This is a genomic window from Pseudoalteromonas shioyasakiensis (genome assembly GCF_001550135.1).
GTDB lineage: Bacteria > Pseudomonadota > Gammaproteobacteria > Enterobacterales > Alteromonadaceae > Pseudoalteromonas > Pseudoalteromonas shioyasakiensis.
This window is the reverse complement of record NZ_LRUE01000024.1, coordinates 288,356-403,698: the sequence shown is the minus strand read 5'-3', so window position 1 is coordinate 403,698 and position 115,343 is coordinate 288,356. Positions and strand designations below refer to the sequence as shown.

Annotated in this window: 105 protein-coding genes and 6 tRNA genes (2 of these 111 running past the window's edge); 29 read left to right on the top strand and 82 right to left on the bottom strand. The window is 41.8% G+C overall.

Features of this window, described 5'->3' with window-relative positions; genetic code table 11:
• The 4 genes in view from cydB to cydC are tightly spaced (at most 12 nt apart) and all read left to right on the top strand, a layout consistent with a single transcriptional unit that may run on beyond the window.
• Positions 1 to 382 carry the final stretch of a cytochrome d ubiquinol oxidase subunit II gene (cydB, locus tag PASHI_RS20800; RefSeq protein WP_055021939.1) on the top strand. Its footprint begins 758 nt before the window's first position, so only the last 382 of its 1,140 coding nucleotides appear in the window; its start codon lies beyond the left edge, outside the window; its stop codon occupies positions 380 to 382.
• Between the two features lie 12 nt (positions 383 to 394).
• A complete protein-coding gene (gene cydX / locus PASHI_RS20795; RefSeq protein ID WP_054553108.1) occupies positions 395 to 547 on the top strand; it encodes a cytochrome bd-I oxidase subunit CydX in 153 nt (50 codons plus the stop codon).
• On the top strand, positions 537 to 2,297 hold the full coding sequence (gene cydD, locus PASHI_RS20790) for a thiol reductant ABC exporter subunit CydD (protein ID WP_062566890.1): 1,761 nt from the start codon (positions 537 to 539) through the stop codon (positions 2,295 to 2,297). The genes cydX and cydD overlap by 11 nt, the downstream gene beginning before the upstream one ends.
• Entirely contained in the window at positions 2,290 to 4,050 is a 1,761-nt protein-coding gene (cydC, locus tag PASHI_RS20785) for a thiol reductant ABC exporter subunit CydC (RefSeq protein WP_062566889.1), read from the top strand. Before cydD ends, cydC begins: the two co-directional genes overlap by 8 nt.
• Here cydC and PASHI_RS20780 read toward each other — a convergent pair.
• From PASHI_RS20780 to rpsB, 14 genes are all read right to left on the bottom strand, one after another.
• Positions 4,047 to 4,415 carry a septal ring lytic transglycosylase RlpA family protein gene (locus PASHI_RS20780; protein ID WP_062566888.1) on the bottom strand — a complete coding sequence of 123 codons (369 nt, stop codon included), beginning with the start codon at positions 4,413 to 4,415 and terminating at the stop codon, positions 4,047 to 4,049. The genes cydC and PASHI_RS20780 overlap by 4 nt on opposite strands.
• 141 nt (positions 4,416 to 4,556) lie before the next feature.
• Positions 4,557 to 5,327 carry an acyl-ACP--UDP-N-acetylglucosamine O-acyltransferase gene (lpxA, locus tag PASHI_RS20775; protein WP_054553112.1) on the bottom strand — a complete coding sequence of 257 codons (771 nt, stop codon included), beginning with the start codon at positions 5,325 to 5,327 and terminating at the stop codon, positions 4,557 to 4,559.
• A 2-nt stretch (positions 5,328 to 5,329) separates the two neighbouring features.
• The gene (fabZ, locus tag PASHI_RS20770; RefSeq protein ID WP_054562040.1) at positions 5,330 to 5,782 is read right to left on the bottom strand and encodes a 3-hydroxyacyl-ACP dehydratase FabZ; all 453 of its coding nucleotides are present in this window, start codon (positions 5,780 to 5,782) and stop codon (positions 5,330 to 5,332) included.
• A 10-nt stretch (positions 5,783 to 5,792) separates the two neighbouring features.
• A complete protein-coding gene (lpxD, locus tag PASHI_RS20765) occupies positions 5,793 to 6,833 on the bottom strand; it encodes a UDP-3-O-(3-hydroxymyristoyl)glucosamine N-acyltransferase (protein ID WP_062566887.1) in 1,041 nt (346 codons plus the stop codon).
• Positions 6,834 to 6,842: 9 nt separating this feature from the next.
• On the bottom strand, positions 6,843 to 7,361 hold the full coding sequence (locus tag PASHI_RS20760) for an OmpH/Skp family outer membrane protein (RefSeq protein ID WP_054553115.1): 519 nt from the start codon (positions 7,359 to 7,361) through the stop codon (positions 6,843 to 6,845).
• 12 nt (positions 7,362 to 7,373) lie between these two features.
• Positions 7,374 to 9,845 (bottom strand): outer membrane protein assembly factor BamA, encoded by a 2,472-nt coding sequence (gene bamA / locus PASHI_RS20755; protein WP_062566886.1) that lies wholly within the window; start codon positions 9,843 to 9,845, stop codon positions 7,374 to 7,376.
• Positions 9,846 to 9,951: 106 nt separating this feature from the next.
• Complete coding sequence (gene rseP / locus PASHI_RS20750) at positions 9,952 to 11,304, bottom strand: sigma E protease regulator RseP (protein WP_062566885.1); 1,353 nt, start codon at positions 11,302 to 11,304, stop codon at positions 9,952 to 9,954.
• Position 11,305: 1 nt separating this feature from the next.
• Complete coding sequence (gene ispC, locus PASHI_RS20745; protein ID WP_062566884.1) at positions 11,306 to 12,505, bottom strand: 1-deoxy-D-xylulose-5-phosphate reductoisomerase; 1,200 nt, start codon at positions 12,503 to 12,505, stop codon at positions 11,306 to 11,308.
• A complete protein-coding gene (locus PASHI_RS20740) occupies positions 12,502 to 13,368 on the bottom strand; it encodes a phosphatidate cytidylyltransferase (protein WP_054553119.1) in 867 nt (288 codons plus the stop codon). Before PASHI_RS20740 ends, ispC begins: the two co-directional genes overlap by 4 nt.
• Positions 13,369 to 13,390: 22 nt before the next feature.
• Positions 13,391 to 14,170: an isoprenyl transferase gene (locus PASHI_RS20735; RefSeq protein ID WP_054553120.1), complete on the bottom strand. Its 780-nt coding sequence runs from the start codon at positions 14,168 to 14,170 to the stop codon at positions 13,391 to 13,393.
• 104 nt (positions 14,171 to 14,274) lie between these two features.
• Entirely contained in the window at positions 14,275 to 14,832 is a 558-nt protein-coding gene (gene frr, locus PASHI_RS20730) for a ribosome recycling factor (protein ID WP_054553121.1), read from the bottom strand.
• Positions 14,833 to 14,846: 14 nt separating this feature from the next.
• Positions 14,847 to 15,596 (bottom strand): UMP kinase, encoded by a 750-nt coding sequence (gene pyrH, locus PASHI_RS20725; protein WP_054553317.1) that lies wholly within the window; start codon positions 15,594 to 15,596, stop codon positions 14,847 to 14,849.
• Positions 15,597 to 15,747: 151 nt separating this feature from the next.
• The gene (tsf, locus tag PASHI_RS20720; protein WP_062566883.1) at positions 15,748 to 16,599 is read right to left on the bottom strand and encodes a translation elongation factor Ts; all 852 of its coding nucleotides are present in this window, start codon (positions 16,597 to 16,599) and stop codon (positions 15,748 to 15,750) included.
• A gap of 103 nt (positions 16,600 to 16,702) precedes the next feature.
• On the bottom strand, positions 16,703 to 17,431 hold the full coding sequence (rpsB, locus tag PASHI_RS20715; RefSeq protein ID WP_054562046.1) for a 30S ribosomal protein S2: 729 nt from the start codon (positions 17,429 to 17,431) through the stop codon (positions 16,703 to 16,705).
• A gap of 247 nt (positions 17,432 to 17,678) precedes the next feature.
• On the opposite strand from rpsB, the gene map reads away from it, so the two are divergent.
• The 6 genes from map to PASHI_RS20685 all read left to right on the top strand — a co-directional run bounded on the left by map (position 17,679) and on the right by PASHI_RS20685 (position 26,925).
• Positions 17,679 to 18,488, top strand: a complete 810-nt coding sequence (gene map, locus PASHI_RS20710) for a type I methionyl aminopeptidase (RefSeq protein WP_258536709.1) — start codon at positions 17,679 to 17,681, stop codon at positions 18,486 to 18,488.
• A gap of 12 nt (positions 18,489 to 18,500) precedes the next feature.
• Positions 18,501 to 21,119, top strand: coding sequence for a [protein-PII] uridylyltransferase (gene glnD / locus PASHI_RS20705; protein ID WP_062566881.1), 2,619 nt, complete (start codon positions 18,501 to 18,503; stop codon positions 21,117 to 21,119).
• 9 nt (positions 21,120 to 21,128) lie between these two features.
• A complete protein-coding gene (gene dapD / locus PASHI_RS20700) occupies positions 21,129 to 21,956 on the top strand; it encodes a 2,3,4,5-tetrahydropyridine-2,6-dicarboxylate N-succinyltransferase (protein WP_054553126.1) in 828 nt (275 codons plus the stop codon).
• A 179-nt stretch (positions 21,957 to 22,135) separates the two neighbouring features.
• Entirely contained in the window at positions 22,136 to 22,534 is a 399-nt protein-coding gene (locus tag PASHI_RS20695) for a hypothetical protein (protein ID WP_156426510.1), read from the top strand.
• A gap of 192 nt (positions 22,535 to 22,726) precedes the next feature.
• A complete protein-coding gene (locus PASHI_RS20690) occupies positions 22,727 to 25,837 on the top strand; it encodes an efflux RND transporter permease subunit (RefSeq protein WP_062566879.1) in 3,111 nt (1,036 codons plus the stop codon).
• 11 nt (positions 25,838 to 25,848) lie between these two features.
• Entirely contained in the window at positions 25,849 to 26,925 is a 1,077-nt protein-coding gene (locus PASHI_RS20685) for an efflux RND transporter periplasmic adaptor subunit (protein WP_062566979.1), read from the top strand.
• 580 nt (positions 26,926 to 27,505) lie between these two features.
• On the opposite strand, the gene PASHI_RS20675 is transcribed toward PASHI_RS20685, so the two are convergent.
• From PASHI_RS20675 to pspA, 15 genes are all read right to left on the bottom strand, one after another.
• Positions 27,506 to 28,234 carry an RHS repeat-associated core domain-containing protein gene (locus PASHI_RS20675; RefSeq protein WP_208855501.1) on the bottom strand — a complete coding sequence of 243 codons (729 nt, stop codon included), beginning with the start codon at positions 28,232 to 28,234 and terminating at the stop codon, positions 27,506 to 27,508.
• Positions 28,235 to 29,149: 915 nt separating this feature from the next.
• Positions 29,150 to 29,308, bottom strand: coding sequence for a hypothetical protein (locus PASHI_RS22025; protein ID WP_156426509.1), 159 nt, complete (start codon positions 29,306 to 29,308; stop codon positions 29,150 to 29,152).
• A gap of 185 nt (positions 29,309 to 29,493) precedes the next feature.
• On the bottom strand, positions 29,494 to 30,159 hold the full coding sequence (locus PASHI_RS20665; RefSeq protein ID WP_062566875.1) for a hypothetical protein: 666 nt from the start codon (positions 30,157 to 30,159) through the stop codon (positions 29,494 to 29,496).
• A gap of 84 nt (positions 30,160 to 30,243) precedes the next feature.
• Complete coding sequence (locus tag PASHI_RS20660; RefSeq protein WP_062566874.1) at positions 30,244 to 30,528, bottom strand: hypothetical protein; 285 nt, start codon at positions 30,526 to 30,528, stop codon at positions 30,244 to 30,246.
• A 133-nt stretch (positions 30,529 to 30,661) separates the two neighbouring features.
• Positions 30,662 to 31,048, bottom strand: coding sequence for a hypothetical protein (locus PASHI_RS20655; RefSeq protein WP_062566873.1), 387 nt, complete (start codon positions 31,046 to 31,048; stop codon positions 30,662 to 30,664).
• A gap of 66 nt (positions 31,049 to 31,114) precedes the next feature.
• The gene (locus PASHI_RS20650) at positions 31,115 to 31,531 is read right to left on the bottom strand and encodes a hypothetical protein (RefSeq protein ID WP_156426508.1); all 417 of its coding nucleotides are present in this window, start codon (positions 31,529 to 31,531) and stop codon (positions 31,115 to 31,117) included.
• Positions 31,532 to 31,632: 101 nt separating this feature from the next.
• Positions 31,633 to 32,202, bottom strand: coding sequence for a hypothetical protein (locus PASHI_RS20645; RefSeq protein ID WP_062566871.1), 570 nt, complete (start codon positions 32,200 to 32,202; stop codon positions 31,633 to 31,635).
• A gap of 120 nt (positions 32,203 to 32,322) precedes the next feature.
• The gene (locus tag PASHI_RS20640; protein ID WP_036969771.1) at positions 32,323 to 32,667 is read right to left on the bottom strand and encodes a 4a-hydroxytetrahydrobiopterin dehydratase; all 345 of its coding nucleotides are present in this window, start codon (positions 32,665 to 32,667) and stop codon (positions 32,323 to 32,325) included.
• A 9-nt stretch (positions 32,668 to 32,676) separates the two neighbouring features.
• Positions 32,677 to 33,474 (bottom strand): phenylalanine 4-monooxygenase, encoded by a 798-nt coding sequence (phhA, locus tag PASHI_RS20635; RefSeq protein ID WP_054553132.1) that lies wholly within the window; start codon positions 33,472 to 33,474, stop codon positions 32,677 to 32,679.
• A gap of 226 nt (positions 33,475 to 33,700) precedes the next feature.
• Positions 33,701 to 34,882, bottom strand: a complete 1,182-nt coding sequence (megL, locus tag PASHI_RS20630) for a methionine gamma-lyase (protein ID WP_062566870.1) — start codon at positions 34,880 to 34,882, stop codon at positions 33,701 to 33,703.
• Positions 34,883 to 35,016: 134 nt separating this feature from the next.
• Positions 35,017 to 36,051, bottom strand: a complete 1,035-nt coding sequence (locus PASHI_RS20625) for a TIGR01620 family protein (protein ID WP_062566869.1) — start codon at positions 36,049 to 36,051, stop codon at positions 35,017 to 35,019.
• Entirely contained in the window at positions 36,048 to 37,460 is a 1,413-nt protein-coding gene (locus tag PASHI_RS20620; protein WP_062566868.1) for a YcjX family GTP-binding protein, read from the bottom strand. The genes PASHI_RS20625 and PASHI_RS20620 overlap by 4 nt, the downstream gene beginning before the upstream one ends.
• A 62-nt stretch (positions 37,461 to 37,522) precedes the next feature.
• The gene (pspC, locus tag PASHI_RS20615) at positions 37,523 to 37,924 is read right to left on the bottom strand and encodes an envelope stress response membrane protein PspC (protein ID WP_054562063.1); all 402 of its coding nucleotides are present in this window, start codon (positions 37,922 to 37,924) and stop codon (positions 37,523 to 37,525) included.
• Positions 37,921 to 38,154: an envelope stress response membrane protein PspB gene (pspB, locus tag PASHI_RS20610; protein ID WP_036969793.1), complete on the bottom strand. Its 234-nt coding sequence runs from the start codon at positions 38,152 to 38,154 to the stop codon at positions 37,921 to 37,923. Before pspB ends, pspC begins: the two co-directional genes overlap by 4 nt.
• 57 nt (positions 38,155 to 38,211) lie before the next feature.
• Complete coding sequence (gene pspA / locus PASHI_RS20605; protein WP_054562064.1) at positions 38,212 to 38,874, bottom strand: phage shock protein PspA; 663 nt, start codon at positions 38,872 to 38,874, stop codon at positions 38,212 to 38,214.
• 188 nt (positions 38,875 to 39,062) lie between these two features.
• Here pspA and pspF point away from each other — a divergent pair, with 188 nt between their 5' ends.
• Genes pspF through PASHI_RS20575 form a run of 6 tightly spaced genes read left to right on the top strand, consistent with a single transcriptional unit; the run spans position 39,063 to position 45,429 of the window.
• The gene (pspF, locus tag PASHI_RS20600; protein ID WP_054562065.1) at positions 39,063 to 40,136 is read left to right on the top strand and encodes a phage shock protein operon transcriptional activator; all 1,074 of its coding nucleotides are present in this window, start codon (positions 39,063 to 39,065) and stop codon (positions 40,134 to 40,136) included.
• Between the two features lie 15 nt (positions 40,137 to 40,151).
• Positions 40,152 to 41,759 (top strand): ABC transporter substrate-binding protein, encoded by a 1,608-nt coding sequence (locus PASHI_RS20595; protein WP_054562066.1) that lies wholly within the window; start codon positions 40,152 to 40,154, stop codon positions 41,757 to 41,759.
• On the top strand, positions 41,759 to 42,793 hold the full coding sequence (locus PASHI_RS20590) for an ABC transporter permease (protein WP_062566867.1): 1,035 nt from the start codon (positions 41,759 to 41,761) through the stop codon (positions 42,791 to 42,793). Before PASHI_RS20595 ends, PASHI_RS20590 begins: the two co-directional genes overlap by 1 nt.
• Positions 42,780 to 43,673, top strand: coding sequence for an ABC transporter permease subunit (locus tag PASHI_RS20585; protein ID WP_054562068.1), 894 nt, complete (start codon positions 42,780 to 42,782; stop codon positions 43,671 to 43,673). Before PASHI_RS20590 ends, PASHI_RS20585 begins: the two co-directional genes overlap by 14 nt.
• Positions 43,674 to 43,675: 2 nt before the next feature.
• Positions 43,676 to 44,668, top strand: a complete 993-nt coding sequence (locus tag PASHI_RS20580; RefSeq protein WP_054562069.1) for a peptide ABC transporter ATP-binding protein — start codon at positions 43,676 to 43,678, stop codon at positions 44,666 to 44,668.
• On the top strand, positions 44,668 to 45,429 hold the full coding sequence (locus PASHI_RS20575) for an ATP-binding cassette domain-containing protein (RefSeq protein WP_054562070.1): 762 nt from the start codon (positions 44,668 to 44,670) through the stop codon (positions 45,427 to 45,429). The genes PASHI_RS20580 and PASHI_RS20575 overlap by 1 nt, the downstream gene beginning before the upstream one ends.
• Before the next feature lie 162 nt (positions 45,430 to 45,591).
• On the opposite strand, the gene PASHI_RS20570 is transcribed toward PASHI_RS20575, so the two are convergent.
• The 12 genes from PASHI_RS20570 to PASHI_RS20510 form a co-directional block, all read right to left on the bottom strand.
• Entirely contained in the window at positions 45,592 to 45,990 is a 399-nt protein-coding gene (locus PASHI_RS20570; RefSeq protein WP_054562071.1) for a GNAT family N-acetyltransferase, read from the bottom strand.
• A gap of 83 nt (positions 45,991 to 46,073) precedes the next feature.
• On the bottom strand, positions 46,074 to 47,975 hold the full coding sequence (gene ppiD / locus PASHI_RS20565; protein WP_062566866.1) for a peptidylprolyl isomerase: 1,902 nt from the start codon (positions 47,973 to 47,975) through the stop codon (positions 46,074 to 46,076).
• A gap of 158 nt (positions 47,976 to 48,133) precedes the next feature.
• Positions 48,134 to 48,424 carry an HU family DNA-binding protein gene (locus tag PASHI_RS20560; protein WP_175580427.1) on the bottom strand — a complete coding sequence of 97 codons (291 nt, stop codon included), beginning with the start codon at positions 48,422 to 48,424 and terminating at the stop codon, positions 48,134 to 48,136.
• A 197-nt stretch (positions 48,425 to 48,621) separates the two neighbouring features.
• On the bottom strand, positions 48,622 to 50,982 hold the full coding sequence (gene lon, locus PASHI_RS20555) for an endopeptidase La (RefSeq protein WP_062566865.1): 2,361 nt from the start codon (positions 50,980 to 50,982) through the stop codon (positions 48,622 to 48,624).
• 143 nt (positions 50,983 to 51,125) lie between these two features.
• On the bottom strand, positions 51,126 to 52,409 hold the full coding sequence (gene clpX, locus PASHI_RS20550) for an ATP-dependent protease ATP-binding subunit ClpX (RefSeq protein WP_054562074.1): 1,284 nt from the start codon (positions 52,407 to 52,409) through the stop codon (positions 51,126 to 51,128).
• 135 nt (positions 52,410 to 52,544) lie between these two features.
• On the bottom strand, positions 52,545 to 53,162 hold the full coding sequence (gene clpP, locus PASHI_RS20545; RefSeq protein WP_054562075.1) for an ATP-dependent Clp endopeptidase proteolytic subunit ClpP: 618 nt from the start codon (positions 53,160 to 53,162) through the stop codon (positions 52,545 to 52,547).
• Between the two features lie 273 nt (positions 53,163 to 53,435).
• Positions 53,436 to 54,740: a trigger factor gene (gene tig, locus PASHI_RS20540; RefSeq protein WP_054553149.1), complete on the bottom strand. Its 1,305-nt coding sequence runs from the start codon at positions 54,738 to 54,740 to the stop codon at positions 53,436 to 53,438.
• Positions 54,741 to 55,150: 410 nt separating this feature from the next.
• Positions 55,151 to 55,227 (bottom strand) — tRNA-Pro (locus PASHI_RS20530).
• A gap of 125 nt (positions 55,228 to 55,352) precedes the next feature.
• A tRNA-Pro gene (locus PASHI_RS20525) sits at positions 55,353 to 55,429 on the bottom strand.
• Between the two features lie 16 nt (positions 55,430 to 55,445).
• Positions 55,446 to 55,521 (bottom strand) — tRNA-His (locus PASHI_RS20520).
• Positions 55,522 to 55,544: 23 nt separating this feature from the next.
• A tRNA-Arg gene (locus tag PASHI_RS20515) sits at positions 55,545 to 55,621 on the bottom strand.
• 50 nt (positions 55,622 to 55,671) lie between these two features.
• A tRNA-Pro gene (locus PASHI_RS20510) sits at positions 55,672 to 55,748 on the bottom strand.
• Between the two features lie 341 nt (positions 55,749 to 56,089).
• On the opposite strand from PASHI_RS20510, the gene folD reads away from it, so the two are divergent.
• Positions 56,090 to 56,944, top strand: coding sequence for a bifunctional methylenetetrahydrofolate dehydrogenase/methenyltetrahydrofolate cyclohydrolase FolD (folD, locus tag PASHI_RS20505; RefSeq protein ID WP_054553151.1), 855 nt, complete (start codon positions 56,090 to 56,092; stop codon positions 56,942 to 56,944).
• 57 nt (positions 56,945 to 57,001) lie between these two features.
• Here the strand turns inward: folD and PASHI_RS20500 are convergent, their stop codons facing one another.
• Together PASHI_RS20500 and cysS are read right to left on the bottom strand one after the other, a co-directional pair.
• Complete coding sequence (locus tag PASHI_RS20500; protein ID WP_062566863.1) at positions 57,002 to 57,880, bottom strand: DMT family transporter; 879 nt, start codon at positions 57,878 to 57,880, stop codon at positions 57,002 to 57,004.
• A gap of 136 nt (positions 57,881 to 58,016) precedes the next feature.
• Positions 58,017 to 59,396 (bottom strand): cysteine--tRNA ligase, encoded by a 1,380-nt coding sequence (cysS, locus tag PASHI_RS20495; protein WP_062566862.1) that lies wholly within the window; start codon positions 59,394 to 59,396, stop codon positions 58,017 to 58,019.
• Positions 59,397 to 59,574: 178 nt separating this feature from the next.
• On the opposite strand from cysS, the gene PASHI_RS20490 reads away from it, so the two are divergent.
• From PASHI_RS20490 to PASHI_RS20480, 3 genes are read left to right on the top strand one after another with little or no spacing between them, the layout of a single operon-like run.
• Positions 59,575 to 60,066, top strand: a complete 492-nt coding sequence (locus PASHI_RS20490; RefSeq protein WP_054562080.1) for a peptidylprolyl isomerase — start codon at positions 59,575 to 59,577, stop codon at positions 60,064 to 60,066.
• 54 nt (positions 60,067 to 60,120) lie between these two features.
• A complete protein-coding gene (locus PASHI_RS20485) occupies positions 60,121 to 60,855 on the top strand; it encodes a UDP-2,3-diacylglucosamine diphosphatase (protein ID WP_062566861.1) in 735 nt (244 codons plus the stop codon).
• Between the two features lie 50 nt (positions 60,856 to 60,905).
• Positions 60,906 to 61,703, top strand: coding sequence for a type 2 periplasmic-binding domain-containing protein (locus PASHI_RS20480; RefSeq protein WP_062566860.1), 798 nt, complete (start codon positions 60,906 to 60,908; stop codon positions 61,701 to 61,703).
• Here PASHI_RS20480 and PASHI_RS20475 read toward each other — a convergent pair.
• The 3 genes from PASHI_RS20475 to miaE form a co-directional block, all read right to left on the bottom strand.
• Entirely contained in the window at positions 61,696 to 63,597 is a 1,902-nt protein-coding gene (locus PASHI_RS20475) for a sensor histidine kinase (protein WP_062566859.1), read from the bottom strand. The genes PASHI_RS20480 and PASHI_RS20475 overlap by 8 nt on opposite strands.
• 5 nt (positions 63,598 to 63,602) lie before the next feature.
• Positions 63,603 to 65,825 carry a GGDEF/EAL domain-containing response regulator gene (locus PASHI_RS20470; RefSeq protein ID WP_062566858.1) on the bottom strand — a complete coding sequence of 741 codons (2,223 nt, stop codon included), beginning with the start codon at positions 65,823 to 65,825 and terminating at the stop codon, positions 63,603 to 63,605.
• Positions 65,826 to 66,049: 224 nt separating this feature from the next.
• Positions 66,050 to 66,808 carry a tRNA isopentenyl-2-thiomethyl-A-37 hydroxylase MiaE gene (gene miaE, locus PASHI_RS20465; protein WP_058586359.1) on the bottom strand — a complete coding sequence of 253 codons (759 nt, stop codon included), beginning with the start codon at positions 66,806 to 66,808 and terminating at the stop codon, positions 66,050 to 66,052.
• A gap of 230 nt (positions 66,809 to 67,038) precedes the next feature.
• Here miaE and PASHI_RS20460 point away from each other — a divergent pair, with 230 nt between their 5' ends.
• Positions 67,039 to 67,638: a Yip1 family protein gene (locus PASHI_RS20460; protein WP_054553157.1), complete on the top strand. Its 600-nt coding sequence runs from the start codon at positions 67,039 to 67,041 to the stop codon at positions 67,636 to 67,638.
• 82 nt (positions 67,639 to 67,720) lie between these two features.
• On the opposite strand, the gene purF is transcribed toward PASHI_RS20460, so the two are convergent.
• The 22 genes from purF to PASHI_RS20350 all read right to left on the bottom strand — a co-directional run bounded on the left by purF (position 67,721) and on the right by PASHI_RS20350 (position 91,448).
• On the bottom strand, positions 67,721 to 69,247 hold the full coding sequence (purF, locus tag PASHI_RS20455; protein ID WP_054562087.1) for an amidophosphoribosyltransferase: 1,527 nt from the start codon (positions 69,245 to 69,247) through the stop codon (positions 67,721 to 67,723).
• Positions 69,248 to 69,265: 18 nt separating this feature from the next.
• On the bottom strand, positions 69,266 to 69,760 hold the full coding sequence (locus PASHI_RS20450) for a CvpA family protein (protein WP_036969851.1): 495 nt from the start codon (positions 69,758 to 69,760) through the stop codon (positions 69,266 to 69,268).
• Between the two features lie 313 nt (positions 69,761 to 70,073).
• Positions 70,074 to 70,727, bottom strand: coding sequence for an SPOR domain-containing protein (locus PASHI_RS20445; RefSeq protein WP_054562088.1), 654 nt, complete (start codon positions 70,725 to 70,727; stop codon positions 70,074 to 70,076).
• Positions 70,728 to 70,738: 11 nt separating this feature from the next.
• Positions 70,739 to 72,004: a bifunctional tetrahydrofolate synthase/dihydrofolate synthase gene (gene folC, locus PASHI_RS20440; protein ID WP_062566857.1), complete on the bottom strand. Its 1,266-nt coding sequence runs from the start codon at positions 72,002 to 72,004 to the stop codon at positions 70,739 to 70,741.
• Positions 72,005 to 72,029: 25 nt separating this feature from the next.
• Positions 72,030 to 72,905 (bottom strand): acetyl-CoA carboxylase, carboxyltransferase subunit beta, encoded by an 876-nt coding sequence (gene accD, locus PASHI_RS20435; protein ID WP_055021719.1) that lies wholly within the window; start codon positions 72,903 to 72,905, stop codon positions 72,030 to 72,032.
• Between the two features lie 158 nt (positions 72,906 to 73,063).
• Complete coding sequence (gene truA, locus PASHI_RS20430) at positions 73,064 to 73,858, bottom strand: tRNA pseudouridine(38-40) synthase TruA (protein WP_054553162.1); 795 nt, start codon at positions 73,856 to 73,858, stop codon at positions 73,064 to 73,066.
• A 141-nt stretch (positions 73,859 to 73,999) separates the two neighbouring features.
• The gene (locus PASHI_RS20425; protein ID WP_054553163.1) at positions 74,000 to 74,332 is read right to left on the bottom strand and encodes a Na+/H+ antiporter subunit G; all 333 of its coding nucleotides are present in this window, start codon (positions 74,330 to 74,332) and stop codon (positions 74,000 to 74,002) included.
• A gap of 8 nt (positions 74,333 to 74,340) precedes the next feature.
• A complete protein-coding gene (locus PASHI_RS20420) occupies positions 74,341 to 74,610 on the bottom strand; it encodes a K+/H+ antiporter subunit F (protein WP_054553164.1) in 270 nt (89 codons plus the stop codon).
• On the bottom strand, positions 74,604 to 75,140 hold the full coding sequence (locus PASHI_RS20415) for a Na+/H+ antiporter subunit E (protein ID WP_062566856.1): 537 nt from the start codon (positions 75,138 to 75,140) through the stop codon (positions 74,604 to 74,606). Before PASHI_RS20415 ends, PASHI_RS20420 begins: the two co-directional genes overlap by 7 nt.
• Positions 75,140 to 76,657 (bottom strand): monovalent cation/H+ antiporter subunit D, encoded by a 1,518-nt coding sequence (locus tag PASHI_RS20410; protein WP_062566855.1) that lies wholly within the window; start codon positions 76,655 to 76,657, stop codon positions 75,140 to 75,142. The genes PASHI_RS20415 and PASHI_RS20410 overlap by 1 nt, the downstream gene beginning before the upstream one ends.
• Entirely contained in the window at positions 76,654 to 76,998 is a 345-nt protein-coding gene (locus PASHI_RS20405) for a Na+/H+ antiporter subunit C (protein WP_054553167.1), read from the bottom strand. The genes PASHI_RS20410 and PASHI_RS20405 overlap by 4 nt, the downstream gene beginning before the upstream one ends.
• A complete protein-coding gene (locus tag PASHI_RS20400) occupies positions 76,998 to 79,790 on the bottom strand; it encodes a monovalent cation/H+ antiporter subunit A (RefSeq protein WP_062566854.1) in 2,793 nt (930 codons plus the stop codon). The genes PASHI_RS20405 and PASHI_RS20400 overlap by 1 nt, the downstream gene beginning before the upstream one ends.
• Positions 79,791 to 80,001: 211 nt before the next feature.
• Positions 80,002 to 81,204 (bottom strand): hypothetical protein, encoded by a 1,203-nt coding sequence (locus tag PASHI_RS20395; RefSeq protein ID WP_062566853.1) that lies wholly within the window; start codon positions 81,202 to 81,204, stop codon positions 80,002 to 80,004.
• Positions 81,188 to 82,066 (bottom strand): lipoprotein NlpI, encoded by an 879-nt coding sequence (nlpI, locus tag PASHI_RS20390; protein WP_062566852.1) that lies wholly within the window; start codon positions 82,064 to 82,066, stop codon positions 81,188 to 81,190. Before nlpI ends, PASHI_RS20395 begins: the two co-directional genes overlap by 17 nt.
• A gap of 128 nt (positions 82,067 to 82,194) precedes the next feature.
• Complete coding sequence (pnp, locus tag PASHI_RS20385) at positions 82,195 to 84,324, bottom strand: polyribonucleotide nucleotidyltransferase (RefSeq protein ID WP_054562096.1); 2,130 nt, start codon at positions 84,322 to 84,324, stop codon at positions 82,195 to 82,197.
• 242 nt (positions 84,325 to 84,566) lie between these two features.
• The gene (gene rpsO / locus PASHI_RS20380) at positions 84,567 to 84,836 is read right to left on the bottom strand and encodes a 30S ribosomal protein S15 (RefSeq protein ID WP_054553172.1); all 270 of its coding nucleotides are present in this window, start codon (positions 84,834 to 84,836) and stop codon (positions 84,567 to 84,569) included.
• A gap of 110 nt (positions 84,837 to 84,946) precedes the next feature.
• Positions 84,947 to 85,891 (bottom strand): tRNA pseudouridine(55) synthase TruB, encoded by a 945-nt coding sequence (gene truB, locus PASHI_RS20375; protein WP_054553173.1) that lies wholly within the window; start codon positions 85,889 to 85,891, stop codon positions 84,947 to 84,949.
• The gene (rbfA, locus tag PASHI_RS20370) at positions 85,891 to 86,295 is read right to left on the bottom strand and encodes a 30S ribosome-binding factor RbfA (protein ID WP_054553174.1); all 405 of its coding nucleotides are present in this window, start codon (positions 86,293 to 86,295) and stop codon (positions 85,891 to 85,893) included. The genes truB and rbfA overlap by 1 nt, the downstream gene beginning before the upstream one ends.
• 110 nt (positions 86,296 to 86,405) lie before the next feature.
• Positions 86,406 to 89,063, bottom strand: a complete 2,658-nt coding sequence (infB, locus tag PASHI_RS20365; RefSeq protein ID WP_054562097.1) for a translation initiation factor IF-2 — start codon at positions 89,061 to 89,063, stop codon at positions 86,406 to 86,408.
• Between the two features lie 25 nt (positions 89,064 to 89,088).
• On the bottom strand, positions 89,089 to 90,588 hold the full coding sequence (gene nusA / locus PASHI_RS20360; RefSeq protein WP_054553176.1) for a transcription termination factor NusA: 1,500 nt from the start codon (positions 90,586 to 90,588) through the stop codon (positions 89,089 to 89,091).
• 38 nt (positions 90,589 to 90,626) lie between these two features.
• Positions 90,627 to 91,082, bottom strand: a complete 456-nt coding sequence (gene rimP / locus PASHI_RS20355; RefSeq protein WP_054562099.1) for a ribosome maturation factor RimP — start codon at positions 91,080 to 91,082, stop codon at positions 90,627 to 90,629.
• Positions 91,083 to 91,371: 289 nt separating this feature from the next.
• A tRNA-Met gene (locus tag PASHI_RS20350) sits at positions 91,372 to 91,448 on the bottom strand.
• Between the two features lie 243 nt (positions 91,449 to 91,691).
• Between PASHI_RS20350 and PASHI_RS20345 the strand changes: the two genes are divergently transcribed.
• The gene (locus PASHI_RS20345) at positions 91,692 to 92,153 is read left to right on the top strand and encodes a globin family protein (RefSeq protein ID WP_062566851.1); all 462 of its coding nucleotides are present in this window, start codon (positions 91,692 to 91,694) and stop codon (positions 92,151 to 92,153) included.
• On the opposite strand, the gene PASHI_RS20340 is transcribed toward PASHI_RS20345, so the two are convergent.
• Positions 92,148 to 92,921: a DUF4124 domain-containing protein gene (locus PASHI_RS20340; protein ID WP_062566850.1), complete on the bottom strand. Its 774-nt coding sequence runs from the start codon at positions 92,919 to 92,921 to the stop codon at positions 92,148 to 92,150. The two genes, PASHI_RS20345 and PASHI_RS20340, sit on opposite strands and share 6 nt — an antisense overlap.
• 128 nt (positions 92,922 to 93,049) lie before the next feature.
• Here PASHI_RS20340 and PASHI_RS20335 point away from each other — a divergent pair, with 128 nt between their 5' ends.
• On the top strand, positions 93,050 to 94,600 hold the full coding sequence (locus tag PASHI_RS20335) for a cryptochrome/photolyase family protein (protein WP_244269419.1): 1,551 nt from the start codon (positions 93,050 to 93,052) through the stop codon (positions 94,598 to 94,600).
• Positions 94,601 to 94,663: 63 nt separating this feature from the next.
• Here the strand turns inward: PASHI_RS20335 and PASHI_RS20330 are convergent, their stop codons facing one another.
• Positions 94,664 to 95,110 (bottom strand): Hsp20 family protein, encoded by a 447-nt coding sequence (locus tag PASHI_RS20330; RefSeq protein ID WP_054562102.1) that lies wholly within the window; start codon positions 95,108 to 95,110, stop codon positions 94,664 to 94,666.
• 329 nt (positions 95,111 to 95,439) lie between these two features.
• On the opposite strand from PASHI_RS20330, the gene PASHI_RS20325 reads away from it, so the two are divergent.
• From PASHI_RS20325 to PASHI_RS20315, 3 genes are all read left to right on the top strand, one after another.
• Positions 95,440 to 95,898 (top strand): TlpA family protein disulfide reductase, encoded by a 459-nt coding sequence (locus PASHI_RS20325; protein WP_244269418.1) that lies wholly within the window; start codon positions 95,440 to 95,442, stop codon positions 95,896 to 95,898.
• A gap of 111 nt (positions 95,899 to 96,009) precedes the next feature.
• A complete protein-coding gene (locus tag PASHI_RS20320) occupies positions 96,010 to 96,273 on the top strand; it encodes a GrxA family glutaredoxin (protein ID WP_054553185.1) in 264 nt (87 codons plus the stop codon).
• Positions 96,274 to 96,420: 147 nt separating this feature from the next.
• The gene (locus tag PASHI_RS20315; RefSeq protein ID WP_054562104.1) at positions 96,421 to 98,226 is read left to right on the top strand and encodes a DEAD/DEAH box helicase; all 1,806 of its coding nucleotides are present in this window, start codon (positions 96,421 to 96,423) and stop codon (positions 98,224 to 98,226) included.
• Between the two features lie 138 nt (positions 98,227 to 98,364).
• On the opposite strand, the gene PASHI_RS20310 is transcribed toward PASHI_RS20315, so the two are convergent.
• The 9 genes from PASHI_RS20310 to PASHI_RS20270 form a co-directional block, all read right to left on the bottom strand.
• Complete coding sequence (locus PASHI_RS20310) at positions 98,365 to 98,922, bottom strand: hypothetical protein (protein ID WP_062566848.1); 558 nt, start codon at positions 98,920 to 98,922, stop codon at positions 98,365 to 98,367.
• 82 nt (positions 98,923 to 99,004) lie between these two features.
• The gene (locus PASHI_RS20305; RefSeq protein WP_054562105.1) at positions 99,005 to 100,564 is read right to left on the bottom strand and encodes an AbgT family transporter; all 1,560 of its coding nucleotides are present in this window, start codon (positions 100,562 to 100,564) and stop codon (positions 99,005 to 99,007) included.
• 148 nt (positions 100,565 to 100,712) lie between these two features.
• Complete coding sequence (locus tag PASHI_RS20300) at positions 100,713 to 100,991, bottom strand: YfcL family protein (RefSeq protein ID WP_054553188.1); 279 nt, start codon at positions 100,989 to 100,991, stop codon at positions 100,713 to 100,715.
• A gap of 2 nt (positions 100,992 to 100,993) precedes the next feature.
• Positions 100,994 to 102,136, bottom strand: coding sequence for an ATP-NAD kinase family protein (locus tag PASHI_RS20295; RefSeq protein ID WP_055198023.1), 1,143 nt, complete (start codon positions 102,134 to 102,136; stop codon positions 100,994 to 100,996).
• Positions 102,126 to 102,695: an elongation factor P hydroxylase gene (locus tag PASHI_RS20290; RefSeq protein WP_058586361.1), complete on the bottom strand. Its 570-nt coding sequence runs from the start codon at positions 102,693 to 102,695 to the stop codon at positions 102,126 to 102,128. Before PASHI_RS20290 ends, PASHI_RS20295 begins: the two co-directional genes overlap by 11 nt.
• A 90-nt stretch (positions 102,696 to 102,785) precedes the next feature.
• A complete protein-coding gene (locus PASHI_RS20285) occupies positions 102,786 to 105,962 on the bottom strand; it encodes an HD domain-containing phosphohydrolase (protein WP_062566847.1) in 3,177 nt (1,058 codons plus the stop codon).
• 122 nt (positions 105,963 to 106,084) lie between these two features.
• Positions 106,085 to 108,526: an HD-GYP domain-containing protein gene (locus PASHI_RS20280; protein WP_062566846.1), complete on the bottom strand. Its 2,442-nt coding sequence runs from the start codon at positions 108,524 to 108,526 to the stop codon at positions 106,085 to 106,087.
• 95 nt (positions 108,527 to 108,621) lie between these two features.
• Positions 108,622 to 109,785 (bottom strand): GGDEF domain-containing protein, encoded by a 1,164-nt coding sequence (locus PASHI_RS20275; RefSeq protein ID WP_062566845.1) that lies wholly within the window; start codon positions 109,783 to 109,785, stop codon positions 108,622 to 108,624.
• 175 nt (positions 109,786 to 109,960) lie between these two features.
• Positions 109,961 to 110,611, bottom strand: a complete 651-nt coding sequence (locus PASHI_RS20270) for a glutathione S-transferase family protein (RefSeq protein WP_062566844.1) — start codon at positions 110,609 to 110,611, stop codon at positions 109,961 to 109,963.
• A 101-nt stretch (positions 110,612 to 110,712) separates the two neighbouring features.
• On the opposite strand from PASHI_RS20270, the gene PASHI_RS20265 reads away from it, so the two are divergent.
• Complete coding sequence (locus PASHI_RS20265; RefSeq protein ID WP_062566843.1) at positions 110,713 to 111,552, top strand: LysR family transcriptional regulator; 840 nt, start codon at positions 110,713 to 110,715, stop codon at positions 111,550 to 111,552.
• A 59-nt stretch (positions 111,553 to 111,611) separates the two neighbouring features.
• On the opposite strand, the gene aroC is transcribed toward PASHI_RS20265, so the two are convergent.
• Positions 111,612 to 112,709, bottom strand: coding sequence for a chorismate synthase (aroC, locus tag PASHI_RS20260; protein ID WP_058586334.1), 1,098 nt, complete (start codon positions 112,707 to 112,709; stop codon positions 111,612 to 111,614).
• Positions 112,710 to 112,774: 65 nt separating this feature from the next.
• Positions 112,775 to 113,710, bottom strand: coding sequence for a 50S ribosomal protein L3 N(5)-glutamine methyltransferase (gene prmB, locus PASHI_RS20255; RefSeq protein ID WP_054562115.1), 936 nt, complete (start codon positions 113,708 to 113,710; stop codon positions 112,775 to 112,777).
• Positions 113,711 to 113,811: 101 nt separating this feature from the next.
• Between prmB and smrB the strand changes: the two genes are divergently transcribed.
• Entirely contained in the window at positions 113,812 to 114,369 is a 558-nt protein-coding gene (gene smrB, locus PASHI_RS20250) for an endonuclease SmrB (RefSeq protein WP_054562116.1), read from the top strand.
• A 24-nt stretch (positions 114,370 to 114,393) separates the two neighbouring features.
• Positions 114,394 to 115,314 (top strand): AEC family transporter, encoded by a 921-nt coding sequence (locus PASHI_RS20245; RefSeq protein ID WP_062566842.1) that lies wholly within the window; start codon positions 114,394 to 114,396, stop codon positions 115,312 to 115,314.
• Here PASHI_RS20245 and PASHI_RS20240 read toward each other — a convergent pair.
• Positions 115,306 to 115,343 carry the 3' end of a toll/interleukin-1 receptor domain-containing protein gene (locus PASHI_RS20240; RefSeq protein ID WP_062566841.1) on the bottom strand. It continues 3,205 nt past the right edge of the window, so only the last 38 of its 3,243 coding nucleotides appear in the window; the start codon falls outside the window, past its right edge — the gene reads right to left on this strand; its stop codon occupies positions 115,306 to 115,308. The two genes, PASHI_RS20245 and PASHI_RS20240, sit on opposite strands and share 9 nt — an antisense overlap.

Below are 115,343 nucleotides of genomic sequence, written 5' to 3'. Positions count from 1 at the left end.
TGCATGGCTTGATAACTATACAAAAATGCCATTAACCATGCTGTTCCCTGCCCTTGCATTCGTGATGGCGGCACTGGCAATTGTATTATCTAAATTACAAAAACCAGCAATGGCATTGGCTGCGTCAAGCTTAATGCTTGCAGGCGTGATTTTAACAGCGGGTATGTCAATGTTCCCGTTTGTGATGCCTTCGAGCAACAACCCAAATATTAGTTTAACTATGTGGGATGCGGTTTCGAGCCATATGACACTTAACGTGATGTTTATCGCTGCGGTTATTTTTGTACCACTTATTCTTATCTACACAACATGGTGTTATGTGAAGATGTGGCGCAAAGTAACGATTAGTGAAATTGAAAACAACACTCACGGTAGCTATTAAGGAGATTTAAATATGTGGTATTTTGCCTGGATTTTAGGTGTTCTATTAGCCTGTACACTTGGGGTGATCAACGTAATGTGGTACGAATTTCACCAACATAAAGATTCGATTGCTGATGATGAGCTAGAGCTGTACGCGAGACTCAAAAACACCGATGACAACTAAACCCCGACCAAATCGCGCGCAGCAGCAAACGCTGCGCGCTTTTTTAAAGCAGTATAGCCAGTCCGCTTCAGGGCTTCTTAAATTAAGCATTAGTCTGGGCACACTCAACGCCCTATTAATGATTGCCTCTTGTTATCTTCTTGCAAACGCGGCTCATCGAGTCATGTTTGAACAAGCAAACTTGCAAGCCGTAAGCCCATTATTATGGCCGCTGGCAGGGCTAATTTTAGTTCGTGCTTTGTTGGTTACGCTAAGTGAACGCGTAAGTAACCTCGCCGCATTAAAAATAAAAAACGTGATGCGTAATACACTGCTAGAAAAGCTCAGCAAACTTGGGCCAGCCTACAGTGAACAAAAAGGTCACGGCGCAACACTTAACACCTTACATAATGGGGTGGAAGCACTGCATCAATATTACGCAAACTACATTCCGAGTGTGGCTTATAGCGCGCTTATTCCATTAGCGATATTGGTGGTGATTTTTCCAACCGATTACAAAGCAGGCCTCATCTTCCTTTTAACAGCCCCGCTTATCCCCTTTTTTATGATTTTAGTGGGCCATAAAGCGGAGCAATTAAACCAAGAACGTTGGCAACAACTCGCGGTACTTGGTAATTACTTTTTTGACCGAGTACAAGGACTGACTCAACTCAAGCTCTTTAATGCAACCAAGCGTGAGCTAAATAGCATCAGTCAGATTTCTGATGATTACCGTGGTGCTACTATGGGGGTATTGAAAGTTGCCTTTTTATCGTCTTTCGCCCTTGAGTTTTTAGCCACCATTAGTGTCGCCCTTGTTGCTGTGATCATTGGCTTTAGATTGTTTTTTGGAACGCTCGATTTTGCCACTGGATTTGTGGTGTTACTACTGGCCCCTGAGTTTTACTTACCACTTCGACAAATGGGTACTCACTATCATGCAAAACTTGAAGGGATCAGCGCCGCTGCTGATATGGTCGACATAATCAATCAAAGCGATGCTGATGAACATGTCGGGTCATCTAAACTTGAGTTACCGCTAAAAGACATACAGCTGAATGCACTTACCTTTCACTACCCAGAAACAAACGAGGGGGTGACTGATATCAACCTAACCCTGCCAAGCACAGGCTTAATTGCCTTTGTAGGTGAAAGTGGTTCGGGTAAAAGTACCTTGTTTGATTGCCTATTAGGTTTTCATCATCAGGCCAATAGTGCCATTAGCATTAACGGGCAACCACTGAGTGATACGGTATTAGCTGATTGGCAAGCACAGCTGGCGTGGATCCCACAGCAAGCCACGTTATTTTATCGGACCGTTGCAGAGAACCTGCGTTTAGCTAAACCTGATGCAAGCCAAGCAGAACTCGATGAAGCAGCGAGTAAAGCAGGTGCACTTGAATTTATTACAGCCTTACCTGATGGCTTTAACACCTTGCTCGGTGAACAAGGCGAAGGCCTCTCTGGTGGGCAAAAGCAGCGCATAGCCCTTGCCCGTGCATTTTTGAAGAATGCCCCAGTGCTGATGTTAGATGAGCCTACCGCTCACTTAGACAGCCAAACAGAGCATTTAATCAATCAAGCTATCCGAGAGTATGCAAAAGACCATTTAGTGCTGGTTATTGCTCACCGACTGAATACGGTTAAACACGCCGATAAGATTTACGTTATGCAACAAGGTCACATTGTTGAATCTGGTCAGTACCAGCAACTGACTGAGCAAGCGGGCCTTTTTGCTAAACTGGTAAGCCATGGTGACGCCCATGCATAACTTTATACGTCTATTAAAACTGTGCAAACCTCATACTGGCATGTTGCTTTTAGGGGCTTTTTTAGCAAGCTTAACGGTTCTCGCTAATGTGGGCTTGCTCGCTATATCTGGGTGGTTTTTAGCAGCTATGGCAGCGGCGGGCATTGCGGGTGTGCAGATGAATTACTTTACCCCTGCTGGAGTGATCCGCTTTTTAGCTATCGTGCGCACAGCGTCTCGTTACGGTGAGCGGATGATAACTCATAATGCTACCTTTTTATTGCTGAGCGAAATTCGCGTAAACATGTTCAAGACTCTGAGCCAACTAAACAATGTTGACTTAGCAATGAGTCGTAGTAGCGATTTATTTAACCGGCTACAGAATGATGTCGATGCGCTGGATAAATTCTACCTCAATGTGCTGCTGCCGATTATTGTCGCCTTGATCAGCATTCCTATCGTAATGGCCTTCATGGCCATGTATAACGCTGAGGTTGCATTAGTTTGCTTTACTTCACTGATGATTATTGGCGTGCTGCTTCCCGCATTGTTAAGCCATAAGCTTCATCAACAAGCGGATACCGAAACCCAACTTTCAGCCGAGTTAAGAGCTGAACTTGCCGATACACTATCAGGTGCCAGAGAGCTTGCTGTATATCAAGCACAGGCGGCGCAATTAGCGCATTGTGACTCACTCAGTAAACAATACAACAACCAGCTCTATAATCGCCACAAAGCCGTGGCAAACAGTAATGGTTTAAGCACTTTGGTGATCCAACTCACCATGCTGGCCAGTGTATTTATGATAATTCCACTGGTTACAATGGGGACTATGAAAAACGTTGAACTGGCGATGCTCGCGTTATTTGTATTAGCAAGCTTTGAAACCGTGCTCACCCTGCCTACGGCATTTATTGAATTGCCGCTTACTTTAAGTGCCGCAAAGCAACTGTTTGATCTTGAAGATAAACACAGCAGCTTAGCCGAAAAGCCAAACAACTTAGATGATCAGCTAGCAAACCAATTAGCTGACAAATCAGGGCTTGGTCTTGAGCTAAGCGAGGTCAATTACCAATACTTGGGGGCAAAAAGTAAAGCCCTTAGCAATATCAATTTTGCGATTACACCCGGCAGTAAAGTTGCTCTAGTCGGTGCCAGTGGCAGTGGCAAAACCACTCTAGTTAACTTACTCACGGGCCTTTGGCCGCTGCAATCAGGCTCATTAAAGCTCACCACCAAGCAAGATAACTTTGAACTTGAAAGCTTGAGCACTGCAACACGCTTTAAGCAGCTAACGATAGTTGCCCAGCAGCATCATATTTTTGATGGCACGCTACGTGAAAATCTTCGCTATGCAGCTTTTGATGCGACAGATGAAATGCTTATTGAGGCCTGTGAACAAGCTGAACTTGGCTCTTGGCTTAAGAACTTAAAAGCAGGCCTTAATACCCGCTTAGGAACAGCAGGCAGAAAGCTTTCTCATGGTCAGTCACGTCGTATTGCCATTGCCCAAGCTCTATTAAGGCAAGGTAATTTAATCATTCTTGATGAACCAACAGAGAGCCTAGATAATCACACTAAGCAAAACTTGCTGACTACACTTGAGAAAATATGGGCAGATAAAACCATGCTGACCATTACTCACGACCCAGCAATGCTAAGTCGTGTTGATAAGGTTATTTGGTTAGAGCAAGGACATGTAAGAGCCCTTGCAAGTCATGCTGAATTAATGGCTAATGAGGCCGACTACGTAGAACTTATTACCCGTTTTTAATCGAGCTGCTCAACGGTGACGTCAATCACACCTTGCTTGACTGAGGCAATTTGTGAAAACGCCTTTTTTGATAAGTCGATAATACGACCGCGGATAAATGGGCCGCGGTCATTAATGGTAACAATCACGCTTTTATTGTTAGCAATATTAGTAACTTTTACTCTGCTGCCAAAACCAAGCGTTTGATGAGCCGCGCTCAATGCCTGTTGATTAAACACCTCACCACTTGCTGTCGTTCGGCCATGATATTTATCAGCGTAATAACTGGCTTTGCCTTTTTCTATTGCTCCTTTAGATACCGAAGGCGCACTACTACAACCACTTATAATTAAGCTTAACAATGCAAAAATGATGAGTTTATTCATATTACTAGATCCTTTTTTGCCATGAAGATAGCAAGCACTGACTTAGCAAAACCTGAACTATATCAAGTTACCTAATTAAGCGAATGAGTATAAAAACAAAAAAGCCACCTTACGGTGGCTTTTATAGAAGTTCGCTTATGATTAGCGAATAATTCCGCGCTCTGAGCTTTTCACGAAGTCTATCATCAGCTGAACAGCTGGGTACTTCGCAGCATCTTCACTTAGCTCAGCGATTGCTTCTTCAACACCTAAGCTCTTACGATAAAGCGTTTTATATGCACGGCGTGTTGCCATGATTTCATCGCTTTCAAAGCCACGGCGTTTCATGCCTTCAGTATTGATTGCTACAGGGCCTGCCGGCGTACCAATAGTAGTTACAAATGGCGGTACATCTTTATTAACGCCTGAGTACATACCTACAAAGGCATGTGAACCAATTTTACAGAACTGGTGAACACCTGAATTACCTGCAAGGATCACCCAGTCACCTACGTGTACGTGGCCAGCTACAGAGGCATTGTTAGCAAAAATAACGTTATCGCCCACAACTGCATCATGTGCAACGTGTGTGTAAGCCATAAATAAGTTGTTGCTACCAATTTTTGTTACACCTTGGTCTTGAATCGTACCACGGTGAATTGTCGCACACTCACGGATCACGTTGTTGTCACCAATGATCAAAGTCGTTGGCTCATTCGCATACTTTTTGTCTTGGCAAGCTTCACCAACCGAAGCAAATTGGAAAATATGGTTACCAGAACCAATCGTCGATGGGCCTTTTACAACCACATGAGATTCGATGATACAGTTATCACCAATAGTTACATCGTTACCGATATAGCTGTAAGGGCCAACTGATACGTTATTTCCAAGTTTTGCACCTGGTTCGATTATCGCCGTAGGATGGATCACTATTAAAACTCTCTTCTCGCACACATGATTTCGGCAGTACACACTACTTTGCCGTCAACTTTTGCTTCTGCTGCAAATTTCCATATATTGCGGCGCTCTTTTACAAACTCTACATGCAAATGCATAGTATCGCCAGGTAATACCGGCTGTTTGAATCGCGCATTGTCGATCGCTGCGAATAAATATAGTTCGTTATCGCTACGATTTTCAACTGTCTTAAAACCAAGTAAGCCAGTTGCTTGAGCCATTGCTTCTAAAATCAACACACCTGGAAAGATAGGTTGATTAGGAAAATGACCCGTAAAAATAGGTTCGTTCACTGTTACATTTTTAATCGCATGTAACGACTCGCCTGGCGTGTAATCAAGTACACGGTCAACAAGTAGCATCGGGTAACGATGCGGAAGTAAACTCAAGATATCCTGGATATCAAGACTATTTAATTCATTTGCCAAAATAGCATCCTTATTTGTCTTCAATATTGAGTGACTTAGTCAGTGACTCAAGTGCTTTAATGCGGTCTTTCATATCGCCAAGGTTACGGATATGGGCAATACTACGTCGCCATTCTTTGTTGGTTAGATGTGGCAAGCCTGAAGAATAAATTCCAGGTTCTGTGATTGCCTTAGTCACCATACTCATGCCGGTGATTATAGCACCATCGCATACGCTAATGTGACCATTAATTGCAACCATACCGCCAATCTGACAATTCCTACCGATCACTGTGCTGCCAGCAAATACCGTACAACCAGCAACCGCTGTACCCGAACCGATCTCAACATTATGCGCTATTTGACATTGATTATCGATAATTACATTACTATGGATGATAGTATCGTCTAGCGCACCACGGTCAATTGTAGTAGACGCGCCTACCTCAACCTTATCACCGATGATTACTCGGCCAAGTTGCGGTATTTTCACCCATTCGCCACGCTCGTTAGCGTAACCAAAACCATCACTGCCCACTACCGTATTAGCTTGGAATAAACAGTCGCTGCCAATCTCTACTTCATGGTAAACGCTTACATTTGCCCAAAGCTTAGTGCCTTGGCCAATTTTTGCGTGCTCACCAATAAAACAGCCTGGGCCAATCTGCACATCGTTTGCAATTACAGCGCCCGCTTCGATCACCACATTGGCGGCGATCGCGACATTATCGCCAATAGAGGCTGAATCGTGAATGACTGCACTTGGGTGAATACCCGTCACTGCTGAGCGCGGTGTGGTATCCATTAGCTGAGCAAGTTTGGCGTAACAAACATAAGGATTAGCAACAATGAGCTTATTACCCGAAAAGTACTCAGCATCTGCTGGTGATAAAATCACCGCACTTGCTTGAGTATCTTCTAATTGCGAGCGATATTTCTTGTTCGCTAAAAATGCAATATGCCCATGTTGGGCATTTGCAAGTGTAGATATTTTTTTAATCTCTGTGGCGCCGTCACCTTGAAGCTCGGCGCCCAGAAGATCCGCTATCTGCGAAAGCGTGTAGTTTTGCATATATGATTTCTATTGCTTACTTACTTTTTCAACAACTTTGCTTGATAAGTCATCGACAGTTTTAGGGTTAACATAAATCGTTGTTTCTTTAACTTTAACTTCATCGAATTTGCCAGCTTTCGCTACTTCTTCGATTGCATCTAAGATTAGCTTTTGAACTTTAGCTAGTTCTTGGTTTTGACGCATTTTGATTTCTTGCTCTAAAGGACGACCTTTTTCAGCAAGTTGCTGCTGCATACCTTGAATCTTAGTACGTAATTCTTCTTTTTGCTTATCGCTCATCGTTGTTGCTTCACGCTTGAACTTTTCAGCTTCAAAACGGATATCACCTTGAAGTTTTTCTAGTTCTTGACGACGCTCTGAGAATTCAGCTTCTAAAGTTTGCTCTACTTTAGCCATTTGTGGGATTTGCTTGTAGATTTCTTGCATATCAACGATACCTACTTTGTGCGCGAATGCGTTAGTAGATAGACCCATAGATAAAGTAGCAAGTAGTGCAAAAGCTGTTGATTTAATTGATTTATTCACGAAAAAACTCCTTTAGAATGTATTACTAATGTTAAAGCTGATGGTCTTCGTATCGTCATCTTCTTCTTTTTGCAATGGATACGCAAAACTGATCAGCATTGGACCCATCGGAGAGATCCATTGTAGAGAAAGACCGGTTGAAACCCTAAAGCGCATCGGATCTGAGTAATCATCCAATTTTGCACGTTCATCTGTTGAAAGGTTTTGATAACGGTCAATATTAAACTCTGTATCCCATACGTTTGCAGCATCTACGAAGAAGCTAGTACGTACAGAGCTGGTGTTTTCTTCATCTAAGAAAGGTGTTGGAACAATAAGCTCCATCCCTGCTACCGCTTTGGCATTACCACCAATTCGGCCTGCTGTTTGTAATTGGTCAAATTCTGATGCACCACCAATGCTACCTGTTGTTGTACCATCAGGTAATGGTGTACCAGGAATGCTTTGCGGAAAACGTGATACGGCACGTGGTAAGATCGTATTACGGTCAAAGCCACGTAGTTCCATTTCAGTAATTCTGAAGAACTCTTGGAACGGCAGTGTTTGGTCATAACCATTGGTTGTACCGTAACCATTACCGTAACCAAGTGCCGCACGCGTTGAGAACACCCAGCGGTGGTCATTACTGATTGGCCAGTAGAAACGCGAGTCATAATTTAGCTTAAAGTACTGTAAATCAGAGTTTGGCGTTGTCGCAGTTAAGTTAAGAGATTGGCGCGAACCTGCTGTTGGGAATAAACCACGGTTAACAGTAACACGTGACCAACCTGCGCTTAACTCGTACTTAGTAAAGTCAAAGCCTGCGTCTGGATTTTCAGGGTCTAAGAATGTTTCACGAATAACACGTGTTTGCTCATATTCTGCAATATCAGACAGCTCTTCTTGCACCCAACGAACACCAAAGTTAATACGGTTTACTGCATCGATTGGGAAACCAATGTTTGTACCAATACCATAACTCTTCGATTTATAGTCGATTAGGCTGAATTTACTTGCATCATAGTTACTGTAGAAGATGCTACTACCTTGCGATACACCATCTGGCGTAAAGTAAGGGTCAGTATAAGACACACTAATACGTTCAGAACCACGTGAGGTATTAATGTTGAAACCAATTTGGTTACCGGTACCTAAGAAGTTTGATTCACTCACACCAATGTTAAATTGCAGACCCAAGTAAGAACCATAAGCAAGACCTGCGTTAAAGCTACCTGCAGATTGTTCTTTCACAGTGAAATCTACATCAACTTGGTCATCTACACCTGGTACTGGCACAACATTAAAATCAACGCTTTCCATGTAAGGTAAACGCTGGATTTGCAGTTTAGAGCGCTCAAGGCTTTGGTTTGATAACCACGCACCTTCAAGCTGTGTCATTTCACGACGAACCACTTCATCAGAAGTATTTTGGTTACCGCCCACAATAATACGACGAACATAAACACGTTTGCCCGGATTAACAGAAAGCGTTAATTGAACTTCTTTGTTTTCGTCATCAATCTCAGGGATGGTACGTACTTCAGCATTGGCATAACCAAAACGTGCTAAGTAGCTTTTGATAAACTCTTCTGATGATGTCACCACAGAGCCGTTATAAAGCTCGCCAGTTTTTAGCGGGATAACGCTCTTAATAAGCTCTTCACGGCCTAACAAGTCACCAATAAAGTCAAAGCCTTTCACTTTGTATTTAACACCTTCGGTGATATTTGCTGTTACATAAACAGAATCACGCTCAGGACTAACTGATACTTGTGTCGAATCGATATTAAAACGTAGGTAACCACGGTCTAAGTAGTAACTACGAATTTTCTCTAAATCGCCTTCGATAGTTTGCTTTTGGTAGCGGTCACTCGACATGAACTGCCACCAAGGCAAATCTTGTTGAGACTCGGCTAATTTAAGTAGCTCTTCATCTGAGAAAAGCTCGTTACCAACCAAGTTGATTTGACGAATTGACGCTGCGTCACCTTCATCAAATTTGAATAAAAGTTTTACACGGTTACGCGGTAACTTAGTAATGCTTACATCCACTTTTGCATTGTATTTACCAATACTGTGGAAGAATTCAACTAAGCCTTTTTCAATGTTATCAAGAACCGTTTTATCAAGCGGCTCACCAGTACGGATATCTTGCTGGTCTAGCGACTCATTAAGTTGCTCATCTTTGATGTCTTTATTGCCATCAAATTCGATCATGCTGATCGTTGGGCGCTCAGTCACTCGGAAGATAACACTGTTGCCATCACGTAATGCTTTAATATTGTCAAAGTGACCTGAACGATAGAGAGCCTTTATGGTTCTAGAAATTGTGTACTCATCAATATTATCGCCCACGTTGATCGGAATATGCGTTAACGCTGCACCCAGTGCAACACGCTGTAAGCCTTCAACTTTTAAATCATCTACAATAAAGGAGTTTTGGCCTAGGGCTGCAAAGCTAGCACCTAATAAACTTGAAACTGCCAAATGTTTTTTTATAGCCATTTTGTTATCTTTATCCTTTACAACTGTATTACCGCTCAACACCTTATAAATTTAACTTTTGCGGTGTTTTACAATCGTGTTCAAATTGGAATTTTTCGCTTACTTGTTATAAACGCGATACATCATTGAACAAAGCGAAACATGTTAAAAACAGAAGCAGCAAGGCCCCCACTTTAAAACCAAATTCTTGCGTCTTTTCAGAGACCGGCTTTTTGCGAAAAAGTTCAATTATGTAATACATTAAGTGCCCACCATCTAGCACTGGCAGCGGTAATAAGTTAAATACGCCAAGGTTTACACTAATTAATGCTAAAAAGCTTAAAAATGCAACCAAGCCATAGCTTACGCTAGTTCCCGCGCCAACTGCAATGCCCACCGGGCCACTTAAATTTTTAACCGACACCTGACCGGTAATTAAATTACCAATCATGTCAAAACTAAGGGTAATTAAACGCCATGTTTCTTGTATGCCCAGCACAATACTATCGACAGGGCCATAATGTCTAGTTTCAATATAGTTTTCTGGCCATGGCTCAACCACCGGAGACACACCTAAAAAGCCCTGAGCAACGCCGGCATCATTGGTTCTGCTTTGTGGCGTCACTGACAGCTCTTTTATACTATCTTGCCTTTGTACACTAAATTGTAAGGATTTGTTAGGTGATTGCTGAATTAGTGAAACTAACTGGGTCCAACTGCTGATATTTTCACCATTTACAGCAAGAATTTTGTCGTTAACCTGTAAGCCTGCAGCTTCTGCCGCCGAGCCTTTGCTGATCATCGCCACTTCTAAAAGTGCTTTAGGACGAAATGGCACAATGCCTATAGAGGTTAATGGTGGTACGTCTTGTTGATCTAATTTCCAACCATCTAAGTTAAGAGTACGCACATGCTTTTGATAATTCTGATCGCGAAGCGTTACCACAACACTTTGCTCACCTAAGCGGCTCATTAGCGAGAATGTGGCATCTTGCCAAGTATTGATATCGTCCTCACCAATTTTAATAATTTGCTGGTTTGGCTCAATATTAGCAGCTGCGGCACGGCTGCCTTGAGTCACCTCACCCACCACAGGTTTTAATGACTGAACACCCACCATATACATTACAGCAAGGGCAAAAATGGCAAATAAAAAGTTTGCCATCGGGCCTGCAGCCACAATCGCAATGCGTGCTTTTACTGATTTAGCATTAAATGATAAATGGCGCTGCTCTGGCGGCACTTCGTCAACACGCTCATCAAGCATTTTGACATAACCACCTAGTGGGATTGCTGCAATTACATATTCGGTTTGGTGTTTGTCGTACCACTTGATCAACGGCTTACCAAAGCCAATTGAAAAACGTAGCACTTTCACGCCGGCTTTTCGCGCAACCCAGAAATGACCATATTCATGCACAGTCACTAAAATACCCAGAGCAAGAATAAATGAGCCAAGATTCCAGAAAAAATCAAACATGCTAGTTGATGCCTCTTTTTACAAACTCAGTCGCTTTTACACGTGCAGCTTGGTCGCAAGCTAAAATCTCGTCGAGAGTTTGCACGTTGATGTTTTGTGTTGCATTGAGCGTTTCAGCGTTAATTCGATAAATATCTGTAAAGCCGATTTGACCATTTAGAAATGCTGCAACCGCTATTTCATTCGCCGCATTTACTGTGGTGGTTGCACCTTGCCCCATTTCACACGCATCAATGGCAAGTTTTAAATTAGGGTAACGAGCATAATCTGGTTTAGTGAAAGTAAAATCTGCCATTTGTGAAAAATCGAGCGGTTTGACACCCGCATCGACACGCTCAGGAAAAGCTAAAGCATGAGCAATTGGTGTGCGCATATCTGGATTACCCATTTGCGCAAGCACTGAGCCATCTTGATATTGCACCATAGAGTGAATAATACTTTGTGGGTGGATCACCACTTCAATATCACTGGCACAGCAGTTAAACAGCCACTTGGCTTCTATAAACTCTAGGCCTTTATTCATCATAGTCGCTGAATCAACAGAAATCTTTTGTCCCATTGACCAGTTTGGATGTGCCACTGCCTCAGCAACAGTCACTGATGGTAATGTCGCTAAATCACGCTTTAAGAAAGGACCGCCAGAACCTGTAAGCAAGATTTTGCTTACACCATTATCAGCAAGTAGGCCTGATGCATTCTGTAATGATGCTGGCATACATTGGAAAATCGCATTATGTTCGCTGTCGATAGGCAGTAAAGTGGCGCCATGTTGTTTGACTTTATCAATAAACAACTGACCCGACATAACTAGCGACTCTTTATTCGCTAGCAACACTTTTTTGCCAGCTTCAACTGCACTTAAAGTCGGTAACAGACCTGCTGCACCTACTATCGCCGACATCACTACATCAACATCTGTATGTGCAGCAAGCTCACACATCGCATCAACACCTGCTAGCACCTGTGTGCTGCATGAGCTTTTAGCGAGTAAAGTCGAAAGCGCGCTAGCGGCTTGTTGATCAGCCATAACTGCAAACTTAGGCTGATGTGCGATACACAACTCAGCCATTTGCTCGGCATTTTTACCCGCCGCTAATGCAAAAACCGCAAAGCGCTCCGGGTTTCTAGAAACAACATCTAAGGTGCTTAAACCGATTGAACCAGTTGCGCCCAGTACAACAAGTTGCTCTACTTTGCTCATAAACTCAGTGTCCATGCGTAGCAAAGTACAAAAATTGGCGCAGCTGCAGTTAAGCTATCGATACGGTCTAAAATACCGCCATGACCTGGTAAACATGAACCGCTGTCTTTCAAGCCAACTTCACGTTTAAACATACTTTCGAGTAAATCGCCTACCGCTGAGAACAACGCGATAAATGCAGTCATCACGGCATAGATTGGCCAAACACTCATATCAACATTAGTGAAATGGCAAAATGCTAAAACAAAAACAACCGAAGCCACTACACCACCTAATAAACCTTCAATCGTTTTATTAGGACTTACCTTTGGCATTAGTTTACGTTTACCTAAGTTTTTACCAGTAAAGTAAGCACCAATATCTGCGCTCCAAACGATACCAAGTACAACCAAGATAAGCATTGAGCCAAAGTGAGTAGATTCGCCATACCCTGCGCTACGTAGTGTATTTAGTGCAAGCCAAAGTGGCACTAACGTTAAAAAGCCAGCAATGGCACGCATTACAATGCCTTCATTCCAAGCCTTTGCCATAGCTGGGTAGCGCCAAACTAAGTAAGTTGCCACAATCCACCATGCAAATGATAAGGTAAATAGGTAGTTTGCATCACCCACTAATTGACCATTTTGCCAAAGTGATTCAATGGGCCAATGCCAGTTCAGTAATGCCAAAAATGCAGCCGTTGCGGCTACAAATCCAAAGCGTTTAACTTTATCGCATAGGCCCATAAATGCAGACCATTCCCACGCACCGAGCAAAACAATACCAGCGGCGATATAACTAAATAGTGTTAATGGGGTATAAAAAACCAAAATAAGTGCAAGTGGTGCCAACACGAGCGAGGTTAAAATTCGTTGTTTTAGCAATGTGTGTACCTTCAACTAGTAATTAGGTCTCGGCGAGTAATTGTTTTATTTGTTCGCCTGTACAACCAAATCGTCGCTCTCTGGCAACGTAACATGCGATAGCGTCAGCAAATGCAGCTTCATTGAAGTCTGGCCAAAGCGTATCGGTAAAGTAAAGCTCAGCATAAGCCGCTTGCCATAAAAGGAAGTTACTGATGCGTAAATCTCCACCGGTGCGGATCATTAAATCAAGCTCACCTTGGTCGGCCATACTCATTTGTTCAGCCATTAGCTCTTCAGTAATATCTTCTGCGGCCATTTCACCGGCTGCGACCTTTTTCGCAAGCGTTGTTGCAGCGTTAGTAATATCCCAACGTCCACCATAATTAGCTGCCACGTTTAACTGTAGACCCGTATTATTACGAGTTAATTCATGGGCTGCATCAACTTTATTGCGCAAACCTTCTGAAAAGCGTGATAAATCACCAATTATGTTTAGCTTTACATTATTTTTATGAAGTTTTTTAACTTCTTTGCCCAGTACGAATAAAAATAGCTCCATGAGCGTATTTACTTCGTCTTCTGGACGTCGCCAATTTTCGCTACTAAATGCGAATAGTGTTAACGACTGTATACCTAAGCGAGTACAAAATTGCACTGATTGACGAACCGCATCAACGCCCTTTTTGTGCCCATAAACACGTGGGCGATTTTTCGCTTGTGCCCAACGTCCGTTGCCATCCATGATTATAGCGACATGCTTAGGCAAACTTTGCTGGGAAATTTTATCAGCGTTAAGAACCATAAATATCGAGTATTCCATAAAAAAACGCCGTCTAGTATACCCTAGACGGCGTTTCAAAACTAATAAATTTAGTTACGCCTGTTTACTTACAGAATCAGTGTCTGAAAGATAAACAGCAGCGATTAGATTTCCATTAACTCAGCTTCTTTTGCAGCTAGTTGTGCGTCCATCTCTTTGATGAACTTATCAGTAAGCTTTTGGATCTCGTCTTCTGCTTGACGTGCTTCATCTTCAGAAATGTCTTTTTCTTTCAATAAGCTCTTAATGTCACCATTTGCGTCACGACGGATGTTACGTACAGCAACACGACCGCTTTCAACTTCGCCACGTACGATTTTGATAAGGTCTTTACGACGCTCTTCTGTAAGTGGAGGAAGTGGAACACGAATAACAGTACCTGCAGACATTGGGTTTAAACCTAAATCTGAAGCCATGATCGCTTTTTCTACTGCTTGCGCTAGTGACTTATCGAACACGCTAATTGCAAGTGTACGAGAGTCTTCAATTGTTACGTTAGCAACTTGGTTTAATGGCGTGTCAGCACCGTAGTAAGACACTTGAATACCGTCAAGTAATGCTGGGTGCGCACGGCCTGTGCGAATTTTAGATAATTGACTGCCTAGTGCCGCAACACTTTTTTGCATACGTTCTGACGCATCTTTTTTGATATCGTTAATCACGGTTCAATCCTAATCTATTTGCTAGTTTCATCTGAGGCTTGTGAAGAGATAAGCGTTCCTTCATCTTCGCCCATAATAACACGCTTAAGCGCGCCTGATTTATTCATGTTAAATACGCTTAATGGCATGTTGTGGTCGCGCGCCAGCGTAAATGCAGCTAAATCCATAACCTTAAGCTCTTTATCAATGATTTCATTGTAGCTTAAGTGGCGATATAGTGTAGCGTCTGGGTTTTTCACTGGATCATCAGAGTAAACACCATCCACTTTAGTCGCTTTGATTACAGTATCTGCTTCAATTTCAATACCACGTAAACACGCTGCTGAGTCAGTCGTGAAGAATGGGTTACCTGTACCCGCTGAGAAAATTACAACGCGGCCAGATTTTAATAGGCTGATAGCTTCTGCCCAGTTGTAAGCATCACACACACCGTTCAGTGGGATAGCAGACATTAAACGACAATTTACAAATGCACGGTGCAGTGCATCACGCATTGCTAAGCCATTCATTACAGTCGCAAGCATACCCATGTGGTCGCCAACTACGCGGTTCATACCCGCTTCTGCTAATGAACCACCACGCAAGAAGTTACCGCCACCGATAACTAAACCTACTTCTACGTCGAGCTCTACAAGTTCTTTAATTTCTTGAGCCATACGGTCAAGTACTTTTGGGTCGATGCCGAAGCCTTCGTCTCCCATTAATGCTTCACCGCTAAGTTTAAGAAGAACACGTCTAAAAATAGGTTTACGATTGATAGTCATAATATTTGGGCCAGCCTTAGTAATGAGATAAAAAATAACCGCGCTATGGTTACACATAAAACGCGGTTATTTTAAAGAATTTTCATCAGTGACGCAAAAGCTAATAGCAGATTAATTTCATCTTATTGCCCTACGTCACTAAGTTAGAAAATTACTCGCCTTTTGCAGCAGCGATTTGAGCAGCTACTTCAGCAGCGAAGTCTTCTTCTTTACGCTCGATACCTTCACCAACTTCTAAACGGATGAAGTTAGAAACAGTTGCGCCTTTCTCTTTAAGAATTTCGCCAACTGATTTTTTAGGTTCCATGATGAAAGCTTGACCAGTAAGAGAGATCTCACCAGTGAATTTCTTCATACGACCGATAACCATTTTCTCAGCGATTTCAGCAGGCTTGCCTTCGTTCATCGCGATATCGATTTGAACTGCTTTTTCTTTTTCAACAACGTCAGCTGGTACGTCTTCTGGGTTTACGAACTCAGGCTTAGACGCAGCTACGTGCATAGCAACTTGCTTAAGTGTTTCTTCGTCAGCTTCACCAACTACAACAACACCGATACGGTCGCCGTGGCGGTAAGAAGAAAGCTTGTCACCGTCGATGTACTCAACGCGACGAACGTTGATGTTTTCACCGATTTTAGCAACTAGAGCAACACGAGTTTCTTCGAATTGTGCTTTAAGTGCTTCGATGTCTGCTTTAGATTCTGCAGCAGCGTCAAGAACTTGGTTAGCGAAACCAAGGAAGTTAGCGTCTTTAGCAACGAAGTCAGTTTGACAGTTAACTTCAAGAAGTGCAGCGAAACCGTTACCTTCTTTGATTAAGATTGTACCTTCAGCAGCGATGTTACCTGCTTTTTTAGCAGCCTTTGCAGCACCGCTCTTACGCATGTTTTCGATCGCTAACTCGATGTCACCGTTAGTTTCAGTTAACGCTTTTTTACAATCCATCATGCCAGCGCCAGTACGCTCGCGTAATTCTTTAACTAGGGCAGCAGTTACAGCCATTAGAATATCCTCAATTGAATTCTGTTATAGGGAAGCGGTATAGGCCGCTTAACAAGAATAACAAGTCTTCATCTTAATTAGATGAAGACTTGATGACAGCTAATTACTCAGCTTCTACGAAGTCGTCTTTCTCAGCTTGAGCAACGATGTTGTTCTCACGACCTTCAGTGATCGCAGCTGATACAGCGCCAGTGTAAAGTTGGATAGCACGGATCGCATCGTCGTTACCAGGTACGATGTAATCAACACCGTCTGGGTTAGAGTTAGTATCAACGATAGCAACAACTGGGATACCTAGGTTGTTAGCTTCACGGATAGCGATGTGCTCGTGGTCTGCATCGATAACGAAAAGCGCGTCTGGAAGACCGCCCATGTCTTTGATACCACCAAGGCTCTTTTCAAGCTTTTCCATTTCACGAGTAAGCATTAACGCTTCTTTCTTAGTTAATTTCTCGAAAGTACCGTCTTGGCTTTGCGCTTCAAGGTCTTTAAGACGCTTGATTGATTGACGAACTGTTTTCCAGTTAGTCAACATACCACCTAACCAACGGTGGTTTACGTAGAACTGCTCGCTTTGGATCGCTGCTTCTTTAACTGCTTCGCTTGCTGCGCGCTTAGTACCAACGAAAAGTACTTTACCTTTGTTAGAAGCTGCGTTCGATAAGAACTTAAGTGCTTCGTTGAACATTGGTACAGTTTGCTCTAGGTTGATGATATGAACACGGTTACGAGCGCCGAAGATGAAAGGCTTCATCTTAGGGTTCCAGTAACGTGCCTGGTGACCAAAGTGAACACCAGCTTGAAGCATATCGCGCATTGAAACGTTTGCCATTTGTATAATCCTCTATAATTTAGGGTTAGGCCTCCACATATCCCATAGCACCAACACCGCAGTTAATTTGTAACTTAAGTGCACCCAAGTGTATGTGACGATACGTGTGTGTGTTAAAATAAAATTGTGTTTGCCTTAAATACAAAAAATCAGTTAAGAATTTATTTGTAAAAAGACGGCGCGCTTTATACCATATTAAAATTGAAAACTCAACGTCTAGTGCAAAATTTGTGCACTAAAAACTGACCTGAAAAACAACTTTGGAGCCTCAATGAGTGCTGTGATCAAGACCCCTGAAGAAATCGAAAAAATGCGTGTTGCCGGGCGCTTAGCCGCCGAGGTACTAGAAATGATAGAACCGCATGTGGTGCCAGGTGTAACCACAGATGAACTAAATACAATTTGTCATGATTATATTGTTAATGTTCAAGATGCTATTCCAGCACCGCTTAATTATCACGGTTTCCCAAAATCAATTTGCACCTCAGTGAACCATGTAATTTGTCACGGTATTCCAAATGACAAACCACTTAAAGAAGGCGATAGCGTAAATATCGACGTGACTGTGATCAAAGATGGCTATCACGGTGATACATCTAAGATGTTCCACGTTGGTACGCCTAACATTCAAGGCAAGCGTCTTGCTGATATCACACAAGAAAGCCTATACCTTGCAATTAAAATGGTTAAACCAGGCGTACGCTTAGGTGATATTGGTGCTGCAATCCAAAAATACGCAGAAAGCTTTAGCTATTCTATCGTTCGTGAATATTGTGGTCACGGCATTGGTGCTGAGTTCCACGAAGAACCTCAAGTAATGCACTATGGTAAAGCAGGTACTGGCGAAGTATTAAAAGCAGGTATGTGCTTAACAATCGAGCCTATGGTTAATGCTGGTAAACGCCAATGTAAGCTACTTAAAGACAACTGGACTGTCGTAACAAAGGACCGTTCATTGTCTGCGCAGTGGGAACATACACTGTTAGTGACTGAAAATGGTGTTGAAATTTTAACGCTCCGATCAGATGATACTATTGACAGGATCATCGAACACTAGGAGCCAGCCCCAGTGGCATTACCCAATAAAGTAAAAAAGTTGCTCAGCCAAGCTGAGCAACTTAGCGATTATCGCGATTGTTCTAGTTATTTTTATAAATGGCTACAGAACGAATTCTCAAAACAACCCGTTAGCAACTTAATTAATGCCCGCGCTGAGTTTATCGACCGCTTATTAATTAAACTGTTTCACGATTACGACCTTGCTCACGAAAGTGATCTTGCCCTGATTGCTGTGGGTGGTTATGGTCGTGGCGAACTACACCCCTATTCCGATATCGACTTTATGTTGCTAGTAAGCGAGCAGCCAAGCGAAGCCGTGTGCGAAAAAATTGGTCAGTTCGTTACCATGCTTTGGGATCTTAATTTAGAAATTGGTCACAGCGTTCGCACTATAGAACAAGCATTAGAACAAAAACGCGAAGATGTGACATTTGCCACCAGCTTACTCGAAAGCCGATTAATTTTCGGTAACCATATCGAATTCGAAAAATTAAAAAATCATTTAATAGATACGCCTATTTGGCGCTCAGACGAATTCTTTTTGGCAAAAGTACAAGAACAAAGTTTACGCCATAAAAAATGCCATGGTACGGCTTATAACCTTGAGCCGAATATCAAAGAAAACCCAGGTGGCCTGCGCGACTTACAGACCATTATTTGGGTTGCTAAAAAGCACTTTAGAGCCGAAACATTACAAGAACTTATAAATCACGGCTATCTTACTCACGAAGAATACCAAGAGCTGTCTGAATGTTTAGAAAACCTCTGGAACATTCGTTTTGCGCTGCACATCGCTGCGGGTCGCTCTGAAAACCGCTTATTGTTCGATCATCAACCTCATGCCGCAGAAATTCTCGGCTTTGGTAGTGACGGTAAAGCCTCGGTCGAGCGCATGATGAAACGCTTATTTAGGATCATGAGCCGCGTACGTGAGCTTAACCAAATGCTGCTTTCATACTTTGAGCAAAGCATTTTACCGGGTGCTGGTGAGTTACCTGTGATTGAGCTTGACCGTAACTTTGAGCGTATTGGTCATCAAATTCGTGTTAAGAATCCGTCGGTGTTCTTCCGCCGTGATCAGCTATTTGTGTTGTTCGAGCATATTGCTGATAACCCAGAGATCACCCATATTTACCCAAGTACCATACGTACAATGCGCCAAGTTCGCCGTCGTTTATTGGGTGATTTACAAGATTACGCCGCCTGTCGCGAAGCATTTTTGCGTTTAATCAAACACCCTAACGGTATGGGCCGCGCATTTACGCTGATGCACAAGCACGGCATTATTGCTGCCTACTTACCACAGTGGCGTAATATTTTTGGCCAAATGCAGTTCGATTTATTCCATGCCTACACTGTGGATGAACATACCCATAAACTCATCAACAATATTTATAAGTACTTTGATAAATCAAAAGTCAGCGAATTTCCGTTATGTAGTGAAATTGTCACTCGTATGGATAAGCCTGAGTTACTTTATTTAGCCGGTATTTTCCACGATATTGCTAAAGGCCGTGGTGGCGATCACTCTGAGCTTGGTTCAGTTGATGCAATTGCGTTTGCTAAGCTACACCGCTTCCCAGCCTCAGATGGCAAGCTTATTTCGTGGTTAGTGGCTAATCACTTACTTATGTCGGTTACAGCGCAGCGTAAAGATATTAATGACCCAGATGTAATTAAAGACTTTGCAAGTAAGGTGAAAAATGAGCGCCAGCTTGACTACTTATACTGCTTAACCTTGGCCGATATTCGCGCAACTAACGATAACCTGTGGAACGATTGGAAAAATACCCTACTACGTGAGCTGTATTTACACACCCAGCGCGCGCTTCGTTTAGGGCTTGAAAATCCAATGGACCAACGTGATCAAATACGTGATAAAAAACAGCAAGCCAAACAGCGCTTACTGAACCACGGTTGTAACGAAGATCAAATCGACTTAATTTGGAGTCGCTTTAAAGCCAATTATTTTACTGCTTTTAGCGAGCAACAGATTTCGTGGCACACAGAGCACTTACTAAGCTGTGACGATTTAAGCCAGCCTAGCGTTGCCGTGTCTAACACCGCAATGCATGGTGGTACACAAGTATTTGCTTATAGCCCTTACTCGGGCAGTTTATTCTCACGTTTAGTTAGTGTGATTGGTTCGAAAAAAGCACAGATTCAACATGCGCAGGTACTGACCACAAAAGATGGCTACGTGCTATTTAGCTTTGTTATTTTAGAGGTCAATGGTGACCCGATTGCGAGTAACCGTTCGCAAGGCATTAAACGTGCTTTAGATCTTGCAATTAGCGACCCGAAAAAGAAAATTCGCCTTAAAAAGAATCGCTCTCAGCGCTTCAAAGACTTTAATATCAAACCAAAAATTGTGCTTAGACCGCATGCCCGTAAAGACCGCAGCTTAATTGAAATTCAAGCGGTGGATATTCCGGGTCTATTAACAAAAATTGCGGAAGTATTTCAAGCGCACTTATTACATATTCATGCCGCACGGATCACCACAGTTGGTGAGCGTGCAGAAGATTTCTTCGTGGTATCAAATAACGAATACCAAGCATTAACAGACGAAGAGCAGGCTAAAATTCATCAAGCATTGCGTAAAAAACTCAACGCAGAAACCGAATAAGAGGATCTTATGTCAGATTTAAAAACCATGATCGAAAACGCCTGGGACAACCGCGATAGCATCAGCCCAAGCACGGTATCAAGTGAAGTAAAACAAGCTATTATCGACGCGCTTGAATTACTTGATAGCGGCGCTGCACGTGTTGCTGAAAAAATCAGTGGTGAGTGGGTTGTACATCAATGGTTAAAAAAAGCGGTGCTACTGTCTTTCCGTATTCGTGATAACCAACCAATGAGCGATGGTGTTAATCAGTTTTACGACAAAGTACCACTTAAATTTAGCGACTATACACCAGAGCAATTCCAACAAGGCGGCATGCGTGTTGTGCCTAATGCTGTGGCACGTAAAGGCAGCTTCGTAGGTAAAAACGTGGTGCTTATGCCATCTTATGTCAACATTGGCGCCTACGTTGATGAAGGTACCATGGTTGATACATGGGCAACGGTTGGCTCATGTGCACAAATTGGTAAAAACGTTCACTTATCTGGCGGTGTAGGCATTGGTGGTGTGCTTGAGCCACTACAAGCTAACCCAACTATTATTGAAGACAACTGCTTCATTGGCGCACGTTCTGAAATTGTTGAAGGTGTTGTAGTTGAAGAAGGCGCCGTTATCTCGATGGGTGTTTACATCAGCCAAAGCACACGTATCTATGACCGTGAAACTGGCGAAATCCATTACGGCCGAGTACCAGCTGGTGCGGTTGTTGTTCCTGGTTCTTTACCGTCAAAAGATGGTTCGCACAGCCTATATGCTGCCATCATCGTGAAAAAAGTGGATCAGCAAACTCGCGAAAAAGTAGGTATTAATGCCCTACTTCGCTCGATTGATGAATAATAAAGCGGAGCTTTAAGCCGTCAGCTGTCAGCCGTCAGCTTAAGTTTGAGATAAGAAGCGCGATGCTAACTAGTTTCGCGCTTTTTTATTATCTGTAATGCAATGATTTTTAGCTAGTTTGTTGAGATATACTCACAAATATGTTTTAGTATAAAAAACAAACAAAAATAATAGTAAAAATGTTTAAGTCTTTTCGGAGTTTTACCCACACGGAGTTATTTTATTACACAGGGTTATTCTATCTTGTGGCAATCTTGCTGTTTGTATCACGTAGTTACCTATACGAATTTTTTGTAACTGATATGAATTCACATCGCATAGAAGTTAAAGAACTTGAAGTTGCTTTAACATCGCACGTTAATAAAGATTATGTTTTTGAAGCATTGCAAACAACCTTAGATGGCCTTGCAACCCCAGATCGAGTTGCAGTTACAATCCAATGTTATACGGTTTTCTGTGATGTTAGTTTTACGAACCCATTTATCACCATTAACGACCACAATCACTACAGTGCAGAAGTAAAACGTGTGTTTGAGCAAAATGTGGCTTCCCTTAGCCGAAAAGATACTACTCCCTAGTTTCAGGCGCTATTACTTAATGCTTTTAACTTAAAGCTCCTCAGCTAAATTGTTACATCTTATTTCAAATACACACTTTATCGCTTAATTACGGCTATTCAGCGTTACTTCTGAAACACATTTCATTTACCTCACTGGCACTTTTTTTACATCGCACTACAATGCACACAAACTGATTTTGGAACACACACAATGAATCTGACACGTAGTTCGCTGAAAAACCCTGCGAGTGTTATTGTCATCTTGGTGTTGATTATGTTGTTTGGCATGTTGAGCATTTTTAAGCTGCCAATTCAGCTCACACCAGATATTGAGCAACCGCAGATCACTATTTTCTCTGGCTGGCGCCAAGCTGCACCTGAAGAGATTGAATCGGTGATCATTGAGCCGCTCGAGAACGCAGTAAAAAACACCCCGGGTGCCTTAGAGGTTAATACTTACATTAACCGTGGTAATGGCTCTATCACGTTGACTTTTGCTGTTGGGCAAAACATGCAACAGGCTATGCTTGATGTGTTAACTAGCCTTAACCAAGCGCCGCCCCTGCCGTTAGATGCATTTGATCCTGTTGTATTTGCTGGCGGTAATAATGGGGAAGCCGCAGCAACGTTACTGGTCACCCCGAAAGATTTTAATAGCGACAGCCTTGATTTAGACATGGCGCAGTTCCAAAAACAAATCGATGAATTTGTTGAGCCCCGTTTGGCACGTATTCCTGGTGTTGCCCGCGTTGATTTAGCCAGTGAGCGACCAAAAGAATTACGTATCACCTTTGACCCTCACAAAGCCGCCGCACTTGGCGTCAGCCTTGACCAAATCAGTAACGTATTAGCCAGCTCACGCGATACCTCTGGTGGCCTTGCCAATGTTGGCCGTCGTCAATATACCGTACGCTTTACTGGGCAATATGATTTATCGAGCATGGCACAAATGCGCGTTGGTTATTCAGGCGATAGACCCATTTACCTTGGCGATATCGCAAGTGTAGAGCGCACTTTTTCTGACCGTTTAGGGATGAGTGGTCGAAATGGTAAACCCGCGTATTACATTCGTATTTCGCGCGCTAACGAAGCCAATACCGTTGCCCTACTCGACGAAATTAACCTTGCCATTAAAGAGCTAAACGAAGGGCCGCTGGCTGAGAATGGCTTATCGATTGAATTAAGTTTTGATGCCTCTGTGCATATTCGTAATGCTTTGTCGTTGGTAAAAAGTAACTTAGGCCTAGGTGTTCTGCTGTCGTGTTTAATCTTGTGGCTGTTCTTTAGAGGCTTAAAGGCCACGTTTGTGATTGCAGCGACAATTCCTGTCTCTTTGTTAGTCGCGTTTTTAACGTTGAATATTTTTGATCGCAGTTTAAATGTTATTTCACTGGCAGGCCTTGCCTTTGCTGTTGGCTTAGTACTTGATGCCGCCATCATAGTGCAAGAAAACATCGCAAGGCTCAGAAGCGAAGGCTTTGATACTAAAAAAGCCGCGCTAAAAGGCGCAGCTCAAGTAACAGGCGCTTTATTTGCCTCAACCACCACCAGCGTTGCTATCTTCTTGCCAATTTTATTTATGGCAGGTATTGAGGGGCAGTTATTCTCGGACTTGGCGCTTACCTTATCCATTGCAGTTATTGCCTCTATGATTTGCGCAATTACACTTATTCCGTTAGCTAACCACTTTTGGCCAGACAAAGAGCTAAAAGCGGATCCTTATAGTAAATATTGGCATAAGCTAACTAACTTCATCATGGCGCTTACCAATACCCGCGTTAAACAAATAGTATGGATAGTGTCGTTATTGGGTGGCTCACTCGTCGCGACCATGACCATGCTCCCGAAAACTGATTTTATGCCGCGCGCACCAACCGATGGCTTTTTCTTTAACTTAAATACCCCGCCTGGCGGCAATGTGCAGTTTATGGAAGAAGAGCTGCTGATGCGTATTAAAAAGCGTTTAATGCCTTATTACACAGGTGAAAAAGAGCCGGGAATTAAAGATTTTAACTTTTATGCTTTTGGTTCGAACGCTGGCGGTTTTATTTATTCTGCCGATCCGCAACGTGTTGAAGAACTAATGAAGGTAGCCCGAGAAGAGATCTTCATTGATTTGCCCGACACCCAAGTATTTTTCTTTAGAGGGTCGATGATCCAAGTTGCTAATGGCGGTGATGGTCGCAATATCAATATCGATTTAACGGGTCCGAATATGGACGAGCTAATAGCCGGTGCTAATGTGGCGCTGCAAGCTGTTACTGAAGCAATGCCGAATGCCACCGCAAGGCCACAACCACGACTCGATATGGCAGAGCCAGAACTTAGGCTCACACCCAATGACCGCCGTATAACCCAAGCAGGGCTAACTCGTCGTGATGTATCTCAAGCAGTGCAAGCCTATACAGGTGGGTTATTTGTTAATGAATACTTTGATGGCAACGAACGCATGAACGTGATTTTGCGCGGTATACCGTGGCAAACTCCAGAGGAGCTTAAAGCACTGCCTATTGTGACCCCGCAATCAGGTATTCAAACCTTAGGTGAGCTTGCCAATATTGAGCGCACCGTAGGCCCAACACAGCTTAGACGTGTTAATGGCCGCCGTACCGTGAGTATTGTTGTCACGCCACCAGCAGACATGAGCTTGCAACAAGCGCAAACTATTCTCTCTGAGCAAGTTATGCCAAAAGTTCGTGCAAGCTTGCCTGACAGCTCTGGCGCGATTTTGGCGGGTAACGCACAAAAGATGAATTCGGCCATGCAAGAAATGACAATCAACTTTATCTTGGCTCTGTTTATTTTATTCTTGCTAATGACCGCATTGTTTAAGTCAGCCAAAGACAGCGCGTTAGTTTTACTGGTTATGCCACTGGCAATTGCAGGCGGTGTACTGGCTTTATTTGTACTTAACTTATTTACCTTTCAATCGCTCGACTTACTGACCATGATTGGCTTTATTATCTTGCTGGGTCTGGTGGTAAATAATGCCATTTTATTGGTTGATCAAACCCGTGTCGCGATGGCCGCAGGGCTCAGCCGAGAAGACGCTGTTCGCCAAGCAGTGCTACTGCGCGCAAGACCCGTTTACTTAAGTACCTTAACCAGCTTATTTGGCATGCTGCCACTGATGCTAATGCCGGGGGTCGGATCAGAAATTTACCGTGGCCTTGCCACTGTGATTGTCGGCGGCATGGCTATTAGCGCCCTATTCACCCTGATATTAATGCCAAGTTTATTGCAACTTGGCAGACAACTGCCGCCTGTTAATAACAAACAGCAACCAGAAAAAATGCCTTTAAGCTTGGTATCGAATCAATGAGTATTAAAACAATGAACACACCTTTTCGTAAATTAACCGCTCGCTTTTGTGCGCTATTCAGTCTTATCGCATTTAACGCCTTTGCAGTCGTGCCGGTTACGGTAGAAACCGTCACACAAGCTCCACTGACAAGCGAAATTGAAGTAAGCGGCACTTTGTATGGCAAAGACGATGTAACCCTAACAGCAGGCGTTAGCGGGCGTTTATTATATGTTGTTGAGCCAGGTACTCTGGTGAAAAGTGGCGACACCCTAGTTCGTATGGACACCTTACCGCTTGAACTTGAAAAAGCACGCCAGCAAGAAATGCTCAACCGCGCCAAAATAAACCTACGCTTATATCAACAAGAGCTCGCTCGTTTACAAAAACTCGCCAAAGCCAGTAGTGCTGCAGCAAGCCAAGTCGATGATATGCAAAATAAGCATGACCTTGCGTTATCTGATATCGCACTGGCTAAGGTTGAATTAAAAGTGATAGACGATCAACTTTCGCGTGCAACCGTGCGCGCCCCATTTGATGGCGTGATCAGCGAGCGTTTTAAACGCGCTGGTCGCGAAATAAATCGCGCAGATGAACTGGTCACTCTGCTCGATATTAATAACTTAGAAGTGCGTTTGTATGTACCTGTTAAATACTTAAAGTTTTTACACAAAGGCATAGAGTTACCAATTCAAGCCGGCGACTTATCAGCCCCTGATATGACAACAGCCACCATAACAGCGGTGATCCCATCAACCGATCCGCGTTCACAAACCGTAGAAGTACGTGCCCTACTAGCAAATGATGCCGAGCAAACATGGGCAATTGGCCAACTGGTTGATGTAGCCGTGCCACTAAAAAGCAAAGGAGATGTACTACTGGTGAATCGCGATGCGCTGATTTTACGCAAAAAAGGCACCCATATCGTCAAAATCGACAACGACAACAAAGCCCTGCAAATTCCCGTAAAAGTAGGTAATGGCAAAGATAAACTTGTTGAAGTCACTCCGACTTCTAACATCGCTTTAAATGCGGGCGATAAAGTGGCAGTACGCGGCGCCGAGCAACTACAAACCGGGCAAGAAGTCGAAGTTCAGGTAAAGCAATAACTGTTAGGCTTGAGATGACTGCCAGCTATCAAATATTTTAAGAGCTGGCAGTTCTAATAAAGGGTAGTAATGATTATTAAGAGTTGCGCTTGCTTTTGACTTTCTAGGAAGCAAAAAGCAAGACAAGACCCCTTTATTTTTTTGGTAAATGTTATGACCGGGTAAGAGATAACGTATAGTGGAAATTTGGCCTGACTAAAAAATCGTTCGATAAAAGCGTGGGAAAAACCGTCATAACCCTGCCAAATTTTATGATAAATAATTTGGTAAACGTTATGACGATAATTTTGTAAACAACACTTTAGATTTAATGGAATTGAATTATAAGAGGCGACCTATTTAGTTGACCCTTTATCACTTTTCTTTTTCTCAAACCTAATAAAGGTAAAATTAAACAATAAGATTAATCCAATAAATATAACTAATTTAACAAGAATATGATTTTCATCAAACAAGTATAGAACTATCAACGTTGATATAAATACACTTATATAAATATATTTACTAGAATATATTTTATAAATTTTTTTAAAGTATTCTCGGATCATAAACTTAATTCCTCTAAAGCACCATTTTTAATTTAACAACTTTCTCTTTTTATCCTCGTCCCAGTACAACTGACCTTATCCTTAAATGGCACTCGGTCTGTAGTTTCGTCGGGCGATTCATTTCTCTCCTGATTGTTTATATCGCCGTGAATAGAGTGATAAATAGTTTCACCACCTGAGTTGATAACTTTATATGAGTTCCCCACCTCTTTGTAGCCAGAATCGTTATCAAAAGTTGACGTAATTTCGAGTTCTGTTATTACTTCAATTGTATCACCCTCAGAAAGAGCAAACTCAACTTCAGTAAGATAGGAGTCGACAGCCAGTCCAGTAGGCGCTAAGTATGGATGAATGCGAGCTGCAATGACTCCGGCTGCGGTAGCCGTAAGATTGTTAACATGCCCAGCATTTGTATTTATTCTCTCGGCCTCCTTTCGCGTTAGCGGACCTACTTTATAGGAAAACGAAATACGCTGCCCAGTTTGACCGTTAGGATCAACCATATTAGCCGGATCATTACCTACATACGCATACATATTCATTCCATCTTTATATCCAATGGGATCAGTCTGCATAAAACGCCCTAATTCAGGTTGATAAACCCGTGCTTTGTAGTGATAAAGCTTAGTACCTGGGATTAAGATTTGCCCAGTATAACGGAAACGCGATGAGCTGGTATTAATTGGCTCTCCAAATGGGCCATATTTATGCGTAGCGACAATTGAACCAGAGCCATTCGTTTCACTAATAAGTTGCCACATAAGACTTACCAAGGGCAAAAAGCAAAACATGGTCCTTCATTTTCTCCTTTTGGTTAGAACTGACCCTATTGGTTACTTGGAGGCAGGGACATAACTTTAATCTTTGTTCCTTGGTTTATCTGCATCTGGGTTAAAGTACAGATATAAAACAAATATAAAATACATAGAAAGTACAACCCCGCAACAGGTGATCAGAAGTCGATAAAATATTTCTAAGGGTTCTCCCACAACTTCGGATGTGAGCATCCGGTACAGCACAAGTAATAAAATTATACTTGAAGAGATTAAGCTATATTTTATTGCTCTTATAAAAATATTTTTACTTTTCATATACTACTTTTTATTTGGTTTCATTGCTTCATCAACAGTTTTTCTTACGATATCCTTTGTTATTTGTGTCGCAATATCGGTAGCTTGGTTGTCTAATACTCCAAACGAACCTTCTGCTGCTTCAGCGACTTTGCCAATAGCATTACCAACTGCTTTCTAGGTCCAGTTACATACATCAGCCCAATTACCAAAGTATCTCTAATAGATGGTGTATTACTATTTGATGATTCATTGACTGCATCCCCTATTGCTCCAGCGGCACCGCTACCTGCTGGCAGAACGGCACAAATCAGATCCTATTTGCTTTGAGAAGTATTTCAAAGAAATCCTATTAATTCCTTGGTTTATCTGCATCTGGGTTAAAGTACAGGTAAACAATTAGTAAGATGTAAACGCAAGCATAAACAAAAGGCCAAGCAAAAATATACCTTATGGCTATTTCAAAATTTGTACCGACTCTTTCCCCTATAGCGAGTCTAATAGTTACAAATATCATAATAAGTACCGTGGCCCATAATGCATGTTTAACTGGGCGTCTAAAAAAATTTTTTTCTTTAAGCATTAATCAATTTCCTATACGACAAGTTAGAGTTGCTTCTTTTTATTTAACTTAGAGTCAACTATCTTCGACGCAGGATTACCGACTAAATCCGACGTTACATCAACAGGCCACTTTATTCCAACCCCTTCGATTACAAATTTTATGTCATCAATCGAACTTAATGCAGAGCTTAGTATATCCATAGCTCATCTATGCATTCATAGTCTTGTGCAATTTGAAAAACTTTGCCTACACTAGGAACTTGAGAAAATCCCTCAACTCTAATCTAAAACATATCTATTCCACTGATAGGAGCAGGTCTTGTTTTTTTACTTATTAAAGTAAAAAAGATAGGGCAGCCCACTTCATATACGCTTAGTTAAACAAACTAAATAAATTTAGCTGATGTAAGATCAAATTGTGACAATGTACTTTTTCCTTTTTTATATTCAAGAATATTGCCCTTTGATATAGAAAGCTTGCCTAGATAACTATTAAACAAGAGTTCTCTTGGTAGAGTCTTAACAATAATTAGTTGATCTGCTAATTTGCAATCCAAATAAACAAATTGAGTTAATTTAAATTCATGCATTGAGAGTGTAGCAATGACTTTAGATTCTATTGATTTCTTGGCCGATACTTTTTCAGATTGAACCCATTCATTCTCATAATTGTTAGCTTCGAACCGTTGCAGTATATCCAAGCTTTGTTCAAGAGGAATTGGCATTGCAGATATAGCAGCCGACAAAGCTTTTTCTAATATCCTTATGTAATGCTGTTGAAACTGAGAATCCTTTAAATGGCTTATTTTCTCTAACGGGTAATGAACTACAACTTCGAGGAAAGGCACAACTTTCATTGGCTGCACCCTTATCTCTGTACTGCCATCTGTCACATAAACATTTATTCGTGAGTATTTAGAGGTAAACTTGAGTTTACCGATTTCCCTTTCCCAAAAATTACACAAGCAACGAGACTTAAAAAGAAACACCTTTTTATCTTCTTCCGAATAATTACCGTCAAGGTAAAGTTCTATTTGACTTAACTTTGGCATAAATCTATTGCCTCTTAGTTTTAGACTTTTTTAGAAGCCGAAAGGTAGCTCCACCCTCCATTTGCTCTAACCAGTAGAGTAATTTTATTTTTCGAGGGTGGCGATTATATTAATGATTGCTAACTCACCACTTATGAATTCAGAAAGACACCAAACAGATGTATTACCCTCTATTGCAATTGGCTGCAAATCGTCCTGTAAGCTACTCTTAAACAAAGAAAGACTTCTTTCAGATGTTTTTATTTTTTTAATACTTAATTGATTTAACCAACCCTTCGTTGCTTCTTGAATATTGTCACCCCTAGACTGAGATATGAAAGTACCGCCATTCCAATCCATTAAAAACGTATACAACTTTGTACCTGACATTTATCTATAACCTTTAATTTTTTCAATCTATTGGGTTAGATTTTGCTTATGACTTTTTACTCAATAGGCACAAGACCTAAGCCTTCAAAATTAAACAATTCATTATTTTTACCAGCTACAGGATACAAGAAAGTTAAACCTTACAATTTGTATCACCAAACTTAATTAAGTTGTTTAGTTGATGTTTTGATGGTTGGTATGGTGAGCACAAAACTTTAATGAATTGTGATTTATCTTCCTCATCCATATCAATCCAACTTCTAGTTTCTCGTATCCAGTTCTTTATACACTCATAGCCATGCCAATCTTCATTTAGTTTAATTAATGACGACCAACCAATCGCTTCATCGTGCTCGTCGTTTTCCAACAGAGTATGAACAATATCCGCAAGAATCCTTGATGATAAATCTGCAATAATCCCACTATATGGAATGGCGGAATCAAAGTGCGACTCTTTGAACTTTGCCTCAACAATGGCTCTGTGAAGGGCCATCAACTCTGATGCTTTTGTAATATTCATATTTCCCAACCTAAAGTTTTAAGAGGGTCAAGTCTTGTTTTTTGCCTTATGAAAGAAAAAACAAGATCAGGGGCCTTCGACTTCCTTACTATCCAGAGTACCTAACTTAATTCCGATGACAGTACCAACAATCGCAAAGGCTATACTCAAAGGCACTTCTACAAACCATAAAGGTGGGATAAATAACGTTTGTAATAGTATCGATACAATTACTGTTCCCACTATAAAGCTCAGTAAATATACACTTAGGGCATAATTCCAAGCTTTTACAACATTGCGCTTAGCCATAACGGTATAAATTGCTGCGCTCAATAAATAAGAGGGTAATAACTGGTATGTAAAATATTTGCCGAATGAGAGTGAAGCTAAATTATCACTACCAATTATTAGAGTGATAAAAGTACTTAATACGGTATTCAAAGCCAGCATGGCTAAAGTGTATTTTACTATCCTTAAACTTTTCAATTTGTCTCCATGTGTCATGTCACAATCATGATTTAAAAATGGCTGATAATGGCTTCTGCAGAGCAAGTATTCAGAAAACCACTTATAATCGCAGCCTCCTTTCACAAGGCCAACAGCTCTCACAGCAAACAGCCAAACCCTTTTAATGAAATTTCTTGAGTATTCGCGCCACTTTGGTTTTTATGTTGAATGATCAAACGTGAATCTTGGCTAGTAAAGGTAAAGGTTCCGAGCCAAGGAAGCTGAGCAATTGGTTGCATGTGGTAAAAACCATTGGCATCAAAGCATATAAATGAGAACTCATGATGTACCGGTGCAAATACGCCATAATCAGCGGTAAATACAGCAATGTTGTCTTGCAGCATAAAATGTTTCGCTTGCGTGCCCGCTACTAAATACCAAAAGCATATTGCTGTCATTATCACCACTTGTAAGCCGCCGAGTAAAAATACTGAAAATTTAACAATACGAGTCGATTTACTAGCTTCCATATAAAGGCGCTTTGCTTTGAGTAATAACCAAAGCCCAATGGCAACCATAGTTAGCTTTACAATCATCAGTGCTACGCCTATTTGATACATCAGCTTAGGGCTATGCCATTGAATGCCAAATGTTTGCGGGATAAACAAGCTATCAATTAAGGGCAGCAAAATGAGTAGGAATGGCAGAATAAGCGCTTTGTTTTTCATTATTTACTTTTCTAGTGTTCTCGCATAGATAAGAGCCTAATGTTAATTCTTGGGCTCTAAAAAAGCAAAAAGGCGCAACCTGAGGTTACGCCTTTTATCGTTCTGGGCAGAACTTAAAATTTACAGTGCAGCGAATACATCGTCTGTTTTAGCAGCACAGATAAAATCATTTTTGTGTAACCCTTTGATAGAGTGGCTCCACCAAGTAACGGTTACTTTGCCCCACTCGGTTAACAGGCCTGGGTGGTGACCTTCTTCTTCAGCCATATCGCCCACTTTATTAGTGAACTCAAGTGCTTGCTTGAAGTTTTTAAACTTGTAAACACGCTCTAATTGCATAATGCCGTCGCGCACTTCAGGAACCCAGTCTGGGATCATTTTGATCAATTCTGCTAATTCAGCATCAGATACTTTAGGCGCATCCGCACGACACGCTTCACACTTTTGTGTGCTTAATGAAGACATTATAAATCCTTAACTTGCTAATTTTTCTTTAGGAGGAAACTTTGGCTCATGTAGCCCTAATTCTTTTGCTTTACTCACCAGCGACATGATATCCATTTGTGAAATATCAAATAAGTCATTGATTGAGTTAATGGTGTAGTACACAGGCTGCATAATATCAATACGATAAGGTGTACGTAATACATCAAGCACGTTCATCGCATTGATTTCTGGCTTATCTGAGTACACGTATTGTGTTTCGCCTGGGCTTGATAAAATACCACCACCATAAATTCGCAGACCTTGTTCGGTTTGCATTAAACCAAACTCAACAGTAAACCAGTAAAGGCGTGCTAAATAAACACGATCTTTCTTTTCAGCGGCATAACCTAACTGACCATATTTGTGTGTAAACTCAGCAAATGCTGGGTTGGTAAGCATCGCACAATGACCAAAAATCTCGTGGAAGATATCTGGCTCTTGTAAGTAGTCAAACTCTTCTCGGCTGCGAATAAAAGTCGCTACTGGGAACTGCTTGTTTGCTAGTAATCGAAAGAACTCATCAAAATCGATCAGTGCCGGAACAGGCGCAACTTGCCAGCCCGTTGTTTCGAGTAGCACTTCGTTGAGTTCACTAAGTTGTGGAATACGATCTGTTGGTAAATTAATTTTCTTAAGGCCTGCTAAATATTCATCACAGGCTTTACCTTCTATGCAAGCGAGTTGGCGAGCAACTAGCTCAGACCATATTTTATTTTCTTCTTCGCTCCAATGGATAACCCCATTTTCATCAGGTTGCTTGGAGGTGTAATTACTTGCTTTAGCCATAATAACCTTCTTCGTTAAATCTTGATCAGCATTGATCAGAATCTCATTAACTTGTTAAGCCGATACTATGTAAAAGTAAGCGAAATTTTAATAGTTAAGGCTGTTTCTAAGGTTTGCAGAAACAGCCCTAACGTAAACATAAAATTACACTAAAAGATCAAAAAGTTTACAGACCACGTTTTTAAAGGGTTAAAACCAGCCTTTGTCGTAAACTTAAAATTACAACCTAACCAACGAATGTAAATGCAGCTTTAAGATCGTTAATAATATCGTTAACATCCTCAAGACCAACTGATAATCGAATTAAGCCATCACTGATCCCTGCAGCTGCTCTTTCTTCGGGTGTATAAGGCGAATGTGTCATCGATGCAGGATGTTGAATGAGGGTTTCTGCATCCCCTAAACTGACAGCAAGCGTGCAAAGCTGGGTGTTATTTATAAATGTTTCGCCATCTTTAAGGCTGCCTTTTATTTCAAAGGCAATAACACCACCAGCGGCTTTCATCTGTGAGCCAATAAATTGATGACCCGGATGTGATTTAAGCCCAGGGTAATAAACTTGGCTTACTAACGGGTGTTGCTCTAAATATTCAGCAACTACTTGTGCACTTGCACAGTGGCGCTCCATGCGTACAGCAAGGGTTTTTAAACCGCGATTAATTAACCATGCATCATGAGGACTAATCGTTGCACCAATATCTTTTAGCACCGTCATTTTGACTAGGTTGATATGCTCCTCTGTGCCGCATACAAGCCCAGCCACCACATCACCATGGCCATTTAGGTATTTAGTTGCGCTGTGTACCACAATATCAATACCAAACGAGGTAGGTTGCTGGAGCAGAGGCGTTAAGAAGGTATTGTCGATAACGCTTATCAGTTGATGCTGTTTGGCAACATCGGCAATCAAACTTAGATCAAGCACCGCCATGGTCGGATTAATTGGCGTTTCTGCAAAAATCATTTTTGAATTGGCTTTAACCGCGCCGCGAAGTTCAGCCTCGTTGGTCATATCAACAAAAGTAACTTCGATACCAAAGCGCGGCAACATGTGAGCAAAAAATGCAAAAGTACAACCGTATAACGCGCTTGATGCCACTAGGTGGTCACCTTGTTGTAAAAAGCTAAGCACAGACGCAGACACAGCCCCCATACCGGTCGCTGTGGCAGCCGCTGCTTCACAGTTTTCTAACTGAGCCACTTTTTGTTCTAGCTCTTGGGTTGTCGGATTACCCAAACGGGTATAAATAAAGCCCTGCTCTTCACCGGCAAATCGGGCTGCACCTTGGGCTGCATTAGCAAAAGAGAAGGTAGAGGTTTGGTAAAGTGGCGCACTCAGTGCGCCATGTGGATCATTTGGTTTTTCTGGACCGTGAATACATTGTGTATGTAAGTGATGCTTAGTCATTGTGTGTTCTCGTTTTTATTATCAGTACTTCATACTCATAAATAAAACGTAGATACCCACAATGCACAAGCATGCCGGATGCTCAGATGGCTAAATATCACTCAGCCGTTTTTATTAACTGTACACAAAAGTTGTCATTTTGTATTTTCGGTCTCTTTGTCGCTCGTACGTGAGGCAATTTTACGGGCAATACTATTGGCGGTTTCTTTTAGCAAGCTGCGCTTATGCTCTAAGCGAGGTAACGGGCGACTAAGCTCCATCGCTTTATACCCTATACGCGCGGTAAAAATACCAGCACTTAGCCCTTGCGCTGCTCGGCCCGACAATTTCCCGAGTAATTCAGCGCTTAGTGCCGTTGCTGCTAAATCTGAAACTAACTCTGCACTACCAACAAACAATACTTGTTTCACTAATAAGCGGTACAATTTAATACGGCTTGCATAACCAAAACCAATACCGTAAATACGGCCAATTTGCTCAATGAGCTTAGTGCCACGCCATAGCACCGCCATCATATCGACTAAAGCCAACGGGCTTAGCGCAACCAATAAGCCAGACTCAGTGGCAAAACGGTTAATCAGTTTTTTCGCTTGCTGATCTTGGCTTACCAATAAGCTATCGGCGTATAAGGTCATGATTTCTTTATCGGTATGGTGACTTGCTATTTGTTGCTTAAACTCTTCAAACCCAGTAAGCGTTTGATGTTTATTAAGCTTTTCTAGCCATGGTAATGCTTCACCTACTTGCTCGCTATTAAGTAAGCGGTCGGCCTCTGTGCGATGCAATTGATTACGCTTCAAACTTCTTAGCATACGGTACTCGCGCCAAATAACACGGGCAATCAGTAGCACACCACTGAGAACAGCCGTTAAATACAGCGAACCTAAAATAATTGATTGCTGAAACGTCACAAACAATGACATCGCAAACTCAAGTAACACTAACGCTAAAAAGCTAACAACAAACACCCCTTTTAGGGTTTGCCATTTCGACTTTTTATACACAGGCTCAAGCTCTATGCTATCTTGCTGATCTTCTTCAGTGTCGATAAATTCGGCGTTTTCTATCACTTTAGCAACTGTTAACTCCTCTGCAGGAGCTTCGTTGCTTGCAGAGCTTGAAATACGGCGACCTGCCTGAAAGTTCATCTCCTTTGGTTGCTCACTCATGTTAGTTTATCTCCTATCAGGTACTGCATGACATGATCTAAACGAATATGCTTTAACCGTTTATCAGGGCATGGCAGTGGCGAAAACGATAAGAACTCAAAGCCCTGTTTTGGCCACTCTTGTTTGTTGAGAAGGCGTGACGGTGGCTGCGGCGGTAAATACGTTAACCATTCTTGCTCGCCTAAAGGCTTGCCATAAATACAAGCTAACTGTTGGCCTTTCTCAGCCACTTGGCGCGGCTCTGTAGCGCAGATAGATGACATTGCCATGGTTTCGATTTGCACGCCTTCGAACTTTAAATGATTCGTTTGGTCATGCACGATTGAATCAAGCAATAACGCTAAATCTTTATGATATTGCGCACTAATATGATCTGACTTGTTGGCCGCAAACAGTAGCTTGTCGATGTTTGGTTTAAACAAACGCTTAAAGAAGCTTGCTTCACCATAATTAAAGTGCGCCAGCAATTGGTTAATAACACGACTTTGCTCATGCAAGGTTTCGCTTCCTTCATTCAAGGCACTGAGCACATCCACTAGCACAATTTGTCGGTCAAAATGACGAAAATGCTGCTCGTAAAAAGGTTTTACAACCTCTTTTACATAGGCTTTATAGCGCTTTTTAAGATGCGCTAAATTGGACCCTTCGATTATGTCGTCTGGCACATTCGCAACCGGAAAAAACTGTAGTAGCGGCGCTCCTTTAAGCTCACCTGGCATCAGCATGCGACCAGGTTGCAGCATGGCAAGTTTGGTGTCTTTTTTAAGGCCCACTAATAACTGCTGATAAAGCGCAGCGACATCAGCAAGTTTGCTTTCATCAACACTGGCTGATAGATCAAGTTCAGCAAGGGCTGTTAAAAATGGCTTCGCTTTTTCGTTGCGTGCGGTTTGCTGCAAGAGTGAGTATTGTGATTCACACCAATCAGCAAATGATTGCTCTAGCATTGGCAAATCAAGTAGCCATTCACCTGGGTAATCAATAATGTCTAAATAGAGTGTTGATTGCGGTGCAAAATGACCGCGTAACCCCGAATTACTTTGGTATTTAATTGCTAAACGTAGCGTATTTATACGCTCGGTAGAGGCAGGCCATGCAGGCTCACCTTCAATAGGTAATAACGCTGATAATGCATTTGTGTATTCAAATGTCGGTATTGTCAGTGCTTGCTGCGGCACTATTTTTGTGGCGATATGACGCTTTTCGCGCATCACATCAAAAAAAGGTAAGTTTTTATCGTCAGCTTGGCTGGTTAAATGTTTAACCAAGGCGGTAATAAAAGCGGTTTTACCGCTGCCACTTAACCCTGTAACGGCTAATTTCACGTGTTGATCTAAACTACGGTGAAGGGCTTTTTCCGCTTTATTTTTTAACGAATTAAAGGTGTTCTTTGCAAATGATTGGCTCATAAAGTGTCTAGCACCTTATTTGCGCTGGGTATCACGATGCAAACAAGGTGCGTATATATCCTTTAAAGTTTGTTGATTTCACGGCTAACCGTAAATTCTGTTGATGTGACATAGCGTTCCATCTCTTGTAAACGACCATCAACTCGTGCAAGACGATCTTTTAAGTCTTGCAATGCACGGCGAGGTGGTTCCCCTTTTTGCCATACTTTAAATTTTACTTCAAGCGGGTCTTGGTGAATGCTGTCTGTGCTTTTCTCTGTTTTTTCTGCTGGTTTTTTATCTAAAATAAACCAAGCAGCAATGTAAGCAACAACAATAAATGGACCACCTGATAATAGCACTGCTGTCACGACTAAAATACGTACCAGCCAAAGCTCCATGTTAAAGTAATCGCTGATACCTGCGCACACACCTGCTATTTTGCCACGCTCTGCGTCTCTAAATAATTCGCGTTTGGTACTCATACTTTACGTCTCCACTGCGGAGCCTCTTGGTCAAGTAAGGCTTCTAATGTTTCAACACGCTCTGCCATTTTATCTGCTTTTTGTGCAAGCTCTAATAATTGGCGGTGCTCGTGTTCACTTAAACCTTGGCTCACTTGTTTTTTACTACGGTAATGTAAAATTAGCCAAAGTGGGGCAACAACCACCATAAAAACAATAATCGGTGCCATCAAAACTTCTGCGTCGAACATGGTACTCTCCTGTCAATCCGGTATGTGTTTAAGCATTGGGGGACATGCCCCCATTTATTATTTTTTATCTGCTAGTTTTTTCTTAAGCTCAGCTAGCTCATCATCAATCTTTTCGTCTTGCTGAAGACCAGCAATTTCGTCAGCTAATGATTTTTTACCAAGATCATAAGATTCTATTTGTGATTCTAGACCATCGATCTTAGTTTCGTAACGTTCGAAGCGGTTTAAAGCGTCTTCAACTTTAGAGCTGTCGAGTGCTTTTTTAACTTCAAGACGTGACTCAGCAGAGCGTTGACGTAAGATGATTGCTTTTTGACGCGCTTTTGCATCAGCTAGCTTCTCTTGTAACGTGCTGACTTCTTGCTGTAGTTTCTCGATGTGAGACTCTACATGCTCAAGCTCAGTTTCAACCGCTGCGACTGCATCTGCTGACTTTTGCTTTTCAATCAGTGCTGCACGTGCTAAATCATCACGGTCTTTATTTAGTGCTAATTCAGCTTTTTCTTGCCAGTCTGCAACTTGAACTTTTAAAGTTTCAACGCGACGTACTAGCTCTTTTTTCTCAGCAAGTGTTTTTGCTGATGTAGAGCGAACTTCTACTAATGTATCTTCCATCTCTTGGATGATCAGGCGAACCATTTTTTCTGGGTCTTCTGCTTTATCTAAGATGGCATTGATATTAGAATTAACGATGTCTGCAAAACGTGAAAAAATTCCCATAACATTTACCTCTTTGGTGTTTTAACTTAATCAGTTGGTATATCTAGTATCAATATGCTTGCCAACTTTTATAAACCTAGAATAACTCAATATATTCAAACAGTTAAACTAAATTTATAAATTTCTTTAGTTCTCATAGATAATGAAATACACTAGATCTTAGTAAAAATGACTAAGAGTTAGGGAATATGAGCCAATTTCGCCAGCAGGATAATTTACTCGGCCAATCTGACAGTTTTTTAAGTGTACTTGATCAAGTTTCGCAACTAGCCAGTTTAGAAAAGCCAGTTCTTATTATTGGTGAGCGCGGTACGGGTAAAGAACTTATTGCTGCGCGTTTGCACTTTTTATCTAAGCGTTGGGATCAAAACTATATAAAGCTCAACTGTGCAGCGCTTAACGAAAACCTGCTCGAAAGCGAATTATTTGGTCATGAAAGTGGTGCATTCACCGGTGCTAGCAAACGCCACGAAGGCCGCTTTGAACGTGCTAATGGCGGTACGCTATTCCTTGATGAATTAGCCAATACCTCGGCGATGGTACAAGAAAAACTACTACGCGTTATTGAATACGGCGAATTTGAACGCGTTGGTGGTAAGCAAACCGTTAAAGTCGATACCCGTTTAGTCTGTGCGACCAATGAAGACTTACCAACCCTAGCTGAGCAAGGCGAATTTAGAAGCGACTTACTCGACCGCCTCGCCTTTGATGTTATTACCCTGCCCCCGCTGCGTGAACGCCAAGAAGATATCATGTTATTGGCAGAACAATTTGCAATTAACATGGCTCGCGATCTTGAGTGGGAGCTATTTAGTGGCTTTACGCGTAGCGCCATCGAAACGCTGCAATCTTATGAGTGGCCAGGTAATATTCGTGAATTAAAGAATGTGGTTGAACGTAGCTTATATCGCCATGGTAACGAACATATTCCCGTTCACCAGATTATTTTAGACCCATTCGCGAGTAAGTTTAGACCTAAACAGCGCGTAAAAGCAGCAGTTAGCAGTGCCCCTGTTGCAAACGTAGAAGCTGCGCCTATCGCCACGACACAAAATCAAGACGTTGTAACACTTAATAAGCCCGACATTCAATTTCCTTGTAATTTAAAGCAGCTGTCTAACGACTTTGAAATTGATGTCATTAAAAAAGCGCTTGAACATAGCCAATTTAACCAAAAGAAAACTGCAGAACACTTAGAATTAACGTATCATCAATTACGTGGCTATTTGAAAAAATACAATTTATTAGATCAGCAGCAATAGTTAGAGGCTAATCAGGTGTTTAAACCGTTACTTGCTTTGTCTTTGGTGTGCTTAGTAGGCTGCCTAGATAACGAAGAAAAAACCACAGAACAAAAAAACCAGGGCTTAGTCTATTGCGCTGAAGCAAACCCTGTGTCGTTTAATCCGCAAGTGACGACGACAGGTTCGACTATCGATATTATCGCCAACCAGTTATATGATCGCCTATTAAGTATTGATCCGGTGTCTGCCGAGTTTAAAGCAGAGCTGGCAACTGATTGGAAAATTAGCCCAGACGGCAAAGCAATTACCTTTACCCTGCGTAAAGGGGTTAAGTTTCACACCACAAAATACTTTACCCCAAGCCGTGATTTTAACGCTGATGATGTAATTTTTACTTTCAGCCGCTTATTCGACGTTTATAACCCTTATCACTTTGTTGGTGATGCCAGTTACCCTTATTTTCAAAGTGTGGGTATTGATCAGCTTATTCGTCGCATTGTGCGTGTTTCTGATTACCAAGTACGGTTTGAGCTTTATAATGCTGAAAGCAGCTTTTTAGCAAACCTTGCAACCGACTTTGCCGTGGTGTTATCGGAAGAATACGCCATGCAGCTTAAAGCGCGAAACCAAGAAAACTTATTTGACCAATACCCTGTGGGTACTGGCCCTTATGTATATAAAGAATATCGTCGCGACCGTTTAATTCGCTATTACCGTAACCCTGACTACTGGAAACACCCTGTTGTACTTGAGCAATTGGTATATGACATTACGCCAAACGGCACCACACGCGTTGCGAAAATGCTCACCAAAGAGTGTGATGTGACTGCGCACCCAAGCAGCGCGCAGCTAAGTATTTTATCGCAACGTGAAGATATTAAAGTTCAAAAAGAGCAAAACTTAAATATTGGTTATTGGGCCTTTAACACTGAACGCCCGCCTTTTGATGATGTACGTGTACGCCAAGCACTCGCAAGCGCCATCGATGTCGATAAAATCATGCAAGCGGTATATTACGGTAACGGCATTAAAGCGCAGTCATTACTGCCTCCGGCTTCTTGGGCATTTGAAGCGCAAAAAGCCATGCCAGAATTTAACCCTGCACTTGCCAAAACATTACTCGCAGAAGCTGGCTACAAAAATGGCTTTGATATGAATATTTGGGCTATGCCAGTAAGCCGTATTTATAACCCCAATGCCCGTAAAATGGCTGAGCTGATGCAAAGTGATTTACGCAAGATTGGTGTTAACGTTAATATCGTCGAGTACGAGTGGAATACCTTTTTACAACGAATTGGTGAACATAGACACGATAGCGTGTTACTTGGTTGGGCTGCAGATACACCAGACCCAGATAACTTTATGAGCCCATTATTAAGCTGTACTGCGACTTTCAGTGGTAAAAACCCAGCAAATTGGTGTCACCCTGAGTTTGATTTATTACTTACTCAAGCCTTAGACACAACAGATCTTGAAAAGCGTAAACAATACTACAATCAAGCACAGCGGATCATAGTGCAAGAGCTGCCTATTTTACCGATAGCCCATGGTATGCGCTTTCAAGCAGCAAGTAGTGATGTTAAAGGCATCAGCTTAAGCCCTTTTGGTGGCATTTCACTAGCTAACGCGAGGAAAGAATAATGATCCTTGATTATATTCTACGCCGCTTAGCACTGTTGATGTTTATGATGCTGACACTGAGTATCTTTACCTTTTCATTGAGCTTTTTGTTTCCGGGTGATGCACTAACTAACTTAAGCGGTATTACCAATAGTACTTTCTCACAAACAAGTGCCTTAGAAGAAAAATTCCATTTTACTGAAAACTACGTAGTGCAATACTTTGCCTTTTTAGAGCGTATTATTCAGGGTGATTGGGGAATTTCATTTGCATCCGGCGAAAGCGTATTTCAGCATATTCAAGACTTATTTCCTGCAACGCTAGAGCTTAGCCTGTACGCATTATTTGTCTCTGTTGCTGTGGGCGTACCGGGTGGTATTTTAGCTTCTGCTTACTACAAACGTTGGCCAGATAAATTTATAAACTCAGGCACGCTTATTGGCTACTCGATGCCTGTTTTTTGGTTAGCGCTATTGTTGATCATGGTGTTTTCACTGCAACTCGGTTGGTTTCCGATGTCGGGCCGTATGGGTCTACTTTACGAAATTGAACCTATTACCGGCTTTATTTTAATCGATATCATATTAGGTGACTTTCCGTATGATGGCATGGCATTTTTAGATGCAATACACCATCTAACCTTGCCGACCATTGTACTTGCCATGTATCCGACCACAGTATTGGTTCGCTTTACCCGCGACTCTATGCTGAAAGTACTCGATCAGAGTTACATTAAAACAGCACGCGCTAAAGGCTTAAACCGTGCACAGCTGATCCTTCACCACGCTCTGCGTAATGCGCTGCTACCGGTTATTAAACAAATAGGTTTACAGTTTAGTACCTTGATCACCCTTGCGATGATCACCGAAGTTATATTCTCATGGCCGGGCATTGGTCGTTGGCTTATCGATAGTATTTATCAGCGCGACTACCCTGCAATTCAAGGTGGCTTACTCGCTGTTTCTATGTTCGTTATTTTAGCTACGATTATTGCTGAGCTCACTTATACCTTATTCGACCCATTATCGCGGAACCAAGCTCATGGCAAAGTTTAATTTATTCTCTGAAGAGTCGAATAAATCGCCGTTAGCGCGATTTTGGAAAAAATTTAAAACTAATCACCCTGCTCTTGTGGGGTTATGGTTATTTATTGCTTTAGTGTTACTGGCTGTGTCTGCACCACTCCTTGCACCTTATGGCGTGAACCAACAACACAGCGATGCACTTCTGTTGCCGCCATCGTGGCATGATGCAGGTGACGTACGCTTTTTATTAGGCACCGACGATTTAGGCCGAGATGTGTTATCGCGCTTGATGAATGGTGCAACCTACACCTTTGGTTTGTCGGTTGTCGCCGCTTTGATCACCACAGTAATTGGGGTATTAGTAGGTACTTTTGCTGGTATCAGTCGGGGTATTCGCTCAAGCTTTTTGAATCACTTGCTTGATATTACGTTATCTATTCCATCGCTGTTACTAGCCATCATTATTATTGCGATTCTTGGCCCGGGCTTAATGAATACAGTATGGGCGATTATTTTAGCCTTACTGCCTCAATTTATTCACTCGGTACGTAACTTAATTGTTGAAGAGCTTAACAAAGATTACATCACGGCATTTAAACTGGATGGTGCGTCAAACTGGCATATTCTCGCCCGTGGTATCTTCCCGAATATTTACGAGCATATTGTGGTTATTTTTACCATGGCGCTTTCTACCGCTATTTTGGATATCTCGGCACTTGGCTTTTTAAAATTGGGCGCACAGCCCCCAACCACAGAATGGGGTGCTATTTTGGCTGAAAACCTTGGTTTAATTTACCTTGCCCCTTGGACTGTTGGCTTACCGGGCGTATTATTATTTTTAGCAGTACTGTCTACCAATTTAGTAGGTGACGGTTTACGCCAAGTGCTTAAAGAACGTAAGGCCGACTAATTATGCAATTACTCGATATTCGCAATCTCACGATAGAGTTACGCACCTCAGATACCGTTATTCGTGCGGTTGATAGAGTCAGCATGACCTTAAAAGAAGGTGAAGTGCATGCTTTAGTTGGCGAGTCTGGCTCAGGTAAAAGCTTAATTGCAAAAGCCATTGTTGGGGTTTTAAATAAACGCTGGCATATCACCGCTGATCGCATGCATTGGCGTGGTGTTGATTTAATGCGCTTATCTAACGAGCAACGCCGTAAACTAGTAGGTCAAGACATTGCTATGATCTACCAAGATCCGAGTCGCTGCCTAGATCCAACTGCCAAGATATTTGACCAAATTGCCGAAACCCTGCCTGCGCAAGCAACCAGTGGCTTTTTCTTAAAGCGAAATAAACAGCGTAAAGACAGAGTAAAAGCGTTAATCCACAAGGTCGGTATTAAAGATCATAAAAAGGTACTCGACAGCTACCCTCATGAGCTCTCTGAAGGGATTTGTCAAAAAGTAATGATTGCCATGGCCATTGCGCGTACTCCGAAACTATTGATTGCCGATGAGCCAACTACCGCCCTTGAAAGCACCACGCGTGCACAAGTATTTAGACTGTTAAAAAGCTTGAACCAGCTAAAGAACATGTCGATTTTGATGATTTCTCACGAACTTGAAGAAATTGTTGAATGGTCTCATGGCATGCATGTTCTTTACTGCGGACAAATGGTTGAAGCTGGCCCAACTAATCGTATTTTTAGTCAGCCATATCATCCGTATACTCAAGCACTGTTAAAAAGCTTGCCTGACTACGAGCAAGGGCTTGCCCACAAAGAGCCGTTTTATGCTTTAAAAGGCACCATTCCGACCTTGCAGCATTTGCCAATAGGCTGCCGCTTGGGTCCTCGTTGCCCACAAGCACAAAAAGAATGTGTGGTTACCCCGAAATTGACCAAGCATCATAGTCATAGTTATGCCTGCCATTTCCCATTAATTAAGGCGATGAAATAATGCAACCACTGCTCAAAGTTCAAGCGTTATCAAAGAGTTTTAACCTGCGTGCAGGCTTGTTCTCACGCAAACGATTCTCTGTTTTAAGAGATATTTCGTTTTGCTTAGGACAAGGTGAAACCATTGCAATTATCGGCGAAACCGGCTCAGGTAAAAGTACCTTAGCTAAATTACTCTCAGGAGCCGACAACGCTGATAAAGGGCAAATTTTGCTCGATGGTAATATCATCGAAAATGATGGCTTGCGTGATAACGACTGTCGCCATATTCGTATGATCTTCCAAGACTCTGAAGCGTCGTTGAACCCAGGTTTAACCATTGGCGACATGCTTAATGACTGTTTACAGTACAACACTGACTTAAACAAAGAAGAGCGTGAAGATAAAATTAAACAAACCCTCGCAAAAGTGGGTTTGCTGTTAGATCATCAGCACTATTACCCTCATATGTTTAGTAGTGGACAATTACAACGTATAGCGCTTGCACGGGCTTTAATTTTAGACCCTAAGGTTGTAGTGCTCGATGAGGCATTATCGTCTCTAGACCCGTCTGTGCGTGCACAAACGGTAAACTTATTACTGCGTCTACAAAAAGATACTGGCCTTAGCTATGTGCTTATTACGCATCACCTAAGTTTAGTGCGTCATATTAGCGACCAACTTGTGGTACTTGATCACGGTGAGATTGTTGAATACGGCCAAACCGAAGCGATTTTCCAAAACCCACAATCAAACGTGACGCAGAAGTTGTTGAACTGCTGATAGTGAGCTGTCAGCTATCAGCCGTAAGCTGTCAGTTTGATTCGGCGTTAAAACGCCTCCTACGCGAGCGGTTTGATCACTCAATTAACTTTACTCTTTCCCCTCGAAACTTTACTCTTTCCCCTCGAAACTTTACTCTTTCCCCTTGCAGCTTTACTCTTATCAAAACTTTTTATACATCCCTTGGCTTTGTGGTGCGACAAACTTGTAGCCAAGCTTTTCGTAAAAGCCTGGTTTGTCAGCGACCATAGTGACATAACTACCTTCAAAGGCGGCAGATTCAATGTAGCGGTCAACATGTTCCATAATGACACGCCCTAACCCTTGCCCTTGATATTCAGGTGATACAGCAATATCAACCACTTCAAAATTACAACCGCCATCACCAATAACGCGGCCCATGCCAATCAACTCATCGTTTTTACGAATACAAATAGCATAAAGAGAGTTTGGTAACCCCGCCTTTGCAGCCGCTAATGAACGTGCTGATAAGCCAGCTTTAAGGCGCATGTCACAGTATTCTTCTGCGCTTGGTAGCTGCTCTATTAGACTGTACTCCATAAAAGCTCTTTGTAACTTGCATTAGCTTTAACGGTAACAAAAAAGGCGCCAATAGGCGCCTTTTATTTAACTCTGTTTGCTAATTATTCAGCAGCTTGAGTCGCTTGTGGTACTTGCACTTCAGCTTGTGCTTTTAGTGCTGCAATAAATACCATGTAGTTTTTATTCACTTGAGCCATAGTGATGTTTTGCTTTTGTTGCTCATTAATCTCAACTTCAGTCGCTGGATTAACTGCTTTTAGCGCAACAATTGCAGCATCGCCATTGTTTAGGTCAACAACTTCAACCTCTGGTGCACCTTGTGGGTGAGCCATTTTGAAAGCTTGTTGAACAATCGCTGGTGATACTGTGTAAGCTTGACGAGCAAGTGCAGCTTCTTGGCGTACTGTTAGGCCTTCAGCTTGTGCAACTTCGTTTAGGCTCTTACCAGCTTCGATCTCAGCGTATAGAGTGCGTGCTTTTTCTTTAGCAAGCTCCGATGCTTTTTGTGAAACTAACGTCGCCTTAATTTGCTCAGAAACATCTGCTAGTGCTTTCGTTGTAGCAGCTTTGTGATCGTTTACACGAACAACAACAGCATGCTCATCGCCTACTTCAATTACTTCTGAGTTCATGCGGTCTTCTAACACTTCAGGTGAGAAAATAGCAGTAACAACTTGTGGGTTGTTTAACGGCTCAGGTAATGCATTGCGAGTAACAAGTTCTGTTTTCTGTACTTCAACGCCTGCTGCTTCTGCTGCATCAATTAAAGTATCTGAGATTTCGAACGCAAGCTCACCCATTTGAGTTTGCTTTTCATAGAACGCATTAATTTTCTTAGTACGCTCAAGTTCAGCGCGAAGCTCATCTTTTACGTCAGCATATGGTTTAACTTGCTGTGTTTGAATATCAGTAAGTTTGATGATGTGATAACCAAACTCTGATTCTACAACGTCAGAAATGTCGCCTTTGCTTTCAAGTGCATACGTTGCATCTTCAAACGCAGGGTCCATCATGTCACGTTCAATCCAGTCTAGGTCGCCGCCCATTTCTGCACTCACTACGTCATCAGAAGATGACTCAGCTAGCTCAGCAAAATCAGCACCGCTTTGTAACTGCGCTAGTAGCTCTTCAGCTTTCGCTTTTGCTGCATCATCGTCTTCGCTGTTATCAATTAAGATGTGCGATACTCGACGTTTTTCAGGCTCAACATATTGTGCACTGTTTTGATCATAGTAAGCTTTGATATCTTCTTCTGAAACACTTGAATCAAGCGTTAAGGTAGCTGCATTTAAGTCAATGTAGCTTACAGACACTTGCTCTGGTGCTAAGAATTGCGGTTGATTCAACTCATAGTAATCAGCAATTTCTTGCTCTGTTACTTCGATACCTTCTTGTAATGATTCTTTAGCAACAACTAAGTAATCAATACTGCGCGTTTGCTGTTGTAGAGCAACGCTGTTGTTTAATTCATTTTCTAAGATGAAATCTGTACCAGCAACAGCACCTACTAATTGGCTGCGTGTCATGTCTTCACGTAAATATTCACGGAAAGCATCTGGTTGGAAATTCATTTGACGAATAACTTGTAAGTAGCGGTCGTTGCTAAACTGGCCGCCTACTTGGAAGTAAGGCATTTCTAAAATTGCTTTACGAACACTTTCGTCGCTTACACGAAGACCTAATTCTGCCGCTAGTTGAGTTTGCAATTCTTGTTGTACTAAACGGTCGATTACGCCTTGGCGAATTTGTGCCATGTAATTTGGATCAGCAGCGATTTGTGCGAAGTATTCACCAAATTGTTGTTCTAAACGGTTACGTTCGTTTTGGTATGCACGGCTGAATTCGGTTTGGCTAATTTTAACTCCATTTACTTCTGCAACGGGTTGCTCTGTGGTTTGTCCTAAATAACCACCGATCCCAGCTAAAGCAAAAGATAAAATCACCGCGCCTAAAATAATTTTGGCTGCAGGTCCCTGCGAACCTTCTCTGATTTTCTCAAGCATTTATCTATCTCTATTCTGATCAGGTACAAATTAACCCTGCTCATGTAAAAAAAGCGTATCTTACCAGATACGCTTTTTCACTTGAAGTAACTGGTGATAAGTTACCTAAATTCAATTTAAGTGTGATTAGGTATCTCTCACCAACTAATCTTTAATGATTAGTTTACTGCGTCTTTCAGCGCTTTACCTGCTTTGAAAGAAGGAATGTTTGCTGCAGCAATCTGGATAGTCTCACCAGTTTGCGGGTTACGACCTGAACGCGCTGCACGCTCACGTACAGAGAAAGTACCAAAGCCAACTAGCGCTACTGAATCGCCATCTTTAAGAGCGCCTGAAACAGCCTCGATGAATGAATCTAGTGCACGACCTGCAGCCGCTTTAGAAATGTCAGCGTCAGCTGCGATTTGATCGATTAATTGAGATTTATTCACAATATCATCCTCTTTCATTGTTATTATCAAGAGCGATTGTTTTTATAAAAAATAACATCACTGTTTTGAAAATTTATGAGCAAATTAAGTTTATGCTCAGTTTATTATATTTTTCTCAACCCTAGGCCACATAAGGCCTAGGCTTGAAAACTAGTGCTTAACTTATCATACCCTTTGTATTTGAAAAGCCCCTAAATGCACTTTTTTGCGGTTTTTTACTGGTTTTTTTCAGTTTCGACAGAAAAACTCTCTACTGGGTGCTTCAAAGCCAGTTTTAAAACGTCATCAATCCATGTAACTGGGTGAATTTCAAGGCCCTCTAATACGTTGTCTGGGATCTCTTTTAAGTCACGTTCGTTAATTTTTGGAATAATAACGGTTTTAATTCCACCACGATGCGCTGCCAGTAGCTTCTCTTTTAAGCCACCAATTGGTAATACTTCACCACGTAATGTGATTTCACCTGTCATTGCTACATCTGAGCGCACAGGGTTACCCGTTAAGCTCGATACCAAACCAGTTACCATGGCAATACCAGCACTTGGGCCATCTTTTGGTGTTGCACCTTCTGGCACGTGAACATGAATGTCACGTTTCTCATAGAAGTCGCTATTAATGCGAAGTTTTTCAGCACGATTACGAACAACCGTCATCGCAGCCTGAATTGACTCTTGCATTACATCACCAAGCGAACCTGTGTAAGTTAGCTTGCCTTTACCTGGTACAGCTGCAGATTCAATAGTCAGTAAATCACCACCTACTTCAGTCCACGCAAGACCCGTTACTTGGCCAATACGGTCACCGTCTTCAGCTTTACCATAATCAAAACGTTGTACGCCTAAGAACTCTTCAAGGTTGTTATCGTCGATAAGTACCTTTTTAGTGTCTTTATCAAGCAGGATGTTTTTAACTGCTTTACGGCATAGTTTTGACACTTCACGTTCTAAGTTACGAACGCCCGCTTCACGTGTGTAGTAGCGGATAATGCCAATAATTGCACTGTCAGCAATTTCAACTTCATGCTCTTTTAAGCCATTGCGCTTAACTTGTTTTGGAATCAAGTGTTGCTTAGCAATGTTTAGCTTCTCGTCTTCGGTGTAACCCGATAAACGAATCACTTCCATACGGTCTAATAACGGACCTGGAATATTAAAGCTATTTGATGTTGCCACGAACATTACGTCAGATAGGTCGTAATCAACTTCTAAGTAGTGATCGGCAAAATGGCTGTTTTGCTCAGGATCAAGTACTTCAAGTAATGCTGATGCAGGGTCGCCACGCATATCTGATGACATCTTATCGATTTCATCAAGTAAGAATAGTGGGTTCTTTACACCAACTTTAGTCATATTCTGGATTAACTTACCAGGCATAGAACCAATGTAAGTACGGCGGTGACCGCGGATTTCCGCTTCGTCACGAACGCCACCTAATGCCATACGCACATATTTACGACCTGTAGAGCGTGCGATTGACTGACCAAGTGAAGTCTTACCTACACCAGGAGGACCAACTAAGCATAAAATTGGGCCTTTAAGCTTATTAGTGCGCTGCTGCACCGCTAGATACTCAATAATACGCTCTTTAACTTTATCTAAGCCGTAATGGTCACTATCTAAAATCTTCTGTGCGCCAGCTAAGTCTTTTTTCACCTTAGAGCGTTTTTTCCAAGGTACATTGATTAAGGTATCAATGTACGAGCGCACGACGGTTGCTTCCGCCGACATCGGCGACATCATTTTTAATTTAGATAACTCAGCGTTTGCTTTCTCTTGCGCTTCTTTAGGCATACCAGACTCTTCGATGCGTTTTTTAATTGCTTCGAATTCATCGGGTACATCATCAAGTTCGCCAAGCTCTTTTTGAATCGCTTTCATTTGCTCGTTGAGGTAATACTCACGCTGCGACTTTTCCATCTGCTTTTTCACGCGGGTACGGATTTTTTTCTCAACTTGCAGTAAGTCAATCTCGCCTTCCATCAGTGCCATTAAGTATTCAAGACGCTCGGTCACATCGGCAATCTCAAGTACTTTTTGCTTTTCAGGTACCTTAAGCGGCATGTGTGCTGCCATGGTATCAGCAAGGCGTGCAGCTTCATCGATGCCAGACACAGAAGTAAGTACTTCAGGTGGGATCTTCTTATTAAGCTTTACATAGCCTTCAAATTGGCTAATTGCGCTGCGAATAAAGATATCTTGTTCTTGCTCGTCGATATGGCCTGATTCGATGAACTGTGCTTCAGCCACAAAGAAATCATCGTTATCTAAAAACGTTTCAACGCTCGCACGTTGTGTGCCTTCAACAAGCACTTTAACGGTGCCATCAGGTAACTTTAATAACTGAAGTACTGTGGCAATGGTGCCAACACGGTAGATATCATCTTGCTGCGGATCATCAACAGAGGCGTCTTTTTGCGCCACTAGGAAAATTTGTTTGTCCTTGTCCATCGCCGCTTCTAGGCATTTTATTGATTTTTCACGACCAACAAATAGCGGGATCACCATGTGTGGGTAAACCACTACATCGCGCAGTGCCAACACGGGGATTTCGACTCGATCTGTTCTCTCAAGCGTCATTATATTCTCTTCGCACTTCATTTATTTTAAAGATTACTCAAGTATATGGGGATATGTAAGGGAAAGTTCAACATATTTATAAAAAAAGGAGCCTTTGGCTCCTTTTTCGTGTTCAACTGCTTAACTTTTAAACTATTACAGCTTTATTCTGATGCAGCTTTGTCTTGGTTACCGCTTTGGTAAATCAAAATTGGGTCTGATTCACCTTTAATAACGGTTTCATCAATAACCACTTTGCTAACATCATCCATTGAAGGTAATTCATACATAGTATCAAGTAATACGCCTTCAACAATTGAACGTAAGCCACGAGCACCTGTTTTACGCTCCATTGCTTTATGAGCAATTGCGCTAAGTGCATCTTCACGGAACTCAAGCTCAACATCTTCCATCGCAAACAATGCAGAGAACTGTTTAGTTAATGCATTTTTTGGTTCGCTCAGAATTTGAATAAGCGCCGCTTCATCTAGCTCTGTTAGTGTCGCAACAACCGGAAGTCGACCAATGAACTCAGGAATTAAACCGTATTTCACTAAATCTTCTGGTTCAACATCTTTAAATGTTTCACTTAAGCTACGGCTACCTGATGATTGCTTAACTTCAGCACCAAAACCAATACCGGTATTTTTATGGCTGCGTTGTTCAATCACTTTATCTAGGCCAGCAAACGCACCGCCACAGATAAATAGGATCTTAGAAGTATCAACTTGTAAGAACTCTTGCTGTGGATGTTTACGGCCGCCTTGTGGTGGCACAGATGCAACCGTACCTTCAATTAGCTTAAGTAAGGCTTGTTGTACACCTTCGCCCGATACGTCACGGGTGATCGATGGATTGTCAGACTTACGAGAAATCTTATCGATTTCATCAATGTAAACAATACCACGTTGTGCTTTTTCTACGTCGTAATCACATTTTTGCAGTAGCTTTTGAATGATGTTTTCAACGTCTTCACCTACATAACCTGCTTCAGTTAGTGTCGTTGCATCGGCCATCGTGAATGGTACATCAAGTAAACGAGCCATTGTTTCAGCAAGTAATGTTTTACCACTACCTGTAGGACCGATTAATAGAATATTACTCTTACCAAGCTCAATATCTGCATTGATTGTTTGATTGCGTAAACGTTTGTAGTGATTGTATACCGCAACCGACAGCACTTTTTTCGCGTGGTCTTGGCCAATCACGTAATCATCTAAGTGATCACGAATTTCTTTCGGCACAGGCAGTTTATCAGACGCATTATGCTTCGGCGCAATGTCTTTGATTTCTTCCCTGATAATATCGTTACACAGCTCTACACATTCATCACAAATATATACTGAAGGGCCAGCAATTAGTTTGCGAACTTCGTGCTGGCTTTTGCCGCAGAAAGAGCAGTATAACAATTTATTACTTTTGTCGCCGTCTGTAGGAGTGTCAGACATTCAGCTACCTCATTTATTACGTTGGCAGTAGCACTGGGCTACTGCTAATTCACTATGTTTAACTATATCAAAGAATATCAGTTTTCGCATAGTAAAGGGTGATAGCTAACAATACGTTATTATTAGCTATTCAGATTACTTCGAATCGCGGCTTGAAAATACTGAGTCAACTAGGCCGTATTCAACTGCTTCGCTAGCAGTCATAAAGTTATCACGGTCTGTATCACGAGAAACCACATCGAGTGGCTGGCCAGTATGTTCAGCCATTAAACGGTTTAACTTATCTTTAATTGATAAAATTTCACGGGCATGGATCTCAAAGTCAGATGCCTGACCTTGGAAGCCACCTAATGGTTGGTGGATCATTACACGTGAGTTAGGTAAACAAAAACGCTTACCTTTAGCGCCACCTGATAGCAAGAATGCACCCATGCTTGCCGCTTGGCCAACACAAATAGTGCTTACATCAGGCTTGATAAAATTCATTGTATCGTAAATTGCCATACCCGCAGTCACAGAACCGCCTGGCGAATTAATGTAAAGATAAATATCTTTTTCTGGGTTTTCTGATTCTAAAAACAGCATTTGCGCAAGAATCAAATTAGCCATGTTATCTTCTACTTGGCCAGTTAAGAAAATAATGCGCTCTTTTAAAAGACGTGAGTAAATATCATATGAGCGCTCACCTTTAGCTGTTTGTTCAACAACCATAGGGACTAGTGCGTTTAGAGGGTCTATCATACCGCTATTCATTCTTATTTAATTCCTTATCCGCTGCGACTCATCCTTACTATAAGGAAAGCACATTTATACTAATGTAAATTAAGCTGTCTATTCAATCTTTATAACTATATAGGAACTTATCAGAACAAATTCAATCCTCGCCGAAAAAAGTTCTGAAATAACATCAGTATTGTTGGTTTTTTTGAAACTGATACCACAAACTAAAATGGCCCGAGTACGCTGTATAAATACAGGGTAACACGAGCCATTTAATCGCTAGCGAGAGCTTAAGTCAATGACTTATTAAGCACCTTGCTGTGGATTCATGATGTCGTCGAATGCTTTTTCAACGTCAGTCACGTTTGCTTTAGCTAGGATAGCTTCAACTGCTTGCTCTTCCATCGCTACGTTGCGCATTTGCTGCATAAGCTGATCGTTTGCTTTGTAGTACTCTACTACTTCAGTTGGATCTTCGTATGCAGAAGCTACAGTTGCGATTAACTCTTCAACTTTAGCGTCGTCAACTTTAAGCTCGTTCGCTTTAATTACTTCACCTAGTAATAGGCCAGTCTTAACGCGAGTTACAGCTTGCTCGTGGAATAATTCAGCTGGAAGCTCAGGCATGTTTTTAGCGTCGCCACCGAAACGTTGTGCAGCTTGCTGACGTAGTGCATCAATTTCTTGATCTACTAGCGCTTTTGGCACTTCGATTTCGTTGTTAGCTAAAAGACCTTTGATAGCTTGATCTTTAACGTTAGCTTTAACTGCTTGGTCAAGCTCACGTGTCATGTTCTTTTTAACTTCTTCTTTAAGAGCGTCAACACCGCCTTCAGCTACACCGAATTTAGTTGCGAACTCGTCGTTAAGCTCTGGAAGCTCTTGAGTTTCAACTTTCTTAACAGTGATTGCGAAAGTAGCTGCTTTACCTTTAAGGTTTTCAGCGTGGTACTCTTCAGGGAAAGTTACTTCAGCAACAACTTCTTCGCCCGCTTTTTTGCCAACGATGTTGTCTTCGAAACCTGGGATCATACGACCTTGACCAAGTTCTAGTGGGAAGTCTTCAGCTTTACCGCCTTCGAACTCTTCGCCTTCGATAGAACCAACGAAGTCGATAGTTACACGGTCGTTCTCGCCTGCAGCTGCGTCAACTTCAGCCCAAGAAGCGTGTTGCTTACGTAGAGTTTCTAGCATGTTAGCTAGGTCTTCGTCAGTTACAGATACAGCTGGCTTTTCAACAGCGATTTTATCTAAACCTTGGATTTCAACTTCTGGGTAAACTTCGAAAGTTGCATCGAACTCTAAATCTTTACCAGCTTCTAACGCTTTAGGAGCGAAAGTAGGTGAACCAGCTGGGTTAATTTTTTCAGAAACGATTGCTTCGATGTAGTTGCGTTGCATTAATTCGCCTGCAACTTCTTGACGTACTGCAGCACCGTAACGCTTGTTGATGATAGACGCTGGTACTTTACCAGGACGGAAACCATCGATACGCTGGGTTTTAGACAGTTGTTGTAAGCGTTTTTTTACTTCAGTCTCAACGTTCTCTGCAGGAACGGTGATGGTCAGACGGCGCTCAAGGCCTTGAGTCGTCTCAACAGAAACTTGCATGATTTACCTCAATCTTCAATTTTGGCGACTGTTCGCCTTCCTTACAAACAAGGTGATCTCCATGAGTGATAGCAAGTTTTAACGCTGAATATTTCAACTTAAAACGGCGCATTGTAACCATGAGATACCATTGCTGCTTTGCCTCTATGGGCACTATGTTAAACAATAGACGCGGCATTATAACCTAATATTTATTATAGTCGAGTCTGGGGGGCAATTATTTGGCGTATATAGCAGCAATCAGCGTTTAAATGCGTAAAAAACGAACGCAACAAAATAACAAAGTAGAATTAAGCTGAATTAAAGGATGTATTTAGAAATTGAGAAGTGGTCGGCGATGCAGGATTTGAACCTTCGACTGAATTGGATATACCCAAACCAATCGTTCTTTGACCATAAATCTTTAAAAGTGGTCGGCGATGCAGGATTTGAACCTGCGACCCCTTGGACCCAAACCAAGTGCGCTACCAAACTGCGCTAATCGCCGATACTGAGAGAAGTTTTGAAAATAAAGACCACTTATTAAAAGTGGTCGGCGATGCAAAATTTGCACCTTCGACTGAATTGGATATACCCAAACCAATCGTTCTTTGACCTTAAACTTTCTAAAAGTGGTCGGCGATGCAGGATTTGAACCTGCGACCCCTTGGACCCAAACCAAGTGCGCTACCAAACTGCGCTAATCGCCGATATCTTAGAGTAAATTGGGGTGACTGATGGGGCTCGAACCCACGACAACCGGAATCACAATCCGGGGCTCTACCAACTGAGCTACAATCACCACGGCATTTACATATTTTCAAATGGCGCACCCGGAAGGATTCGAACCTTCGACCAACGCCTTAGAAGGGCGTTGCTCTATCCAGCTGAGCTACGGGCGCATCGAAAACTTCATAAGTTTGCCTGTAAGCGCCGCTTCTTAAAGAAGAAGTGGTCGGCGATGCAGGATTTGAACCTGCGACCCCTTGGACCCAAACCAAGTGCGCTACCAAACTGCGCTAATCGCCGATGCTTACCGTTGTTTGCGAGTGACCTCGTTAACAACGGGGTGCATAATAGTGATTTGACCGAGTCAGGTCAAACATTTTTTTAAGAAAATAATTCAATCGGTCACTTTTAGTTCATAATGGTTAAATATTGCAAATATAAGCTAAAATTTGAACTCTTTTTTATAAAGTAGCGCTTTATATAAGATTGCATCTTGGCGCTATGATGCTTTTCTGCGAAAATACGCAACATAAATAAATATGATCAAACAAACATGATTTGTGTATCCACGCCCCCTTTATTGGATAATCATATTTAGATGTATCAGTATCAAGTTAACTAACCCCAATTAAAGGTCACCCATGACGGCAAACATCATCGATGGTAAGGCAATAGCTAAACAAGTACGCAGCAATGTAGCAGAGCGAGTTGCAGAGCGTGTAGCGAATGGATTACGCGCTCCAGGACTAGCAGTTGTGTTAGTTGGTCAAGATCCAGCTAGCCAAGTGTATGTTGGTTCTAAACGTAAAGCATGTGAAGAAGTCGGCTTTGTATCTAAGTCTTACGATTTACCTGGCGACACAACTGAGCAAGATTTACTTGCATTAATAGATCAACTAAACGAAGACAAAGAAGTAGACGGTATTCTAGTACAGTTACCTTTACCTCAGGGTCTTGATGCTGAAAAAATTCTTGAACGCATCACACCACATAAAGATGTTGATGGTTTCCACCCTTATAATATTGGTCGTTTAGCTCAGCGTATGCCGGCACTTCGTCCTTGTACGCCGAAGGGTATTATCACCCTACTCGACTCTACCGGTGTTCGCTACAAAGGTATGCACGCAGTTGTTGTTGGTGCGTCAAACATTGTTGGTCGCCCTATGTCACTTGAGCTTTTACTTGCAGGCTGTACAACAACGGTGTGCCATAAGTTTACTCAAGATTTAGAAACGCATGTTCGCCGCGCTGATTTATTAGTTGTTGCGGTTGGTAAACCTGAGTTCATTCCGGGTGATTGGGTTAAAGAAGGTGCTATCGTAATTGATGTAGGCATTAACCGCCTTGAATCTGGCAAGCTTGTTGGTGATGTTGAATACGATATCGCTGAACAAAAAGCACATTTCATTACACCAGTACCAGGTGGTGTTGGCCCAATGACTGTGGCAAGCTTAATCGAAAACACCCTTGAAGCGTGTGAAAAGTACCACAGCTAAGAAGAGCTAAATTATTGCAAAAGGCTGCCAATTGGCAGCCTTTTTTTGGTTTTAAAATCAATGTAGTTTGAACAGCCTAAGCTTTAGCATCTGGGGGAGCACTGAAAACACAATCATCAAAAACATTAATAGGTATTGCCAGTCTTGATATTGTTCGTTTATCAGTAAAACAGCGCATACGATTCCCGCGATTGGGTTAGCAATAGTGCCGAATGAAAACTCAGCCACAGTCATGCGTCCTAATAACCAAACATACAGAATATAGGCGATAGCGGTATTAGGCACGATTAACCAAAATAGCGCAGAATATTGCAGTGCTGAGATAGGCTTAAATATCACTTGGTATTGCTCTGGGTGAAGTAAACTGCCATCAATAAACGCAGCCAATAATAAAATAGTGCCGCCAATGATTAACTGCCAGGTAAGCACAACCCACCAATGAATATGCACCGACAAACTCTGTACCAAGGTGCTACCAATCACAATAGTCAGTAAGGCCCCAAATAAAGCAGCCACTCCCAATACATTTAATGCCACGTGTGCTGGGTCGAACAACAACCACGCCAACACCACCAGCGCCATAGCACAGAATGCTTGAATTTTTGCGGGGCGCTGCCCTTTAGTAAGCCAAGCATATAGTAAAGCCACAACCGGCACAGACACCATCCCTACCCCTGCTATAGCTGCAGGAAGGTTTACCGCCATGATAAAAATAAAGGCAAAAAACAGCGCGATATTCACAGCACCTAGCGTTAACAAACTTGGCCACTGCGAACGGGTTGGCAAACTAGGTTTAAGCAATAAAAGTAATAACCCTGCAGGTAATGCACGCAATGCGCCTAATAAAAGTGGCGGCCAATCAGGTGTGGCATATTTGGTCACTGCATAGGTGGTGCCCCATAAAAAGGCGGGGATCATGGCAAGTAAAATATTCAATGTCTGTCCTTGTTAATACGAAGAGATGGCAAGGTAAAAGCTCAAGTACAGTTGAGGTCAATAGCTATATTGATTAATAACAAAAAAGGTTGCCTCGTTGGCAACCTTTTTTAATGAGTCATGATTCGATGAATAGTTAGGCTTTACGCCATGTTGTTTTACCAGCTGAATCTTCAAGTACCACACCTAGCGCATTCAATGCATCGCGCGCTTCATCAGCTGCCGCCCAATCTTTACTTGCGCGGGCTTCGTTACGTTTTGCTATTAACGCTTCGATATGTGCTACTTCGTCGTCAGCTTGGCCACCTTGTAAAAAGGTTTCTGGGTCTTGTTGTGCAACGCCTAGTACCTCTGCAACACTGCGTAGTACATAAGCTAGCTTACCTGCTTGCTCTGTATCGCTATCTTTAACACGGTTTAGCTCTTTTGCTAATTCAAATAATACTGGTAGTGCTTCAGGGGTGTTAAAGTCATCATCCATCGCTTTTCTGAATTTAGCCACATATTCATTGCTAGCTAAATCGCACTCGATTGGCGTTACGCCACGCAATGCAGTGTAAATACGTTCAAGTGACGAACGTGCTTGCTCAAGGTTTTCTTGCGAATAGTTAAGCTGGCTACGGTAATGACCTGAAATTAAGAAGTAACGAACTGATTCAGCATCGTACTCTTTTAATACGTCACGTACGGTAAAGAAGTTGTTTAAAGACTTAGACATCTTCTCTTTATTAACCTGAACCATACCTGTGTGGATCCACGTATTAACGTACTTGCCGTTATTTGCACAGCATGACTGAGCAATTTCGTTTTCATGGTGCGGGAACTGTAAATCTGAACCACCACCGTGAATATCAAAGTGCTCACCTAAGTGCTTAGAGCTCATTGCCGAACATTCAATATGCCAACCAGGGCGACCCTCACCCCATGGTGAAGACCATGACGGCTCTTCTGGCTTGGCTTTTTTCCAAAGCACGAAATCAAGTGGATCTTGCTTATCTTGTGCAACTTCAACACGTGAACCAGCCTGTAGCATGGTTAGGTCTTGTTGCGATAAAGCACCGTATTGCTCAAAGGTTGATACATCAAATAATACATCACCATCTGCAGCAACATACGCATGGCCTTTGGCAATTAAACGCTCAACCATAGCGATGATTTCATCCATGTGGTTTGTTACTGTTGGCTCAACATCCGGACGCAGCATATTTAAGCTGTCGAAATCTTCATGCATGGCTTTGGTCATACGAGTCGTTAGATCATTAATTGACTCACCATTTTCGTTAGCACGTTTAATGATTTTGTCGTCAACATCTGTGATGTTACGAACGTATTTTAAATCGTAACCGATGTGGCGTAGGTAACGCACAATCACGTCAAAACCAACGAAAGTACGAGCATGACCGATGTGACAGTAATCATAAATGGTGATACCACACACGTACATGTCGATTTTGCCATCAACAAGGGGTTTAAACTGCTCTTTTTGTCGCGTAAGTGTGTTGTAAATTTGTACCATTTATAAAATGTCCTTAACGGTGTTTCGAGATTCTCTATGGTAACACTTGCAAAGCCGCTGCTCTAGCGCTTTATCAATTGAATAAGCACTTTGTTAAACGTTTTAAACAAGCTCTTTGTTAATCAAAGGCAACTACTATAAAATAGCCCCATTATTAAACCTGAATATAGGAAACCTCATGGTTGTACTACACACAAACTTTGGTGACATCACTATCAAGATGCACGAAAGCGATGCACCAAACACTGTTAAAAACTTCTTAGAGTATGCAAACGCTGGCTTTTACAACGGCACTATTTTTCACCGTGTAATTGATGGTTTTATGGTACAAGGCGGTGGTTTTGAGCCGGGTATGGTTCAAAAAGAAGTAAACAACCCAATCGAAAACGAAGCAAACAACGGCCTTGCAAATAAAGTGGGCACATTAGCAATGGCACGTACGCCGGATCCACATTCAGCGACTGCGCAGTTCTTCATTAACGTTAACGACAATGACTTCTTAAACTTCAGCAGTGAAACATCACAAGGCTGGGGCTACTGCGTGTTCGCAGAAGTTGTTGAAGGTATGGACGTGGTAAACAAAATCAAAGGTGTTGCTACTGGCAGCGCTGGCTTCCACCAAGACGTACCTCTTGAAGATGTCATCATCGAAAAAGTAACGGTTAGCTAATTTAATCGTTTAGTCTTTTTAAGCGGGCCTTTGCCCGCTTTTTTGCGAGTAACCATGAAACAAAGTTATTTTATTGCCGACCTCCATTTAACAGAAAACCGCCCAGACATCACTGCGGCATTTTTTGATTTTCTTGATAGCAAGATTATTAATGATGACGTTGATGCACTGTATATTTTGGGTGACTTTTTTGAAGTATGGGTAGGTGATGACTATCAAACTGACCTTTCAAAGACTGTTGCCGCACGTTTAAGCCAAGTCAGTGAAAGTGGTACTGAGGTGTTTTTTATTCATGGTAATCGCGATTTCATTATGCGAGAAGACTATGCAAAAAGCGCAAGTATGACTTTACTACCTGAACAAGTTGTTATTGATTTATACGGTACTCCAACAGTTATCTTGCACGGTGATGAAATGTGCACTCAAGATATTGAATATCAAAAGTTTCGTAAAAAAAGCCGTGGTTGGTGGTGGCCAAAACTAATGCTTGCTATGCCGCTTTGGTATCGTAAGAAAATTGCCCGCAACGCCCGCGAAAAATCAAAACAAAGCCAAGCTGGCAAAGCATTAGAGATTTTAGATGTGACCGAAGATGCAGTTTTAGCCATGTTTGAAAAGCATCAGGTTACTAATATGATCCACGGTCATACTCACCGCCCTAATGTGCATCACTATAAGCAAAATGGAAAAACACTAACCCGCACTGTACTGGGTGACTGGTATGAGCAAGGTTCATACTTAAGAGCTACTCCAGAGCAGCAAAAACTAGTCCACACTCCCTTTAAATAACCAATTTTTTAACTATGCTTTAACCAGTATTGTCAAAAAATGCATTATCTATGATGAGTCGGTTAAGCCTTTTATGTTGTTGTTTACTAATTAGCTTTTCAATCAATTGCCAAACTTGGCAATTGGTCACAGAGCCGTTTCCTCCTTATTTCATTGATAAGCCAAACAAGCCAGGCTGGCTGCACGAAGTCATCATCGCAGCACTGAAAACACAAAAACATCAAGCCACCATTGAATACACCCACTGGGGACGTGCTCTAAAGCTTGCCAAACGCCATAAACGTGTCGCAGTGCTAGGTGCTTTTTATACAAAGCAAAGAGCGAGAGATTTTACATATTCACCTTCATTAGCTACCGCACATACCGTGTTATTCAAGCGTGTTGATAGCAAAATAACTTACACTGGCTCTTTGTATTCATTAAAGCCATATACAATTAGCAAAGGTGAAGACTATGTGGTTAGTGAGCAATTTGAGCACCACCCAAACCTTAGCATGACGACCACAGGTAGCTTGATTGAGAGCTTATTGCTATTAAAGCATGGTCGTGTTGATTTAGTTGCAGGCACAAAAGAGGTTGCCTTGTATTGGCTCGATAATAGCGAGCGCTTACAGCAAGCAAAGCAAACAGAATTAGAAATAGTTACCCCCTATCTTGCTACTCAACACTTACATGTGATTACTGATAAAAATCCCCCTCAGACTGAGCTTTTTCAGCAAAGTTTATCTTTAGGTCTTAAAGCAATTACGGCGTCAGGCAAGCTTTTAGAGATACTGAAGCGCTATGAACTGAATGAAAAAGAAGTTAGCCACATCAAGCAACTATATGAAAAAACCTATGCTAACTAATTTTGTTCTTTTTCAAGCGTGGCAAGGTTATCTTAAACTGGGTTGCTATTCCTTCAGGTAGGTTTTTGCTTGCAACTAGCTGGATTTTTCCGTTAAGAACACTCGTAACCCATTCATGCACAAGGTACAAACCTAACCCTGTATGACCATGGTTTCTAGATGTAGTTACAAAGGGGTCAAATAAGTTACTACGCAAAGAGTCATCAATCCCACAACCATTATCAGAAACGCTAATACAAAGGTCACCTTGTTGATTTAAATGTACATGCAATTGAATTTGTTTGTTATCAAGCTCGTCAAAGGCGTGAGAAATTGCATTAACGATTAAACTCTCGATAACCTGAGAGATAATCCCAGGGCGACTAATAATGTCTTTTTTGACATCGATTTTAGTTTCTATGGTTACTTTTGAAGCTTTAAAGCGGGATTTTAAACCAAGTAGTAGATCATCGATGACTTTTTCAATATTAAAGCTAACATACTGATCGTTTGACCGATCATGGGCCATCTCCTTGAAGCTTTTTACATGATCAATGGCCTTTTCTAAGTTTACTTGAGAGAGCCTTAAATTATCAGCAACTTTTTCTACGCTTGATTCTAAAAATTGCTTAGTGAAGCCTTGGTCTATTTTATCTTTGAGTTGTTGATTAATTAATTGCGCATTCGATAGTGAAATAGCAGCACCACCCAGTGGCGTATTCATTTCGTGGGCCACCCCTGCCACCATTAAACCCAGTGATGACAACCTTTGTGCTTCAATGAGTTCACCTTGTAGTTGATGCTGCTGTTTTATGTAACGTTGTAATTTAGTATTGGCTGCTAACAACTCCTGCTGCTCGTGCTCTAAGTGCGCTCTGGCTTTAATAATCTTACGTTGATCTCGATAACTGCGCTGCAAATATAAGCCAGAAATTGATATCAGGCTGACAGCGCAAGCTAAAGCGATAATAAAAGATCGTAAGATAATCTCGTTTTGCACCGAATCATCTGCCTTTACCAGTACAATAATATCGTTTGTACCATTTACGCTATTATTACCTAAGGTCATTTTTAAAAAGCTAGTTGTATGACTATGCGATGCAATAAGATCCTGAGATTTCGGCAATTGAGTGATTACTTGCCATAATTGGCTATCTTCGTTACCGAGTGTCAGCATAGGTTGCTCCAGCATAAACCCCCATTCTTTATCTTTGCGTGGATGTAACAACCAATAACCTTCACCATTAATTAATTGTATTTGTGCTTGTAAGCTGCTGAGTGACTTTATTTGCTGTAAGGTTTTCGACAGGTCAAAATTGACAACCACTAGCCCATCTAACACGTAACTATCGCTTGTGGTTCGGTAAGATGCTCTTAATGTTGGTTCATGTGGTGTAACAACTGCGCCACGCTCTACATTTAAATCTATTGGCGTGATATAAACTTCATCTTCGCTATGATCCATCCCTTCGGTAAAATAATAACGGCTACTTTTATTTTGTAACTGTTGTGTTGGTACTAGCTCCGCTTGCCCTGCTTTAAAGTTAACCCGATACCTTTCTTGGCCTTCACTATCTAGCCAACGTATTTGAGATATATTTTCAGCGGCTAAACCAAAGTTCACAAAATGGGTTTGTATTTGATGCTCAAGTAATGCGCTTTCACCAGTTTGCTTTAATATGTCATCGGCCACCAGCAACTTAACTACTTTACGTACATCACCAAGCTCCCTGCTAAGGGTATTGTGAGCGGCAAGTAAGGTGTTATCTTGCAAAAGCGTGACACTACTTTTTTGTATTTGATATTGAATCACATAAACCATCAAGCTAATTAATAAGCTAACAGCAACCATCACCATAAATTTAAGAAGTAGACTTTTTTTTAGTGACTTATATTGGCTTGTTACTTCTACCATAATAGTTAATTATACCTGCCCTTTAGCCACTGCAATGCATCATCATAAAACATGGGTTTTGCATAATAATAGCCCTGTCCAACACTACAGCCAGCTTCTACAAGCCAAGTGTACTCAGCTTCAGTTTCAATGCCTTCGGCTGTTACTTCAAAGCCAAATTTTTCTGCTAAAAGCATAATCATTTCAATAATATGTTGGTTAGATTTTGACTCTTGGATATTGGTTACAAAACAGCGATCTATCTTTATATTTTGGGCTGGTATTTCACTAATATGGGCGAGCGATGAATAACCTGTACCAAAATCATCAATGCTAATTTTTATACCCAAGCCCGCAAAACGACATAAACATGCATTGATCTTTTCATAGTTAAAAATTGCTTGGGTCTCTGTTACTTCAAGCTCAAGTAACGAAGGTGAAATGCCATATTCCTCAATGCGTGCTGCAACCTCAACAAAGTAATCATCGGCTAACAAATCAAACGTCGATGCATTAAACGCGATTGGCAAACTAACGCCTTGCTCTGCAAATTGGTTAATCGTTTGCATTATTTTGTCAAAAATCAACTTATCTAACTCACTAATAAGTCCTGCGGTTTCGGCAAGTTCAATAAACTCATCGGGCCTTACAAATGTTCCATCACCTCTTTGCCATCGCGCCAGTGCTTCAAAACCAATGACTTCATTAGTGGTTAAATTAACCTTGGGTTGTAGGGCTACTTGGAGCTCTTTGTTGCGTATTGCGGTGCGCAGCTCTTGCATCAATTCATAGCGCCGTGTAATCGCTTTGGTATTATCTAACGTATAATAGAGAAGCTCAGCTCTTTGTGTGTTTTCATCATTAAGAGTAGACTCTGCTAAATTGAATATTTGCTCTGCGTTATGATCTTCAAAGGCGATTAGCTGCATAACTAAAATACGCACATCTAAAAACTGTTTTACCCCATCAATTTCAAAAGATTGACGTTTTAAAGAGTCAACAACGCTTTCATCTTCAAATGCATGGCTTGACACTAAAACACCTAAACAATCACTTTTAAAAACAGCGATACGAGGGTGATACGGCGCTAAGGCTTGCAAAATATTCTCGCGCATTTTTAGATGTGTTTTTTTACAAAATTCATGACCAAACCGAAAAGACTTTTCGTCAAACTGAAGTATCTCAAACACCACTAACTGAGTTTCAGCTTGTTCGTATTTGTTCATATTATCGATTTCGCGCTGGAGCCAGTTCCTGTTGGGCATGTTTAGCGTTATATCGGTGTAAGCAAGCTCAGTAAGCCGGTTCATCAGTGCAATATTCGAAAAGCCTGTACTGACATTTTCACTAAATACCTTTAGTAAAAATACATTATGCTCGTCGATGGGAACATCTGATTTAACAATCGTGATGTAATAGCTAACATCAACATCAGCGGTATCAAAATAAAAAACACTGTAATGCTCAGAAAACACATGCTCTTTTTTATCTCTGGCTAAAATATACGATTGCTGTGCTTCTTCACTGAGCACATCTGTGCTGAGCTCTTTACCATCAAGGCCTCTGTAACAACCGACACTAGTAAGAACTTTTGGGTGTTTATCAACGTGCTTTTCATTGCCAACGCATAATACGCCGCCTCCCTTAGATAGATGCAAAATTTTACCTATTTCATCTAGCACCGCATGAGAAAATGCACGTATGTCGTGTTTACTATTAATGCTTCTTGCCGCATCAAGTACTAACTGCAGTCCTTGTTTGGCATTTGAGATTTGCGAAATATATTGATACGTACGAAGATGGCTACTAACGATAGATTTAAGCTTATCTACCGTCATATCTGACTTATTCCAATATTCGTCAATATCAAGCGATTGCATTACTTGCGGTTCAGGGGCAAAGCTTGGCTGCCCTGTTAAAAGCACTATGCGTATATCATTGTTGCCTAATACGTGGCGAATAGTATTCACAAGTCGTAGGCCTGAATCATCTTCTTCCATTACCACATCAAGAAATACAATAGCGATGTCTTTGTGACGCGATAACACAGACGATGCCTCTGACACTGAATTTGCCGTTAATACCTCAAGAGACTCATTGTTATCTAGAGATATGGCATTAAAACTGTTTAGTAATGCTTGTTGGTAGTTTAAGTCATCTTCAACCGTTAAAACTTTCCATGTTTTTTGGGCATACGATTGTTCAGAAGCATCTTCTTTAAACTCGAAAGGCACATTAGAATCACGCATGACTTCTCCTTTTAACAACTTATGATTCTATTTTACGAATGTTAATAGCAACCTAGGTCAAAGGTAGTGCAAGATTTTAAAAGGTACAAATTATTTACTAAAACAATAAATGAATAAGTATTAGAAAAGTAATGAAAATTAGTTAATTTGAATAGGGGTAAAACCCACTAAATTTGGCAAGATAAATGAACTAGAGCGCCAAACAGGCGCTCTGATTTAATATATTATGCAGGCACACCGCTGTGAAATTTAAAGTCTTCATCTGGGGTTGAAATAAGCTCAGCTTCAAGTTGACCAAAAAATTCAACACGCTCAGTAATATCAAACTCACTGATTTCTTGCGCAAGAGTTAAATAATCTTGGTAATGACGCGCTTCAGAGCGCAGTAGTGAGATATAAAAATCACCTAAGCGTTTATCAACATGTGGGGCTAATTTAGCAAAGCGCTCACATGAACGAGCTTCGATGTAAGCACCGATAATTAACTTATCTACCAAGGCATCTGGCTCGTAAGTTTTTACGTGGCGCAGCATCCCTTTGGCATAACGACATGGGGTAATGCTTTTATATTCAATGCCGTATTCATCCATGATCTCAAGAACTTGATAAAAGTGATGTAGTTCTTCTTTAATAAGCATCACCATTTTATCGATAAGGTCTTGCCCATAAGGTGAGTTCGATTTTGGGATCATTGATTTAGTCAGCTTGTTTTTATCTGCAAGCTCACGCCAATCCCCTTCTCGCTTATAAATAAGTGTTTCAAATGGTTTTAACCACTCAAGCAACGCATCACTGCTTTCTTTATCAACCGCGTACTTACGAATTAAAAACATGGCAGACTGAGCTGCTTTTAATTCACAGATAAGATGGTCGATTAAAACCACATCTAAGTTTTCTTTTTTGGTTGCCGCAGCAATCCACTCATCAGGCGTTTCGCACTTTAAAAAAGAATGAATGGGCGCTAATAAATCAGAATAAGGCACTGAATAACTTCTCATCAAAAATCTTAATTGGATTTTATCACATAAATTAGCCCACGTTCCATGACCCACATCAGTGCAAAGTAATTTTCTATATGCACTAAAGAGTTACATTTAATCGGCTATAACGATTATTTCAGCTTCTTGACAAGACTTAATTACTGAACCATAACTTAATCAAAGCTGTACAAAAATAAAACAGCTCATATTCCTTTTTTACAGGGGCAATGATTATGATTCTAAACCACTTATGGGGCTTATACGCTCACCCACTCGAAGAATGGCAAACAATTGATAACCGTCACGAAAGCTTGCGCTATAGCTTATCGCACATTTTATTAATCGCCTGTATTCCTTCATTAATGGGCTACTATTCATCAGTTTATTTGGGCTGGAGTATTGGCGCAGGTGAGGCTGTATATTTAACCCATGATAGTGCATTACTTATCGCGGTTGCGATGTACTTTGCACTAATTGCGGGCGTTTTTGCACTGGCATACTTAGCTCATTGGATGGCAGTGACCTTTGGTGCAAAACCCACCTTTACACAAACCCTAGAGCTTGCAGCTTACACAGCAACGCCAGTATTTATGTCTTCATTTGCGGCATTTTTACCTGAGCTGTGGTTTGTGGTGTGCGTAGGCCTTGTAGCACTAGCCTACTCAGTTTACTTACTCTACACAGGGGTGCCAATTTTAATGCACATTCCTGAAGAGCGAGGTTTTATCTATGCCAGTTCAGTAGTCACTTGTGGGCTGATCTTACTGGTAATTATTTTAGCTGCGACAGCTATTTTATGGACTAACGGAATTGTCCACCCTATGTTTACTTAAGTTCATTGTTATTTTCCTTTCTTTCCATAAACAAAAAAGGAGCTGTGAAGCTCCTTTTTTATACCAATCAAATCAAGGCTGATTAATCAGCGCTGTTTTCTTCTTGGTTATGTAACTCTAAACTTGCTGACATCGCATTTTCACGAGTTGATTTCGCTGAATCATTACGTAAACGGTCAATGTGGTTTAGGTAATCTTGGTCGATATCACCTGTGATGTATTGACCATCAAATACTGATGTTTCAAAACGGGTGATTTCTGGGTTTTCTTGGCTTACTGCTGAGATTAAGTCATCTAGCGATTGATAGATAAGACCATCTGCACCAATACTTGCGTTGATATCTTCAACTTCACGGCCATGCGCAATTAGCTCAGCTGCCGATGGCATATCAATACCGTAAACGTTCGGGAAGCGAATCTCAGGCGCTGCTGATGCGAAGTAAACGTTCTTCGCACCTGACTCACGAGCCATTTCTACGATTTGCGCTGACGTTGTACCACGCACAATTGAGTCATCAACAAGTAATACGTTTTTACCTTTGAACTCACGGTCAATGGCATTCAGTTTTTGACGAACTGACTTCTTACGCATTTCTTGACCTGGCATGATAAACGTACGGCCAATGTAGCGGTTTTTAACAAAACCTTGGCGGTATGGCAGGTTAAGGGCTGATGCAATCTCTAGTGCTACGTCACATGATGTTTCTGGGATTGGAATAACCACGTCGATGTCTTTGTCAGCCCATTCACGTGCGATTTTCTCACCTAACTTAGTACCCATGTTTACACGTGTTGCATAAACAGACATACGGTCAATTGTTGAGTCTGGGCGCGCAAAGTAAACAAACTCAAAGATACACGGCGAGTAAGTTGCTTTTTCAGCACACGCTTGCGAGAAAAGTTGACCATCTTCAGTTACGTAAATTGCTTCACCTGGTGCAACGTCACGAACAAACTCAAAGCCATCTGTTTTTAAAGCAACGCTTTCTGATGCAAACATGTACTCAGTACCATTTGCAGTTTCACGCTTACCAAATACTAATGGGCGAATACCGTTCGGATCACGAAACGCAACAATACCGTGACCAATGATCATTGCAATTGTTGCATAACCACCGGTTACTTTATTATTCACTTCAGTTACCGCTGTGAAGATATCTTCAGCATCAAGTTTTAGCTTGTTCGATTTACTTAATTCATGCGCCATGATGTTAAGTAAAATTTCAGAGTCAGATGTTGTATTAACATGACGGCGAGCTTCTGAAAATAATTGCTGCTTTAATGCTTCTGCGTTTGTTAAGTTACCATTGTGCGCAAGTGCGATACCAAATGGCGAGTTAACATAGAAAGGTTGCGCTTCAGACGAGCTAGAAGAACCAGCTGTCGGGTAGCGAACATGGCCAATACCAATTGTACCTTGCAGACGTTTCATATGACGGGTATGAAATACATCTTTTACAAGGCCATTGGCTTTACGTAAGCTAAACGTGTTGTTTTCAATGGTAATGATGCCAGCTGCATCTTGACCGCGGTGTTGCAAAACAGTTAAGCCGTCATATAACGCCTGATTAACAGGAGAAGTTCCGACTATGCCAACGATACCACACATTAAATTTATCCTCGCCGATTAACGGTTTACAGAATTTAAAAAGCTCGAGTTGTTTTCGAGGTACGAGAAGAACCACTCAACAACAAAGCCAAATTCTGGAATCAAAATAGAGTTGCCCCACCAATGCGTATTAGGTGCACCGGTAAAAGCATCAAGAAAGAAGAGTAACGCGCTTACGACCAACACGCCACGAAGAGCACCAAACACTATGCCGAAAACACGGTCTGTGCCAGATAAACCAGTACGTTGTACAAGTTCACCTAAAATATAGTTTAGTAACCCACCCAACAGGAGTGTCGCAAAAAATAATATGGCTATTGCGGCTGCATTTCTTAAAAGGGGTTCTGAAATACTTGTTAGGAAGGATGCTAAATATTGGTAAAACAAACTAGAGATGATAAATGCGCCAGCCCATACAGCTAATGACATTGCTTCTTTTACAAAGCCACGTATTAAGCCGATGATAGTGGATAGTGCAATAATGCCAAGTATGGCGTAATCAACCCAGATCATAAGAACCAACTAGTCGTTAATTTGGGGCGCATTCTATACCCAAACCACCTGTGGATGCAAGAATTCAGCATGAGATAAAACGCATTTAGGCAAGGCATTGATTGTAGGGAATGGTGTCCCCTTGTCAAAATCAATAACGCAGAATAAATGCGTTTTAGCCATGCCCTTCGGGCGCTTCACGGGGCTTCCACTACTGTGTTGTGGCAATTTGAAAGGTACCTACATTCCTGCATCGCCACGCCTTGTATTGAAAACCCTGTGATAGCGCTGAATCATGGATCTACAGGTGGTTTGGGTATTTGGAATTGCCAGATCATTTTGTAATTTCAAACTGAGTAACTTTGCCGTTTAACTTGGTTAACTGCTTTAACTCAGGAAGCTTACTTTCTAACTCTTTCTTGCTAAGTGAAGGACCTACAAAGACTTTTGTCAGTGTGCCGTTCGGGGTTTTGATTGGGCGAGTGAAGGTTTTGAAACCATTCGCTTTTAATTTTTCTTGTAGTGATTTCACATTAGGTGCGTGAGAAAAACTGCCCAGTTGAATAACATAAGCCATTTGTGTGAGGTTCTCTTCTGGCTTACGGGTTGGCTCAGGCGTTTTAGCAGCTGGCTTGGCTGGCTCTTGCACTGCAACTTTCGGCTCAGCTTTGTTAATTACTGGCTCATCAGTTGAAGCTTCAACCATTTGCGGTGCAGTATCAATTTGCTGGGTTTCATTTGCGACAAGATCAGCATCGTTTGCTTGCGTATCTTCAACCGGGATTTGCGAAGGTTGCTCGGCAGAGGCGACTTTATTATCAATCACCTCTTGCAAGTCTATCGTAGTGAACTCAGGGCGTTCAGGAATAGCTTTAAAGCCTTCTTTATAATGAACCTTCTCACCATCCAAAATGTTTGGAATGAAGACAATAGCCGCCACAACCACAATCGTGGTGCCTACTAAGCGATTAATAAACCCTGCGTTCACCGATTTCCTCTCTATTTTTTAAAGTAATTGATGGCTGCAGCCACAGTTATAAACGAACCGAACACAATCACTAACGTGTTTTCATCAACATTTGGTAATAACGTATCTAGCGCAGTTTCAACACTCTCATAGTGCGTACTAGGCGCTGTTGATGTGGTTTCGGCTAGTGCTTTAGCAAGATTCTCAACTTTGTCGCCACGAAAACAATCTAAGCTTGCTAACGACCACTGGTCAACAACATTTGCCACGGCAGACATTGCAGCCACTTTATCTTTATCTGCAAGCATAGCGACTAATGCATGAATTTTAAACCCTTGATCTTTATACACGCTTAATTTGCGTGCCAAATATCGAGCTGACTCAGGATTATGTGCAACATCGGTAAAAACAAGCGGCTGCTGACTTAACTGCTGAAAGCGCCCTTCTACAGTTAGATTCGCCAAGCAATCACGCACTTGTTGCTCGCTTGGCAATAGCTCAAGCTTTGCAAGTAAGGTCAACGCGGTTGCTGCATTTTGACAAGGGATAGCAGGCTTAGCTAAGCGCCAATCGTTATCTTGGTACTGCCAGTTAAAGCCTTCACTGTCTTCTGTGAATATGAAGTCTTGGCCTGATAGCACCATATCAGCGTTAATTTCATTACCATAATCAGTCACTGTATGCGGAATAGCTAAATCGCCAACAATAGCCGGTGTATTGGTACGGAAAATACCGGCTTTATCATACCCAACAAGTTCACGAGTATCACCTAGGTATTCTTTATGGTCTAAATCTATGGTGGTGATCACACAAGCATGCGGATTCACGATATTAGTCGCATCAAAACGGCCACCCAGCCCCACTTCTAGCAGCACATAATCAACGGCGTGACGTTTGAAAATAGCCAGTGCGCCTAAGGTACCGTACTCAAAATAAGTAAGCTGCGTGTCACCACGGCCTTTTTCAAGCATATCGAAAGCATCAACATGGAATTGATCGTCAAGCTCTTGGCCATTAATACGTACGCGCTCGTTATAACGAATAAGATGCGGCGAAGCATAAGTACCCACACTGTAACCCTGTGCAAGTAATAAACTTTCTAGGCAACGGGCTGTAGTCCCTTTACCGTTGGTGCCTGCAATTAGGATTATTTTGCTTGATGTATCGAGTAAGCCGACTTGGTTTGCCACGCGTTCTACGCGCTCTAAACCCATTTCGATATTAGCAGGATGGACACTTTCTAAATAACAAAGCCAATCATCAAGGCTTGATGATTGGCTAGGAAGGATTTCTGTCATAGCGTTTAATCAGTTAAGCTGAAATTTACGCTACTCTATGCTCTTGTTCAGTAGAAGGCAAGTTCATAAATTTCGCTAAGATACGTGCAAGGGTGTCACGCATTTCACGACGGTCTACAATCATGTCGATTGCACCATGCTCTAGCAAGAATTCACTGCGTTGGAAACCTTCAGGAAGCGTTTCACGTACTGTTTGCTCAATTACGCGAGGACCTGCAAAACCGATAAGCGCTTTAGGTTCAGCAACGTTTACATCACCAAGCATTGCCAGTGATGCAGATACACCACCCATTGTTGGATCAGTTAATACTGAAATAAACGGTAAGCCTTTTTCGCTCATTTTTGCAAGTGCAGCACTTGTTTTAGCCATTTGCATTAATGACATAAGTGCTTCTTGCATACGTGCACCACCTGATGCAGAGAAACAAATAAGTGGCATGTCGTGCTCTAAACATTGATCTACAGCTTCAACAAAACGAGCACCTACTACTGACGCCATTGAACCACCCATAAACGAGAACTCAAAAGCAACAGCAGCAACAGGAATGCCTTTTAGGCGGCCTTTCATTGCTACAAGTGCGTCTTTCTCGCCACTTGCTTTTTGTGCTTGGGTAATACGGTCAGAGTATTTTTTAGAATCTTTAAACTTTAATACGTCTTTTGGTTCGTGCTCTGCACCAATTTCTTGGCGGTCAGCATCATCTAAAAAGTTTTCAAGACGTTTACGGCCACTTAAACGCATGTGGTGATCACACTTAGGACACACGTTGAGTGCTTTTTCTAATTCTGCTTTATATAAAATTGAATCACAGTCTGTACACTTAGCCCAAACCCCTTCAGGGATTTCTTTACGACCTGACGATTTAGTCGTTTTAGGTAAGATTTTTTCTAACCAACTCATTTGCAACTCTCTTAATGCTGTTCTGTGTCGCAGTCTGTTTAATTGGAAACACTCACTTGTGTTTCTGATAACAAATAAACAGACAGATTTTTTCAATTAAAACATGAATTACCCGCAGACGATATAAAAAACTGGTCTTAGTAGTCGTGGACTTAAGACTAACTGTCTGAATCAGGTAAAAACAAAGGCCCTAATGGTGTTTTAGGAATGCCAAAATGTTCTGGGTAATCCACGTCAACTAAGTAAAGGCCAGCGGCTTTTGCTGTTGCACTTGCCTTAGCGCGCTCTTTTAAATCGAGTAATTCTTTTAACCACACAGGTTCATGCTTATGAAGACCAATGTCCATCAAACACCCGGTGATGTTTCGTACCATGTGATGTAAAAACGCATTGGCTTTAATATCAATGATCACATAATCACCTTGGCGTTTTACCGATAAATGGTGAATAGTACGATTTGCTGTATTTGCTTGGCAGTGTAGTGCTCTAAACGAAGTAAAATCATGCTCACCTATTAAATACTGACAGGCTTCTTGCATTTTAGTTTCGTCTAATGGGTGATGAAAATGGGTCACCCCTTCACTCATGATAGCGCCGCGATAGGTGTAATTATAAATCACATAACGATAGCGACGTGCTGTGGCACTAAAACGAGCATGAAAGTCTTCGCTTACAGGCTTGGCAAAACGAATAGCAATATCTTTTGGCAGTAAGGTATTCATACCCATCGTAAACGCGACCATTTCACGCTCAGCGTGAGTATCAAAATGGATCACCTGCCCGGTGCCATGTACACCCGCATCGGTGCGGCCTGCACAAACTATTTCGACTGGATGATTACAAATACGCGACAACGCCGTTTCTACTTCTTGTTGTACGCTATTGACGTGTGATTGACGTTGCCAACCACTGTAACGCGCGCCGTTGTACTCTACTCCAAGTGCTACTCGCATAATGCTCTATTTACCTACTGTACTAAATGACGGGGCATTTTATGCGATCTACGAGCGCAATAAAAGCCACAGTAGTAGATCACATTGTTCTGGTTACTCAGATATCACACCAATTCGCTTAACTATTATTGCGAGAAGGTATTAATCTTCTTCGATGTTATCGAGGCCCTTAGTGCCATCTTTAGCACGAAGCTTGTGGTGGATGGCTGATTTGATCAGCATATAGCCGCTAATAGGTGCGGTGATCAGTAAGAAAATCGAAATCAAAATTTCTTTCACACTGATGCCATCGTGGGTGTAGCTAAAATACACCATGGCAGCAATTAACAATGATGCCATGCCAAGCGTTGTTGCTTTAGTTGGACCGTGCAGGCGCATAAAAAAGTCAGGCATTTTCACAAGTCCGATTGAACCTATAAGAATAAAGCAACCACCAATTAATAATAAGATTGATACAATCCATTCACTCATCATTCGTTACCTTATTCAATAATATCGCCACGCAGCAGATATTTACATACAGCTACAGTGCTCACAAAGCCAAGCATGGCGATTAATAATGCGGCTTCAAAATATAAATCGGTGCCCATGCTCATGCCATACAGAATAATTAAAGCAATGGTATTTATGAACATAGTATCTAAAGCCAATATACGATCAGGTACCGACGGCCCAACAATTAAACGCCATAGGTTTAACAATAAAGATATGGCTATCATTGCAAAAACAATTAGAAAAACGGTATCTAGCATCGAAAAATCTCCTTAAGCGGTGCTTCGTAGCGCTGCTTAATAGTATTAATTAACGCTTGTTCATCAGCTAAATCGAGTACATGGATCAATAAGTAGCGCTGCTGAATTTCTTCGTCCTCTTCGAGTGACTCAGGAATAGGATAAACCTCTGCGCTCACTGTACCCGGTGTTAAAGATACTGTGCTGGCCAAAATAGTGATTGGCATTTCATGACTTAAATCCAATGGTACTTTGATAAAACCTGGGCGTAACTTTTTCGTTGGCCCAAGGATCAACAGGGCAACTTGTAAGTTGGCAGTGACAATATCGTACAGCACTAACAATAAGTGCCTAAACGCAAGACCCGGCCTTACAATAAGAGGCTGTGGATCACGAAATGGGAATGTAATCCACGGAATAGTAATAGCAAAAAATGCAGCTAAAAATAGGTGTCCTGGCGACACACTATTATTTAACAACAGCCATACAATGAATAATAAAACACTGCGAAATGGTGTTGGCAACCAACGAAAGCGAGCTTCTAAACGCATTATTGGCCTCCTTGTAATACAGCGTTGATGCTAGTGTTGATATCAAACAACTGCTCTGACGTTGCTAACATATAGTCTGAAATCGGTCCTGCAAATACAACCATTAATGGTGAACACGCAAGTAATGCAACTACAGCTATCACTTTAACAGGGTGTGCTTTAGTGCCTTCAATTGCTTCACTGTCTTTATGGGTGTGATCCCAAAATAAGCTGGTACCAGCTCGTGAAACAGCCACTAATAACGCTAAACTCGAAACTAGATAGATTGGCCAAAACAACATGGCTTTTTCGCTATCTAGCGTGCTCTTTAAAATCCATACTTTGCCGACAAAGCCAGATAACGGTGGCATACCAACAACAGCAAGCGCAGCCACTACAAAAAAAGTACCAAGTAAATATGGCTGTGCAACGGCGCGTCCTGCGACTAATCGGTCGGCAACTTTACCACGTTGCTGAGCAATTAAATCCGCAATTAAGAATAGTGCAGCGCAAATAATGGTTGAATGCACTAAGTAGTAAAGTAATGCCGCGGTTGCAGCAACATTTTGAATCGCAACCAATGCCACTAAAGTACCTACAGAAACAACCACCAGATTCGCAATAAGCTTTCTAAAATCTTGGCTTGCTAACACACCAATACCACCCATCACTATGGTCGCTAGTGCTAAGCCCCATAACCAAGGCTGTGCCATGTGAGCGAGTTCGCCAGCATTATCACCAAATATTACGGTATACACGCGCAACATGGCATACACACCGACCTTGGTCATAATCGCGAATAATGCAGCAACTAATGGCATTGCACTGGCGTAGGTATTCGGTAGCCATAAATGTAACGGTAATAACGCGCCTTTTAACGCAAATACCACGATTAACAGCAAGCCACCAATTTTAGCAAGGTAAACATCATCACCCGTCAGCTGTGGTACTTTTTGCGCTAAATCAGCAATGTTCAATGTGCCTAACACACCATAAAGTACACCCAGCGCAATTAAAAATACGCTTGAACCAATCAGGTTTAAAATGACGTACTGCAGTGCAGCTCGGGTACTATGTTTGTTGCCGGCATGCATCAATAATGAATACGAAGCAATCAACAGCACTTCAAAAAATACGAACAGGTTAAATACATCGCCAGTTAAAAATGCGCCATTTACACCTAACACTAAAAAGTGCACTAACGGATGGAAAAAGCTCCCTTTTTTATCATCGCCTGCACAGCTATAAAGCACCACAACTGCACCAAGGAAACTGGTAAGTAGCACCAGTAGCGTTGCTAGCCTATCGGCAACCAGCACAATACCAAATGGTGCAGACCAATCACCAATTGCGTAAACAAGCGGTGCGGTACTATTTACGTAAAATAATAAATAAGCACTGACCAATAGTGTGACAATCGACAAAATAACCGACGAAACACGACGAATATGTAAGTTTTTTCCACATGGCGGCATGAGTAAAATAACCCCTGCCAACATCGGAATTAAAATTGGTAAAGAAGCTAAATGCTGAATCATTTTTGCTCCTTCGATGACTTAACAAGATGGCCATCAACATGGTCATTACCCAAGTCAGCACGACCACGAATCGCTAAAATAACCACAAAAGCGGTCATCGCAAAGCCAATTACAATGGCTGTTAAAACCAGCGCTTGAGGGAGTGGATCGGCATACTCACTGCCTGTACCAAGTACAGCCGCTTTGTTAATAGTTAAACGACCTGAAGAGAATAAAAACAGGTTAACTGCATACGACAACATAGTCAGGCCGAGTACCACCGGGAAGGTACGAGCCCGCAATATTAAGTAAATTCCGCATGCAACCAGCACGCCGACGCATGATGCGTACAATACTTCCATTAAATATTTACCTCTTGCTTGGGTGTATCAGCAGTTAATTTACCTAAACTTGCTAAAATCATCAGCGTTGCACCTACAACAGTTAAATACACACCTAAATCAAATACGATAGCACTAGCAAGTTCTGTCTTGCCGACTAGCGGAATATCAAAATAATCAAACCAGGTTGTTAGGAATGGACGTTCGAAGAACCAACTTCCAAGACCTGTAAACAAAGCAATAGCAATACCTGACGCAATAATCTTACGATAATTCACGTCAAATCTGTCTGCAATCCAGTGCGAACCATTAGCCATATATTGCAAAATAAATGCAATCGCGGTAACTAGTCCTGCAATAAAACCACCACCTGGTAAGTTATGACCACGTAAGAAAATATACGCAGACACAAGTAATGCCAGTGGTAACAAGCTTTGTGAAATACTCGATAATAGAATTGGGTAACGCTCTCTTGCCCATGGGCGTCCTTCACTATCACTTGCTGGCATAAACAGCGGCAAGTTAATAAGAAGCTTATAAATACCTAATGCAGCAATACCTAGTACGGTAATTTCACCTAAGGTATCAAAACCCCTAAAGTCAACGAGGATAACGTTTACAACGTTAGTACCACCACCGCCAGTTTTTGCATTAGCAACAAAGAAGTCAGAAATTGACTCAAGTGGTCTTGTCAGAAGCGCATAACAAATACTTGCCACAACCACACCTATTGCCGATGAGATACCCAAGTCACGCAGAATACGCAGTGAGCTTGATTCTTTCGGAGTACGCTGTGGTAAAAAGAACAGTGCAAGCATCAGTAGCATTACGGTAACAACTTCAACGGTTAACTGAGTCAGCGCTAAATCTGGCGCAGAGAATCGAGTAAATGCAACAGATACCATCAGGCCTACGATTGAAATCATAATCAAAGATATCATTCGTGAGCGGTGCCAAATAACCGTTGCCAGCGCACCAATTATTAGTAAGCCAGCACCAATAGCATTATGGAAATCAATTGGGGTTAACTCACTTGCTCCTGCTAACTGGCGCATTTCAAATAAAGGCCAGCCCGCACACATAAGCACCACAGCAATCATTACAAAGGCATAGCGCTGTAACGAGCCATTTTCGATTCGTTTAATCTTTTCTTGTGACCATTTAATTAAGCTATATAAGCCACGCTCAAAGCCTTTTTTAGCATTTAAAGTTGGCAATGACGCTTGGAAGTGGAACAGGTGCTTACGCTGCACATAAATCATCACACCCACGCTTGTTGCAATAAAGCTCATTAACAGAGGTAAGTTAAAGCCATGCCATACAGATAGCTTATAATCTGGGGCTGCATCGCCAAGCACTGCATAAGACGCCGAAGCTAAAATATCACTTACTGCAAAGTGCGGGAACATACCGACGAGTAAACACAGCACAACCAAAATTTCGATTGGTACACGCATATAGCGTGGTGGCTCATGAGGCTGTTTTGGCAAATCGATTGGGTCGCCGTTAAAAAACACGTCGTGAATAAAGCGTGCTGAATACGCGACAGAGAGTGCACCAGCAATAGTCGCTAACACTGGAATTAACCAAGACATAGAGCCAAGCACTTGCTGATGCAGTGTTTCGGCAAAGAACATTTCTTTCGACAAGAAACCATTTAACAGTGGCACGCCCGCCATGGCTGCCGCTGCTACCATAGCAAGTGTGGCGGTATACGGCATAAATCGCCACATACCATTAAGTTTACGCATATCACGGGTGCCAGTTTCATGGTCAATGATACCCGTTGCCATAAATAACGACGCTTTAAAGGTTGCGTGGTTAATGATGTGGAAGATAGCAGCCACTGTAGCAAGCTCAGTGTCTAAACCAAGCAGTAAGGTAATTAAACCTAAATGGCTGATTGTTGAATAAGCCAGCAAGCCTTTTAAATCATGCTTAAATAACGCGATATAAGCGCCAACCAATAAAGTCGCCAGACCCGTCATTGCCACTAAGATAAACCAAGTATCTGTGCCTGATAGCGCTGGATAAAAACGCGCTAATAAAAAGATGCCTGCTTTAACCATGGTTGCGGAGTGCAAGTAGGCACTGACTGGTGTCGGTGCTGCCATGGCATGTGGTAACCAAAAATGAAATGGAAATTGTGCAGATTTGGTAAATGCACCTAAAAGCACTAATACCAGCGCAGCTTCATAAAGTGCATGAGATTGAATAAGCGCTTTGCTTGCTAAAATCACATCAAGATTATAGCTACCAACAATATCACCAATTAGTAATAAACCTGCTAGTAACGCAAGACCACCGGCACCTGTAATAGCAAGTGCCATACGCGCGCCTTTGCGAGCTTCTGACTTATGCCACCAATAGCTAATCAATAAGAACGAGCTAATACTTGTGAGCTCCCAGAAAAACCACAGCTGGATCACATTATTCGACATCACGATGCCGACCATTGCGGTCATAAATAGCATTAAATAGCAGTATAGCTTTGGCATTGAGTCGCTACTACTCAAGTAATAACGCGCATAAAAAATCACCAGGGTACCGATACCCAAGATCATATATAGAAAAAGTAACGTTAAACCATCAAGTCGAAACGAGACTTGCATGTTTAAAAGAGGGATCCACTCAGCAGTGTAGCGAATTGTTTCACCAGAAAAGACTGCAGGGGTATACGAAAATACAATTCCAAGGGCAATCAAAGGCGCTAACATGGTCAAAGCAGTGCTTTGGTTACGTGTTAGTTTTGAAGTGCAGGATGAAATAACACTGCCGATTAAGGATAACAGGGGTATCCAGAGCAAAGTCATAATTAGGAGCCTTTTAGTGTCATAAGAATATCAATACCGCTCTAGTTTTAATTAGTTGCGTACTGTTCATTTGGATGGTTAAAAGTTGGCTTCAAAAAAAGCTTACAATGCGTATAGTTATACTGATCAGGTGCTATTTTGTCTATAGGAGACACACCTATTTGCACAACATTTAACCGCTTTGCATACTAAAATAGCAATAAATAGACGATTAGTCAGAAAATTTCTGCTCTTTGGAAGCTGTTGTAAACACTGGCTTTAAGCCTAAAAAGGCAAAATATTCAGAAAACCGAATCGGCTTTGTTAAGGGCTGGTTAATTTGTTTTTGCCAAAGCTCACGGTATTGCTCAGACAGGCTCATAGTTTGGTATTGCATTATTGACCAATTAGGGCTTGGTTTATAGGCTAACTGATTGCTACAAGCGATACTTTTTTGCCAGCCTTTTGGTGGGGAAACCTTATTTGCAATAAACAGATTTGGCGCAACCAGCCCCTGTTGCTTACACAGCCACTGTTGTTTTTGCTCTGCTAAAACATACTCATCTTCAAAGCCATTGAAATGCATTAGCTCATGTAAAAATACCGCATAAGATTGCGATGAATTGATATGCATAATCCCGCCAAGCACATTAGCAGCCCCTTGCTTTGACATCATCACAATAAAGTCAAAACCTTCAGGCCACGGATGTGCTGCCGCATTTTGCCAGTTACACTTAAGCGCCCCACTACTATCATCGCAACTAAACTTATCAGCAACATAAACAACGTCAGTAAAACAAAAGCTGCCTTTTGCAGGCTCAGGCGCTTTACTGTATTGCTGCTTATACAGCTTTAAAGTATCAATGCCCTTGTAATGATCTGTCATCATTAAAACATTAAATTGGCACTGACTGCTTGCTTGTATACTTGATGTTGATAAGGCTAATTGCTGTTGCTGCGCATAAGCTGGGTCAATTTGAGCTGGCGGCATTTGTTGTTGCAACAGCCAAGCTTGCTTGGCATTTCCCTCAGGTAACTTGCCAGCTTTACCTAGGTAACTTATATCGAGCCACTGGTTTGCTCTGACTAGCTGCTCCGCTAAGGTTTGTTGCTGAGCTGAATTGAATGTAGCAAAGTAAGGCTGCCACCATAATTTTGCTGCAGTGTAATCATGTTGCAGCAAAAATCTGAGCGCAAGTTGATACGCAGCATTACTATCATTAAGCCTTGCTAACTGACGAAGCTGTGAGTTACTCAGCACTAAATGCTGCAAATTAATGGCACTGGGTGCTAAATAATAGATAGCTGTTGCTTGTGAAGGAGTAGTATTTGCGTAATAAGCATAAGCGGGAATATAACGAGACACTGAGCTTGGTACGGAACCCAAGCTCAGTAATAGAATAGCAGTAAAAGAAACCTTAGCTTGCGTTTTCACCAGCCATTAACTCAAGCTCTAAGCGGGCATATTTGTATTCAACAAACTCATGCACATTGGTGGCAAGGGCAAGTCTAAAGTAATCGGCAGCAAGATAGTTATCACCCGCCGCTTGATGCATCTTCGCTAGGTAGAAATAAGCTTCGCATAAGCGATGCGCATACTCTTGCTCTGAAGTTACACCTTCAATAATTCCAGATAAAAACTCGAACTCACTGATGTCACCTAAATAAAGTGCCAACAGTTGGTAACCCCATTGAGACTCATCAACACCCTGCGAGTTAGCTTTTAAATCAACTAAGGCCTGCGCTTTATTAGCTTCTGATTGAGCTAAATAAAGCCATAGCACACGGTAAGGGTCGCTTGGCGAACGATTTAAAAACTGCTGTAAGTCATCTTGTGCAAGTGATGGACGGTCACCATAGTAAAGGGCAATACCACGATTTAAATAGGCATACTCGTGTTGCTCGTTAAGCTCAAGTGCCGAATCAAAGAACTCATAAGCTTGTTCATACTGCTGCATTAGTGTGTGATGAATGCCTAAGAAGTTATACACCTCTGCTAGGTCTGGTTTGAGCTTAATCGCACGGTTAAAGTCAATACGCGCTAAAGTCGACATACCTAAGCTGTCAAATAATACACCGCGATCGTAATAAAGTTTGGCTTGTTGCTCGGCACTTAAATCAGCACGGTTTAGTAGTTCAGAATAGCGAGCAATCGTAATTTCGTTACGAAAATCAGGCGCTAATGGTGCAGTAAAAGGCACATTAACAATAGGGACTGACTCAGGTTGTGAAGTTGTTTGACATGCACTTAAAGAAAAAATAGCCACAGCGGTCAATGCTAAGTGTTTAAAAATCATTAAATTCCTTAATACCTGAATTCTCTGTAGACAAAGGCGAAGCGGATAGGTTTCATTAAAGCATAAAAAAAGGGGCTAAACAGCCCCTTTTTCTTATATCCAGCAAATAACTGGTTATTCAATCATCATTAAGCGTCTTTAGACTCTTCTGCTTTTTCTTCAGCAGCTGGTTCCATTGCTTCTTTGATGCTTAGACGTACACGACCTTGGCGATCTACTTCAAGAACTTTAACTTTAACTTCTTGGCCTTCGCTTAGGTGGTCAGTTACGTTGTTAACACGCTCTGTGCTGATTTGTGAAATGTGCACTAGACCGTCTTTACCCGGAAGGATATTAACGAACGCACCAAAATCAACGATACGTACAACTTTACCAGTGTAGATAGTACCTACTTCTAGCTCAGCAGTTAATTGCTCGATACGCTTGATTGCATCGTTTGCGCTGATGCCATCAGTTGCAGCGATCTTGATTGTACCGTCATCTTCGATTTCGATCGTTGTGCCAGTTTCTTCAGTAAGTTGACGGATAGTTGCGCCACCTTTACCGATAACTTCAGCAATTTTCTTCGCAGGGATTTGCATTGTGTAGATGCGTGGTGCGAATTGAGATAACTCTTCAGAAGGTGCTGCAATCGCTTCGTCCATAACACCTAAGATGTGTAGACGTGCTGCTTTCGCTTGTTTAAGAGCGATTTGCATGATTTCTTTAGTGATACCTTCGATCTTGATATCCATTTGTAGTGCAGTGATACCGTTTGAAGTACCCGCTACTTTAAAGTCCATGTCACCTAAGTGATCTTCATCACCTAAGATATCTGAAAGAACAACGAAATCGTCGCCTTCTTTAACTAGACCCATCGCGATACCAGCAACAGATGCTTTAATTGGAACACCTGCGTTCATAAGTGCTAGTGACGTACCACATACTGATGCCATAGACGATGAACCGTTTGATTCAGTGATTTCTGAAACAACACGGATTGAGTATGGGAAGTCAGTAAGTGTAGGTAGTACCGCAGCAATACCACGCTTAGCTAGGTTACCGTGACCAATTTCACGACGCTTAGGAGAGCCTACAAAACCTGTTTCACCTACACAGAACGGAGGGAAGTTGTAGTGAAGCATGAAGTGATGCTTGTTAGTACCTGTTAAGTCGTCAATTAACTGTGAATCACGCTCAGTACCAAGCGTTGCAGTTACAAGTGCTTGCGTCTCACCACGCGTGAAGATTGCAGAACCGTGAGTACGAGGTAAAACACCCGTCATTACGTCTAGTGCACGAACCATATCTGGTTCACGACCATCGATACGTTTTTCACCAGCGATGATACGGCCACGAACGATTTCTTTTTCTAAAGAACCGAATAGTTTGCCAACTTCTTGCGTATCTAGCTCTTCGCCTTCAGCAAGTTCAGCTGTTAATGTAGCAACAACTTCTTCTTTCGCTGCACCTAGTGCTTCTTTACGCGCTACTTTGTCAGTGATGCGGTATGCTTCACCTACTTTATCAGCAGCAATTGCAGAGATTTTCTCAGCAAGTGTTACGTTTTTCTCTGGTGCAGTCCAATCCCAAGCTGGTTTACCCGCTTCAGCTTTGAACTCGTTGATTGCGTTGATGATAGCTTGAGATTGCTCATGACCATAAACAACCGCACCTAACATTACGTCTTCAGATAGTGTTTCAGCTTCTGATTCAACCATAAGTACTGCGTTATCAGTACCAGCAACAACTAGGTCTAATTGGCTTTCTTCAAGCTCAGCTAGTGTTGGGTTAAGTACGTATTCACCGTTGATGAAACCAACACGTGATGCACCGATAGGACCATTGAATGGAATACCAGAGATAGCAAGTGCTGCTGAAGTACCAATCATAGCAACCATGTCAGGTTGGATTTCTGGGTTAACAGAAACAACTGTCGCGATTACTTGTACTTCGTTTACGAAACCATCTGGGAAAAGTGGACGAATTGGACGGTCGATTAGACGAGCGATAAGTGTTTCGCCATCGTTAGGACGACCTTCACGCTTAAGGAAACCACCAGGGATACGACCTGCAGCGTACATACGCTCTTGATAGTTTACTGTTAGTGGGAAGAAGTCTTGACCTGGTTGTGCATCACGCTTACCAACAACAGTAACTAATACTGAAGTATCGCCAATGCTTGCTAGTACTGCGCCGTCAGCTTGACGAGCGATAGCACCAGTTTCTAGAGTCACAGTGTGTTGACCTAGTTGAAATTCTTTAATAATTGCTTGCACTTAAAAATGTCCTTTAAATGTAAAAGCAACTCAGAGCTGTGCTCCGAATTGGTAAAAAATAGTCCATCAAAGTACCAATTACAGTACTTAATTGTGCTTATGAAAACACGATTAAGTACTACAATTGGCAATGATGTTTTTTGATATCTAAGCAGTATCCACTACCTAGGTGTGCGCTAGTATACCTTTCATGCGCGCACAAAAAAAGGGGCTAAATAGCCCCTTTTCTCGTAATCTAGTTCTTAGCGACGTAGGCCAAGCTCTTGGATTAACGCAGTGTAACGTGCAATGTCTTTACCTTTAAGGTAGTCAAGCAGTTTACGGCGTTGGCTTACTTTGCGAAGAAGACCACGACGTGAGTGGAAGTCGTGCTTGTGGCTAGCAAAGTGACCTTGAAGCTTGTTGATATCGAAAGTTAGAAGTGCAACTTGTACTTCAGGTGAACCAGTGTCGCCTTCAGCGCGTGCAAATTTAGCGATGATTTCAACTTTTTCTTGATTGCTTAGTGACATAGTAACTCCAAAAATTAATTTAAATTGTGTTTTAGCCGATCACTAATTCAGCCAAAACGATTGAGCGGGGCGTATTCTACCCAGCTTTGCTAATAACTACAAGGTAATCTTTACTCAGGCAGTTGATTTGATAAGCCACGCTTTGATTTTAAATGACCGTCTTTATGACGCTCACCAGTGCCAATGAACACCCCATCAGCCATTACCTTTACCACACCATCTGGTACAGGCTTACCAATCACGACTGTTTGACCATGACTAAATGCCACGCCCTGCTCTTGAGTAATCTCAATCACAGGTAAATCAACCAAAGCAGTATCCATTGGCAGTAATAGCTCATCGAGGTAGCTTGAAGGCGCAACATCGTCTGCTTTTGCTTGCTGTAGCTTTTCTTCAAGTTGCTCAAGAGTGACCATTTTCTCACTTGGATAATGGCCAACTGCACTGCGATGCAACATGATGACATGCGCACCACAGCCAAGCTTTTCACCTAAGTCGTCAACAATAGTACGAATATAAGTGCCTTTAGACACATGTGCCGTCATTTGTACTTCATTATTAGCTTCATCAAACTCATCAAGCGTTAAACTAAATACATTAATTTTTCGACACTTACGCGGCACTTCGATACCTTCGCGAGCATATTTATACAAAGGCTGACCTTGGTATTTTAGCGCAGAGTACATCGAAGGGTATTGATCCGACTCACCTAAGAAACTGGCAATTTGCTCAGCTAATTGTTCACGGGTGACCGATACGTCGCGCGTTTCAACCACTTCACCATCTGAATCAGAGGTAGTGGTTCGCTCACCAAGTTTGGCGCGTACAACATAGGTTTTGTCAGTATCAAGCAAGAACTGGGTAAACTTAGTCGCTTCACCAAAACAAATAGGCAGCATACCCGTCGCGAGCGGATCAAGCGCACCGGTGTGGCCTGCTTTTTGAGCAAAGTAAATTCCCTTTGCTTGCTGCAATGCTTTGTTTGATGAAATACCTTGCGGCTTATTAAGTAATAAGATGCCGTCAATAGCACGACCTTTACTGCGTCTAGCCATTAGTCTTTAGTGCCTTCTTCGCTGTCATCTTCGTCTACATGCTTGGCATTGTCTTCACGAATAACTGAATCAACCAAGTTTGAAATACGCATACCTTCCATAAGCGAGTTATCGATCACAAAACGTAACTCAGGCATGATGCGCGCACGAATACGTTTACCTAATAAAGAACGAATATAACCCGTTGCTTCATTTAATATTTTAGCGCTTTGCTTGGCTTTATCTTCATCATCAGTATTAAACACTGTGATAAATACTTTTGCGTAAGATAAGTCGCGAGATACCTCAACCGCAGACACTGTCACCATGCCTAAGCGTGGATCTTTAATTTCGCGTTGCAGAATAACAGCAATCTCTTTTTGAATTTGCTGTGCAACACGATCAGTGCGAGAAAATTCTCTCATTTCATTTCACTCTAAAATAATAACTTATTGATGTTAAAGAATAAGTTAATTTAATTACGAATACACAAATGGGGGCTAGGCCCCCATTTAAAGCAATAACTTAAACGAAATTAAAGTGAACGTTGTACTTCAACCGTCTCGAATACCTCGATTTGGTCGCCAACTTTAACATCGTTGTAGTTCTTAACGCCGATACCACATTCCATACCGTTACGTACTTCTTGAACGTCATCTTTAAAGCGACGTAGTGACTCAAGTTCACCTTCATAGATAACCACGTTATCACGAAGTACACGGATAGGCGCGCTACGCTTAACGATACCTTCAGTAACCATACAACCTGCGATTGCACCAATCTTAGGTGACTTGAACACGTCACGAACTTCAGCAAGACCAATGATCTCTTGCTTGAATTCTGGTGCAAGCATACCTGACATCGCTTGTTTAACTTCTTCAATCAGGCTGTAGATTACGCTGTAGTAACGTAAGTCTAGGTTTTCTGACTCAATTACTTTACGAGCTGATGCATCAGCACGTACGTTAAAGCCAACAACGATTGCGTTTGACGCCGCTGCAAGAGTTGCATCAGTTTCAGTGATACCACCTACACCTGAACCAACAATCTTCACTTTAACTTCATCAGTAGAAAGCTTAGTTAATGAATCAGCGATTGCTTCAATTGAACCTTGTACGTCAGCTTTAAGAACGATGTTAACTTCTGATACATCGCCTTCAGCCATGTTCGTAAACATGTTTTCAAGCTTCGCTTTTTGTTGACGAGCAAGCTTCACTTCACGGAACTTACCTTGACGGTAAAGTGCTACTTCACGCGCTTTACGCTCATCTTTAACTACTGTTGCTTCATCACCGGCTGCAGGGATACCAGATAGACCTAAAATCTCAACTGGGATAGATGGACCCGCAGACTTGATGTCTTTACCGTTCTCATCTTTCATCGCACGTACACGGCCATATTCAAGACCACAAAGTACGATATCACCTTGGTTAAGTGTACCAGACTGAACTAGGATTGACGCAACTGGACCACGACCTTTATCTAGACGCGATTCAATTACAACACCTGCAGCCATACCTTCAGCTGGCGCAGTTAGCTCAAGTAGCTCAGCTTGCATTAATACCGCTTCAAGTAGGTCATCAATACCTAAACCAGTTTTCGCAGAGATGTGTACAAACTGTGTTTCACCACCCCACTCTTCTGGGATAACGTCTAATTGTGCTAGCTCGTTCTTAACGCGATCTGGGTCGATGCCTTCTTTATCCATTTTGTTTACTGCGATGATTAAAGGAACGCCTGCAGCACGCGCGTGCTGAACCGCTTCTTTAGTCTGTGGCATTACACCATCATCCGCAGCAACTACTAGGATTACGATATCCGTTGCTTTAGCACCACGTGCACGCATTGATGTAAACGCGGCGTGGCCTGGAGTATCTAAGAAAGTAATCATGTTGCCATTCGTTTCAACGTGGTATGCACCAATGTGCTGAGTAATACCACCGGCCTCACCAGAGGCAACTTTTGCTGAACGAATGTAGTCAAGTGTTGACGTTTTACCGTGGTCAACGTGACCCATTACTGTTACAACCGGTGCACGAGGAATCGCTTTACCTTCTTCGCTACGGTCGTTTAGAACTTTCTCTTCTAATTCGTTTTCTTTAACGATAATTACCTTGTGACCCATTTCTTCAGCAACAAGCTGCGCTGTTTCTTGGTCAATCACTTGGTTGATGGTAACCATGTCACCCATCTTCATCATCGTTTTAACAACTTCAGCACCTTTAACTGCCATGCGTGATGCAAGCTCAGCAACAGTGATTGTTTCACTGATACGAACTTCGTTTTTCACGTCAGCTGTTGGTTTTTGGAAACCATGTTGTAAAGACGTTGGTGCTTTAAGCTTGCCTTTCTTACCTTTAGGACCGGCAGCCTGTTTATCTTTTTGAGGTCCTTTTTTCTTTTTCTTACGACGAGCGCTATTCTCTTCACGTGCATCAGATTCATCTTCTGCTTCACGTGCGTAAGTTGAAGTCGTAAGGTGGTGATCAGCGTTTTCTTCACGCTGCTTACGCTCTTCTTCTTCCTTTTTCCAGCGAGCTTCATTTTCTTCAGCTAGCTTTCTTGCCTCTTCTGCTTGACGTTTCGCTTCTTCTTCAGCTTTTCTCAATGCGGCCTCTTCTGCTTCTTTTTGCAGACGCTCAGCTTCGGCGCGATCTTGTTCAGACTTAGCACTTTGCTCTGGGGTCATCTGCTTCTGTTTCGCTTTACGCTCAGCTTCAGCTTTACGTTTAGCCTCTTCTTTGGCTTTACGCTCAGCTTCTTCTTTCGCTTTGCGCTCTGCCTCTTGTTTCGCTTTAAGCTCCTCAGCTTCTTGCTGGGCTTTAAGCTCTGCTGCTTTACGTGCAGCTTCTTCTGCAGCTAAACGCTCTTCTTCTTGCTGTTGCTCAATGGCGCTTTTCTTAACGTAAGTACGTGTTTTACGTACTTCAACTTGCACAGACTTCGCTTTACCTGTAGAGCCAGTTACGCTTAGCGTACTTTTGCTTTTACGTTGCAAAGTCATGCGAGCTGGGCCTTCTGAGCCCGTGCCGCCGTGCTGCTTGCTCAAGTGATCTAATAACGTCGACTTTTCAGACTCAGTTACCATATCACCTGCTTTTTTAGAAATACCGGCTTGTTCAAGCTGCTGTAGTAATTTATCAACAGTTGTACCAATATCTCCGGCTAGTTTTTCAACATTTACTTCTGCCATAGTGTGTAATACCTCCGTTAATAAATTACTCGTCTGCGAACCAACAAATGTTACGCGCAGCCATAATTAGCTTGCCAGCTTCTTCTTCTGAAAGTTCAGTGATGTCTACTAACTCATCAATGCCTTGCTCAGCTAAGTCTTCAAGTGTTACTACACCTTTACTTGCCATAACAAATGCAAGGTGACGCTCTAAGCCTTCAAGCGCTAGTAGGTCTTCTGCAGGTTCTGCACCTTCTAGGCTTTCTTCAGTTTTAAGCGCTTTCGTTGTTAATGCGTCTTTTGCACGTGAACGTAAGATATCAACTGTTTCTTCATCTAAACCGTCGATTTCTAAGAATTCTGATGCCGGTACGTAAGCCACTTCTTCAAGTGTTGAGAAACCTTCGTTGATAAGTAATGTTGCAAACTCATCATCAATATCTAGGTATTCAGTGAATAAGTTGATTAGCTTATCTGATTCAGCTTCGTTCTTCGCACGCATGTCATCAACTGTCATTACGTTTAATTCCCAACCAGTTAACTGGCTAGCAAGACGAACGTTTTGACCATTACGACCGATTGCTTGTGCTAGGTTATCGGCTTCAACAGCGATATCCATTGAATGTGTATCTTCGTCCATTACGATTGACGCAACTTCTGCTGGCGCCATTGCATTGATAACGAATTGCGCTGGGTTGTCATCGTAAAGAACGATATCAACACGCTCACCACCAAGCTCAGTTGAAACTGCTTGTACACGTGCACCACGCATACCAACACACGCACCTACTGGGTCGATACGTTTGTCGTTAGATTTTACCGCGATTTTTGCACGAGAACCTGGATCACGTGCAGCTGCACGTAGTTCAATCATCTCTTCGCCAATCTCTGGCACCTCAATGCGGAAAAGTTCCATTAGCATTTCTGGCTTAGAACGCGTTACAAATAACTGCGCGCCACGTGCTTCTGGCTTAACTTCGTAAAGAAGACCACGGATACGGTCACCTGGACGGAAGTTTTCACGCGGTAACATATCATCACGGTAGATAACCGCTTCAGCATTGTTACCAAGGTCAAGTACGATTGCATCACGGGTTGCTTTTTTAACAACACCTGTTACTAATTCGCCTTGTTGATCTTTGTATTCTTCAACCACTAATGCACGCTCAGCTTCACGTACTTTTTGTACGATAACTTGCTTAGCCATTTGTGTTGTAATACGGTCAAACTTGATTGACTCAATTTGTTCTTCAACGTAATCACCTAATTGTAGGCTTTCGTCTTCAACCTGAGCCGCTTCAAGTGTGATTTCGCTGTAAGGGTTTTCTAAAGAACCATCTTCAAGAACTTCAGCAATCTTCCAACGACGGAATGTGTCGTAATCACCTGTTTTACGGTCGATTGATACGCGAACTTCAATTTCGCCATCGTGTTTTTTCTTTGTTGCAGTCGCTAATGCGAACTCTAACGCTTCAAAAATCTTTTCTTTTGGAACCGCTTTCTCATTGGAGACGGCTTCAGCAACCAATAATATTTCTTTTGCCATGGGTTATGCCTCGCTTGCCCTATTCCTTCGCACTCGAATTAAAACTTTGCGATGATGTTCGCACGTTCAATGTTACTAAGCATAATCATATGCTCAGCGCCATCTGCTGAAAGTGTGATCATATCACTGCTAACTGATACTAAATCGCCTTTAAAGTTACGACGACCATCTTGCGGAAGCTTTGTACGCACGCGTACTTCTTCTCCTTGCGCCTTCTCGTAGTGATCTTGTTTGAATAATGGACGATCAACACCAGGAGACGAAACTTCCAAATCATATTCGTTTGTAATTGGGTCTTCGACGTCTAAAATTGCGCTAACTTGACGACTAACGTCGGCACAATTGTCAACCGTAATCCCTGCATCGTGATCGATATAAACACGTAATGTAGAGTGGCGACCAGCTTGCACAAACTCAAGACCATGTAACTCAAAGCCTAACATTTCAACGGCCGGTGAGAGCATGGCTACTAAATCTTGCTCAAGTTTTGTCACGAAAATCCTCCATACAAACAAAAAAAGGGCATATAGCCCTGAAATACTGAGTTTAATAATGATTTAAAATCACCGCCAAGCAGATACAACAACGCCCCGAACCAAGCGGGGCGTCACACCTAAAGCATAAAACTGTGTGGCCTAGGGCCAAGCTTGGTTGCGAGTCAGTCACCTGACTAAATTAAACTAGATAGCCTAAACGCAAAACGCGCATTACCAGAATGCGCGACTTCATACAGTAAAAATTACTGTGCATACTAAGTACACTTACAATGCCTTAGCATGTATTTGGTTGCGGGAGCCGGATTTGAACCGACGACCTTCGGGTTATGAGCCCGACGAGCTACCAGGCTGCTCCATCCCGCGCCAATAGATATTAAAAGTAACTTAATATCATTTAATCGAGTGTTAAACACCTCAATTCAATGGCGGCTATTATAAGCATGTAGCGCTCAATTAGCAACCTTCCTACATGAATTAGTTAGACTATTTTTTGCCTAAAAATTTTATGACAACCTTGTCATAAAATTTCCCATAACTGAAAATTCTCGTCTATATTTAGTCATATAATAAGAACAACCTATAGCCTTGGCTATTAAGCGATTTACTATGAGTCTATCTTCATTTCAAAAAAGACTGTTACTACAAGATATTGAATTGCTAAAACCGGATTTCCATCAGTTTACAAGCGCATATCATCGCAGTCTTAGTACTCGTCAATTAACCATGACAGTGCCTGAGCAAGAAAGCATAACTAAGCGCAGCTATATTCTTTACTGTGCGCTCAACAAAGTAGTGAGCCACCTCGATGACTTACAGCAAGTCACGCCGTTTATTCATTATTTAGCGAATAACCTCAGCTTTTTAAATGTGTCATTTGAAGATATCGATACCCTTTGCGATGCCTTTATTGATACGCGCAAATCGTATATTCACCACATTAGTGCGCAATTACATCAAGCTTGGCTGCAAGCTACGAGAATATTTGCCAACATCGTAAAAAGTTACTTGTTTGCTTATTCAAATGTGGTGTCGTTTAACGCCTATTGCCCAGCACGCTTAAGCTCATAGTTTGGTCAATTCGCTGTTGAGCCTATCTATTTGTTTTTGTTCAATGGCAATTAAGGTATTAAAACGACTCGTTAAAGCTGTCATTTTGTCAGCTAGTGCGTTATCGCTATTCGCATCAGCTAAATTACGAGGGCGGCTACTTAGTTGTTGCTCAAGTTCTGACATTTGCATGTTTAACTCACTTTGATAAGTATCTATTTTATTTTCATGCTCTGAAATTTTACGCATAATTTGTTTTGAGCGAATAAAACTAGCCACCTCATTATTAGCAACCGTATTTGCAGATGAAGTTAACGTGTATTTTTCAGCCGTGAGTCTATCAATACTGCGCTGCTCACTGTCGATAAGCACGCCGTAACGCTCAGATACTGCGGTCATTTGTTTGGCGATTGCAGCTTGTTTTTTAGCCCCCACCAAGTTACGTAGCTGAGCATCTGATTGCTCAGATAAAGCCACTATTTCCCTGTCCATTTTGAGCTTGAATGTATCAATTTTATTGTTATGTTCTGCTATTTGCGCATCGATTTGCTTTAAGCGGATATAACGGTCGACCTCTGCGGTATCTTTACCTGATGATGCTTGTACAGCATTATCTGACGCGCCCGAAAGGTGTGGGTTTTGTTCTTTAATGGTAATCAACTTTGCATCTTTGCCACAGGGCTGTTGGCTAAATTCAGCAACACCGTTTTTCTCACAGTGATAAACAGTGCTGTGGGCCAAAGGGCAAACTAACAGGCTTATAAATAGTAAATGTAAGTTAATTTTCATCTCGACCCTTCCTTAGTAATGACTCATTAAAAATGCCACTAATGTACCTTTTATAGACTATATTTATCGATCTATCTTTGTGATTGCTTCGTAGTTACCTAGATTACTTGCTGCAAAGGCTATTAGAAGTGCAATACACCACCTTAAGATTTATTTTTGGCGATCAACTTAATGCAAGCCACACCTGGTTTAAAGAAAAATCACAACCAGACACGCTTTATGTCATCGCCGAATTAAAACAAGAAACAAACTACGTAAAGCACCACCTACAAAAAGTGGTCGCCTTCTTTGCTGCAATGGAAAACTTTGCTAATGCACTAACAAAAGCGAATTTAAACTGCCTGCATCTGACACTCGATGACACACAAGATGATGACTCACTATCAGAGCTACTGACCCGGTTAGCTAAGCATTATCAATGCCAGAATATTGAGTACCAATATCCAGACGAATACCGCCTTAAAAAGCAACTTGCAGACTTTTCACAGCAGAGCGAATTTAATGTCAATGCAGTTGATTCGGAACACTTTCTACTACCTTTTAATGATATTGGCCAGCACTTTAAGCCAAATAAGCCGGTAAAAATGGAGTTTTTTTATCGTGCTATGCGCAAACGTTTTAATATTTTAATGGACGATGATAATCAACCTCGTGGCGGCAAATGGAATTTTGATCAGCAAAATAGAAACAAGTTAAAACCGAACGATCTTAAAGAAATCCCAGAACCTTTATGTTTCGGTCACGATGTTAGCCACATCCTTAAACGAGTAGAAATGCACAAAGTAAACACCTTTGGTGAGTGCAGCGATACGTTAATTTGGCCAACCACACGCGCTGAAGCAAAGCAGTTACTCGATTTTTTTTGCGACCATTTACTGGTTCATTTTGGTCAGTTTCAGGATGCTATGACATGCCAGTCCCAGTACCAATGGTCTTTGTATCACAGCCGTTTATCGTTTGCCCTTAATACTAAAATGCTGCACCCGATGCAGGTCATCGAGCAAGTGTTAACTAGCTTTGATAAGCAACCTATTGATATTGCGCAAGTTGAAGGTTTTATCAGGCAAATTCTCGGTTGGCGCGAGTATGTACGTGGTATTTATTGGCAAAATATGCCTGATTACGCCAGCAAAAATGCCTTAAATGCAAAGCGCACCCTACCCGACTATTTTTGGCATGGCAAAACAAACATGAATTGCATGCACCATGCCATTACACAAAGCCTGCAGACAGCTTATGCACACCACATACAACGTTTGATGATCACGGGTAACTTTTGCTTATTAACCGCTATTGAGCCAAGTGAAGTAGATGAATGGTATTTAGGTATTTATATCGACGCCATAGAATGGGTAGAAATGCCCAACACTCGGGGTATGAGCCAATTTGCTGACGGTGGCTTAATTGCCACTAAGCCCTATGCAGCCAGTGGAAATTACATCAACAAAATGAGTGATTACTGCAAACATTGTAGCTACAACATTAAAGAAAAAGCCACTGAGGATGCTTGCCCATTCAACAGCCTATATTGGCATTTTATGTTAGAGCACGAACAGCAGCTTTCACAAAACCCACGTATCGGTATGATTTATAAAAACTGGTATAAACAGGATGAATCTGTACAGCAAGCCACTCTCAAACGGGCTAACTGGTGCTTGGATAATTTAGAAAAGCTTTAACAATAAAAAAGCCGCCTCAAATGAGGCGGCAAAACTAACTAGGGGAAACAATGCTGTTGGGTATTACTTGTTTTCGAGTAATTTACCATTACCAATTTCGATTTTACGTGGTTTTAAAGCTTCTGGAATTTCACGCTCTAAATCGATACTTAGTAAGCCATTTTCAAGGTCTGCACCAAGCACTTTAACGTGGTCACCTAATTGGAACTTACGCTCAAAGTTACGCTCTGCAATGCCTTGGTGAATGAACTTACGTTCAGCATTATCTTGTTTATCAGCTTTAGTACCGCTGACTTTCAATGTGTTGTTTTCTGACTCGATGGTCAATTCACTGTCACTAAAACCTGCTACAGCCATAGTGATACGATATTTGTCTTTATCGAGTGCTTCGATGTTGTACGGAGGAAAACTTGGCTGCTTGTCTGTGCGAGCTGCCGCATCCATTAATGATGCTAAATGATCGAAACCGATGAATGAACGATAAAGTGGTGATAAGTCTACTGTACGCATAATTATATCCTCATATTTAAGCGATATTTTGTTAGTACTCTTCTATTGAACCAGTGCTAACAAAGTTAAATTAATACTATATATTTCAATTACTTTAGTTTGTTTGGGACCCATCAGGCGTCCTCACTAAACTATTTATGGGCGGGTAAAATCTTTTCAAGATTTTTAGCAAAAAAAATTGTAATTTTTTTAAATAAATTGAAATTTTAACCCCCTCAAACTGGTCTGAATTAGTTGATTTTAAAGGGCTAACAACGTACAAAATAACAATGAAAAAAAATCCAACTTTTTTAAAAAAATTTATCAGTGTGCTAAAAAATGTCGTGTTAATGGCAGTCGTTGTGTATGCCGTAACCGCATTTCAGCAACGTAATTTACTCTCAACTGATAAAACTCCTGCCCCCTATTTTAATTTAGCCACGCTAAAAAACCCGGCTGAGCGGATGACCATTGCACAATTACAAGGAAAGCAAACAGTGGTGTATTTCTTTGCGCCTTGGTGCTCAATTTGTCGTTACAGTATGCCAAATTTAGAAAAGGCTCATCAGCAAGGTAAGTTAAATGCCATAGCAATTGCCCTCGATTACCAAAATATTGCTGAAGTTAAACAGTTTACTGATTCACTCGAATTAACAATGCCGGTGTTACTTGGCAGTAAAAGTACAGGCCAAGATTATAAAATCAGTGCCTACCCAACTTATTATGTTATTGATGAGCAGTTGGCAATTACTGCTCATTCTATGGGTTACACAACAGAACTTGGCCTCAGGATGCGCACACTTGATTAGCTCAATCGCTTTTAGTGAGAAAAAACAGAACAGTGCAATCGATTTTATGCGCTGTTTTTATTCGTTTAATCCGTTAAGATGATAACCAGATAAACCATCGAGGAGAGCGATATGTTAACTGTAATTTTTGGCCGTGAAGGCTGCCCATACTGTGTTCGTGCAAAAGACGTTGCTGAAAAACTAGCAAATGAGCGTGACGATTTTAAATACCGTTATATCGACATCATTAAAGAAGGCATCAGCAAAGCAGATTTAGAACAGTCTGCAGGCAAACCTTGCCCAACCGTACCACAGATTTTTATTGACCAAGCCCACATTGGTGGCTTCACTGAATTCGAAGCATACGCTAAAGAAAATTTAGGGTTATATCAATAAATTGTAAACGTGGTTGATTTTGGTAATTTTAAACTGATTAAATTATGACCAACATCAACCACATACAAATTAGTTGTAATTTATACAAGCAATTGCATTGTATTTCCTATACAATGCGCGCCTCTTTAAATTCGTTGAGGCGTATTAATGTCAGAACCAGTCACGTTTGAATCTCTAAATCTTTCTCCTGCAATCCTTAAAGCAGTTGAAGAGTTGGGTTACAAGACTCCATCTGAAATCCAAGCTCAATGTATACCGTTATTGCTAGAAAGAAAGGACGTACTGGGACTAGCGCAAACGGGTACAGGTAAAACAGCAGCATTTGCACTGCCGTTACTAAATAATATTGACCCGTCTGTGAAGCAGCCACAGATCCTTGTTTTAACGCCTACGCGTGAACTTGCGATCCAAGTAGCTGAGGCATTCGAACAATATGCTAAGCATACTCGTGGTGTTGAAGTTTTAGCCCTTTATGGTGGCCAAAGCTATAGCATCCAACTAAGTGCACTTCGTCGTGGCGCGCAAATCATTGTTGCAACGCCAGGTCGCTTAATTGACCACATTAACCGTGGCACAATCAAGTTTGAGAGCTTACAAGCCCTTGTTCTTGATGAAGCAGACGAAATGTTACGCATGGGCTTCATTGATGATGTAGAAAGCATCATGGAGAAAACGCCACGTGAAAAGCAAACATGTCTTTTCTCGGCGACCATGCCTAAGCAAATTCAAAATATCAGCAGCAAGTACATGAATGAGCCTGAGCAAGTTCATATTTCTGCGCGTAACTCAACTGTATCAACGGTTGAGCAAGTATTTTGGAATGCACACGTACACAAAAACAAAGCAATCGTTCGCTTCTTAGAAGCAGAACAATACGATGGTGCAATTGTTTTCGTACGTACACGTAACGACACGGTACAGTTAGCTGAATTACTTGAGCGCGAAGGTTTCTCTGCGGCACCACTTAATGGTGACATGAACCAACAAGCACGTGAACGTACAGTAGATCGTTTGAAAAACGGCCTAGTTGATATCGTTATTGCAACAGACGTTGCTGCACGTGGTCTTGATGTAGACCGTTTAAGCTTAGTAATTAACTACGATATTCCACAAGATTCAGAAGCCTACGTTCACCGTATTGGCCGTACTGGTCGTGCGGGTCGTCAAGGTAAAGCGATTCTTTTCGTAAAACATAACGAGCGTTATTTACTTAAAAATATCATTCGTCATACGAAATCTGATATCGCACAAGTTGATTTACCAACAGCTAAAGTTGTTGAAGAAAAGCGTATTAAAGCGCTTCAAGACAAGCTTACAATTGCTCTTGAAAACAAAGACATCACTTTCTTTAATCAAGTTGCTGCTAACATGGCAGAGAAACTTGAGCTAAGTACTGAAGATTTAGCAGGTGCATTACTTTGTTTAGCGCAGCAACAATCACCAATCAAGGTTGAAGAAGTTAAAGTTCAACCACGTGGCGAACGCAATGAGCGTCGTCGCAATGAACGTGGTGATCGTGGCGACCGCCAAGGACGCGAGCGTAAACCTCGTGAGCCGCGTGAGCGCAACAGCCGTAACATGGGTCCTATGGATACTTACCGTATCGAAGTAGGTCGTGAGCACGGTGTACAAGTTAAAAATATCGTTGGTGCGATTGCTAACGAAGCTGATATCTCAAGCAAGTTCATTGGTGATATTCGCTTACATGACAATCACAGTACGGTACAGTTACCACAGAACATGCCAAAAGATGTGCTTGATCACTTCCAAAAGGTATTTATCTGTAAACGTCCTATGAATATGACGCTAACGCAAGACCAAGGTCCTGCGGCTCCTCGCTCTGAGCGCCCAAGTGGTGATCGTGGCGATAAGAAGCGTAACTTCAAAGACCGTGGCGAAAAACGTGGTGGCCCTCGTAAAGAGCGTCGTCCAGTGAGCTTCACTGCGAACTAATTGTAGCTGTAAGCAATAAAAAAACCTTGTCATGAGAGTGACAAGGTTTTTTTGTGTCTAAAGTAAAGCCGTCAGCTATCAGCTATCAGCTATCAGCTATCAGCTATCAGCTATCAGCTATCAGCTATCAGCTTTAAGTTAATAAACTCCTAGAAACTTTTGAACATCTTTAAAATAAAGTTCTTCAACATCAAAATATTGAATAAAACTATCTTTACATCCCTGCTGTTTGTATAAAAGCACTACATAACATAACAATTTTGCTGTTAACTTAATTATGTCGTCTCTATGTGATTTATTAGCACTAGGCTCGTAAGTATATCGGCTTGATTTAAAAGAAGATCTATATTTGTGAAGTATTTCAAGCTCATTTTCACTGACTAAAAACTTTGCAATATCATCAGGTAATGAATGGTATAGAGTAATTAAATCATGTGGATCAGACTTTTTAGGTAAGCTATTCCTATCAAAGATATAGGTTTCATTTGGTTGACCTATGTTATCTACTGCAAGAGCATTAAAACTCTTAAAAAGTATTTCGATTGATAAAACCGATAACACACTTTGCAGCCCCATTCTCTGATGTGATGCGGTTTTAGCTACCATATAATAATCATAAGCACATTCAATCATGTATGGTCGGAAATCAATTTGAGATAATGATTCAGTACCTATGTTAAGTTTGTTAAGTTTCAACTATTTTCCTTAAATAAAGACTAAGTAATCGCAAATCAAAAAAGCCTCACGCTGGATGGCTGAGGCTTTGTTACTCTAATCGTTATGAGCCGATGGCAGGGTATGCATAGCTTGATTGTAAGCCAAGAGGGATACCTAAGCCCCAGTACGCGAGTAAGAAGATACTCCAACCGATTAAGAAGGCGATTGAATACGGTAACATCATCGCGATTAAAGTGCCGATACCGGTTCCTTTTACATACTTTTGGCAGTACACAACAACCAGTGGGAAGTATGGCATCAGCGGCGTGATGATATTCGAGCTTGAGTCACCTACACGGTACGCAGCTTGCGTCAAATCAGGTGAAATACCCAGTTGCATCAGCATTGGAACAAAGATTGGCCCTAATAGCGCCCATTTTGCTGAGCTTGAGCCAACAAATAGGTTCACGAACGCCGTTAAGAAGATAATGCCTACTACTGTGACTGAGCTTGGCAGAGCCATTGCTTTTAATAGTTGTGCACCTTCAATTGCAAGTAATGCACCTAGGTTTGATTTACTAAATGCAGCAATAAATAACGCACAGAAGAACGCCATAACAATATAGTAAGCCATACCGCTCATCGCTTTGCTCATTGCATCTATCATATCTTTAGAGCTTTTGAAGGTACCCACGGCAAAACCGTAGACGGCACCAGGGATCCAAAACAATAGGAAGATAAGTGGCACAATTGATTGCATTAACGGTGAGCGGAAATTAGTTAACGAGCCATCACTGCTTCGCATCGCGGAGTCTGCTGGGGCCGAAACAAACCAAAGTAAAGCAAGGCCAGCAATCATCACTGTGCTTGCAATATAGAACGCACGTTTCTCATCACTGCGTGCTTCATCAAAGGCAGGTAGGTCTTCGGTATCTCCATCAAGTGGCGTGTTCTGTAAACGCGGCTCGATGATTTTATCTGTAATATACCAGCCTAATAAGATAATAAATAAGCTCGAAGCTGAGGTGAAAAACCAGTTATTAAGCGGGTTAATCGCCATATCTGGGTTAATAATTTGCGCCGCACTTTGGGTAAAGCTTTGCAGTAACGGGTCAATCCCTGACGGAATAAAGTTTGCGCTAAAGCCACCACTAACCCCAGCAAACGCAGCTGCAATACCAGCAAGCGGATGACGCCCCATCGCATAGAAAATAACCCCAGCAAGAGGGATAACTAGTACATAACCGGCATCAGTTGCGGTATGGCTGACAATCGCCACTAAAATAATAGACGGTGTTAAAAGCTGCTTAGGCGTTACTTTTAACATTAATTTAAGGCCGGTATTGATAAAGCCAGAATGCTCAGCAACACCAACACCTAACATAGCAACCAGCACTACACCAAGCGGTGCAAAGCCAGTGAAGGTTTTCACCATTGAAGATAAGAAGGTGGCAAGGGAGTCCCCTGCTAATAGGTTATTTACAACGATGGCTTCGCCGGTGCGCGGGTCGATTGCATCAAATGTAGTGCCCGAGAAAAGCCAAGATAAAAACCAAATAAGTAGCATTGCGACTAAGAATATAATCGCCGGATCAGGTAGCTTGTTACCTACCCTTTCTATGGTATTTAGAAAACGTGCGATTGCACCACTTGGTGCCTGCACATCATTATTGTTATTCATTTTCAAATTCCCTGGAAAAATATCTCGTTAACCTTAACGTATCTAACTACTAAGGTAAATTTTAAGTTAATGGAATTACCTGATAAAGGTAAATTGATAATGTAAAAAAAGCGACACAGGTCGCTTTACAGAGTTTTATTTAATTAGATTAGGCTGCAAGAGCTTTCACTTCATCCCATAGACGCACAACAAGCTCTTTATCTTCTTCGTTTAGCTCACCGTTGCGGTAAGCTTTAACTAGGCTAGATTCAACTTGATTGTTTAACTCATCAATCGATAAGTTTAATTCTTCTACTTGTGCATAGCCTACAGCTAAGTCAAAGTGACCGCGTAAATAGCCACCAGCAAATAGCTCGTCGTCAGTTGCTTTATCGACTAAATCATCAAAATATTGCTGCGCTGCATCAATATAACTTACTAAACTCATTGTTACTTCTCCTCTGGGTGCAGCCCATCTTGATGACCCACTGCATACATAATATGGTCATTGAAACCTGTGGTTACGCGAATATAACCACTTAATTCATCGTCTAACTCACTGTCACCCGTATCGGCAATCAGTGGTCGGCCATTCAAGGCCTGTAATTTAGTTTTAGTGGCTACAACAATAATGTTATCACGGCCAATAGCACGAATAAGTGCAGGGCTTAATTGCTGATTACCTCTGCCGAAGATATGGCCTTGGCCACCAATTAAGGTGATCACCAATTTGGTTTCTTTACCTTGTGTGAGTTCAAGTAATTGCTGAGCAGTTAAATCCTGCGCGATAAGCTCTTGGTCTGCCACTAAGTCTACACCCAGCAAGGTATTTTCAAGACCCATTTCTTCCATAATTGCCGCGACTGTAGAACCACTGCCCATCACATATAAGCAGTCTTCATCCATTTCACTAACAACATAGGCAGCTATATCGGCAAGCACTAACTCATCGGTTTCTTTACCGCCATTTTTAACTGCCTGTACATAACGTACTTCACTAGGCACTTGCATTTCACCATAGCGCTTAGCTTTTACCGTGCCTTCGCGAAATGCTTCTTCGTCGATATCCATCACATCTGCATCACCAAGGCTGACAAGTTCACCTTTAACAAGCATCTCAACAACACGTCCAGCTGCTTTGGGGGTAATAGCATAAACCCCAGAATGAATTTTGCAGCCTGCAGGAATACCTAATACAGGAGTGCTATCGCCAACCGCATGGCAAATATTGCGGGCAGTACCATCGCCACCCGCAAATAAAATAAGGTCGACACCTTGCTCAACTAATAGCTTGGCAGCCTGCTCTGTGTCATCTGGGGTGGTGATATCGTTTGTTTGGTAAATAACTTGGCTTTGAAAGCCTAGTTGCTTTGCCGTTTGCTCGCCCATTTCACCGTTTACAGTGTAAATGATTAAGTCATCTTGATGGGCAAGCAGCACTTCAAGTGCCGCTCGAGTGCGTAAGTTTGCTTTTGGCTCAGCACCAAGTTGCATTGCTTTTGCTGCGGTATCTGCGCCATCACTGCCCTTTAGTGCGACACTGCCACCTAAGCCGGCAACCGGATTTACAATCAAACCTAATTTAAACTGCATCAGATAAAGCTCCTGGGTTGCCATGAAAATCGCGCTGCCACGTAAACTGAGCAGCCGTTAGTGGCCATGGGGTTTTATAGAAATCACTCAATGCTTTAAGAAGTGCTGTTGTGCGCTGATTAAAGCCAGATGCTAAAAAGCTCAACACTTGCTGGTGAACTCGCGCTTGAAAATCGAATCGACAGGTTTGCTCGCCATTTAAATTATCAACCGATACATTAAAATCAAAACCTGCTGCAGTACTGAGCGCCCATTCAATAGCTTGGGGCTTTACTTCAACTGCTTCAAATTCAGCTTGCTGGTGCTTATCACGACCATCTGGGCAATACCAATAGCCATAATCTTCTTTTAACCGACGTGCCTCACCAGCCACCAGCCAATGGGCAATTTCGTGCAAAGCACTGGCATAAAAACCGTGGGCAAACACAATTTGGTGATAAGGCGTTTGCTCATCAGCAGGCAGGTAAATAGGTTCATCATCACCTTTGATCAAACGCGTGTTATGGCTTTGATAAAAAGTGCTTTCAAAAATAGCGATTAAGTCAGCAATCTGATGCATACGGCTTGAATTCATCTCGTTAAAAGCGTCACTAAAAACGAGGCGAATTGTACGGACTTTTCACTCTAAAGTAAAAGCAACCGCCCTCAGTTACAGGTATTTTGCGATATCAACATCATCGATTTGTTCTGGGTTTAAATAGCGTTTTGCATATTCAAGGTAAATACCTGATGTTAAGAACAATTTGAACACATCTTCATCAACATGCTGATCGGCTACCATCTTGGCTAAAATATCAATGGCAACACTGAGTGGCTTGGCTTTTTTATAAGGTCTATCGGCAGCGGTTAATGCCTCGAAGATATCAGCCAGCACCAGCACACGCTCAGGTATCGATAAATCATCTGCAGATAACTTACGCGGATACCCCGTGCCTTTGAGTGTTTCGTGATGGGTCGAGGCATAACGTGGCACCCGTGCTAACTCTTCAGGGAACGGCACATTATCGAGCATTCGAATAGTGCTGATAATATGCTCATTAATTTTAAAGCGATCTTCATTTGTTAACGTACCGCGCTGAATTTGCAAGTTATACAGCTCACCTAGATTATACTTGTATTCAGGAATGCTTACTTTAATGCCTAAGCGCTCGTCATACTCAATAGGTTTATCATGGGTGATCAGATGTTCAGGCTTATCTGAAAGTAGCTTTTCAGTAACAGGCAGCTGCTCATCGCTGCTGTGAACTCGCAGCTCTTCAACTGGAGAAAGGCCTACCTTATCGTTAAAATGTCGCTGCCACGTTATGTTACTTAGCGCCTCTAAACGCTTAAGACTTGCTTCATCCATAAATTCGCCCCCCACATTGCACGCTGCGATAAACGAAAAATCACTGCGTAATTGTGCTTGGCGTTTGGCAAGCTCAGCTTCAAGCTCAGGTTGCTTTTCTGGTGAACTTTGCAATGCTTTTAAATAAGCGATTTCTGCATCTCGCCACAGTACTTCAAAACGTGTACGCACTTCATGAATACGGTTATAAATGGTTTCTAACTTAGTGCCTTTGTCGACGATATGCTCTGGGGTGGTGATTTTACCGCAGTCATGTAGCCAAGCCGCGAGGCTAAACTCTCTTAACTCGTCTTTATTTTTAAAGGCAAACTCTTTAAAAGCGTGTTCATTGGAACTTGAAGCCGCTTTGGCCAACATAATGCCCAGTTCTGGTACTCGTTCGCAGTGCCCTGCTGTATAGGGCGATTTATCATCGATGGCCTGCGCAATAAGCTCAATAAATGACTCCATTAAGGCTTTTTGCTTTTGCTCATGCTGCTGAATAGATTGACTCATTTGCACCATAGAGCTGGCCAGATTATTGATTTCTTTAATACTGCTTTTTAACGTTGAAACTTGGTCAAACTGACGGCGCTTTATCTTTAAGTTTTCACCCTCTAAGGTCTTAATAGGTGCAACAATGGGTGAGGCAAAAAACCACGACACCGGCAATACCATAATTAAGCATGCGGCAGTGATAAAAATAGAGAGCTTAATTTTCTCACGGGTAGAGCTTAGTACCCCCTCTTTCGGCACTACTATCGCTAAGTAATCGCTATTAATGCCCCCTTCTGAAAGCGGAGTAATATACACATACTTTTCAATGCCATTTAGGGTCATCAAACGTAAATGGGCAAAGTTTGTTTCATCTGTAATTAAAGTTAGAAACTCAGGATATGGCACAGTGCCAATAACTTGTGTTTGCTGACTGGGGTCGCTCCCTAACCATTTTCGCTCGAGTGCAGCAATGTACGAATTTGGCAACTGAGTGATTGCCATATCGATTAAGTCTTTAAGCGCTGCATCCTCTGGATGAAACAATAAATGCAGGGTATCGGGTAGTAGCTCGTGGCTATAACTATCAAGCTGATTGTACTGAATACCATCGATAAAAAACTGCTTTTGAGTGTATTTGAACACCGCCTCGTTATCTAAACCAGCATAGACGCGTCCTTGGCTTACTGCATCAAGCACCGCTTTTGTACTTGGTAGCTCAACAATGTCGATGTCGGGAAAGTGCTCTTTGATCACTTTAATGACCGACCAGCCTTCGCCTATTGCCAACTGTTTGCCCGCTAACTGCTTCATGGTAACAACTGGTGTGGTGCCTTTTGCTGTAATGATACTGAACGGTAAGGTCGCCATAGTTTGGCTCATAAGACCAAGCGGCTCATTGGCAGGCGTTTTAAAAATAGGCTGAATAATGTCTATTTCATTTTTTGCAAATTGCGTTAAAAACTCCGACCAAGTAAAACCGTTGATAAAGGTCACCTTGATTCCCAGTAACTCAGCCAAACCATTAATATAATCAATGCTATAGCCTTTCGGGTTTCCGCCCACACTAAAATCCATTGGTGGCCAGTTTGTCTCGTTTGATACGCTTAAATAAGGATACTTTGCCAATACACTTTGCTGCTCTTCAGTCAGAGGCAGTTTTTCAAGCCTTGGTAATAGTAAGCTATTTTTTTGTTGGTTAGAGGCAACAATTTCACCTTCTTTATTGTATATGTACAGCTCGCTTAAATACTGACTGCTCATTTTACTTTGCTGTTTACTTAAATACTCAGAGATGCTCGATAAGCTCACGTCTAACGCCAATACACTGTTTTCTCTTGCCGACTTTATCGAATAGGTTTGCCCGGGAGCTTGTAGGTGGGTGAAAAAATACGGCTTGGTTTTATTGACTCGGGTCGAGTTTGCTTGCTTAAACCACAAACGCTCTCGCGGATCATAGCTGGTACTCTTTGTTTGAGAGATACGCAAATTAAATTGCTGATCAAAGTAATGAGTGTGCTGAACACGCTCTGCACCTTCACCGCTAATATGGATCACTACCCAACGATCCGCTTCGATGGCTTGCAACTGCTGGCGAACAATTTCACTACTTTCTAAATTAATTAATTCATAAAAGTCACCATTTTCATAGCCGACATATAAGGCATAAAACAATGGATTGAGCTGCATGATTTCGCTCATGACATCTCTCAGTTCACTTTTATCTTCGCTGTCGGCACTGATAAGGCTACTGTTTTGTACCATTACACTTAATGTGTTTTCTGACTTTTCATTCACCCCAGTAAGGTAATCAGCAACGGAGCCGGTGGCTAAATTAAAGTTTTTAACACTGGCTTCTAAAGCCATTTTTTCACTGAAATAATATTGCAGGCTAATTGCAATCAGGGCTGTTAATGAGGTGGCTAATACGAACACCGCAACAACGGTAAGACGAATCGAAAAACGAATTTTTTGTTTAAGTTTTTGAAAAGCAGATACCAGCACTTATGCATCTCCTTGCAATGCTTTGTTCGTAAATAATATTAGCTTGTATAATCTTTATACACCAATAACTTTGTATTACAAACAAAAACACTGCAATATTAGCCTAAAGCATAAGCAAATAATTATCTTAGATATTTTTGAATATCGACCGAATCGATTTGCGACTCATGTAAAAACTGTTTTGCATATTTTAGGTATATGCCTGAAGTTAAAAAGAGCTCAAATACGTCACGGTCAATGTGATCGTCATCGACCATTTTCGCTAAAATATCAACAGCAACACTTAAAGGTTTCGCTTTTTTATAAGGTCTATCTGCCGCGGTTAATGCTTCGAAGATGTCAGCAAGTACTAACACACGTTCAGGTATTGATAACTGCTCAGCGGTTAATTTTCGTGGATAACCGGTGCCTTTTAAGGTTTCATGGTGGGTTGATGCATAACGCGGAACTTTCGCTAATTCTTTAGGGAATGGCACACTACCAAGCATACGAATTGTGCTGATCACATGCTCATTGATCTTAAATCGGTCTTCCGCTGTTAACGTGCCCCGCGCCACCGACAAGTTATACAATTCGCCAAGGTTATATTTATACTCAGGAATGACCATATTAATGCCCAAACTATCTGGGTACTCAACGGCTTTTTCGTGTGGAATTAAATCACTTGGCTTATCGCTTAGCAGTGACTCTTCGACAGGTAAATGCTGACTCTTCAAATCAACCATACGCATTTCTTCAAGGGGTGATAAACCTAAACTTGCGTCAAAATGGCGCTGCCACTTAATGCTAGCAACCTCATGTAAACGAGACAGCTGCGCTTCATCCATAAACTCACCACCAACATTACAGGCAGCAATAAATCTAAAGTCTGCGTGTAACTTTTCAGTTTGTTGCTCAAGCTTTTGCTTAAGCACAGATTGCTGCTCTGGGTGCGCTAATAGTTGTTCATAGTAAGCAATTTTTGCATCACGCAGCAGCACTTCAAATCGGGTGCGTACTTCATGAATACGGTTATAAATGGTTTCGAGCTTAGTGCCTTTATCAACAATATGCTCTGGTGTGGTGATTTTACCGCAATCGTGCAACCACGCTGCTAAACGAAACTCGCGTCGCTCATCAGGGGTTTTAAAGCTGAACTTAGAAAACGCCTCATCTGTTGAACCTGATGCGGCATCTGCAAGCCAAATACCCAGCTCTGGCACCCGCTCACAATGCCCTGCCGTATAGGGAGATTTATCATCAATGGCTTGCGCAATAAGCTCAACAAAGGACTCCATCAACGCTTTTTGTGAATTTTCATGTTGCTCAATGGAGCGACTCATATCGACCATCGAACTAGCTAAATAATGAATTTCTAAAATATGGCTCGAAAGCGTTGATACCTCATTGTAATCGCGCTGTTGAATTTTTTTGTTCTCACCCACTAGTTTAAGTATTGGGTTAACGATTGAAGAGGCAAAAAACCAAGAAACGGGCAGCAGCAAAAGTAAAAATAAGCCCGTCACTAAAATTGAAATGCGTATTTTTTCTTTAATTACCGCTAACACGTCATCTTTAGATACCAGTACAGTGAAATAATCCACTTCATCAGATTGCATATCGCTACTGAGCGGCAGAGGCAGCACAAACATGTACTTTTCTATGCCCTTTTCATGGACGCTTAGCATTTTACCAAATTGATGCGCTTTATTAGCAAGCCCAGATTGCTGCTCATCTAATTTAACCAACTGAGATAAGTCAGCAAAACTATGCTGATGGCTTTGGTTTTTACTGCTCGCAATAATTTCGCCATTACCCCGATAAACATACATTTCACTTTCAACCAAGTGCTTCATTTTAGTTTGTTGCGCGGTTAAAAAATGATTCAAACTTGCACTGGCAATATCAATCGCTAATACATCGCCTGTTTGCGCTGATTTAATTGCATAGGTATAACCTGGTACATCAAATACGTTAAACACATACTGCTCAGTTTTCGTCACCGAAGTACTGGTTGCATCCTGAAACCAAACACGGGTGCGCGGGTCGTAATCTGTCGCTTGCGTGTCTCTTTTACGAACGTTGAGCGACTCGTCTAAATACGTGGTTACTTGCTTACGATCGCTGCCCTGCCCTGTAATTTGATACACCAGCCAATGATCGTCTTCATCAAGTTGAAACGATGAAGGAAGCTTGGCATAGCCTTTTAAATTAATAACCTGTAATAAGTCGCCATTAGCATGACCAAGAATAAGCGAATAAAAGTCTGGATGGCGCGTTAAAATTTCGAGCAATACATGCTGTAAAATCTCTTTATTATCTTGGCTATTCGAAAATAATCGCGTGTCGTGGATCATCACGCTCAAGGTATTATCGGCACGATGGTTGATTCGGGTGATGTGATCGGCTATTTGCTGGCTAGTTTGTTTAAATTGTTCTGATTTAGTTTGCAGTATCAGCTTTTCACTAAAGTAATAATGCAAACTAATCGCCACCACGCCTGTGAGTAAACTTGCAAGGGCAAATACCAGCAAGACACTGGCTCTAATTGAAATTTTATACCCTTTATCGTGGCGTGTTAGCATTCGCGACTCCTTGCTTGCTAATATAAGAAAATAATATGATTAAAGATTATACCGAAATGACTATAAGGTACATGTTTTAACGCATAATTAAGCAATTAAAGTTTAATAACTAATTGATTACGTCCTGCATCTTTAGCCTGATAAAGTGCAGCATCAGCTCTTGAGATAACTGATTTTTGCTCCTCTTCTCTCATCACAGTTAAACCAAAACTTGCGCGAATTGGTAAAGATAACTCACCAACTTCGCACATTTCACTATTCAACCTTGAGATCATACTATTAATAATAACCGTTGCATCTGGCACAGAGCATAGTGGTAGTACAATTACAAACTCCTCTCCGCCAAAGCGATACACATCATCAGAGGTACGTAGTGAGTGAGTTAAAAAAGCAGAAAAACGTTGTAATACAGCATCCCCCACCTCGTGGCCGTGGGTATCATTCACACGTTTAAAATAATCAATATCAGCCAAAATAACACAGACCTGTTTTAACTCACCTTGTTGCTGCTGAGTGAGCCTTTGGTACTCTGGGAAAGCATTATCAAAAGCGCGGCGGTTAGGCAGTTGAGTGAGTGAGTCTTTGAGTGCTTGGGTTTTCATTTCGTGAGCGAGTTGCGCAAGCTGAGTATTCCTTACAAACAGCTCCCTACGGATAATATGCTCATGAGCAGCCATGATCATGCCTGCTAAGTTGGCCGCAACATGCGCTAAGATCACCACATAAAATGAGTGAATAGATATATCTTTATAGGAGTAAATAACAATCACAGCGAACACACTGTAAGCAACACCTAAAAACAAAGATAACTTCAAAGATAACAATGTTGAAAAGTAAAAGGTGATCAATATGATCACATCAAAAAACATGTGCAAAATATAATTTCGCTCATAGGTGACAACCATGAACTGGATATTCAAAAATAAAAACACCATAAACACGACAATCACGGGTTTTAACTGCCCTGGAGTTTTTATAAAACCTAGACCAAAAGCGCTTAGTAAACAAACTGATATAGTAACGGCTCTACCGATCAGGGCAATATCGGGCCAAAAGCTCGCTTGAATGATCATCTTGTCAAAGAATGTCACCAAAAAAGTAACAACTGCAATCAAACAGGTAAGAAACTGAGCTATTTTTTTATCTTGAGCAAATTTACTTTGCAAAAATGCTTGCTCAACCTGTAACGATTTAAATTGGCAAGCATAGCGCTCAATCGACATATCTTCGTTTAATAATTTTGCTGCAAAAGCGCCCATAAATAAATGCCTACTACGAAAGGAAGTGAGGGGTGTTAGATTAAAGAGCAACTACTCTAGTATAGAGTGTATGCTCACTAATTAAACTAGTATTTTTGTATAAAAATACGACAAAAAACCCCAAATGAAAGTATAGTAAACAATAGATTAAGTAGGAAAATACTCTAAATTTCAGTTAGCTGATTTCTTCACCCGCTTCATCACAATCTACGATATCTGTTTCTTTAAGGGCTTCGTTGATCCAACTTTGCATTACCGGGCAAGCAAGTACCTGCTGGCAATAAGCTTGCGCAGCATGCGAAAGCTCCACCTGATACGTTTTGAAGCGCAGCACCACAGGTGCAAACATCGCATCAACAATAGAGAACTCGCCAAATAACCATGCATTAGGGTAGCTTTGCTGCTGAGCAGAAAAAATCTCATCGATACGTGCAATGTCTTTTTTAGCTTGCTCTGATAATTCAACATGCCTTTTGGCGCGGATATTCATTGGCATTTCATTACGAAGTGCAGCAAAACCAGAGTGCATCTCAGCCGCTAGACTGCGCGCTCTTGCTCTTTGAGCTATTTCACTAGGCCAAGCAGCACCATTTAGATAAGCATCATTGATGTATTCACAAATAGCGAGTGAATCCCACACGGTTAACTCAGCATCAATAAGAGCCGGCACTTTTTGCACTGGAAACTTACTTTTTAATGCTTCATAAAATTCAGGCGTATCCAAAACTAACTGCAGCTCTTTAAAAGAGATATTGAATTTACTCAGTAAATACCAGGCCCGCAATGACCACGTTGAGTAATTTTTATTGCCAATAAATAATTGCATTGTGCTTCCTTTAACGTTTAGATTAAGCTCACTATAAAACAGCAATTGGGTAATTACTCGCCAATTGTTTTTATGCTACCTATAAGAAAAGCTGATACATTATGGATATTGATGCCCTTAGAACTTTTTGTGCCTTTGTTGATACAGGCAGTTTCACCCGCGCTGCAGCACAAATTTGCAGAACCCAATCGGCGGTAAGTATGCAAATGAAAAAGCTTGAACAAGACCTTGCAAGTCCGCTATTTGAAAAGCAAGGTCGTCAACTGGTGCTAACCCATCAAGGCCACCAGCTAGCAAGCTATGCAAAGCAATTGATAGCGCTTCATGATGAAGCCTTTAAGCAATTAAAAGCAGGCACTGGCAATTTACGTGTGCGCATTGGCTGCCCTGACGACTATGCCCACTCTTTACTACCAGAGCTTGTTGATGCTTTACACCAACAGTTTAATGCACTGGATTTACAAATAAGCTGCGCCCCTAGTACTGAGCTTAGAGCCAAACTAGACAAAGGTATGCTCGATTTGGTGATTGCCACTCGCTCGCCAGACAGCGAAGAAGGCTACTTATTGCAATCAAGCCAAGGCGTGTGGGTGAAAAGCCCTGCTTTTGAGATTAACGATTCAACCCCACTTCCTATCGCCTTGTTTCAACGAGACTGTAAGTTTCACCAAGCCAGTATTGAGGGTTTATTAAAAGCCGAGCGTCGTTTTAATATTATTGCCTGTTGTGGCTCAGCGGGAGCGTTACATGGCTTGATTAAACAAGGACTGGCAATTGGCAGTATGGCACGAATAAGCATGCAATCGGGTGTGGAAGAGATCTGCGATAGCTCACTTCCGGTATTGCCTGTCATTGATATCGTGCTGCTTTACGGTAATCATGCCCACAACCCACTAAGTCATGAGCAGCTTAAGCAGCTTGTGGATTTGATTAAGACATAAAAAAGCGCGATCATAATCATCGCGCTCATTAACTGCGTTTACTTTATTTAAAGTCGCGCTTAAATCGAACCTTTGATTGGTCCATGTTCGTGGCTTACATGTGGGTTTTGACCACGTTGGCGCAATAAGTGATCCATTAAGGTAATCGCCATCATCGCCTCAGCAATAGGTATTGCACGAATGCCCACACATGGGTCATGACGTCCTTTGGTGATCATCTCTACCGCTTCGTTGCTGGTATTAATGCTGTTACCCGGTATGGTAATGCTTGAAGTTGGCTTAAGTGCGATAGAGGCAATGATGTCTTGCCCTGTCGAGATACCTGCAAGTACACCACCTGCGTGATTTGATGTAAAACCATCAGGAGTTAACTCATCACGGTGTTCAGAGCCCTTTTGCTCAACCACATCAAATCCATCACCAATCTCAACGCCTTTTACTGCATTAATACTCATTAATGAGTGTGCAAGCTCTGCATCTAGGCGATCAAATACTGGCTCACCGAGACCAACAGGCACATTTTTAGCAACCACTTTAACTTTTGCGCCTACCGAATCACCTTGTTTTTTTAGGTCGCGCATATATTCATCAAGCGCATCTAATTTACTCGGATCCGGGAAGAAAAATGCATTGTTTTCCACTTCATCCCAGTTGTAGTCTTCTGCTTTAATTGGCCCAAGTTGGCTCAAACAAGCACGCACTTCGATACCATGAAACTGTTTTAGGTATTTTTTTGCAATTGCACCCGCCGCTACACGAATCGCCGTTTCACGGGCAGAAGAGCGACCACCACCTCGGTAATCACGAATACCGTACTTATGCCAATAGGTATAATCACCATGACCTGGGCGAAATACATCGGCAATTTTGCCGTAATCTTTTGAACGTTGATCGGTGTTTTCAATCAGTAAACCAATACTAGTACCTGTGGTTTTACCTTCGAAAACACCAGAAAGAATTTTTACTTCGTCACTTTCGCGACGCTGTGTTGTATAACGACTTTGCCCCGGCTTACGGCGGTCTAAATCAATTTGTAAATCGGCCTCGCTAATTTCAAGACCTGCTGGTGTGCCATCAACAACGCCGCCTAATGCAACGCCGTGGCTCTCACCAAAGGTGGACACTTTAAATAGTTGCCCGATGCTATTACCTGCCATTAATTTTCCTCATTCCTAATGACTACTGAGACCGAGCCCTCAGGCTCGGCTTTTAAAATCTGCTGTTAATCTTCGAAATAGTTAACAAGCTGCTGTTTGCTGATCACAAACACGCCAAGACCACCTTGTTCAAATTCAACCCACTCAAATGGTGCGCCTGGGTACAGCTCTTCCATATGTACCATAGAGTTGCCAACTTCGACAAATAACAAACCGTTATCAGTTAGATGCTCTGCAGCTTCAGCTAGGATGGTGCGAGTAACATCAAGACCATCATGACCCGATGCTAAACCAAGCTCTGGCTCGTGATGGAATTCACGTGGTAAATCAGCCATATCTTCAGCATCAACATACGGTGGATTAGCTACGATCAGGTCATATTTTTGACCTGGAACACCACTAAACACGTCTGACTGAATTGGCAGTACACGGTCATTTAGCATGTAATCGCTAATATTAATATCAGCAACTTCGAGCGCTTCATATGAAATATCAACCGCATCAACCTGTGCATCTTCAAATGCTTGTGCAAGTGCAATAGCGATACATGCAGAGCCGGTACATAAATCAAGAATGCGCGTTACTGAGCTTGGCTCTTCCAACCAAGGTGCAAAGCGATTATTAATTAACTCTGCAAATGGCGAACGTGGAATTAACACGCGCTCATCAACATAAAAAGGCATACCTGCAAACCACGCGGTGTTGGTCAGGTACGGTACTGGCGTACAATCATTAATACGCTCTGCAATTAGTTCAGCTAAGCGGTTTTTCTCGGTGCTGGTTAAGCGCGCATGCATTAGCTCTTTTGGCGCGTCGATTGGCAAGCTTAATGCTGGTAATAGTAAGCTAACTGCTTCATCCCACGCATTATCTGTGCCGTGCCCAAAGAAAATACCACTGCTGGCAAATTGACTGGTTGTCCAACGTAACCAATCATGCAACGTTGAAAGTTCTGCAATTGCCTCGTCTAAAATTGCGTCTTCTATCTGGAAATGGTTCATGTATGTTCCTTAACTTTCAAAGTCTGTTCTGACGCGTATTGTACCGTCTTTTCAGTTGGTTTTTACTCGATTTTTAGCGTTTTTTTGTTTAGACTGCCGCCATGAAAAAAGATCCCCACGCCAACAACCACATTAGCACTGACGATATTGACTTATTTCGTCAGAGTATCAGTGGTGCCAAAGCATTTAAACAAGACACTATTCGATTCACCAATAAGCCTAAAGTGTCACAAGCGAAGCAATTTTCCCAGCAAAAAAAGCAACATCAGGCAGAATTTTTCTTTTCTGATGAATATGTACCAGACATCGACACTCATGGCACCGTAAGTTATGTCAAACCAGGTCACGATAGCTTTTTAGCAAAACAACTTCGCCGTGGAGATTACCCACCAGATTTAACCCTTGATTTACATGGCTTAAATAAAGAATTAGCCAAAGATGAGTTGGCGGGTTTAATTCATGAGTGTAAAAAACAGCATTACTATTGCGCTTGTGTTGTGCATGGCATTGGTGAGCGCATACTTAAACACAAGGTACCGCAATATTTAGTACAACACCCTGATGTGATTGCTATGCACCAAGCACCTCTTGAATTTGGAGGTAAAGGTGCGGTACTTATTTTAATTAATCTTCCACAAAGTGATGAGTTCAGACGCTAACGTCTTTTTATCATAAGGCCTAAAGTGCATATTTTTTCGATTATCTTTCCACTGATTTTTATCGTGTTAAGTGGTTACATCAGCTCGCGAAGCACGTTTTTATCGAAAGAGCATATAGCAGGTTTAAGTAAGTTTACTTTTTATATCAGTGTGCCTGCTTTTCTATTTTTAAATATGGCCCAAGCCGATTTACAAAATAGTGTGTCTATTGCAGGCTTTTTGAGCTTTTACATTCCAGTATTGGCCATTTACGCCCTCGGCTATGTTCTTGACCGCTATCTCATTAGCAAGCAATCTGCGCCGTCACGTCATGCTGTATTTGCCCTTGGCAGTAGTTACTCAAATACAGTACTGGTAGGCTTACCTATTATTATTGCTGCACTTGGCCAACAGATGGTCGGCATTGTGTTTATGATCATCACTTTTCATAGCGCACTTTTGTTTACCCTTACCTTTTTGCTCAGTGCTAAGTCGCAGCAAACATTCTCTTGGCGAGCATTTGCTAAAAACATGCTGCTGAATCCAGTCGTGTTAAGCATCAGTAGCGGCTTGGCTGTTAACCTACTTGGCTTTACACTTTTTGATAATTTAGCAAATGGCCTGAGTCTACTTGCCAAACCTGCCATTGCCTGTGCGTTATTTGTATTAGGGGCGAACCTTGCGTTTTATAAAGTGGCCGACAACTTACAAGCCTCTCTTATTGCAACCATCATCAAGCTAGTTGTATTACCGTGCGGGGTCTACTTTTTTGCAGGCAGCGTATTCAACCTAGAGCAATCATTACTGAACGTGTTAGTACTTTTAAGCGCCTCTCCTTTAGGGGTCAACGCTTATCTAATCGCCAATCAAATTAAGCAACACCAAGCGACACTGGCAAGTAGCGTCGTGCTTTCAACTGTATTGAGTGTAGCGAGCTTTAGCATCTGGTTAAGTATTTTACTTTAAACATCTTCGCGCTTGTTTTTGCTGAACAT

What these genes read in the sequence shown, in the direction of transcription:
- PASHI_RS20405 (WP_054553167.1), bottom strand. Translation starts at nt 76,998, where the DNA reads ATGGAAGTATTGTACGCATCATGCGTCGGCGTGCTGGTTGCATGCGGA.
- PASHI_RS20325 (WP_244269418.1), top strand. Translation starts at nt 95,440, where the DNA reads ATGGCAGTCGTTGTGTATGCCGTAACCGCATTTCAGCAACGTAATTTA.
- PASHI_RS20660 (WP_062566874.1), bottom strand. Translation starts at nt 30,528, where the DNA reads ATGTCAGGTACAAAGTTGTATACGTTTTTAATGGATTGGAATGGCGGT.
- PASHI_RS20655 (WP_062566873.1), bottom strand. Translation starts at nt 31,048, where the DNA reads ATGAATATTACAAAAGCATCAGAGTTGATGGCCCTTCACAGAGCCATT.
- bamA (WP_062566886.1), bottom strand. Translation starts at nt 9,845, where the DNA reads ATGGCTATAAAAAAACATTTGGCAGTTTCAAGTTTATTAGGTGCTAGC.
- PASHI_RS20420 (WP_054553164.1), bottom strand. Translation starts at nt 74,610, where the DNA reads ATGCTAGATACCGTTTTTCTAATTGTTTTTGCAATGATAGCCATATCT.
- truB (WP_054553173.1), bottom strand. Translation starts at nt 85,891, where the DNA reads ATGGCTAGACGCAGTAAAGGTCGTGCTATTGACGGCATCTTATTACTT.
- PASHI_RS20490 (WP_054562080.1), top strand. Translation starts at nt 59,575, where the DNA reads ATGGTTGTACTACACACAAACTTTGGTGACATCACTATCAAGATGCAC.
- cydC (WP_062566889.1), top strand. Translation starts at nt 2,290, where the DNA reads ATGCATAACTTTATACGTCTATTAAAACTGTGCAAACCTCATACTGGC.
- PASHI_RS20640 (WP_036969771.1), bottom strand. Translation starts at nt 32,667, where the DNA reads ATGTCTTCATTAAGCACACAAAAGTGTGAAGCGTGTCGTGCGGATGCG.
- PASHI_RS20575 (WP_054562070.1), top strand. Translation starts at nt 44,668, where the DNA reads ATGCAACCACTGCTCAAAGTTCAAGCGTTATCAAAGAGTTTTAACCTG.
- PASHI_RS20590 (WP_062566867.1), top strand. Translation starts at nt 41,759, where the DNA reads ATGATCCTTGATTATATTCTACGCCGCTTAGCACTGTTGATGTTTATG.
- rpsO (WP_054553172.1), bottom strand. Translation starts at nt 84,836, where the DNA reads ATGTCACTAAGCAATCAAGAAAAAGTTGAAATCATCGCTAAATTTGCA.
- PASHI_RS20695 (WP_156426510.1), top strand. Translation starts at nt 22,136, where the DNA reads ATGTTTAAGTCTTTTCGGAGTTTTACCCACACGGAGTTATTTTATTAC.
- PASHI_RS20625 (WP_062566869.1), bottom strand. Translation starts at nt 36,051, where the DNA reads ATGAGTGAGCAACCAAAGGAGATGAACTTTCAGGCAGGTCGCCGTATT.
- cysS (WP_062566862.1), bottom strand. Translation starts at nt 59,396, where the DNA reads ATGGTACAAATTTACAACACACTTACGCGACAAAAAGAGCAGTTTAAA.
- PASHI_RS20290 (WP_058586361.1), bottom strand. Translation starts at nt 102,695, where the DNA reads ATGCATCAGATTGCTGACTTAATCGCTATTTTTGAAAGCACTTTTTAT.
- PASHI_RS20400 (WP_062566854.1), bottom strand. Translation starts at nt 79,790, where the DNA reads ATGACTTTGCTCTGGATACCCCTGTTATCCTTAATCGGCAGTGTTATT.
- PASHI_RS20690 (WP_062566879.1), top strand. Translation starts at nt 22,727, where the DNA reads ATGAATCTGACACGTAGTTCGCTGAAAAACCCTGCGAGTGTTATTGTC.
- phhA (WP_054553132.1), bottom strand. Translation starts at nt 33,474, where the DNA reads ATGGCTAAAGCAAGTAATTACACCTCCAAGCAACCTGATGAAAATGGG.
- PASHI_RS20470 (WP_062566858.1), bottom strand. Translation starts at nt 65,825, where the DNA reads ATGCGTGATTCTAATGTGCCTTTCGAGTTTAAAGAAGATGCTTCTGAA.
- PASHI_RS20780 (WP_062566888.1), bottom strand. Translation starts at nt 4,415, where the DNA reads ATGAATAAACTCATCATTTTTGCATTGTTAAGCTTAATTATAAGTGGT.
- PASHI_RS20340 (WP_062566850.1), bottom strand. Translation starts at nt 92,921, where the DNA reads ATGAAAATTAACTTACATTTACTATTTATAAGCCTGTTAGTTTGCCCT.
- PASHI_RS20415 (WP_062566856.1), bottom strand. Translation starts at nt 75,140, where the DNA reads ATGCGTTTAGAAGCTCGCTTTCGTTGGTTGCCAACACCATTTCGCAGT.
- megL (WP_062566870.1), bottom strand. Translation starts at nt 34,882, where the DNA reads ATGACTAAGCATCACTTACATACACAATGTATTCACGGTCCAGAAAAA.
- truA (WP_054553162.1), bottom strand. Translation starts at nt 73,858, where the DNA reads ATGCGAGTAGCACTTGGAGTAGAGTACAACGGCGCGCGTTACAGTGGT.
- PASHI_RS20270 (WP_062566844.1), bottom strand. Translation starts at nt 110,611, where the DNA reads ATGCAATTATTTATTGGCAATAAAAATTACTCAACGTGGTCATTGCGG.
- rseP (WP_062566885.1), bottom strand. Translation starts at nt 11,304, where the DNA reads ATGTTTGATTTTTTCTGGAATCTTGGCTCATTTATTCTTGCTCTGGGT.
- clpP (WP_054562075.1), bottom strand. Translation starts at nt 53,162, where the DNA reads ATGAATAGCGGTATGATAGACCCTCTAAACGCACTAGTCCCTATGGTT.
- PASHI_RS20275 (WP_062566845.1), bottom strand. Translation starts at nt 109,785, where the DNA reads ATGGGCGCTTTTGCAGCAAAATTATTAAACGAAGATATGTCGATTGAG.
- lon (WP_062566865.1), bottom strand. Translation starts at nt 50,982, where the DNA reads ATGACGCTTGAGAGAACAGATCGAGTCGAAATCCCCGTGTTGGCACTG.
- aroC (WP_058586334.1), bottom strand. Translation starts at nt 112,709, where the DNA reads ATGGCAGGTAATAGCATCGGGCAACTATTTAAAGTGTCCACCTTTGGT.
- PASHI_RS20585 (WP_054562068.1), top strand. Translation starts at nt 42,780, where the DNA reads ATGGCAAAGTTTAATTTATTCTCTGAAGAGTCGAATAAATCGCCGTTA.
- ispC (WP_062566884.1), bottom strand. Translation starts at nt 12,505, where the DNA reads ATGAGCAAAGTAGAGCAACTTGTTGTACTGGGCGCAACTGGTTCAATC.
- pspF (WP_054562065.1), top strand. Translation starts at nt 39,063, where the DNA reads ATGAGCCAATTTCGCCAGCAGGATAATTTACTCGGCCAATCTGACAGT.
- PASHI_RS20265 (WP_062566843.1), top strand. Translation starts at nt 110,713, where the DNA reads ATGGATATTGATGCCCTTAGAACTTTTTGTGCCTTTGTTGATACAGGC.
- PASHI_RS20665 (WP_062566875.1), bottom strand. Translation starts at nt 30,159, where the DNA reads ATGCCAAAGTTAAGTCAAATAGAACTTTACCTTGACGGTAATTATTCG.
- ppiD (WP_062566866.1), bottom strand. Translation starts at nt 47,975, where the DNA reads ATGCTTGAGAAAATCAGAGAAGGTTCGCAGGGACCTGCAGCCAAAATT.
- folD (WP_054553151.1), top strand. Translation starts at nt 56,090, where the DNA reads ATGACGGCAAACATCATCGATGGTAAGGCAATAGCTAAACAAGTACGC.
- PASHI_RS20345 (WP_062566851.1), top strand. Translation starts at nt 91,692, where the DNA reads ATGAGTCTATCTTCATTTCAAAAAAGACTGTTACTACAAGATATTGAA.
- nusA (WP_054553176.1), bottom strand. Translation starts at nt 90,588, where the DNA reads ATGGCAAAAGAAATATTATTGGTTGCTGAAGCCGTCTCCAATGAGAAA.
- smrB (WP_054562116.1), top strand. Translation starts at nt 113,812, where the DNA reads ATGAAAAAAGATCCCCACGCCAACAACCACATTAGCACTGACGATATT.
- PASHI_RS20315 (WP_054562104.1), top strand. Translation starts at nt 96,421, where the DNA reads ATGTCAGAACCAGTCACGTTTGAATCTCTAAATCTTTCTCCTGCAATC.
- pspC (WP_054562063.1), bottom strand. Translation starts at nt 37,924, where the DNA reads ATGAGTACCAAACGCGAATTATTTAGAGACGCAGAGCGTGGCAAAATA.
- infB (WP_054562097.1), bottom strand. Translation starts at nt 89,063, where the DNA reads ATGGCAGAAGTAAATGTTGAAAAACTAGCCGGAGATATTGGTACAACT.
- PASHI_RS20645 (WP_062566871.1), bottom strand. Translation starts at nt 32,202, where the DNA reads ATGAAAAACAAAGCGCTTATTCTGCCATTCCTACTCATTTTGCTGCCC.
- PASHI_RS20480 (WP_062566860.1), top strand. Translation starts at nt 60,906, where the DNA reads ATGATGAGTCGGTTAAGCCTTTTATGTTGTTGTTTACTAATTAGCTTT.
- PASHI_RS20570 (WP_054562071.1), bottom strand. Translation starts at nt 45,990, where the DNA reads ATGGAGTACAGTCTAATAGAGCAGCTACCAAGCGCAGAAGAATACTGT.
- tig (WP_054553149.1), bottom strand. Translation starts at nt 54,740, where the DNA reads ATGCAAGTTTCTGTTGAGACGACTCAAGGCCTTGAGCGCCGTCTGACC.
- PASHI_RS20560 (WP_175580427.1), bottom strand. Translation starts at nt 48,424, where the DNA reads ATGAAAGAGGATGATATTGTGAATAAATCTCAATTAATCGATCAAATC.
- cydX (WP_054553108.1), top strand. Translation starts at nt 395, where the DNA reads ATGTGGTATTTTGCCTGGATTTTAGGTGTTCTATTAGCCTGTACACTT.
- PASHI_RS20675 (WP_208855501.1), bottom strand. Translation starts at nt 28,234, where the DNA reads ATGTGGCAACTTATTAGTGAAACGAATGGCTCTGGTTCAATTGTCGCT.
- nlpI (WP_062566852.1), bottom strand. Translation starts at nt 82,066, where the DNA reads ATGATTTTTAAACACTTAGCATTGACCGCTGTGGCTATTTTTTCTTTA.
- rpsB (WP_054562046.1), bottom strand. Translation starts at nt 17,431, where the DNA reads ATGGCAAACGTTTCAATGCGCGATATGCTTCAAGCTGGTGTTCACTTT.
- PASHI_RS20300 (WP_054553188.1), bottom strand. Translation starts at nt 100,991, where the DNA reads ATGAGTTTAGTAAGTTATATTGATGCAGCGCAGCAATATTTTGATGAT.
- purF (WP_054562087.1), bottom strand. Translation starts at nt 69,247, where the DNA reads ATGTGTGGTATCGTTGGCATAGTCGGAACTTCTCCTGTTAATCAGGCG.
- PASHI_RS20735 (WP_054553120.1), bottom strand. Translation starts at nt 14,170, where the DNA reads ATGGAATACTCGATATTTATGGTTCTTAACGCTGATAAAATTTCCCAG.
- clpX (WP_054562074.1), bottom strand. Translation starts at nt 52,409, where the DNA reads ATGTCTGACACTCCTACAGACGGCGACAAAAGTAATAAATTGTTATAC.
- prmB (WP_054562115.1), bottom strand. Translation starts at nt 113,710, where the DNA reads ATGAACCATTTCCAGATAGAAGACGCAATTTTAGACGAGGCAATTGCA.
- PASHI_RS20320 (WP_054553185.1), top strand. Translation starts at nt 96,010, where the DNA reads ATGTTAACTGTAATTTTTGGCCGTGAAGGCTGCCCATACTGTGTTCGT.
- accD (WP_055021719.1), bottom strand. Translation starts at nt 72,905, where the DNA reads ATGAGTTGGTTAGAAAAAATCTTACCTAAAACGACTAAATCGTCAGGT.
- dapD (WP_054553126.1), top strand. Translation starts at nt 21,129, where the DNA reads ATGTCAGATTTAAAAACCATGATCGAAAACGCCTGGGACAACCGCGAT.
- PASHI_RS20410 (WP_062566855.1), bottom strand. Translation starts at nt 76,657, where the DNA reads ATGATTCAGCATTTAGCTTCTTTACCAATTTTAATTCCGATGTTGGCA.
- lpxD (WP_062566887.1), bottom strand. Translation starts at nt 6,833, where the DNA reads ATGCAAAACTACACGCTTTCGCAGATAGCGGATCTTCTGGGCGCCGAG.
- PASHI_RS20475 (WP_062566859.1), bottom strand. Translation starts at nt 63,597, where the DNA reads ATGGTAGAAGTAACAAGCCAATATAAGTCACTAAAAAAAAGTCTACTT.
- PASHI_RS20425 (WP_054553163.1), bottom strand. Translation starts at nt 74,332, where the DNA reads ATGATGAGTGAATGGATTGTATCAATCTTATTATTAATTGGTGGTTGC.
- pspA (WP_054562064.1), bottom strand. Translation starts at nt 38,874, where the DNA reads ATGGGAATTTTTTCACGTTTTGCAGACATCGTTAATTCTAATATCAAT.
- PASHI_RS20305 (WP_054562105.1), bottom strand. Translation starts at nt 100,564, where the DNA reads ATGAATAACAATAATGATGTGCAGGCACCAAGTGGTGCAATCGCACGT.
- PASHI_RS20280 (WP_062566846.1), bottom strand. Translation starts at nt 108,526, where the DNA reads ATGCTAACACGCCACGATAAAGGGTATAAAATTTCAATTAGAGCCAGT.
- PASHI_RS20295 (WP_055198023.1), bottom strand. Translation starts at nt 102,136, where the DNA reads ATGCAGTTTAAATTAGGTTTGATTGTAAATCCGGTTGCCGGCTTAGGT.
- PASHI_RS20450 (WP_036969851.1), bottom strand. Translation starts at nt 69,760, where the DNA reads ATGATCTGGGTTGATTACGCCATACTTGGCATTATTGCACTATCCACT.
- PASHI_RS20330 (WP_054562102.1), bottom strand. Translation starts at nt 95,110, where the DNA reads ATGCGTACAGTAGACTTATCACCACTTTATCGTTCATTCATCGGTTTC.
- PASHI_RS20620 (WP_062566868.1), bottom strand. Translation starts at nt 37,460, where the DNA reads ATGAGCCAATCATTTGCAAAGAACACCTTTAATTCGTTAAAAAATAAA.
- tsf (WP_062566883.1), bottom strand. Translation starts at nt 16,599, where the DNA reads ATGGCTGTAACTGCTGCCCTAGTTAAAGAATTACGCGAGCGTACTGGC.
- folC (WP_062566857.1), bottom strand. Translation starts at nt 72,004, where the DNA reads ATGACAGAAATCCTTCCTAGCCAATCATCAAGCCTTGATGATTGGCTT.
- pyrH (WP_054553317.1), bottom strand. Translation starts at nt 15,596, where the DNA reads ATGACTATCAATCGTAAACCTATTTTTAGACGTGTTCTTCTTAAACTT.
- cydD (WP_062566890.1), top strand. Translation starts at nt 537, where the DNA reads ATGACAACTAAACCCCGACCAAATCGCGCGCAGCAGCAAACGCTGCGC.
- PASHI_RS20485 (WP_062566861.1), top strand. Translation starts at nt 60,121, where the DNA reads ATGAAACAAAGTTATTTTATTGCCGACCTCCATTTAACAGAAAACCGC.
- PASHI_RS22025 (WP_156426509.1), bottom strand. Translation starts at nt 29,308, where the DNA reads ATGGATATACTAAGCTCTGCATTAAGTTCGATTGATGACATAAAATTT.
- PASHI_RS20580 (WP_054562069.1), top strand. Translation starts at nt 43,676, where the DNA reads ATGCAATTACTCGATATTCGCAATCTCACGATAGAGTTACGCACCTCA.
- PASHI_RS20650 (WP_156426508.1), bottom strand. Translation starts at nt 31,531, where the DNA reads ATGACACATGGAGACAAATTGAAAAGTTTAAGGATAGTAAAATACACT.
- pspB (WP_036969793.1), bottom strand. Translation starts at nt 38,154, where the DNA reads ATGTTCGACGCAGAAGTTTTGATGGCACCGATTATTGTTTTTATGGTG.
- PASHI_RS20685 (WP_062566979.1), top strand. Translation starts at nt 25,849, where the DNA reads ATGAACACACCTTTTCGTAAATTAACCGCTCGCTTTTGTGCGCTATTC.
- PASHI_RS20460 (WP_054553157.1), top strand. Translation starts at nt 67,039, where the DNA reads ATGATTCTAAACCACTTATGGGGCTTATACGCTCACCCACTCGAAGAA.
- rbfA (WP_054553174.1), bottom strand. Translation starts at nt 86,295, where the DNA reads ATGAGAGAATTTTCTCGCACTGATCGTGTTGCACAGCAAATTCAAAAA.